We start from the raw sequence: 111,630 nt of genomic DNA, 5'->3' as shown, positions 1-111,630 counted from the left end.
CCGCCAGGAACAGCGGCGCCAGCCCGTAGATCGAGGCCAGCAGCACCGGGAAGGACAGCACCAGCGTCGAGACCGCCGAGGTGGTGCGTTCCTCGTAGTACCAGTCGACGTCCACCACGTAGGCACTGGCCGCGTGGACGACGACGACGCCGGCGATCACGGTCACCCGCAGCCGGTCGATCCAGGGCAGCCGGACCATCGGTGGCGCCAACTGCCGGAGCACCATGCCGTACCTCCACGCAACTCTCAGCACAGGTCTGCGCACCACAGTGCTGAGCGCGCCACTGGCGGGCCAGAGCCGAACGTCCCGAATCCTGGTCGGGGAGGTCTCCCGCTGGGGGCCCTACTCCTCGACGATGAAGGTGATGGCGTGCAGCCCGGTGGCGCCGTCTGGGTCGGGCGGCGCCTTCACATCGGTCTGCACGGTGCCGTTCTGGTCGATCGCACGCACCGTGACGGTGTGGTAGCCCGGCGCGGACTGCCACTCCAGTCGCCACTGTCGCCAGGTGTCGGGCCCGACCGTTTCGGCCAGGTCGGCCTGTTGCCAGGGGCCTGCGTCGAGGCGTACCTCGACGCCCCGGATGCCGGTGTGCTGGGCCCAGGCGACGCCGGCGAACACGATCCGGCCGGCCTTGATGGTGCTCTTGCGTGGCGTGTCGATCCGCGACTGGAGCTTGATCGGCCCCCGGGCGCTCCAGCCGAGCGGCGTCCAGTAGCCCATGTCCTGCTTGAACGTGGTCACCTTGAGCTCGGTCACCCACTTGGTGGCGGAGACGTAGCCGTACAGCCCGGGCACCACCATCCGCACCGGGAAGCCGTGCTCGATCGGTAACGGCTCACCGTTCATCCCCACCGCGAGCAGGCACTGCCGGTTCTGGTCGGTGAGCACCTCGAGAGGTGTCCCGGCCGTCCAGCCGTCGACGCTGCGGGACAGCACCATGTCAGCGGCCGGGTCGGGCCGCGCCTCGGCCAGCAGCTCACGGACCGGAAATCCGAGCCACAGGGCGTTGCCGGCCAGCTCGCCGCCGACCTCGTTGGAGACGCAGGTCAGCGTCACCATGTGCTCGACCAGCGGCTTGGCCAGCAGCTCGGCGAAGGTGATTTCGACCGGGTTCTGCACCATTCCGGTGATGGTGAGCTTCCAGCTGTCGGGGTCGACCACGGGGACCTGCAGGGCGGTGTCGATGCGGTAGAAGTCCTGGTTGGGTGTCACATAGCTGGTCAGCCCGGACCCGCCGAAGTCGGCGCCGGCCGGCACCGGGGGCGCCGGACTCGCGGCCGCGGGCAGCTTCAGCCGGTCCCTGGCGGAGCTGACGGCGTTGGCGGCCCCGGCAAGGGCCCTGCTCCCCACCGCGGCCACCACCGACGCCGCGCCGATCACGATCGCCAGCCCGATGAAGTTGCGGCGACCAGGCACCGGTGCCCTCTCGGCGTCGGTGGGCCCGGCGGCGCGCTGCGGGTGCCACCGCTGCAGCCTGGTCAGCAACAACCTCAGGATCCCGTAGCCGGCGGCCAGGCCGACCACGGCCGGCAAGAAGGACAGCGGGCTCTTGTCCGGCGTCAGCGTGACCGCGACCAGTGCAACGGCCGCGAGCAGCCCGAACACGGCCGCCCCGCGGTAGCGGTGGCGATACTCCAGCTGGCCGGCCAGGGCACAGATCAGCAGTACGGCGAGGGCGATGATACCCAGCAGGATCGGTTTGTCGGCCCGTCCGAGCGTGGTCTTGCCGAACTCGATCATGCTCGCCGGCAGCACCGAGATGATCAGCTCACCGACCGCGGACAGCGGCGACCCGGGCGGTGAGAGGAACCAGGCCACCAGGTCGGCCACCGCTAGCCCGGCCATCCCGCCGATCACGCCCGACAGCCGCGCCCATCCCCCGGGGACCGGTTCCGGTCGCGGGGCGGCAGCGGGCTGGTTCTCGGTCACGGTCTGCACCTCTCCATACTGCTCCCTGTACGGGCGTGGCCGGCGCCGTGAACGCTAACCGTTTGGTGACATCGGTGCCCCGGCGGCGCTCGGCGAGCGGCGGAATCTGGCAGATCTGCGCCCTTCGCCGGCGTGGAGATGCTAGACAAGGGACGGCGAACGATCCGGAACCTGGTGAATGGAGCACGGCCTTGACTGCTCAGCTGGACATCGACAACCTCATCGGTCAGCTGACCCTGGAGGAGAAGGCGGCCCTCACCATCGGCTCGGACTTCTGGCACACGGCGCCGATCGACCGGCTCGGGATTCCGGCGATCATGGTGTCCGACGGCCCGCACGGACTCCGCGCGCAGTTGGACGAGGCCGATCACGTCGGACTGGCGGGCAGCGTGCCGGCCACCTGCTTCCCGACAGCGTCGGGACTGGCCTCGTCGTGGAACGTCGACCTCTTCCGTACGGTCGGTGAGGCACTCGGGCGCGAGTCCAGGAAGTGGCACGTGGCCGTCCTGCTCGGGCCCGGGGTGAACATGAAGCGGTCCCCGCTGTGCGGTCGGAACTTCGAGTATCTGTCGGAGGACCCACAGCTGGCCGGGATCCTCGCCACGGCGATGGTGCACGGCGTACAGAGCCAGGGCGTCGGCACGTCGGTCAAGCACTACGCCGCGAACAACCAGGAAGAGGACCGGCTCCGGGTCAGCGCCGAGGTCGACCCGAGGACCCTGCGCGAGATCTACCTGCCCGCCTTCGAACGGATCGTCAAGGAGGCCAATCCCTGGACGGTGATGTGTGCCTACAACAAGGTGAACGGCACGTACGCCTCCGAGCATCACTGGCTGCTCACCGAGGTGCTCCGTGACGAGTGGGGCTTCGACGGCCTGGTGGTGTCGGACTGGGGTGCCGTGCACGACCGGGTGGCTGCGCTGAAGGCCGGACTGGACCTGGAGATGCCTCCGCACCGGGGAGTGAGCGACGCTGCGGTGGTCGCCGCGGTGCAGGACGGGTCCCTGAGTGAGGATGTCCTGGACCAGGGGGTCCGCCGGGTGCTGCGGCTGGTGAACGCGGCGCTGCCGGCGCTGGCGGAGGAGACCGACGTCTCCAACGAGGAGCATCACGCCCTGGCCCGGCGGGCGGCGCACGAGTCGGCGGTGCTGCTGAAGAACGAGGGCGGTGTGCTGCCGCTCCGGCTGCCGAGCGGTTCCCGGCTGGCCGTGATCGGCGAGTTCGCGCGCACCCCCCGCTACCAGGGCGCCGGCTCGTCCCAGGTCACGCCCACCAGGCTCGACCTTGCGGTGGACGAGCTGACCGCCGGTGTCGGCAGCGAGGTGGAAGTGACGTTCGCCGCCGGGTTCGGGGTGGGGACGACCGAGAACGACCAGCAGCTGCTCGCCGAGGCGGTGCAGGCAGCCGACGGGGCCGACGCCGTGGTGGTCTTCCTCGGCCTGCCGGCGGCCGAGGAATCCGAGGGCTTCGACCGGACCCACATGGACCTGCCGACCAACCAGCTCAACCTGTTGAACGCCGTCGCCGACGTCCATGACCGGGTGGTGGTGGTGCTGGCGAACGGGTCGACGGTGCGGATGGCCACCTGGGAAGGTCGGGCGAAGGCGATCCTGGAGTGCTGGCTGTCCGGCCAGGCGGCCGGTGGTGCGGCCGCAGACCTGTTGCTCGGCGTCGCGAACCCGTCCGGAAAGCTGGCCGAGACCATCCCGCTGCGGCTGCAGGACAACTCCTCGTTCCTCAACTTCCCGGGGGATCCCGGTGTGGTGCGCTACGGGGAGGGCATCTTCATCGGCTACCGCGGCTACGACAAGGCGAACCAGGAGGTCAGCTATCCGTTCGGCTTCGGGCTCTCCTACACCACCTTCGACATCGGCGGAGTCACGGCCCAGGTGGCCGGCGCCGTCGAGACCGGGGACCTGGCCGTCACCGTGACAGCCAGCGTGACCAATACCGGGTCGGTCGCCGGCCAGGAGGTCGTCCAGGTCTACGTAGGTGACCCACAGTCGAGTGTGGCCAGGCCAGTACGGGAGCTGAAGGCCTTCACCAAGGTCGCTCTCGAGCCTGGCGAGAGCCGCCAGGTCGAGCTGACCCTGGTCGAGCGGGACTTCGCCTTCTGGTCCGAGCTGCACGGGCGCTGGGCCCTCGAGGCCGGTGAGTTCGAGGTCGCGGTCGGGTCCTCCTCGCGGCAGCTGGCCGCGAAGGTGCCGGTCCAGCTCGAGGCTCCCAGGCTCGCGGCGCCGCTCGGACCGATGTCCACCCTGCATGAGTGGCTGGCGGACCCGCGCGGCCGCGAGCTGGTGATGGCCGGAGCGGACGCCGCCACCAACCATCTGCTGGCCGACGAGGAGCTGATCAAGGTCGTCGGGACGATGCCGATGGCGACCCTCGCCGCTTTCCCGGGGATGGGGTTCAGCGACGCCCAGTTGGAGCAGATGATCCAGCAGCTCGACTGACCGGCCGGCGAGCGGCCCCGGCTGAACGGGCCAGAACAGAAGGGGGCTGGGTCAGAACGGGCGGGCCGGCTTGGCGGCCAGCACCAGCGGCTCCTCGGTGGCCACCTCCTCCGGCTCGCCGGCGAACTGGGAGTTGTACAGGTCGAAGTAGTGCCCCTCGGCGGCCAGCAGCTCGTGGTGGCTGCCCTGCTCGACGATCTGGCCGTGCTCCATCACCAGGATCACGTCGGCGTCGCGGATGGTCGACAGCCGGTGGGCGATCACGAAGCTGGTCCGGTCGGTGCGCAGGGCCGCCATGGCATGCTGCACCAGCACCTCGGTGCGGGTGTCGACCGAGCTGGTCGCCTCGTCCAGGATCAGCAGTGCCGGGTCGGCCAGGAAGGCGCGGGCGATCGTGATCAGCTGCTTCTCGCCGGAGCTGATGTTGCTGGCCTCCTCGTCGATCACCGTCTCGTAGCCGTCGGGCAGCGAGTGCACGAAGCGGTCGACGTAGGTCGCTTCGGCGGCGGCGTGGATCTCCTCGTCGGTGGCCGTCGGCCGGCCGTAGGCGATGTTCTCCTTGATGGTGCCGTGGAAGAGCCAGGTGTCCTGCAGCACCATGCCGATGTTGGACCGCAACGCCGACCGGGGGACGGAGGTGATGTCCACCCCGTCCAGGGTGATCCGGCCGCTGTTCAGCTCGTAGAACCGCATGATCAGGTTCACCAGCGTCGTCTTGCCGGCGCCGGTCGGGCCGACGATCGCGACCGTCTGACCGGGTTCGGCCACCAGGGACAGGTCGGTGATGAGCTCCTTGTCGGGCTCGTAGGAGAAGTTGACCTGCTCGAATTGGACCCGGCCCTTGGTGGGGTTGAGGGTGCCGTGCAGCTCCGAGTCCTCCTCGGCCGAGTCCAGGACCTCGAACACGCGCTCAGCCGAGGCGACCCCGGATTGGAGCAGGTTGGCCATCGAGGCGACCTGGGTGAGCGGCTGGGTGAACATCCGGGAGTACTGGATGAACGCCTGGACATCGCCGAGGTTCATCGTGCCCGAGGCGACCCGGAGGCCACCGACCACGGCGATGATCACGTAGTTGATGTTCCCGATGAACATCATCGCCGGCATGATGATGCCGGAGATGAACTGCGCTCCGAAGCCGGCTCTGAACAGCTCGGAGTTCCGGTCCGCGAAGACCTGCTCGACCTCGTGCTGACGGCCGAACACCTTGACCAGCGAGTGGCCGGTGAAGGCCTCCTCGATGTGGGCGTTCAGCTCACCGGTGCTCTTCCAGTTCTGGACGAACTTCTTCTGTGACTGCTTGGCGATCAGGCCGGTGACCACGATCGAGACCGGGATCGTCACCAGGGCGATCACGGCCAGGGTCGGCGACACGACGAACATCATGATCACGACGCCGATCACGCTGAGCAGTGAGGTGAGCAGCTGGCTGAGTGTCTGCTGCAGCGTCTGTGAGACGTTGTCGATGTCGTTCGTGACCCGGCTGAGCAGCTCGCCCCGGGGTTGCTTGTCGAAATAGCTCAGCGGCAACCGGTTGATCTTGGCCTCCACCTCGTCGCGGAGTGTCTTGACCGAACGCTGCACGGCGCCGTTGAGCAGGTAGCCCTGCCACAGCATGAAGCCCGACGAGACGACGTAGACGGCGAGAGCGAACAGCAGGATCTGGCTCAGTGCGGTGAAGTCGATGCCCTGGCCGGGAACCACGTCCAGCCGTTGCACCATGTCGGCGAAGGTGTTCTGGCCGGCAGCACGCAGCTGCGCCACCACCTGCTCCTTCGTGCCACCGGCCGGCAGCATCTTGCCGATGACGCCGGTGAAGATCACGTCGGTGGCCCAGCCGAGGATCTTCGGGCCGAAGACGTTGAGGGCGACGCCGACGACGGCCATCGCCATGACCAGCCCGATGATCAGCCGCTCCGGCCTCAGCTTGCCGAGCAACCGCCTGGTGGAGGGCCAGAAGGTCATCGACTTCTCGATACCGGGACCCTGACCGAAGGGCCCGTGGGTCCGCTGTGGTCCGTACTTGGGCCGTTCGGGCGCCTTGGCCGGCGTTGCGGAGGTCTTCTGGTCGGAGTCGGTGCTCATGCGGCTTCCTCTGCACTCAGCTGGGAGTCAACGATCTCGATATAGGTGGGGCAGCTGCGGAGCAGCTCCTCGTGGCTGCCCTTGCCCACCACCAGGCCGTCCTCGAGGACGATGATCTGGTCGGCGCCGGCGATCGTGGAGACCCGCTGGGCCACGATGATCACCGCGGCATCACGCGTCCCCGCCTTCAACGCCGTCCGCAGCCGCGCGTCGGTGGCGACGTCGAGCGCCGAGAACGAGTCGTCGAAGACGTAGATCTTCGGGTCCTTCACCAGCGCCCGGGCGATGGAGAGCCGCTGTCGCTGGCCGCCGGAGACGTTGGTGCCGCCCTGAGCGATCGGCGCCTCCAGCTGACCGGGCATCTCCGACACGAAGTCGCGGGCCTGGGCGATCTCGAGAGCCCGCCACAGCTCCTCGTCGGTGGCGTCCGGGTTGCCGTAGCGCAGGTTGCTGGCGACCGTGCCGGAGAACAGGTACGGCTTCTGGGGCACCAGGCCGATCCGGCTCCAGAGCAGGTCGGGGTCGAGGGCACGTGCCTCGACGTCGTCGATCCGCACCGACCCACCGGTGGCGTCGAAGAGCCGGGGGATCAGCGAGATCAGCGTGGTCTTGCCGGAGCCGGTGGAGCCGATGATGGCGGTGGTCTGTCCCTGTCGGGCGGTGAAGGTGATGTCGCGCAGGACCGGCTTCTCCGCACCGGGGTAGGTGAACTCGACCCGGTCGAACTCGACCAGACCGGCGGTCCGCAGCCTGGTGACGGGGTGCTCAGCCGGCTTCACCGACGACTCGGTCTGCAGCACCTCCTGGATCCGCTCGGCACAGACAGCCGCCCGCGGCGCCAGCACCAGCATGAAGGTGGCCATCATGACCGCCATCAGGATCTGGATCAGGTAGGCCAGGAAGGCGGTCAGCGAGCCCACCTGCAGTTGGCCCGCGTCGACCCGGTGGGCGCCGAACCAGAGGACGGCGACGCTGGACAGGTTCATGATGAACATGACGATCGGGAACATGGCGGCCATATAGCGACCGACGGTCGTGGCCGTGTCGGTCAGGTCCTGGTTGGCCCGCCCGAATCGGTCGGTCTCGTACGGCTCGCGGACGAAGGCCCGGACGACCCGGATGCCGGTGATCTGCTCCCGCAGCACCCGGTTGACCACGTCGATCCGCTTCTGCATGATCCTGAACTGAGGTCCCATCCGCGAGATGATCAGTCCGATGCACAGGGCGAGCAGCGGAACGGCCACCAGCAGCAGCCAGGAGAGGCCTGCGTCCTGCCGCAGGGCCATCACTATGCCGCCGATCATGGTGATCGGCGCGGCCACCAGCATCGTGCAGGTCAGCAGCACCAGCATCTGCACCTGCTGCACGTCGTTGGTGTTGCGGGTGATCAGTGACGGGGCGCCGAACTGGTTCAGCTCGCGGGCGGAGAAGGCCAGCACCCGGTGGAAGATCGAGGTACGGACGTCCCGGCCGAACGCCATCGCGGTCTTGGCACCCAGGTAGACGGCGGCGATCGTGCAGGTGATCTGGATCAGGCTGACCGCCAGCATGAAGCCGCCGGTCTGCCAGATGTAGCCGGTGTCGCCGGTCGCCACCCCCTTGTCGATGATGTCGGCGTTCAGCGTGGGCAGGTACAGGGCGGCCATCGTGCCGACCAGCTGGAGCACGATCACTCCGGTCAGCAACCCCTTGTAGGGGGCGAGATAGTCGCGCAGCAGTCGGATGAGCATCAGGCGTCCTTCGATGACGTGGCTGGGTCGATCGGTTCGATGGGGGGTCGGCAGGCCCCGTGCAGCAGCAGCTGGACAATGGCCTTCGGCTCGGTCTGGATGCCCTCGGAGAGCCGGGGGTGGGTGGCGGAGAACACCAGGGCGCGGAGCAGGTTGGCCACCTCGGCAGCGGGGAGCCGCAGCTGGTCCTGGTCGGGTTCGATCACCGTGACGATCGCCCGGGACAGGATCCGGTGGCTCTCCTCCTGCCGCCGGCGCCAATCCTCAGGAGCACCCTCGTGCTTCGGCCCCCAGCCGACGGCGTGGAAGACCGCCATCACCTCCCGCAGCCGAGCCTGCAGCACCTCGGCCACGATGCAGAGTCGCTGTTCGAGGTCGAGGTCGGGATTGATCGCGGCGAAGGCCTGGACGGCATGTCGCTCGTCGGTGATGTGCTCGATCACCTCGCAGATCAGGGTCTCCTTGTTGGGGAAGACCCGGAAGATCGTCCCCTCGGCCACGCCTGCGGCCTCGGCGATCTGGCGGGTGCTGATGCTGGTGCCGTGCCTCGCGAGCAGCGGCTCGGTCGCCTGGATGATGGCAGCCCGACGTTCCTCGGCGGGTAGGGGGGTGGCGCGAACCATGGCACGACCCTACTGAGTGAGTGCTCACTCAGCAAGAGGTCAACCGATCCCTCTCCCGAACTCGTCAGCTCGGCGGAGGGATAACATGCACGAATGCCCGTGGCTCTGGTTGGTAGCGAGGCCGCGCGTGCGGTCCAGGGCTGGTCTGCGGGTGCCGACCTGGCCCTGCTCGCCGACCGTGCTGGCCGGCCGGCGGCCGATCGGTCGGCCACCCTCAGCCGGAACCTGGCCGACGTCGGTGTCACCGGTGAACACGTTCTGGTCCGCGACCTGGGTCGGCTGGCAGAGCTGGCCGCCCGCTCCTCCGACCGGCCGCTGGTGCTGGCCGCAGCCGATCTCGAGCTCGAGCTGCCTGGCCTGCTCGACCTGCTGGACCGGCCGGGGGACGCGACAGCGGCCCTGGTGGCCGACCCGCAGGCCCGGACCACCGGGATTGCGGCGGCCACGCCCGTCCGGGTCGGTGCCGACGCCGCCGCGATCGAGTCCGTCGGGACCGGCTGGCACCGGGTCGGAGACCCCAACCGGATCTCCGTCGGTCTGCTTCGAGTGGCCGGCCGGGACCGTCCGGAGGCGGCCCGGCTGTGGCTCGACGCGGCGGCCTGGGCGGCCGGCCGGAACGATGACTCCACCGGCGACCTGCCCGCGCTGGCTCTGCTGGCCCTGACCCGAGGCGACCTGCGGGTCAGGCCTCAGGAGCTGGGCCAGGTCGGCTGGGCGCGGTCGGACATCTCCCAGCCCGGTGCCCCCGGATCCGCCTGGCAGCAGCGGCTGCGGAACGCCTCCCGCGGCGGCGACGGGTTCTTCTCCACCTTCGTCATCCGGCCGCTGTCCCGGCGCTGCACCGCCGTCGCGTTGCGTCACGACTGGTCACCCAACGCGCTGACGCTGGTCAGCCTCGTCGTCGGGCTGCTGACAGCCGCCCTGATCTGGTCCGGGCTCCCTTGGGCGTGGCTGGTCGCTGCGGTCACCCTTCAGCTGGCGCTGGTGATCGACTGCATGGACGGCGAGGTGGCCAGATTCACCCGCCGGTTCTCCGCGTTCGGAGCGTGGTTGGACGGCGTGGGGGACCGGGTGAAGGAGTACGCGGTGTTCGCCGCGCTGGCGGTGGTGGCAGCCCGGCAGGGCGAGGCGCAACTGGGCTGGCTGCTGGCATTGGCGGCGATGGTGATCGTCACCGCTCGGCATCTGGAGGACTACAGCTTCAACGACAAGATCGCCCCCGACCGGGCAAGCCGTCCCGACCTGCTGCCGCTCAGCGAGCGCGACGATGGCCGGGCCCCGGCCGCACGGACCACCTTCCCCGCCCAGCAGAGCCGCTCCGTGCGGATCCGGTTCTGGGCCAAGAAGGTCATCCACGTCCCCATCGCCGAGCGCTACCTGGTGTTGTCCCTCGGCCTGCTGACCCTGCACCCGGTGTGGGTGCTGGCGGCTGCGGTGGCCACGTCCGGGTTCGCCCTGGCCTGGACCCAGGGCGGTCGACTGGTGTTGGCGTTGAGGTCCCCGCGGGCGGCACCGGTCCGGGACGATCGTCCGCTCCCACTCGACCAGCAGCTGGACCTGGGAGGGCTGGCCCGGCTCGGTGGTCGGCTGGGCCGGCTGCCGTTCGTGCCGGGGTTCCTCCTTGCAGGGCTGCTCTGGCTCGGCACGATCACCGGCATCTGCCTGGGACAGCTCTGGTGGCCGGTTGCGTCCGCGGCGGTGGCTGCGTTGGTGGTCGGGATGGCCTGCCGGGTGCCGCTGCACCATCCGTTGGCGTGGCAGGCGCTGCCACTGATCTGGCTGGCCGAGTCGGCCGTGGTGGCCTCACTGCTCTCCGTCGGGCCCGTGGGTGGTGCCGCCTTCGTGCTGCTGGCCGTGGTCGCCTACCGCCGCTACGACCTGATCTACAGCATTCGCCTCACCAAGGTGGTTCCGAGCCGGCTGGCCACCTTCCTCGGGGCGGGCGCGGACGGGCGGATTCTCTTCGTCACCCTCGCCGTGCTGGCGGTGTCACTGGGCACGGCCGACCCGGCATCGAGCCTGCGGCCGGTCCTGCTGGCCGCCGCCGGCTACCTGGTTTTGGTCTATCTAGCAGAATCGATCCGGCAATGGAGAGCGCCGGCGCCAGCCGTGCGCCAACAACCACAGGCTCAGCGCGCGACCTGATCCGGTGGAAGGGAGAACGACGAGCGTGGATCTGGGCACACTAGCCGACCTCGAGTTCGAGGCGGTCATCTTCGACATGGACGGGACCCTGATCGACTCGACTCCCGCAGTCATTCGCTCCTGGGCGGCCTGGGCGTCCGAGCACGACCTCAGCGCCGACCAGCTGGCCGGCTTCCACGGCGTGCCCGCCGCCGGGATCGTGCGGCGGCTGTTGCCGCAGGAACGCTGGGCCGCGGCTCTTGAGCGGATCAACGACCTGGAGCTCAATGATGTGGGCGACATCGACGTACTCCCGGGTGCCGCTGAGGCACTTGCGGTGCTGCCGTCAGGGCAGTCGGCGATCGCCACCTCGTGCACCCGGCCGCTGGCCGAGGCACGGATCGCCGCAGCGCGCCTGCGACCGCCGGCGGTGCTGGTGACCGTCGACGACGTTCGCCGGGGCAAGCCCGCCCCGGACCCGTTCCTGGAGGCCGCCCGGCGACTGGGGGCCCACCCGACCCGCTGCCTGGTGGTCGAGGACGCGCCGATGGGGCTGGCTGCCGCCCGGGCGGCAGGCTGCGCCACCCTGGCCGTGTCGACCACCACGGCACCCGACCTGTTGGAGGCGGACGCAGTCGTTGTTGACCTGTCGGCCGTCTCCTGGCGGATCAGCGCTGCCGGGGTGGCGGTTCGGCCCGGGCTCTCGGCGAACTAGCCGGTCTTGCGCCGGAAGACCCGCTTCTCGTTCACCGGCCCGTGACTGTGCAGCGGAGGATGCGGATCGGCGTCGACGTGGTCCTCGCCATGACGTCCCTGCTTCGCCTCCAGCGCCTCACGGAACTTCCGTTTCGTCTCGTCTTCAGGCATTTGGGCTGCCGTCTTCTTGGATGGCTTCTTGTCGGCGCTCATGGCCCCATTGTTACCAGGGTTGCGGTGATCCGGCCAGCATTCACCGAACTTCAGCCCTGCTGCTGCGGCGGCGGCCACGGCGCCGACGGCCACTGCTGGTCGGCCGGCGCCGAGTCCGCCGCCGACGTGTCCGGCGCCGACGTGTCCGGTTGGCCGGAGTCGGCGGTGGGGATGCGCAGCCCGGTGGTGTCGGCGTCGCCGGCCGCGGCCTGTCCCGACTCCGGGCCATCCTGGCTGCCGGGCAGCGGTTTGAGTGTGACGGCGGTGCCGTAGGCGGACACCTCGCTGAGCGACTGGGTGATCTCGCTGCAGTCGAACCGGAGGCCGACGACGGCGTCGGCACCTGCCGCCTGGGCCATCTCGACCAGCCGACCGACGGCGTCCTGGCGGGACTGGGTCAGCATCGCCGCGTAGGAGTCGACCTGGCTTCCGGTACGCAGCTCCCGGGGCAGCTCACGCAGCCGAGCGATCACTCCGACGGCCTCGCCGATCACCCGGTCGATCTCCCGGCCAGGGACGGACTCCATCGTGACCACCGGCAGGCTTCGCTCCACCAGCTTGGCCTTGGGCAGCTCGGGCTGGCCCCACTGGCCCGGCTGGCCCTGACCGGGCTGTCCCTGGCTCGGCTGGCCCTGACCGTACGGACCCTGCTGAGCCGGCGCCTGTTGGCCCGGCTGGCCCCACCCACCGGGCTGTTGACCGTAGGGTGCCTGCCCCGGCTGCCCGTAGCCCGGCTGGCCACCGTAGGGGGACTGCTGACCCGGCCGGCCGTACGGCTGCTGCGGCTGGCCGTACGGCTGCTGCGGCTGACCATAGGGGTTCTGACCGTAAGGGGGGTTCTGGCCGTAGTTGCTCATGGCTTCAATCTAATGGCCGTAGGGGACCAACATGAAGAGATCACCGGAACGGATGAGAAGATCATCTGCCGTCAGCCCAGCTGGGTCATCTCGACGGTGACGAACATCGTAGAGGCGCCGCCGGAGTAGGTGCCGCGCAACGGCGCGACGTCGGCGTAGTCGCGCCCGTGCCCGACGCGGACGTAGTGGTCGGAGATCCGGCGCTGGGTGCTGGGGTCGAAGGCGGCCCAGCTGCCGCACCACCATTCGACCCAGGAGTGGCTCTCGCCGATGATCTTGTGGTTGGGCTCGCCGCTGCCGGGATACAGATAGCCGGACACGTAACGGGCCGGCACGCCGACAGCACGAAGCGCCCCGAGGGTGACGTGGGAGAAGTCCTGGCAGACGCCGCGGCCACCCTCCCACACCTCCCGCGCTGTGCTGGTGACTGCGGTCGCGCCCTTCTGATAGCTGAGCCGATCGGCGATGAGCCGGCAGACGTCGAGCGCAGCCAGGCGCGGTGGCTGACCGGCCACCACGTCTCGGGTCAGCTGGGCCAGCTCCTCGGGCGGAGCGGTGCGGTCGGTGATCGTCAGGAACTCCGTCATCGAGGCGATCACCCCCGGATCCCGCAGCGCCGACCAACCAAGATCATCCTCGGCCACCAGCCGCTGCTCGTCCCAGGGGGAGCCGTCACCCCGGGTCTCCACCACCGACTCCGCCTGGACGGTCAGCCGCTGGTGAGGCTGGTGCAGCTCGAAGGCGGTCACCCGGGTCCCCCAGTAGTCCAGGTAGGAGAAGCTCCAGGGGGTGGGGTCGATGCTGATCCGGCTGCTCCACACGGTCTGGTTCTGCGAGGTGGTCGGCACCATCCTGGCCTCGTTGTAGGACGAGGCGACCGGGCTGGAGTAGCTGAATCCGGTCGTGTGATCGATGCTCAACCGCATGTCACCACGCTCCTTCGGTGATCCAGGCCCTCGGACTCTGAGCGGCGAAGAAGGTGTTGGTGATCGTCGAGGTGACCCGGCCGCAGGTCTGCTGCACCGCCATCATCTCCCCATCCAGCCCGATCAGCAGGTCGTCCAACGCCGAGTACTGCAGATGCGCCCGCAGCGCACCCAGTGCGCGGAGCGCCTCGGCCGACTCGGAGGCGAACGAGGCGTTCGCCCTGGTCACCGTCTCGAGGCAGTGCGTGGCGGCCACCAGCCCGTGCATGACCGACCGTGGGAACCGCGAGTCCAAGATCAGGAACTCGGCCGCCTCGCGGTCCGCCTGGAAACCCCGGTAGGTGCGCAGGAACGCGTCGTGCGCACCACAGCTGCGCAGGGTCGTCGGCCAGGTGGACCCACCCCGGGTGGATGCTGCCGCGGCTACCACCCTCGCGGTCATGTTGGCCTGCTCCAGGCTGCGCCCCAGCAGCAGGAACTGCCATCCCTCGTCACGGACCATGGTGCCGCGGGCGATGCCGGTGAACAGGGCACTCCGCTCCCTGGCCCAGTCCAGGAAGCTGTGGCTGCGACCGGGTCCGAAGCGGCCCGACGGCAGCTGATGCCAGGTCGTGTTGATGCACTCCCAGAGCTCGAGGGGGATCACCTCGCGGGCGCGTCGCGCATTGTCACGGGCCGCCCGCCAGGAGGCCACGATCGAGTTGGGCTCGCTGCCGTCGTAGCCCAACACCCGCAGCACATCCTCTTGGGTCGGCTGCGCGACATGATCAACGCCCATCAGCGACAGCAGGTCGGCACAGACCGTCGACTCGATCAGACTGGTGTCCTCCACCAGCAGGCGGAGGTGCACCTGAAGCAGCCGGGCGGTGTCTTCGGCCCGCTCGCAGTAGCGACCGATCCAGAACAAAGACTCGGCGATCCTGCTCAGCATGGCGCCGGCTCATCCTGGTCATGACCAGCACGCCGGCTCTGCTGCTGCTGTTCGGGCTGCTGGTGTTGCGGGTCCGGATGGTCGAACTGGTCCAGCCGCGGCCCGCCGGACCAGTCGTGCCGGCTGGGGGTGTCGTCGAGGTCGAGCGGCGCGACCGACTCCGAGAACTGATCATGACGACCGAAAGCCTCATGTTGATCTTGGTGCCGTTCGACCCAGCGGACTGCCGGCGGCCCGAGCACCCAGGTGTCCTTGCTGCCACCACCCTGACTGCTGTTGACGACGAGCTCACCTTCGGGCAGCGCGACCCGGGTGAGGCCTCCCGGCAGCACCCAGACCTCATCGCCGTTGTTCACCGCGAACGGGCGGAGGTCGACGTGTCGCGGGGCGAGCCTGTCCCCGATCAGGGTCGGCACGGTCGACAGCTGCACCAGCGGCTGGGCGATCCAGCCGCGAGGGTCGGCGATCACCCGGCGGCGCAGTGCCTCCAGCTCCTCCGCACTCGCCTGGGGCCCGATCACGATGCCCTTGCCGCCCGAGCCGTCCACCGGCTTCACCACGAGCTCGTCCAGCCGGTCCAGCACCTCCTCCCGTGAGACCGGGTCCTCCAGCCGCCAGGTGTCGACGTTGGCGATGATCGGTTCCTGGTGCAGGTAGTAGCGGATCAGGTCCGGGACGTAGGTGTAGGTGAGCTTGTCGTCGGCCACCCCGTTGCCGATGGCGTTGGCCAGGCTGACCCCGCCGGTCCTGACGGCGTTGACGAGACCCGGGACGCCCAGCATCGAGTCGCTGCGGAAGTGCACCGGGTCGATGAAGTCGTCGTCGATCCTGCGGTAGATCACGTCCACCCGCTGAAGGCCCGAGGTGGTCCGCATGAACACCTTGCCGCGCCGGCACTCCAGGTCGCGGCCCTCCACCAGCTCGACCCCCATCGTGCGGGCCAGCAGGGTGTGCTCGAAGTAGGCCGAGTTGTAGACGCCGGGCGTGAGCACCACCACGGTCGGATCGTCGACGCCAGCCGGTGCGGCCCGCCGCAGAGCTGTCAGCAGTCGCTGCGGATAGCTGCCGACGGAACGGATCCGCTGGTTGCTGAAGGCGTCCGGGATGGCGGTGATCATGGCCGTTCGGTTGGTCATCACATAGGACACCCCGCTCGGCACCCGCACGTTGTCCTCCAGCACGCGGACATCACCCTCCGGGGTGCGGATCAGGTCGACACCGGCGACGTGGATGCGTACCCCGTTGGCCGGCTCGATGCCCCAGACGGCCCGGTGGAAGTGGGTGCAGGAGGAGATCAGGGGCTGGGGGATCACGCCGTCGGTGATCACCCCGGCGTCGGTGTAGACGTCGGCGAGGAACGCCTCCAGAGCTCGGACCCGTTGCGCCACTCCGGACTCGATCGTGTCCCACTCTGCGGCAGCGATCACCCGCGGCACCAGATCAAGCGGGAACGGGCGCTCGACCCCGCCGACATCGAAGGTGACACCGGCAGCGATGTAGTTGTTGGCCAGCGACTCGGCGACGTTGTGCAGCTCCTCCGGGGTGGCCCGGTCGAGGGTCGCATAGACGGCGGCGTAGGCCGGCCGGACCTGGCCCTCGGCGTCCAGCATCTCGTCGTACGCGACGCCGGGGTGATAGTGCGCCAGCAGGTCCGCCATAGACGGAGGGTACTCAATCTCCGGTCACCGTGGCGTTTCGCCGAGCAGTGGCGCGGCGCTGACAGACTGGCCCGATGAGCGCCGAACCGAAGCTGCGGGTGATCGGGTTGATGTCCGGCACCTCCTACGACGCGATCGACGCCGGCGTCATCGACCTGAGCTGGGACGGTGACACCGTCGTCCTGGAGCCGCTGGGCCTGAGCAGCCACCGCTATCCCGAGCAGCTGCGAGCCGAGCTGGCTGCGGTCCAGCCACCGCAGCCGGCCACCATGGAGGCGGTCTGTCGGCTGGACACCCTGATCGGCCGCGAGTTCGCCCGGGCGGCTGCGGCCGCCCTCAACGGGCTCGCTGGGGGCCGGGCCGACCTGGTCGCCTCGCACGGCCAGACCGTGTTCCATTGGGTCCAGGGCGCCGACGTCCTGGGCACTCTGCAGATCGGGCAGGCCGCCTGGATCGCGGAGGCGACGGCGCTGCCGGTCGTGTCGGACTTCCGGGCCCGGGACGTGGCGGCCGGCGGCCAGGGTGCGCCGCTGGTCAGCCTGCTGGATGTGCTCTGGCTCCGGTCCCGGCCGGGAAATCCGGTGGCACTCAACCTCGGCGGCATCGCCAACATCACCACCGGGGTGACCACCGATACTCCGATCGCGTTCGACACCGGCCCGGCGAACGCGCTGCTGGATGCCGCGATCACCCACTTCAGCGATGGGCGAGAGTGGGTCGACGTCGACGGTGCCCGGGCAGCGCGGGGTAGCGTGCAGCCGGAGCTGCTGCGGCTACTGCTGGACGATCCGTACTATCGGCGCCCGGCGCCGAAGTCGACCGGCCGAGAGCACTTCCATCTGCCCTACCTGCTGCACCTGCTGGCCGTGGACGGTGAAGTCGCCCTGGATGACCTGCTGGCGACGTTGACCGAGCTGACCGCGGCCACGGTCGCGGACGCGGTGGTCGAGCACGGCGGTACCGAGGTGATCGCCTCCGGTGGCGGCACCAGGAACCCGACCCTGATGCGACGGCTGGCGGCCCGGCTCGGGGGCGGCGTCCCGGTCCGGCTCTCCGACGAGCTGGGGCTGCCCTCGGAGGCGAAGGAGGCCTATGCCTTCGCCTTGCTGGGCTTCCTCACCCTCAACGGCCTTCCCGGCACCGTGCCCAGCTGCACCGGGGCCCGTCGGGCCAGCGTGCTGGGCTCGATCACCCCCGGCGGCCGGCCGTTGGTGCTGCCGCCGCGTCCGAGCGCGCCACCGCGGGCGCTGCGGATCGAGCAGCCTCCGTCTGGTGTGCTCAGCCGCTGACTGTTGAGACGACGATCGAGATGATGATCAGCAGCAGGACCAGCAGCGGCACCGCCATGATCAGCCAGAAGGTGAGCATCCCCGGGCGCTGCTGCGGCTCGAAGCCGAGGTTGCCGGCGCCGAAGGAGACCATCGGCGAGGCGTAGTAGAGCTCCACCGTCTGGCCGGGCGCGACCGGCACAGTGGTCTGCGCCTGCCCGTAGGCCCACATGTAGGTGACCTCGCAGAGCACATGGCGATGGCCGGCCGGGACATCGAACACGTTCTGCTCCCAGTGGCAGCGGGCCGGGAAGCCGTCGATCTTGATCGTCGGGGTGAGCATCGCCGCCGAGCCGATCCCCATCGGCTTGCGGAGATTGATCACCAGCCGGCCCTGGCCGCCGGCCCCGGTCTGCACCGGAGCCTGGCCCTGCTGAGGCTGACCCCGGTCGGCCGGCGGGAAGCCCGCTGTCGCGTACTGGGGCTGCCCCGCGGCGGGCCGACCGTTTCCTGCTGCCGGGTGGTACGGAGCCGGCTCGGGGACGAAGGACTGCGGGTGACCATGCTGGTGATGCGGCTGGCCGTGCGGCTGGTTCTGCTCAGACATGGCGGCCAGTATGGCATCGACCGGGGCCGTCGGCCGGGCATTCGGGCCGCGTCTTCTGACAGGAATCGACCACTCGTTGCCTGGCGAGGCGCCGGCTCCGGCGTACGGCCGGGAGCCTTCGACGACGAGTGGTCGATTCCTGTCACGCCGGTCCTCCCAGGTGACCGGTAGGTGACGATTTGGTCTCGGCCGGCACGTTGTCGGGCAGCGGGGTGTCGGACCGCGACATACTGGAGACGCACGAACGGGGGGACGTGAAGATCGGGGGATCTGTGCTTCCGTAGTTGGGCGGCGGCCGGATCCGGCCAGCCGCCCACTTCCTTTTTCCAGCTGTGTTGGCTTTCCAGCTGTGTTGTCGCCGTGTTCGCCCCGGGCTGGTCCAGGGGCCCGATGCCGTGCCGGAAGATGATCTTGGTCAGCTCAGCTGACGACCTGCTGCATCCAAAGCGGCCGACTGTGGGGAAGTACAGGCATACGACCCCAACAGGAGGTAGCAATGAACAAGCTCGCTCGTGTGGTCAGCGTCCTGTCCGCGGCGCTGGCCGTCGGGGCGGCAGGTCTCGCTCTGACCACGCCGGCCCATGCCGAGGACACGGCGACGGTCTCGGTGCTGCATGCAGTTCCGGGAGCCACGGTCGACGTGTACGCCAACGGCAAGGCTCTGCTGACCGACTTCAAGCCCGGTACGTTGACCGATCCCCAGCAGCTGCCGCCCGGCAGCTATGACCTGAAGGTGGTCGCGGCCGGCGACGGAGCCGATGGCAAGGCGGTGACCGAGGCCGACGACGTCACGGTGCCGGCCGGAGCCAACATCACCGTGGTTGCGCACCTGACCGCCAAGGGAACGCCGACCTTGACGCCATTCGTCAATGACGTGTCCACGCTCCCCGCTGGGAAGGCCCGAATCACGGTCCGGCACACCGCGGCGGCACCCGCCGTGGACGTCCGTGCCGGTGGTTCACCGGTGTTCAAGGGTCTGACCAACGCGAAGGAGGCCACGGCTGACCTCGCTGCCGGCACCGTCAAGGCCGATGTGGTGCTGGCCGGCACGGAGACCGTGGCCATCGGCCCAGCCGAGGTGAAGCTGGCCGAGGGCACCAACACCGTCGTGTATGCCTGGGGCAGCGCCGCCGACAAGAACCTGGCCTTCGCGGTGCAGACGATCAGCGGTCTGCACGGCAACCCGAACGGGGTGCCCGGCGGCACCGGCGGCCAGTTCGCGCAGGCCGAGACCCAGCGTTCGACCATCGCGGCGGGGCTCGTGCTGGTCGGCCTGATGGGTGTCGTCGTGGCGACGCGTCGGCTCGCTCGGGTGCGGGTGTCGACCCGGCGGTGACTGAACGCGCGCTGAGGGACGGCCGCCAGCTGGCGCTCCTGCTGCTCCCCCTCTCCGTTCTTGCCCTGGTGCTGGGCCTGTCCCTGCTGCACCAGTCCCTGCTGCGCCAGGGCAGGAGCGTCGCCGGGGACTCCGCGCTGGTCGGCGTCGCGGGCCCCCCGACCCCGGCTGCGGCCCGGCCCTCCCCGGCGTGGAGGCCCCCGCTGCGGACCGCGGCTGCGGCCCCGAGCGCCGGCAGGCCTGCCGTCCCTTCCCGGCTGCGGATCCCGAGCATCGGCTTGGATGTGGACGTGACGCCGGTGGGCGTCAGTGCGGACGGCCAGCTGAGCCTGCCGGAGCGTCCCGATCGGGTCGGCTGGTACCGCTACGGCCCACGGCCCGGGTCGGACCAGGGATCGGCTGTGCTGGCCGGGCACCTGGACAGCCGCCGGTACGGGATCGGCCCGCTGGCGGCCGTCGGCCGGATCGACGCAGGCGACGTCGTGCTGGTGACGACCGGCAGGAAGACGCTGAGATTCGGAGTCGAGGAGGTGCTGCGGGTGCCCAAACGAACCCTGGACCTCGACCGGCTGTTCACTCGCGAGGGCCGACCGTTGCTGCGGATCGTCACCTGCGGGGGTGCCTACGACCCCGACCGAGGTGGCTACCAGGACAACGTCATCGTCACCGCCCGGCCCCGGTGAGGCGCGATGCCCCAGCCGTCCACGGCATCGTCGGCTACAGTTCAGCCTGTGATGCGGGTAGGCGACCAGCCAGAAGGCGGGTTGTCCGATGATGAGCTGGCCGCCGGCTTCGCCGCCGGTGTGGACGCGTGTCTGGCCGAGAGCTACCGCCGGTTCGCCCCCCTGGTGCACACACTGGCGTTGCGTACGCTGATGAACGTCAGCGACGCCGAGGACGTCACCCAGCAGGTATTCGTGTCGGCCTGGCGTGGCCGCGGGTCCTACGACCCCGAGCGCGGTCCGCTGCGGGCCTGGCTGGTGGGAGTGACCCGGCACCGCATCGCGGACCGCCAGGCGCAGCGGGCCCGCGAAGCAAGGCTGGTCGACGCCGTGGAGGGCGTCCTGGTCGAACCTCCGGTGCACCCGCAGACCGACGAGGCGACCGACCGGGTCGTGCTCGTCGACGAGCTGCACCGGCTGGGCGACCCCCGCCGGACAATCTTTCAGCTCGTCTTCTACGAAGACCATACGTACCAGCAGGTTGCTGACCGCTTGAATCTGCCGCTGGGTACGGTCAAGAGCCATGTCCGACGAGGACTGCTGCAGATGCGATCGCGGCTCAAGGAGGTGACCGGTGAGGCACTGTGATGCCGAGCTGCTGGCCGGTTACGCCCTGGGAGACACGGCCGAGCTGAGCGACGACGACCGTCGACACCTCGAGGTCTGCGACGAGTGCCAGGCGGAGGTGCGTGAGCTGCGCCTCCTGGTGGAGGGTCTGCCGCTGAGCACTGCCGACGAGCTGGTGAGCCCCCGCGCGGAGGTGTGGGAACGGATCCAGGCCGAGCTGCGGGACGAGCTGCCCGGTGCGCAGAGCCGACCCGAACAGACGAGCGCCCCACAGACGAGCGCCCAACAGATGAGCACACAGCCGAGCCCTGAGACGAACGTGGTCGCGTTGGACAGGACCCGGCGTGCACGTCCGGACCGGCGCTGGATCCTGCGTGCCGTGGCGGCGGCGGTGATCGGTGTTCTGCTCGGCGTGGTGGGGACGGTCACGCTGAGGGACGGCACCACCGAGCAGGTGCAGGTGCTGGCGCGGACCGTCCTGGAGCCGTTGCCCGGCAAGACCGGCAGCGGCAGCGCAGAGCTGGTCACGATCGACCACCAGCCGTTCCTGCGGATCACGGTCAAGGGTCTGGGTGCCGGCGCCGGCTACCACGAGCTGTGGCTGATCAACAGCGACGGCAAGCGGATGGTGTCGTTGGGGGTGCTGCCGGAGAACACGACCAAGACCTACCCGCTGCCGGCCGGGCTCGGCAGCAGTTACCGGATCGTCGACGTCTCGTTGGAACCCGACGACGGGAACCCGCTGCACTCCCACAACAGCCTGGTACGCGGCACGCTCCCCCTATGATCCCAGTGAGACCTGTGATCTGAGCTAGCCGCGGACCTGCTGATAGGCGGCGAGCGCCGCCTCGCGGCTCTCCTTGAGATCGACGAGCGGCGCCGGGTAGTCGTCGGTGCCGAGATCGGGGACCCAGCTGGCGACGTAGCGGTCATCCGGATCGAACTTGCTGCGCTGCGTCTCGGGGTTGAAGACCCGGAAGTAGGGCGAGGCGTCCGCGCCGGAGCCGGCCACCCACTGCCAGTTGAAGGCGTTGTTCGCCGGATCGGCGTCGACAAGGGTGTCCCAGAACCAGGCCTCGCCGATCCGCCAGTCGATCAGCAGGTTCTTGGTGAGGAACGAGGCTGTGACCATCCGCACCCGGTTGTGCATGTAGCCGCTGTGCCACAGTTCCCGCATCCCAGCGTCCACCAGGGGGTACCCGGTCCGGCCCTGCTGCCAGGCCCGCAACGCATCCTCATCCAGTGGCGGCCAGGGGAAGGCGTCGAACTTGCGCTGCAGGTTCTCGGTGGAGAGGCGCGGGTGGTGGAACAGGACGTGGTAGGCGAACTCGCGCCAGCACAGCTCGCGCAGGAACCCGGACGCAGCTTCGGAGTCGTCCGCCGCCATCATGGTGTGCCACACCTGTCGAGGGCCGATCTCGCCCCAGCGCAGGTGCGGAGAGAGCCTGGAGGTGGCCGACTGGTCCGGTCGGTCCCGACCCTCGGCGTAGCCGGGCAGCCCATCGACCATGTCACGGAGACGACGGGCGGCACCTCTCTCACCGGGCTCCCAGGTCTCTCGGAGTCCACCGGCCCAGTCCGGTGTGGTCGGCTGCAGCCGCCAGCTGTCCAAGTCCTCGCTCGGCACCCGCTGGTCCCAGCCGTCGATCCGGCGGACCGCCGGAAGAGGCTCCGATGGCGGCCGCTGCTCCCGGCAGGCCCGCCAGAACGGGGTGAAGACCGAGTACGGCGACCCGGACTTGGTGCTGACCTCCCAGGGCTCGAACAGCAGACTCGCGTTGTGGCTGTGCGCCTCGAGCCCCTCGCCCCGGCAGCGTTCCTTGATCCGCTCGTCCACGGCGCGCTCGGCCTCCCCGTAGCGCCGGTTCCAGTGGATGGCCGTCGCGCCCGTCTCGCCGACCAGCTCGGCGATCACGTCGGCTGCCGGGCCGCGGCGGAGCACCAGGCCGGAGCCGGCGCGCTCCAGGTCGTCGGCCAGCGAGCGGAGGCTCTGGTGCAGCCACCATCGGCTGGCACCGCCGAGCGGGCGGATGCCCTCACTCGACTCGTCCAGCACGAACACACAGCAGACCGGCCGTCCGGAGTCGACGGCAGCCAGCAGTGCCGGTTGGTCCGACAGCCTCAGGTCATCCCGGAACCAGACCAGTGCCGGTCCGGAGGCTGGTTCCTGAGTGGCGTTCATCCGGTCATCCCTCGTCGTCGCCTCAGGGGCTCGTTGTGCCCATGACTCGTGGTACCCCTGCCCTGTACCCACGTCTGGCGAGGATCTCGCTGGAGTCGCAGCGGCCGGGGCCTCGACTCTAGTCGGGCTCGTAGGTGGACGCTGCCGCGCGGGGTGCGACAGACTGGCCCGATGACGACGCCGGGCCCGACCACGCCGTCGGCCGCCGACGTCGTGGTGGTCGGAGCGGGCTTAGCCGGCCTGGCGTGTGCCCGACGGCTGGCCGCGGCGGGGGTCGAGGTGACGGTGATCGAGTCCGCCGACGCTGTTGGCGGCCGGGTCCGTACCGACGTGGCTGACGGGTTCCTGCTGGACCGCGGCTTCCAGGTGCTGAACACGGGATACCCGGAGCTGCCCCGGGCGGTCGACCTGTCCCGCCTCGACCTTCGCTACTTCAACCGGGCCGCACTGCTGCACCGCGACGGGCGGCGCATCCGGCTGGCGGATCCGCGATCTGAGCCGTCCGCCCTCTGGCGGCTGGCTCGGGCTCCGCTGGGTTCGATCCGGGACAAGGCTGCGCTGGCCGCCTACGCGACGGCCGCCGCAGTCCTTCCGGCCCGGATGCTCAAGACCCGGCCCGACCGTGCCGCCAACGACGAGTGGCATCGTCTGGGCCTTTCCGACGCGGTCATCGACGCTGTCCTGCGGCCCTTCTTCGCGGGGTTGCTGCTGGAGACGGAGATGTCCACGTCCAGCCGGTTCGCCACCCTGATGATGCGGATGTTCGTCCTCGGCCGGACGGCGGTGCCGGCCGCCGGCATGCAGGCGTTGCCAGATCAGCTGGCTGAGGGGATTCCAGTGCGAGTAGGTCTGCCCGCTCGGGCGGTGGACCCGGGCGGGGTGGACACCGCCAGCGGCAGGATCGGGGCACGTGCGGTGGTGGTGGCCACCGACGCCGACACGGCCGCCGGACTGGTCCGCGGACTCCCCTCACCCGTCTGGAACGGGGTCAGCACCGTCTATCACGCCGTAGACACCGCGCCGCTCGACGAACCGACCCTGCTGGTCGACGCAGACGACTCTCCGATCGTGAACACCATGGTGATGACGGCTGCCGCGCCCTCCTACTCGACCGACGGGCGTGCCCTGGTCGCCACCTCGGTCGTCCACTCCGGCCGACCGCCGGGCTCCAGGCTGGACGAGCAGGTGGTGCGGAGACGGCTGGCCGAGCTGTATCGGACCGACACCCGTTCCTGGCAGCACCTGGCCACCTACGACATTCCTCGAGCGCTGCCGTCGATGCGGGCGCCGCATCCGTTCCGGCGGCCGGCCAGCCACCGCGGCATCTACCTGTGCGGTGACTACCGGGACACCAGCTCGATCCAGGGTGCTCTCGTCTCGGGGCGGCGGGTCGCCGACGAGGTGATCGCCGACCTGACCGAAGGCCGGTCGGGGCGAGCGAAGAGGCCGATCAGCGGCGTCAGGCCGTAACGGCGTCGATCGCCTTCTTCAGTGCGCTCGGCTGGGCCGGGCTTCTCGGTGCGGTCTTCTTCTGCTCCAGCATCCGTTCGCCAATCTCCGCCAGCTGCTTGCGTCCCAGCCCGGCGCGGACCTTGGGGAACCAGTCACTCTCTTCCTCCTCCATGTGGTGCGTGACGTTCTCCATCAGCACGGTCATCTTGGCGTCGAAGCGTTCGGCGGTGGAGTCGAGCGCGGCCAGCTCCATGCAGAGGACGTCCGCCACGTGGTGCTCCTCGTAGGACTCCAGTACGTCGTCCTCCAGATCCGGAAGCAGCCGGCGCACCTCGGGATACATCGTCTCGTTCTCGATGTAGGTGTGCACCGTCAGTGCCTCGATGATCTTGGTCGCCAGGGCGTCCTTGGTCGCGTGCGCGTTGTCGCCGGCCGACTCGAACTCGCGGAACAGCCGGCGGATCTCCTTGTGATCATCTCTGAGGATGACGATGGCGTCTGTGGACATGGCCACACGGTACCCCGATCCGCACGGGCTCAAAACGACGGCGCCACCCCGGCTCAGCCGCCCGAGCGAATCAGCAGCGGCAGCAGTAGCAGCATGGTCGTGGACCAGGTGACATGGGTGATGATCGGCCCCAGGATTCCGCCGGAGGCGCGGCGTTGCAGCCCCAGCACCAGCCCGAGCAGCAGTGCGGCGAACACCAGCATGGGGTTGCCGGTGGCCAGCGTCGCCAGGGCGTAGACCAGGGTGGAGATCAGAACCGGGTGGCGGACACCGATCGCGGCGAACAGTGCGCCCCGGAAGAACAGCTCCTCCGCCACCCCGTTGACGACGGTGACGGCCAGGACGAGCGGCAGCGACCCGGAGCGGGCGTGGTCGAGGACGCTGTCGGTGAAGTCCCGCAGCAGCGGGATCTCCCGGATCACCAGCGCACCGGCGACGAACACGGCGGCCGCCACCAGGCCCAGAATGACGGGGGAGATGATCGGTCTCCGCAGGCTGCCACGGAACGGGATCCGGCCGAGATGCAGTCGGCCGGAAGCGAATGCGCCGACGGCCCACAGCGCCGCCAGCCCGAAGGTGAGCGGATAGAAGGCGGTCGCGCCGGGAGGCACCGACAGCGAGACGCCGAGCAGCGCCGCGCCGGCGACCAGCACGATCACCACAACGATCCGACGGCGGCGGAAGGCGGCATCGGACTGCAGATGGTCCCGCGGCACCTTGTCGACCAGCACCGGCCGAATGACCGGAGCGATGCTCGGCCAGCGCCGACGCTCCGCTCTCACACCGCTGCAGCGCGATCGGCCAGCGCCGCCCGTACGGCGTCGTCGTAGCCCATCGTCTCGCCGGGGATGATCTTGGTGATGGAGTCGTCGCTGACGATCACCTCGGTGGTCATCGAGTCGATGAGGTTGCGGCCGGTCGGTACGTCGACGTCGGTGACCAGGGCGAGCCAGTAGGACGACAACCTCGGCGTAAACAGCGGCAGGGCCACCAGCGGCAGCGGACGGTGGTTCTGGATCCGGGCCGCCCGGCGGAGCATGTCCTGGTAGCGGAGGACGTCCCGGCCGCCGATCTCGTAGATCTGGCCGGCGGTCTCGGGGGCCTCCAGCACCCCGACCAGATAACGGATCACGTCGGCCAGCGCGATCGGCTGGGTGCGGGTGGACACCCAGTTGGGCGCCACCATCAGTGGCAGGTGGTCGACCAGCTGCCGGGTGATCTCCCAGGCGATGCTGCCGTGGCCGATGACCACCGCTGCCCGGAGGACGGTGACGGGCACACCGTCAGCACCGAGCAGGCTCTCCACCTCACGGCGGGACCGCAGGTGGGCCGACAGGGCGCCGTCGTCGTCGCGGCCGAGCCCGCCGAGGTAGATGATCCGCTCAACTCCGGTCTCCTTGGCGGCTGCGGAGAAGGCACGCGCCGCCGCCGCGTCCTTCTTCTCGAAGTCGTCCGAACCGAGCGAGTGGACCAGGTAGTAGGCGACCTCGATGCCCTCCATCGCCTGCCGCAGCCGTTCAGGGTCGGTGACGTCGGCTTCGAACGGCTCCCCGGCGCCGTCGTACGTCTCCGGGTGGCGGGTCATCGCGCGCACCTGGTGGCCCTCCTCGGCCAGGGCGCGGGCCAGGTGCGATCCGATGAAGCCGGTGGCGCCGGCGATCAGGACTCGGCGGGGCATGGGCTACTCCTCTGATCGGCTGATGGCACCAACACCATAGCCGTCGGGCGAAGCCTCGCCCTTGATCGACTTCGCGCGTCCGCTGCCGAGCGACCGGCTGGCCAGCAGGCCGATCAGCAGGAACGCGGCAGCGGTCAGCGCGGAGTAGCGGGTGGCATCGGAGAAGGCGGTCTCGGCCGCAGCGCCGATCGGCGCGGTGCGCGGGTCGGCGTTCAGCGAGGGGATGATCGATCCGGCGCTGTCCTTGACCGCCGCCACCAGAGCGGTGCGCTGCTCCGCGCCGAGCTGCGCGAAGCCGGTCAGGGTGTCGTCGAGGCGGCTGCCGAGACTGGCGAACAGCACCGTACCGAGGATGGCGATCCCCAACGCGGAGCCGACCTGGCGTGCGGTGCTCTGGGTGCCCGACCCCTGGCCGCTGCGGGCGAGTGGCACATCGGCCAGCACCACCCCGGTCAGCTGGGCGGTGGCGAAGCCGACGCCGATCCCGTAGACGAACAGCAGTGGCGACGTGGTCAGCCAGGTACTGTCCGGCCGGATGAAGATGCCCAGCCCGGCGACCCCGACAAGCTCGAGCAGGATCCCGACCCGGACGACGAAGATGGCGCCGCGTCGCTGGCCGAGCGCCGCACCGAGCCCGCTGGCGACGAAGCTGCCGGCGGCCAGCGGCAACAGCGCCAGGCCGGTCTGGAAGGCGGAGTAGCCGGCGACGTTCTGGAACCACAGCGGCAAGGCGAAGATGATGCCGAACTCCCCGAGGCTGACGATGGCGGCGGCGATGTTGCCGTTGCGGAACGAGCGGATGCCGAACAGGCTCAGGTCGAGCATCGCCACCCGGTGCCGCCGGTTTCGGCCGCGCTCGAAGGCCACGAACACCGCCAGCGCGGCGACGCCCAGCACGAAGGCGACGACGACCGGCGAGATCCGCCACGGCCAGCCGGCTCCGAAGAAGGAGAGGTCGTCCTTGGCCCGCCACCAGCCCAGGTTGCGGCCCTCGATCAGCCCGAACACCACTCCACCGAAGCCGACCGCGGACAGCAGGGCGCCGATCCAGTCCAGCCCGCGGTCGGCGTCGTCGTCCTTCGACTCGGGGACCAGCAGCAGCAGACCGATCACCACGGCCACTCCGAGCGGGAGGTTGATGCCGAACGCCCAACGCCAGGAGAACGACGTGGTCAGCCACCCACCCAGCAGCGGTCCCAGTGCGGCGGTGCCGCCGATGGTGGCGCCCCAGATGCCGAACGCGATGCCGCGGTCGCGTCCGCGGAAACCGGCATTGAGCAGCGAGAGGGACGTCGGCAGCATCATCGCCCCACCGACGCCCTGCAGGGCGCGGGCCAGGATCAGCAGGTTGCCGTCGGCTGAGCGGGCGGCCAGCAGACTGGCCACCATGAAAACGAGGACGCCGATGACGAAGAGCCGACGCCGCCCCCACTGGTCGGCCAGCCGTCCCCACATCAACAGCAGGGAGGCGAAGATCAGGGTATAGATCTCCTGCACCCACTGGGCCTGGGTGGAGTCGATGCCGAGATCGGAGATGATCGACGGGATGGCGACGTTGACGATGGTGGAGTCGACGATGATCAGGGCCACACCGAGACTGATGAAGAACAGGCCGACCCAGCGCCGCGATCCGGTGGCGGTCACCGCCGCCCCGCTGCTCATCGCAGGGCCTGTCCGGTGGGTAGCGGCTGGCGGTCCGCCGACTCCGCCGGGTTCATGATGCTGCCGTCGCTGATGTGTACGGTCCGGTCCGCGTAGTGGGTGATCCGGTCGTCGTGGGTGACGATGATCGCTGCGGTTCCACGAGACTTCATCTCATCCCGGATCAGCCGGACCACCTGGTCGCCCAGCTTGCTGTCCAGGGCGGAGGTCGGCTCGTCGAACAGCACCAGGCGCGGTTCGTTCATCAGCGCCCGGCCGATGGCCACCCGCTGCTTCTGGCCGCCGGAGAGCTGGCCGGGCAGGTTGTCGGCACGGTCGGCCAGCCCGAGTTCGTCCAGCAGCGTGTCGGCGCGCTGCCGGGCCCGGCGGCGCCCACCGCGGCGTGACCCCCCCCGCCGTGACCCCCCGCCCAGCTCGTCGACCACCAGCAGATTCTCCCGCGCGGTCAGGAAGGGGACCAGGTTGACGGCCTGGAAGACGAAGCCGACCGAGGTGCGCCGGAACTCCGTCAGCGCCCGACCCGAGTGCCGGCTGATGTCCTCGCCGCCGACGACGATTGTGCCGTCGGTGGGCGACAGGATGCCCCCGGCGATCGAGCAGAGGGTGGTCTTTCCCGAGCCCGACGGCCCCACCAGGGCGATGATCTCGTCACTGCCCAGGACGAGATCTGCCGAGTCCAGGGCCACCACCTCGCTGTCGCCCATCTGGTAGGTCTTGCGGACCTGTTCCATCACCAGTGCGTGTGCTGTCATTTCTACTGCGTTCCTCCAATGGCGGCGGCGGGGTCGATGCGCAGCACTCTGCGCAGGGAGAAGGCGGAGCCGACGACGGCGGCCACCAGCAACACCGCGACGCTGCCGGCCAGCCGGGTCGGGCGGATCCTGAACGGGATGGACCCGGGTGGGATGAGGGCGCCGAACATCAGCGTGGTGGCGACGCCGATGATGGAGGCGACCACGGTGACCAGGACCGCCTGCAGCGCGACGCCGGCGAACAACGTGCCGGTGCCGGCGCCGATGGCCTTGAGCACGCCGTACCTGCCGGTGCGCTCAACGGTCAACAGGGCGAAGAACAGGGCGACCACGACGATGGCGATGGCGACGGTGACGCCGATGATCTGGTTGAAGGTGCTGCGCTGCGCCTGCACCCCCGGAATGGCGTCGGCGGCGGCGGCGATGCTGAGGGTGTGGGTGTCGCCGCCGGTGGCGGCGTCGATGCTCGCCGCCAGGTCGCCGGTCTGGGTCGGGTCGAGCCGGATGACCAACGCCTGGGTGTCGTCGGCGCCGAACGGCAGCCCCGGCTGGTTGGCGGCGAGCACCTGGCGCCAGGTCCGCAGGGATCCCCAGACGGTCCCGGAGCCATAGCTGGTGTCGGTGCCGTCGAAGCCGATGACCGTCACCGGGGTGCGGTCCGGCCCGAGCCAGATGGTGTCACCGGCCCGGATGCCCTCGGCCCTCAGCGAGTCGTCGGCGATGACCTCCCCGGTGGCCGGCGGGACCACCGGCAGGCCCTGGGGCGCCAGCTCGTAGCCGTAAAGGCTGATCGACACCAGGTCCCGGGGGCCCCGGCCGTCGAGCCGGGCACCGAGCGACACCGTGCCGAGTCCGCCGACCGCGGCGGGTCCGGCGGACCGCTCGACCTGGCTCCGGGTGGCGCTGCCGATCCGGCTCCGGCCGAGCGTGTCCTCAGACTTCGCCGAGTAGACGACGAGGTCGGCACGCTGCGCCTGCAACGGGCCGGTGGCGTCGCCGACCAGGCCGTCCAGCAAACCGCCGAGGAACATCAACAGGATCGCGATCAGGGACAGGATGGCCGCGGCGATCGCGAACCTGCTGGGCTGTCGGCGGAGCTCCCGCCAGGCGAGTCTCATCGCTGTCCTGCCCCGGTGGTCGCCTCGATGGGGTCGATCGCCAGCACCCGTCGGGCCGAGACCAGAGCGCTCAGCAACCCCAGCCCGACCAGCAGCGCGGCCCAGAAGGCCACGGCCGACCAGTCGAAGCGCAGCGACAGGGTGCCGAGGCTGACCAGGGTGAGCGGAGCGTAGAGCGCGGCGCCGAGGAGCACGCCGCCGCCGACCACGATCAGCACCTGGACCAGCAGCGAGCGGACGAGCACCGACGAACGGGAGCCGATCGCCCGGAGCAGGGTGAGCGAGCTCGCCTTCTGCAGCGTGATGATCAGGAAGAACAGACCGGTGACCAATGGCACCACCATCGCGTACAGGGCGAAGATGATCTTGAACGACTGTCGGACCTGGGCCACCCCGGGGGCACCGTCAGCGGCGCCGGCGCGGGTCAGCGCCTCCACGTCGGCGGAGGTGCCGTTGATCTTCGTCACCAGCTCCGGGTCACTCACCGACGCCGCCGGCCGGACGGCGAGCAGGGTGGGGGCGACAGCCGTCAGGGCCGGGTTGACCGCACGCAGGGCCTGTTCGTACCCGGCGTAGGGGAGGAAGAGGGTCGGAGTGACCAGCAGCTGGGCGTCGGCGGCGAGCCCGACGACCGTCAGCCGCACCGGCGCCGCCCCCCCGACCGGAACGACCTCCACCTGCTGACCCAGCGCGAAGTCTCGGTCGCTGCCGACAGCCTCGGTGGGTCGCCGCGGCAGCCGCCCGGCGGAGAGCCGGTCCGGACCGCCCAGCGTCGCGCTCTGGTAGCCGAACAAGGTCGCGGTGGTTTCCTGCTGGCCATCCACCGCCACGCTCAGAGAGCGGATGCCGATCGCGGCGCTGTCGGCGACGCCCTCCACCGCCTCAACGCTGTGCTGCAGCTCGGTGGAGATGACGCTGCCCAGCGGGGAGCGCTGCGCATCGGTGCTGAAGACGAGGATGGGCGCGGACTGCCGTTGGATGGCTCCGATGAACGAGGTGATCAGGCTGTTCTGGATGGCCTGCTGAGCCAGGATGAGGACGACGAGCAGGCTGACGGCCACGATCAGAAGTCCGAAGCGGACCCTGGCACGGCGCATCTCGCGGAGGGCTAGATACACGTCCGAAACTTTACGACACAACGTCGCAACGTTCAAGACGAAGCGTCGCAATCATCGGGACGCCTGGTCGCGAACCGTCCACCCGTGTGCTTCACTGGCCCTATGCCACGGATCCGAGCCGACACCCTGGCGGCACATCGAGAGCTGATGTGGACCCGGCTGCTCGATGCGTTCGCCGACGCGATGGCCGAGGTCGGCTATCCCGACCTCACTCTGGCCGACGTCGCCGCGCGGGCCGGGATGGCACGCAACACGATCTACAACTACGTGCCGGACAAGGAGGCCCTGATGATGGCCTTCATCGAGCGGTCGGTGGAGCAGTTCGTGCACCGGATGCGCTCGGAGCTGGCCGACCTGAGCGACGCCCGGACCAGGATGGAGGCGCTGATCCGACGCCAGATGCACCAGTTCGTCGTGGAGCCCGGGTCCGGGCCGGGCAAGGGCCTGCTGGAGGGCCACGAGTTCGGACCGGCGACCCATCTGGCGATGCAGGTCCGGTTCAAGCCGCTGCACACCCTGATCGCCGAGATCGTCTCGGAAGGCATCGACTCCGGTGAGTTCCGCGCCGGCCTGGACCCGGTGGGGGTCACTCCGATGATCTCCGCCCTGGTCGGCTCCGAGCGGGTGCCGGTCGGGCAGGGCCAGCACGACCCGGATGAGGCGGCCGACCGGGTGACCGAGTTCGTGCTGGCGGCGCTGAGTTGACGGCTCCCCGCTGACGGCTGCCCGGCTGGGGGCGGTGCGGTGCGCGGGCTCGATAGGCTTGGCGGGTGAGTGCACACGACGAGCTGGACCCCGACGCCCCCGAGCAGATGCGGGTCCGCCGGGAGAAGCGGGACCGGTTGCTGGCCGACGGGCGGCAGCCGTACCCCGTCAGTGTGCCCAGGACCCATGACCTGGACGAGGTCCGGGCCAAGTGGGGACATCTGCAGACCGGTGAGGAGACCCAGGACGTGGTCGGTGTCGCCGGCCGGGTGGTCTTCATCCGCAATACCGGCAAGCTGTGTTTCGCCACCTTGCAGCAGGGACTGACCCAGGAGCACTCCGGCGTCCGGCTGCAGGTGATGCTGTCGCTGGCCGAGGTGGGCGAGGAGGCGCTGACGTCCTGGAAGGCGGAGGTCGACCTCGGTGACTTCGTCTTCGTCGAGGGCCGGGTGATCTGGTCCAGGCGGGGCGAGCTGTCGGTGATGGCCAGCCGCTGGGAGATGGCCTCCAAGGCGCTGCGGCCGATGCCGACCATGCACAAGGAGCTGTCGCCCGAGATGCGAGTGCGCCAGCGTTACGCCGACCTCGCCGTACGGGAGGCCGCCCGGGACATGGTGCGTACCCGGGCGAAGATCACCCGCAGCATCCGCGAGACGCTGCACCGCGGCGGGTTCGTGGAGATCGAGACGCCGATCCTGCAGCTGATCCACGGCGGTGCGACGGCCCGACCGTTCAACACCCACCTGAACGCGTTCGACACCCACATGACGCTGCGGATCGCGCTCGAGCTCTTCCTCAAGCGCGCAGCGGTCGGTGGCGTCGAGCGGGTGTACGAGATGGGACGGATCTTCCGCAACGAGGGGATCGACTCGACCCACAGCGCCGAGTTCACCATGCTCGAGGTCTACGAGGCGTGGGGAGACCAGCGGAGCATCGCCGCGTTGATCCAGCAGATCATCGTCGACGCCGCCGACGCGGTCGGTTCGCGGCAGCTGGACACACCCAAGGGTGAGGTCAACCTGGACGGCGAGTGGACCTGGCTGTCGGTGTATCCGGGACTGTCGGCCGAGCTCGGCGAGGAGGTCACCCCCGAGACCAGTGTCGAGACCCTGCGAGCGGTGGCGGCCCGGCACCAGCTCCAGGTGGACCCGGGCTGGGATGCCCAGAAGCTGGTGGTGGAGCTGTTCGGGGAGCTGGTCGAACCGCAGCTGATCCAGCCGACCTTCGTCTGTGACTACCCGCCGGCGGCGCAGCCGCTGGCCCGGCCACACCGCAGCGACCCGAACCTGATCGAGGCCTGGGACCTGATCATCGGCGGGATGGAGCGGGGCACCGGGTTCTCCGAGCTGGTCGACCCGGTGATCCAGCGGGAGCGGCTGGTGGCCCAGTCGCTCAAGGCCGCGGCCGGCGACGTGGAGGCGATGCAGCTCGACGAGGACTTCCTGGCGGCGCTGGAGTTCGGTGCGCCCCCGATGGGCGGCCTCGGTCTCGGCATCGACCGGCTGGTGATGCTGCTGACCGGCGTCGGGATCAGGGAGACGATCCTGTTCCCGCTGCTGAAGCCCGGCGGCTGAAGGGCCCGCTCAGGACCTGAGGATGGTGAAGTCCACCTGGCTGGTGGGGCTCTCCTCGACGATGTCCACCCGGCTGACGTGGGCGTACGGCGGGCCGGACTCGCACCAGCGGCACATCGACTCGACCGAGGCGGCCTCACCCTCGAAGACCGCCTCCACTGTGCCGTCCGGCCGGTTGCGAACCCAGCCCGCCACTCCGGCCTTGCGCGCCTCCCGGCGACAGGAGTCGCGGAAGAACACCCCCTGAACGCGGCCGCGGACGATCACCCGTCTCCGGATCATCCCCTCAGGTTAGCCCGCCTCGCCGGCGCCTGCGCCCATCCGTCCGCCCCTCTGTCCGTTTCCCAAGTCGACTAGGGAAACTGTCACTCGACCAGGCAGATTTCCCTGGCTGCGTACGAGTTTCCCAAGTCAACCAGGGAAACCGACACGGCTCAGCGGGCGGCCGTCGAGGCGGGTGGCGACCTCGACGTCGTCGCGGTGGTCGGTGCCGAACCGCAGTGCGCCCGGGACCCGGCCCACCTCGGTGTAGCCGCAGCGGGCGTAGAACTCACCGAGGCTGGTGCCGCCACGGTAGTTGAGCCGGGCGATCTCGATCCCGTTGTGACGACCCAGGGCATGCAGCCCGGCCAGCAGGATCCGGCCCAGGTTGTGGCCGTTGGCCTGCGGCTCGACCATCAGCCGCTCGAGCCAGGCGACGTGGGCCTTCTGCGGCTGGTCGCTGAGCCGCCAGAACCCGAATCCCAGCAGCGTGCCGTCGTCGGGTCGGCTGATCGTGCCCAGCAGCGCCTCGCCGCGCGCGACGGCCGCCAGATGCGGGTCCAACCGGTCCCGCACCTCCGCCTCGGTGCTGGGGCCCATGAAACCGACGGCGCCGCCGGCGGCGTTGACCCGCTGCCAGAGGGCGACCAGGGCTGCGCGTCGCTCGCCCGGATCTGTCACCTGAGCGAACCGGGGTGCCTCGAACAGCAACGAGGCGTCCCCCTGCTCAAGGTCGTCGAGCCGACGAGCGGTCCCGTTCCCGATCAGGCCGGCGGCCTCGGCGGTACGGATGGACGGTTGGTTCGCCGGCGGGATGAGCGCCGTGCAGGCCCACCCCGGGAGCCACTCGGCGGCGAAGGCCACCGTCTCGCGGGCACCTTCCCGGCCGAGGCCAGCACCTTGAAAGTGGTGCAGCAACCGGTAGTACAGGTTCAGCACCGGACGGTCGTCCAGGCCCTTCGTACCGGCCACCTCCGCGAACTTGACTCCGACACAACCGACCGACCGAGACGAGCCACGCTCCACCGCGATCCAGTAGCCGAAGCCGAACTCCTCCCAGTGGGCCAGCCAGGACGCCAGCATCTCCCTGCTCTGCTCACCGGAAGTGTGCCGCAGCCCAGGCGCGTACTGGTGGGTCCGTTCGTCACTGTGCAGCTCATGGATGAGATCGAGGTCGCTGACTGCAGGTCGGCGGAGGGTCAGTCGGCGGGTCCGACGCTCCACCACGGTGCGCGGCGGGGCCTCGAACTCGCGCGGACCGGTCACAGAGCGAAGCATAATCTCCCGCGCCGACCAGCCCATGGCCGGCGACCTCAGGGCAGCAGCAGACACGAGTCGCCGAACTCGTGCCAGAGGTACCCCTGCCGTACGGCGGCATCGTAGGCGGCCTGGGTCAGCTCGGCGCCGACCACGGACTCGACCAGCAGCAGGTGCGAGGCGTCCGGGTTGTGCCAGCCGGTGACCAGCCCGTCGACCAGCCGGACGGGCCGTTCGGTGGAGATGACCAGGTCGGTCCAGCCGCACGATGCGTGCAACGTACCGGAGTCGTCGGTCGCCGACTCCAACGCCCGGGTGGCGGTGGTCCCGACCGCGACCACCCGCCCACCGTTGGCGCGGGCGCCGTTGACGAGCCGTGCCGTCGACGCGCTCACCTCGAACCACTCCGACTGCGGGGCCTCGTGCGACTCCTGCGACGAGACACCGGTGTGCAGGGTGATCGGTGCGAACAGGATCCCGCGGGCGACCAGCCTGGTGACCAGGTCGGGGGTGAACGGGCGCCCGGCACTGGGCATCTCGGCCGAGCCCGGATGCAGCGCGAACACCGTCTGGTAGTACGCCAACGAAAACGTCCGGCTCAGGTAGCCGTAGCTGATCGGCCGGGCCCGCCGCTGGAGGTAGTCGTCCAGTCGGCCCGGCACCTGCACCCGGGCGCGCCAGAGCCGATTGCCGGCGCCAGTGGGGGAGGACGAGGCGACCGGGTACGGGTCGAGCAGCTCGACCTCGGCGCCCTCGGGCAGCCGCAGCCGCTCCCCGGCCACGGCGTCGAGGATGGGCGAGGCGGCATTGGGCCGGGTCCGCAGCTCGACCACGCGGGTGCCGTCGTTCAGCCGGTTGGCGATGTGCACGACCACCCGCCCCCGCACGGAACTGTCGGCGTCCACCTGTCCTGGCACAGTGGCGGAGGTGTTCACCACCAGCACGTCCCCGGGCCGGAGGTGGTCGCCCAGATGGGTGAAGGTCGTGTCGACGAGGCTGGGGCCGGCGACCAGCAGGCGCACGCCGTCGCGGGCCAGCCCACGGAGCTCCGCTGGCTCGGGGGCGGTGCGGTCGTCTGGCGCGGTGAAGACGGTGGTCGGGGTGGTGCTGAGCAGAGTCATGACGCCGCCTCCGTCAGCGCGGGCACCGCCGTGCTGGCGCCGAGCTGCTCGGCCAGTTCGGTCAGCCGGAACCGGCCGCTGGCGCGCCCCGAAGCCAGCAGGCCGAGCAGGGTCGGTACCACAGTCTCCGGGTCCGGGCGGTCGCTGATGTCCTCACCGGGGAAGGCGTCCTGGTGCATCTGGGTCCTCATGTCGCCCGGGTCGACGGCGTAGAAGCGATGCTCCGGCGATTCGACGGCCAGCGTCAGAGTCAGGTGGTCGAGGGCGGCCTTGCTGGCACCGTAACCTCCCCAGCCTGGGTAGTGCTCGACAGCAGCGTCGGAGGAGATGTTGACGACGGCACCGGTCGGTGACAGCGAGGGAAGCAGCGCGCGGATCAAGGCCAACGGGGCTGCGACGTTGACCGCGAGCAGTCGGGTGAGCGTGGCCTCGTCCAGCTCGGCCAGCGACGGTTGAGGGCTGCCGCCCAGCTCGCTGGCGTTGTTGACCAGCAGATCGAGAGGGCCGAGGGCGTTGACCGCCTCTACCAGCCGGCGTCGGTGCAGCGGGTCGCTGACGTCGCCGGTGACCTCTGCGACGGTGGTGATGGGGGTCAGCTGGGCGACCACGGCCTCGAGCCGGTCCGGACGACGGCCGTCCAGGACCAGGGTCCAGCCCTGACGACCGAGCGCCTCGGCCAGGGCCCGGCCCAGGCCGGCAGATCCACCGGTGATGAGTGCAATGGGCATCTGACTTCCTCCTGTCGTGACGACCTGGGAGCAAGTATTCAACTTCAAGTGAACTTGAACTCAAGACGACGGAGCAGGAATCCTTGCAGGGAAACGGAGCTGCTAGCCGGGCTGCGGGGCCAGCGTTCTGACCGGGGTGCTGCCGCGCAGTACGACGGTGGACTGCACAGTGCTGTGCACCGGCTCCGCCGAGTCCCGCGGGCTGGTGGCCAGCTCGATCGCGCGTAGCCCGACGTCGTAGAGCGGGATGTGCACGGTGCTCAGCGCCGGAGTGACGTCGCGGACGGTGGGGATGTCGTCGTAGCCGGCCACGGCGATCCCGGTGCCGGGAACCAGGCCGGACTCACGCAGGGCGGACAGTGCGCCGACGGCCATCACGTCGTTGACGGCGAAGATCAGCTCGACGTCATCCAAGCCCTCGGCGGCCAACCGACTGGCCGCGGTGTAGCCGCCGTCCCGGGTGAACTCGGTCTCCACGATCCGTTCCGGCGCTACCGTGAGGCCGTGGGCCGCCAGACCCGCCAGGAATCCGTCGAGCCGGTCTCTGGAGGTGAGCAGCGTCGGCTGCGAGGTCAGGATGGCGAACCGCCGGTAACCCAGGGCGACCAGTTCCTCGGCCAGCCGCCGGGCGCCGTCGCGGTTGTCCAGCAGCACGGTGTCGAACGGCATCTCGGCCTGGCTGATCATCACCACCCGCCCGCCGGTCGCCTCGAAGTCGGTCAGCTCGGCCACCAGCTCTTCCCGGTGCGGATCGTCGGTGAAGCGGCTGCCGGCGATGATCAGCACCTTCGGTCGCTGACCGGTCATGGCCCGGACCAGGTCGAGCTCGCGGGTGGTGTCACGTTCGGTGGCGGCCATGGTCACGATCAGGCCGGCCTGCTCGGCGCCGTTGACCACGCCTGCGGCAATGGTTGAGAAGTACGGGTCGGAGATGTCGCCCACCAGCAGTCCGACGGTCAGGGTGGATCCGCGGGCGACGGCCTGCGCCGCCCGGTTCGGCTTGTAGTGCAGCTTGGCGGCGGCGGCCAGAACCCGGCTGCGGTACTCCTCCTTGACCTTGCGGTCACTGCCGTTGATCGCGCGTGAGGCGGTCGCCAGCGAAACGCCCGCTTCCCGCGCCACATCATGCAAGGTGACCGGGGTCGGTCCGCCGAGTCGTGGCATCCGACACCTCCTGTCTGTGAGCCCGGGTCGGGTGCTCATTGTTGCATGCGAAACCCGCAGGAACAGAGGGATGCAAGCGTTTTCCTGCGCCCAGCTCCGATCTAGCTGCGCGGTCGATCGGTACGGCCGCGAGTCGATCCCGACGTGTCGCCACCCTTGGGGGTCTCGTCATCCTTCAGGTAGTCGAAACCGGCGAAGTCGTCGTCATCGCGCCGACGGCGTCGCTTCTGTGGTCGATCCGCGTCCAGGTTCCTGCGGGACCCGCGCAGCCGGGCGGCCAACCCGGCCAGGACCGACCCCTCCGGTTCGAACGACCGTGGTGGTGACACCTCGGTCGGCGCGCCACCGCGGGGCAGTCCGCGGCCACTTGCGCGCACCACCGCGACGCCGATGGCGGTCGTCAGCGGCACCGCCAGCACCAGGCCGATCGATCCGACGACGGTACGGATGATCTCGCTGGAGAACATCTCCGTCTGAAGCACCTCGAGCATCGGCCGGTCGTAGATGGCGATCAGCAGCAGCACCGGCAGCACCGCGCCCGCGGTGGCGAAGGCGATGGTGTAGACGGTGGAGGCGATGTGGTCGCGGCCGATCCGCATCGCCCGTGAGAACAGCTTGGACTGGTCGGGATCGGAATCGGCGAGTTCCCAGACCGCCGACGCCTGGGTGATGGTCACGTCGTTGAGCACACCAAGGCCGGCAACGATGATCCCGCAGATCACCACCGACGTCAGATTCAGGTCCGGTGCGGTAGCGGCCAGAACGTAGTCGTCGTCCGAGGTGACCCCCGTCAGGTGCGCCCACCGGGTGGCGGCCCAGCCCAAGGTTGCGCTGAGGATCAGACCGAACAGAGTGCCGATCAGTGCCGTCGTCGTCCGCGCACTGAACCCGTGGGCGGCATAGAGCACCACAAACATGATCGCCGAGGACCCGATCAGCCCCACCAGCACCGGACTGGAGCCCGCGATCAGTGCCGGGAACATGAACTTGACCAGGATGAAGCCGGCGAACGCCAGTCCCAGCAGGGAGGCGAGGCCGCGCCACCTGGCCACGATGATGACGGCCGCCGCGAACAGCAGGCTGAGCACGACCAGCGGCGCCCGGCGCTCGAAGTCGGAGAACTGGTAGGCCGCCGGCGCCCCCTCGATCGGCAGCCGGATCAGCTTGACCGTCTGGCCGACCTCGGCCCCCGAGGCGTAGATCGCGTTGCTCAGCTGGGTCTGGATCGTCTGCCCGGTCTCCGGCCCATCCTTGAGTTTGACGCTGATGTTGGCGCACACCTGCTTGGTGGCCCCCTGGGTGGAGCCAACCACACCCTCACAGGAGATCTCCTCGATGGCGGTGATCGTCCCGGTGGGGTAGGTCACGCCGCTCACCGTGTACTGGGACAGGTCCTTCTGGATATGGCTGTCGATGTTGCCCGGCCACAGCACGATCAGGCCAGCCAGGGTCCAGATGGCCAGCGGGATCAGGACGACCACCATCATGCGCAGCGCCTTGCGGTGCCGATCGATACCTTCCGGCGTCGTCGGTACTTCGTGCGAATGTGTGTGCGCCACCATCTCCGCCTAGTGTTGTTCCTCGTGAGCCATGGGTCGAACGGACAAGGGAACGGTACCCGCGCCAGCGGCACTGCGTCTCCTCGGGCGGATGGCCCCGCCGCCTCACCGGCACCGGTGAATCGGGTGGCTCGCGGGCGGCAGTCCCGGCGCCGAATCCTGTGGCTGCCGGTGGCGGTCGCATCCGTCGTCCTGCTGGGTGCCGCGGCGATCCGCGGAGCGCCGGCAGTGCTGACCGAGTCCCAGGGACTGCAGCAGGTGCTGCCGATCGGCGGTACGGCGACGCCGCAGGACGCTACTCCGGCAGCGTCACCGTCGGCGCCGACCACCACTCCGGCCACCCCTGCGTCCCCGAAGCGCACCCCTGGCGCGGCCGCGACCAGGCCGGCTCAGCCGGACCCGACGAAGGTCCGGGTGCCGGAGCGGGGCGCCGGAACCTTCCTGCGGGCGAAGGTGTCGGCCCGAGCCAAGACCAGGAAGGGTCGGCTGATCCGCTTCGATGTCCGGGTGGAGAAGGGCATGCCGGTCGACCCCGCGGCGGCGGCGATCCTGATCCACCAGGTGCTCAATGACCCCCGCAGCTGGAGCGGCGGCGGCGAGGCCCGGTTCCAGCTCGTCGCGCCCGGGCGCAAGGCCGACCTGCATGCCTACATCGCCAGCCCCAGAACCACTGACCGGCTCTGCGCGCCGCTGCGTACCGAGGGCAAGGTCTCCTGCCGGAACGGCAGCAAGGTGGTGCTGAACGCGGCTCGCTGGGTGCGGGGGGCGCCGTCGTACGGCAAGGACGTGGCGAACTACCGGCGCTATCTGGTCAACCACGAGTTCGGGCACGCGATCGGCTACGAGCACGTGAACTGCAAGCGCAAGGGCAGACCGGCACCGGTGATGATGCAACAGACCAAGGGGTTGGGAGGCTGTCGCCCGAACCCCTGGCCCGACCCGAAGCGCCGCTGATGCTCGTCCTGCTGCCACCGTCGGAGGGCAAGGCTGCGCCGAGAAGGCGCGGCCGACCGACCGAGGTCGGCGCCCTGTCCTTCCCCGAGCTGGCCTCCACCCGGGACAAGCTGATCGACAGCCTGGTGCGGCTGAGTGCCGAGCCCGATGCGGCGCTGCTGCTGGGCTTCGGCCCCAGCCTCGCCGACGAGGTCCGCCGCAACACCCTGCTGGAGCGGCTACCGGCGGCGCCGGTGCTCGAGGTCTACACCGGGGTGCTCTACGACGCGCTGGACTACGCCACGTTGTCATCGGCGGCTCGGCGGCGGGCGGGTCGTTCCCTCTTGGTGCAGAGCGCCCTCTGGGGGCTGGTCGGGCCACGGGACCGGATCGCGCCGTACCGGCTGGCCATCGGCAGCACGCTGCCGGGGATGGGTCCGCTGGCCGCGCTCTGGCGGCAGGTGCTGCAGCAGCCGCTGAGCCGAGCGGCCGGCACCGGGGTGCTGGTGGACTGCCGCTCATCGAGCTATGCCGCCGCCTGGCAACCGGCCGGGGAGCTGGCCCGGCGCACGGTTGCGGTGCGCGTGTTCACCGAGCGGGACGGACGCCGGACGGTCGTCTCGCATCAGGCCAAGCACACCCGCGGGCTGGTGGCCCGCTGGCTGCTGGAGGCGCCGGATCTGGCCAGGACCCCGGCCCAGGTGGCCGAGCTGGTCGGCGGCCGACTCCGCTGCGAGCTGGTCGACCAGGGTCGGCGAGGGTTCGCACTCGACGTGCTCGAGGGGACGTGACGATGGTCTCCGCCGTGTCCCCGACCGTGCCGCCGGTCCGCCTGCATCCGGTCGATCTGCCGGCGCTCGGTCGACTGCTGGCCGGCCGACGCGACCTCTCGCTGCAGTGGCACGCCGAGTACCCGATGGCGGAGACCTTCGTCGCGGGTCAGCTGACGCTCAACCGGTCCGACGAAGGCGACCCCGCTCCGTGGGGGCTGTACCAGATCTGCCTGGGCGTGCTGGTGGTCGGCGACGCCGGCTTCCACGGCCCACCCGGGCCGGGCGGGGTGGTGGAGCTCGGCTACAACGTGGTGCCGTCGCTGCGCCGGCGCGGGATCGCGACAGCCGCCTGTCGGCAGCTGGTGCAGCTCGCCTGGCAGTACGGCGCGGCCGGGGTCGTCGCGGAGACGACGGCCGAGAACGTGGCCTCCCAGCGGGTGCTCGCCAAAGCCGGTCTGCGCCTGTCCGGGCCGGAGGCGGTGGGCGTGCCGGATCGGGCTGGCGGGCCGGCTGAGCGGGCTACCGACCGGTTGGTGTTCACAATCGGACGGCCATGACGGCGCCGCAGACCAGGAGCTGGTCGCCGGGACGGCCGGTGCCGCTGAACGCCATCCTCGGGCCGCTGCGCCGCGGCCCGGGCGACCCGACGCACCGTCGGCTGGGTGATCGGTGGTTTCGCGCCACCCGGACGTCCCAGGGCCCGGCTCTGCTGATGGTCGACGCCGTCGGCGACCGGGTCCAGGCCAGCGCCTGGGGCGATGGGGCCGAGCTGGTCCTGGACCGGCTGCCGGCGCTGCTGGGCGACCTGGACGAGCCGGCCGGCTTCTTACCCCGGCCGGAACACCCCGCGCTGGCGTCGGCGTTGCACCGTTCCCCGCACTACCGGGTCGGACGCACCGAGGCGGTCTTCGAGGCGCTCGCCCCGGCCTGCATCGAGCAGGTGGTCACCGGCCTGGAGGCCTACCGGGCCTGGCGGCTGCTGGTCACCGAGTACGGCGAACCGGCCCCGGGACCGGCGCGGCAGCCGGAGTCGCCGGCGTACGGGATGCGCGTGCCGCCGACACCCGAGGTCTGGGCCAGGGTACCCAGCTGGCGGTTCCTGGCCGCCGGCGTGGAGGAGCGCCGCAGCCGGACGCTGGTCACCTCCGCCCGGCGGGCGATCGCGCTCGAACGCACCCTCGAGCAGCCGGGCCAGGCCGACCGGGCGTTGCGCAGCCTGCCCGGTGTCGGCGCCTGGACGTCGGCCGAAGTGCGGCAGCGGGCCCATGGCGACGCCGACGCGTGGAGCATCGGCGATTACCACGTGGGCGGCTGGATCACGTACGCCCTGCTCGGCGAGGCGCTGGACGACGACGCCTGTCTGGAGGTGCTGGAGCCCTATCGGGGCCACCGCTACCGGGTGCAGATGCTGCTCGCCAATGGTGCCGGCCGGCCACCCCGCCGTGGTCCTCGCCGGACCCTGCCGGGCCACACCCCGTACGCGACCCGGGGCCGCTCCTGAGGCCCGCGTCCGTGCAGACCGCTGGCCTGCCGTGCATGCCTCCGGAGGTCTGCACCAGGTGACGAGCGTCTGCCCAGTGGCGCGTGAGACTAGTCCAGCGACGGTTCGTGATCGGTCAGCCCCTCGAAGGTGGTCGAACCCGGAAGCCGGATGGTGAACTCGGCACCACCCTGAGCCGAGTGGCCGGCCTTGACCCAGCCGCCGTGCCGGGCGATGGTCTGCGCCACGATCGACAGCCCCAGCCCGGTGCCCGGGGTGTTGCGGGCCTTCTCGGAGCGGAAGAAGCGATCGAAGACGTACGGCAGGTCGGCGTCATCGATGCCCGGACCCTGGTCGGCCACCCGGAGCCGGTCGCCGTCGAGCTGGACGCGGATCGTGCCGCCCGGCGGGCTCCACTTCACCGCGTTGTCGAGCAGGTTGGTGATCGCCCTCTCCAGGGTGTCCGCCTCCCCGATCACATACAGCGGGTTGAGCTCGACGTCGAAGCGCAGCCCTGGCCCGCGCCGCCGGACCCGGTCGAGGGCGGCCGTGACGACGGTCCGGAGATCGATCGGCTCAGGTGACGGAGCCACGCTGTCATCGCGGGCCAGTTGCACCAGGTCGCCGATCAGGGTGGTGAACTCGACCAGCTGGGCCGAGACGTCACGCAGGATCTCGGCCCGGTCGACGGCCTTGAGCATGCCGCTGTCCGCGTCGGCGACCAGCAGCTCGATGTTGGTCCGCAGGCTGGTCAGCGGCGTCCGCAGCTCGTGCCCCGCGTCGGCGATCAGCTGCCGCTGGCGCTCCCGGGAGGAGGCGAGCGAGCGCAGCATCAGGTTGAACGCCTCCGCCAGCCGGGACAGCTCGTCGTCCCCGGTGACCGCGATCGGCGCAAGATCATCCGTCTCGGTCACGTGCTCCACCGCGCGGGTCAGGGTGCGGACCGGACGCAGGCTGGACCGGGCCACGGTTGCGCCGGCCGCAGCCGCGACGACCACACCGGAGACGCCGAAGATGATCAGCACGACCCAGAGCGAGGAGAGGATGTCCTTCGTCGGCTGCAGCGGCCGGCCGAGCACCAACGCATAGTTGCCGAGCTCGGTGATCGGGACCGCCACAATGCGGTACTCCTGGCCGTCCCCGGTGCGCCCGGTGCGGGCCGAGGCCCCCTGCTGCAGGCGGGCGATGCTGAGCTCCTCGGCGCCGAGCACCAGGTGCACCCGCTCGTCGGGCACGTAGTACACCGCGCCGTCGGAGCGGATCACCGCGACGCTGACATTGCCGGCCCGCAGCGCCTGCCCGGTCAGGCCGCCGATGTTGCGGATGTCCTGGGCGACCGGAAAGGCGACCGAGCTCGCCGTGTCGATGAGCTCGGTGTCGAGGGCGTTGAACAGCGAGACGCGCAGTGTCACATAAGCGGCCACACCGGTGGCGGCGACGGCCAGCGCGACCGCGATGCCGGTCAGGAACGCCACTCGGCGGTGCAGCGGCGGGCTGTGGAACAGCCGCGTCAGTCGAGCGACCAGGGTGCCGGGCAGGGCCAGGAGCCTCCAGCTCACGGCGGCGTCTCACGGAGCACGTAGCCGACTCCGCGGACCGTGTGCAGCAGCCGCGGCTCACCCTCGGCCTCGGTCTTGCGTCGCAGGTAGCCGATGTAGACCTCGAGCGAGTTCGCGGTGGTGGGGAAGTCGAAGCCCCACACCTCGTTCAGCAGCCAGCTGCGGTCCAGTACCCGGCGCGGATGCTCCATGAACGCCTGCAGCAGGGCGAACTCCGTCCTGGTCAGGGTGATCGATCGGGACCCGCGCAACACCTCGCGGGTGTGGGTGTTCAATGCCAGGTCGCTGAACGACAGGTGCTGGGTGGAGGGATCGGAGGAGTCCGCCACCGTGCCGGCACGGCGGACGAGTGCCCGCAGCCGGGCCAGCAGCTCGTCCAGGGCGAACGGCTTGGCCAGGTAGTCGTCGCCGCCGGCATCCAGCCCGTCCACCCGGTCGTTGACAGCGTCACGCGCGGTCAGCACCAGGATGGGCACGTCGTTGCCGGCCGAGCGCAGCATCCGGGTCGCCTCCAGGCCGTCCAACCTGGGCATCATCACGTCCATGATCACCGCGTCGGGGCGGACCGCGGCCAACCTGGCCAGCGCCTCAACCCCGTCGGCGGCGGTGCTCACCTCGTACCCGTTGTACTCCAGCGAGCGCTTCAGTGAGTCCCGGACGGCTTGATCATCATCGACAACGAGGATGTGCATGACCCAAGGGTGCCAGACGCCGGGCACCGGCACCGGGTCAGACTCGGGCCCGTTGCAGCTCGCTGACGTGGGCCAGTACGCCGGGGGTGGCGGCCTCGATCATCGCCAACGTGTCGGCGAACCCCTCGTCGCTGCCGTACCAGGGATCCGGGACGCCTGATCCCGGCTCGGCGTCGGGATCGAAGTCGCTCAACAGCCTGAGGTGGTCGACGTCGGCGAGAGCCCGGAGCTTGCGCAGATGCAGATCCTCCATCGCGATCACCAGGCTCGCCGAGCTGATCTCGTCGGGGGAGATCCGGTGGGCGACGTGGCCATCCGGATGGTAGCCGTGCCGGCGCAGCATCGCTGCCGCCCGCGGGTCCATCGGCGCCCCGAGCTCGTCACTACTGGTGGCGGCGCTGCTGAAGTCCACGCCGGTCAGCCCCGCCTCCTGCGCGGCCCGTCTTGCAACCCGCTCAGCCATCGGCGACCGGCAGATGTTGCCCCAGCAGACGAAAACGACCCGGACCGAGGTCGGTCGGTGGGTCTGCACCTCAGCCACGCCGCCGGTCCCTGTCCTTGTCCTTGTCGGGCAGGAACGCGTTCAGCACGAAGCTGACGACCGACACGATCAGCGCACCGAACAATGCCGTCCAAAACCCGTCCACGTGCCAACCAAGGTCGAGCTTGTCCGAGACCCAGGAGGTCAGCAGCATGATGCAGGCGTTGATCACCAGCAGGAACAGTCCCAGTGTGAGCAGCACCAGCGGCGCGGTGAAGAAGGCGAACAGCGGCTTGACCACCGCGTTCAGGACGCCGAAGATCAATGCCACCACCAGCAGGGTCAGCACCTTCTGGCCAGTGGTGTCGCCGCTCAGGCTGATGCCGCTGAGCAGGGCGGTCGCCACGGCTAACGCGGCCGCGTTGGCGAGCAGTCGGAGAAGCAGTCTCATGCTCCGATCGTTCCATGCCGCGGCAACTGAGGCGACTGCCGACGCTGCGAGTGGGTCCGGGGAGGTGCGCTCAGCCGAGCCCGGCCCGTTCGGCGCCGATGGTGGTGTCGTCGCCGTGGCCGGTCTTGACCACTGTCTCGTCGGGCAGGGTCAGCAGCTTGGTGCGGATGCTGGTCAGGATGGTGTCGTGGTCGCTGAAGCTGCGTCCGGTGGCGCCCGGTCCACCCTGGAACAGGGTGTCGCCGGTGAAGACGACGCCCAGCTCGTCGGCGTAGAAGCAGACTGCTCCGGGGGCGTGGCCGGGAGTGTGGAGCACCCGCAGGGTGGTGCCGGCGACCGGGATCTCCTGACCGTCGGACAGCGCGCCATCCGGCGGCGTGTCATGGGTCAGGGCCCAGACCGGAGCGTCGTCGGGGTGCAGCAGTACGGGTGCGCCCACGGCAGCGCCGAGGTCCGGCGCATAGCGGACATGGTCGTCGTGCCCGTGGGTGCACAGCACCGCCAGCACCCGCCGACCCGCCACCAGCCCGGTGATGGCTCCGACATCGTGCGGGGCGTCGATGACCACACACTCGTCGTCGTCACCGACCACCCACACGTTGTTGTCGACGTCGAAGGTCTCGCCGTCCAGCGAGAACGTGCCCGAGGTCACGGTGTGGTCGATCCGGGCCGTCATGCGTGCTGCCCTTCGACAGCGTCAGGGCGCGCGGCTGACTCGTCGAGCACCACCACGGAGCGCAGCACCAGTCCGCCACGGATCTTCTCGAACGCGGCGTCGACCGCGTCGATGCCGATCTCCTCGGTGACGAACGCGTCCAGCGGCAGCCGGCCCTGGAGGTACAGGTCGATCAGCATCGGGAAGTCCCGCTCCGGCAGGCAGTCGCCGTACCAGCTGGACTTGAGGGATCCGCCCCGACCGAAGACGTCCAGCAGGGGGAGCTCGACGGTCATCTGCGGCGTCGGTACGCCCACCAGGACGACAGTGCCGGCCAGGTCGCGGCCATAGAAGGCCTGCTTCCAGGTCTCCGGCCGGCCTACGGCGTCGATCACCACATCGGGACCGAAGCCGCCGGTCAGCTCCCGCATCGCCTCAACGGGATCCACCGAGGTGGAGTTCACCGTGTGGGTCGCGCCGAGGGACTTGGCCGTCTCCAGCTTCCGATCCTCGAGATCGATGGCGATGATCTTGGAGGCCCCCGCCAACCGCGACCCGGCGATCGCCGCCGAACCGACTCCGCCGCAGCCGATCACCGCGACCGAGTCACCGCGACCGACATTGCCGGTGTTGATGGCGGCGCCAAGCCCGGCCATCACACCGCAACCGAGCAGGCCGGCAGCGGCCGGGCGCGCGGCCGGGTCCACCTTGGTGCACTGGCCAGCGGCGACCAGGGTCTTCTCGATGAAGGCGCCGATGCCCAGCGCCGGGGACAGCTCGGTCCCGTCGGTCAGCGTCATCTTCTGGGTCGCGTTGAAGGTGCTGAAGCAGTACCAGGGTCGGCCGCGGCGGCAGGCGCGGCAGGTGCCGCAGACGGCGCGCCAGTTCAAGATCACATAGTCCCCCGGTTCGAGGTCGCGGACCCCTTCGCCCACCGACTCGACGATTCCGGCCGCCTCGTGCCCGAGCAGGTAGGGGAAGTCGTCACCGATGGCGCCCTGGACGTAGTGCAGGTCGGTGAAGCACACGCCGCAGGCCTGGACCTTGACCACTGCCTCACCTGGACCGGGATCCGGGACGTTGATCGTGACGAGCTCGGTCGGGGCGTCCTTGCTGCGGGCGATGACGCCCTTGACTTGCTGCGGCATTGCGCATTCTCCTCAGGTGTCGGCCGATGTCGGGCTGCCCGCGAAAGGTCCGGTCCGAAAGGTCCGGTCGGGCCTCGGGAAGCCGTCTCGCCTGCATCCTAATGGGGTCCTCGGACAGCGGTGCCGGAGCCGCTGTGGATGCTCAGCGGCGGACGGCGATGAGCATAGTCAGGCTCATCGCCGACGCGGTATGATGCAACGGTCGACCGGATCGCCCACGGCTCAAAACGAAGTGACAGCCGGTCGGCCCTTGTCCTCCTCTCGCTGTCTCAACGCCGTCATCGGTGATGGCAATAATGACTTGACCTCGACCTGTCTTGAGGTTGCATAGTGGACCAAGGAAAACGTTTCACACGTTTCTGTCACAGCCGCCCGCTAGAACAGAAGCCTGCCCTACCCGGAACTGCCCTGAGGAACCCTCATCATGTCAGCCGATCTATCGGCCCCGGCGTCGACGACGCCCCAGAGAAATCCAGCCTCCAGCACCGAACCACGGCCCGGCGTTGCGTCGCCGACGGCCCTTGACCACCCGGCTACGATCGCGCCGCCGCCGACCGGGAAGCGGCGACCCAGCACGTCCCTGTGGCGGTTCCGGACCTATCTCTACCCCTTTCGGGCCCGCTTCATCTCGATGTTCGTCTTCGCCAGCATCGGCGTCGGGGCGAGCATCGTCGTACCCCTGGTCACCAAGGCCGTGATCGACGGCCCGATCGCGGACAGCGACCGACGCGGCCTGTACGCGCTGGGCCTGTTCGCCCTGAGCCTGGGCATCGTCGAGGCGTTGCTGATGTTCGGCCGACGATGGGTGGTCGCCAAGGCGACGTTGGGCACCGAGTACGGGTTGCGTACCGACCTGTATGCGAAGCTGCAGCGGCTGCCGATGTCCTTCCACGGGCAGTGGCAGTCGGGTCAGTTGCTGTCGCGGATCATGAACGACCTGTCAACCGTGCGCCGGTTCCTCGGCTTCGGGCTGCTGTTCATCCTGATGAGCATCGCTCAGATCGTGGTCGTGACCGCGCTGCTGCTCAACATGTACTGGCCGCTGGGGCTGGTCGTCCTGGTCTCCTCCGTGCCCGTCGTGCTGCTCTGCCGCCGCAACGAGCGGGAGTACACCCGGCTGTCCCGCAAGATTCAGGACGAGACCGGTGACGTCGCCTCCTCGGTCGAGGAGGGAGCGCACGGACTGCGGGTGATCAAGGCCTTCGGTCGCGGTGGGCACGTCTTCGCGAAGTTTGACGCCCGCAGCACCCAGCTGTTCGACACCTCGATGGAACGCGTCCGGCTGGTGTCGAAGTTCTGGACCTTCCTCGAGGTGATCCCCAGCGTCACCTTGATCATCGTGCTCGGCTTCGGTGCGGTGGCCGCAGGTCAGGGGCGGCTCACGCTGGGCACCCTGGTCGCTTTCATCACCTTGATGCTGTCCCTGGTCTGGCCGGTGGCCGCGCTCGGCTTCCTGCTGTCGCAGGCCCAGGAGGCGATGACCGCGGCCGACCGGATCGCGGAGATCTTCGACGCCGAGAACACCATCACCGACGGCGAGGCCGAGCTGACCGAGGTCCGCGGTGCCGTCCGGCTGGAGAACGTCGGCTTCCGCTTCGTCGACGGTGAGCACGACGTGCTGCACGACGTGAACCTCGACATCGCCCCCGGCGAGACGATCGCGCTGGTGGGGGCGACCGGCTCCGGGAAGACCGTGTTCACCTCGCTGGTGCCGCGCCTGGACGACGTCACCGCAGGCCGGATCACCATTGACGGCGTCGACATCCGCGACCTCAGGCTCGAACAGCTGCGGACCGTGGTGGCCACCGCCTTCGAGGACCCCACCCTGTTCTCCATGTCGGCGCGGGAGAACCTCACCCTCGGTCGTCCCGGGGCGAGTGACGAGGACATCGCTGAGGCGATCGACGTCGCCCAGGCACACTTCGTCCACGACCTGCCGTGGGGGCTGGACACCCGGATCGGGGAGCAGGGGATGAGCCTGTCCGGCGGTCAGCGCCAGCGCCTGGCCCTGGCCCGAGCCGTGTTGGCGAAGCCGGCTGTGCTGGTGCTCGATGACACCTTGTCGGCGCTCGACATCCACACCGAGGCACTGGTGGAGGAGGCGCTCAAGTGGGTGCTGGTCGGGGTCACCGGTGTGGTCGTCGCGCACCGGGCCTCGACCGTCCTGTTGGCAGACCGGGTGGCGATGCTGTCCGGCGGCACCATCAGCCACGTCGGCACCCACAGCGAGCTGCTGGACACGGTGCCCGAATACCGCGCCCTGCTGTCGGCGGAGTTCGACCTCGAGCAGGAGGCCAGCGCACTGGATGAGATCGCAGAGTTTGAGGAGGTGACCCGATGAGCACCAGCACCAAGGAGACCCGCTCGAAGCAGGACCGTGACCGCGACGCCAAGAGCGACGAGGTCCGCGACTCGACCCTGGACGCGTGGCGTGGTGTCGGCGCCGAGCACGCCGACGACATCTCCGACAAGGGCACCCTGTTCCTCAAGCACCGCAGCCGTCGTTTGCTGGGCGATCTCCTGCGGCCCTACAAGAAGTTCGTCTTCCTGCTGACCTTCATCGTGCTGGTGGAGAACGCCGCCCGGCTGAGTGTGCCCTGGCTGGTACGCCGGGGCATCGACTTCGGGGTGCCGCCACTGCTCCAGGGCGGCAGTGGCAAGGTCCTGTACGAGACGGTCGGACTGATGCTGGTGGCCGTGGTGCTGCAGGCGGTGAGCCGGATCTCGTTCCTGCGGTCGTCGGGGCGGATCGGCCAGGAGATCCTGCTGGAGATCCGCCGCCGGCTCTTCCGGCACTTCCAGAAGCTCGACGTGAAGTTCCATGACCGCTACACCTCCGGCCGGGTGGTGTCGCGGTTGACCAACGACATCGACGCGATCATGGAGCTGCTGGCGAACGGCTTCGACGGCCTGATCACCGCTGTCCTGACGATGGTCGGCGTCGGCGTGCTGCTCCTCACCCTGGACCTCAAGCTGGGGGCGATCTGCCTGATCTGCTTCCCGATCCTGATGGTGCTGGTGCGCTGGTTCTCCAAGCAGTCGGGGTTGACCTACCGCCGGGTCCGCGAGACCTCGGCGATGGTGATCGTGCACTTCGTCGAGACGATGACCGGCATGCGGGCCGTCCAGGCCTACCGTCGCGAACCGCGCAACCAGCAGATCTTCGAGGACCTGTCCACCCGCTACCAGGACGCCAACGTCAAGTCGTTCAAGCTGGTCGCGATCTTCATGCCGGGCATCAAGCTGATCGGCAACATCACCATTGGTGTCGTGCTGCTGTACGGCGGCTACCTGGTCATCGGCGATGAGATCACTGTCGGTGTGCTGGCCGCCTTCCTGCTCTATCTGCGGATGTTCTTCGAGCCGATGCAGGAGATCAGCCAGTTCTACAACACGTTCCAGTCGGCCACCTCAGCCCTGGAGAAGCTGTCAGGCGTGCTGGAGGAGGAGCCGACGGTGGTCGAACCGCGGAACCCGACTCCGCTGCCGAGTGCACGGGGTGAGCTGCACTTCGAGAAGGTGAAGTTCGCCTACGTGCCCGAGCGGCCGGTGCTGCCTGGGCTGGAGCTGACCATCCCCGAGGGTCAGACGGTCGCCCTGGTGGGCACCACCGGTGCGGGCAAGACGACCATCGCCAAGCTGATGTCCCGGTTCTACGACCCGACCGCTGGCCGGGTGACGCTGGACGGCATCGACCTGCGGCAGCTGTCCGATGTCGACCTGCGCCGGGCCGTCGTGATGGTGACCCAGGAGAACTTCATGTTCGACGGGTCGGTGGCCGACAACATCGCCTTCGGTCGACCGGACGCCAGCCGGATCGAGATCATCGAGGCCGCCCAGGCCGTCGGTGCGCACGAGTTCATCACCGAGCTGCCGCAAGGCTACGACACCGACGTCGCCAAGCGCGGTGGACGGTTGTCCGCGGGCCAGCGTCAGCTGGTCGCGTTCGCCCGGGCGTTCCTGGCCGACCCGGCGGTGCTGATCCTCGACGAGGCGACGTCCAGCCTGGACGTTCCCAGCGAGCGGCTGGTCCAGCGGGCACTGCAGACCATCCTGAAGAATCGGACCGCGGTGATCATCGCGCACCGGCTCAGCACGGTGGAGATCGCGGACCGGGTGCTGGTCCTGGAGCACGGCCAGATCCTCGAGGACGGCAGCCCGGAGCAGCTGATGACCACCGACGGTGGACGGTACGCGGCGCTGCACCAGGCATGGGTGGACTCGCTGGCGTAGTCAGTGGCGCGCGCGGGTGGCGCGGGTTTCGGGCGGGGGTTGGGCTTTCGGGCGGTGGTTGGGGGTTTCGGGAGTGTGCTGCGGGCTTCGTCTCGCCCACCTCGCTCGCTCCGTTAGCTCGGAACGCCCGACCACGCCCTGACGAAGCCCGCAGCACACGCCCGAAAGTGGCCCACCCTCGGGGAGGTCCGTCTCGCCCCGCCCCCGAGGTGTGCCTCCCGGGCCACGTCAGGACGCGTGTCCCGCCGGTTGGCCCCGTCCCACCGTGAGGCCCATCCGGCTACGTCATCAGCTGACGCCTCCTGGTCGGTAGGGTCTGGGGCATGGCTGGCATGAGTCGGGTTCTGCGGAGCGTGCTCGATCACCCGTCGGCGGTCCTGCTGGTGGTCCAGTTGATCGGGGTGCTGATCTACCCGTTCATGGAGGAGTCCCCGGCGGGACGGGTGATCTTCGAGACGTTCGGGCTGTTCGTGCTGGCGCTGGCCATCTGGTCGGTCCGGGACTCGGCCGGGCCGACCTGGATCGCCTTGGCGATCGGCGTCATCGCCGCCGCCCTGGCCGTCGCGTCCGTGCTGCTGGGCGGTTCGGCCCTGCAGGCCGTTTCGGCCGGGGTGCACGCCATGTTCTACTTCTGGGCGGCCGGCAGCCTGCTGATCTACATGCTGCGGGACCGGACCGTCACCTTCGACGAGCTCTTCGCGGTCGGGGCGACGTTCACGCTGTTCGCCTGGGGCTTCGCCTACGTCTTCGTAGCTCTGCAGATCCTTCAGCCGGGCTGCTTCATTGCCGCCGTCGATCCGCAGGCCGCCCGCAGTTGGATGGAGCTGCTGTTCCTGAGCTTCACCAACCTGTCCAGCACCGGGCTGTCCGACGTGGTTCCGGTGACCCCGCACGCCCGTTCGGTCGTGATGATGGAGCAGCTGGCCGGGCTGGGCTATGTCGCGCTGGTGGTGTCCAGGTTGGTGGGCCTGACGATGACCCGACGGGTGGAGCCGGCGGCCTCAGACGACGCTGCCGAGGTCGCTCAGTCCGAGACGGACTGAGCTGTGGGGCGGTCGGCGACGGCCGGGTCGAACGCCGCCACCGCGCCGATGACCACGACCGCCGGTGACTTGACCGCCGCCGCGGCGGACCGCTCGGCGATGTCGGACAACGTGCCACGGACGGTCCGCATGCTCGGCAGGCCGCCGTCGGCGATGGTGGCGGCCGGTGTGTCCGGACCCATTCCCTGCCGGAGGAGCTCGGCGCTGATGGCCGGCAGCTGGGCGACACCCATCAGGACCACCAGCGTGGTGCCGGACCGGGCCAGCGCTCCCCAGTCGAGCTTGGAGCCCGGATCGCCGGGGGCCAGGTGGCCCGTCACCACGGTGAAGCCGTGGGTCAGGGTGCGGTGTGTCAGCGGGATGCCAGCCAGTGCGGGTACGGCCACCGCCGAGGTGACGCCGGGGATGACGGACACCGCGATCCCCTCGGCGGTGCAGGCCTGCCACTCCTCGCCGCCGCGACCAAAGACGAAGTTGTCACCACCCTTGAACCGCGCGACCACCTTGCCGGCTCGGGCGTGCTCGACCAACAACCGGTTGATCTCGTCCTGCGGCGTGGTCCTCCCTCGAGGGATCTTGCCGACGTCGATGATCACCGCGTCCGGTCGTGCCTGGTCCAGCACCGTCAGCGGGGCGAGCCGGTCGCAGACGATCACATCCGCCGTCCGGATCGCTGTCAGCCCGTCAATGGTCAGCAGCCCCGGATCACCCGGACCGCCGCCGATCAGGATGACCCTGCCGGTTTCGACCGACGCGCCATCCGCCCCACCGACCGATCCGGCGGGTCGGGCCGAAGCGCACGGCCGGCCGAGCTTGCGGGCCAGCGCGGCCGTGGTCCGGTCTACCGGCCCCGAACCGCTGGCCGTGATCACCAGGGCCACCTCGGCAAGATCATCTTCGGCGAGCTCACGTTGGTGCCAAATGAGCAGTTCCCGCTCGGCCAGGTCGCGGATCGCCGTCGCCACCTCCGGAGCGATGACAGTGACCAGGGCCTGCGACTCCAGCAGGCCGGTGATCTTGCTCAGCGCGACCTCGTGCCCCCCGACGACTGCGACCCGGCGACCGGCGAGGTCGAGGTCAGCGGTGAAACTCATGGCATCTCCTGGTCGGTGGCATTCAGGGAGGCTGCCATTCTCGACCAAACCGGGCCCGCTCTCGGGGGTGTCTCATTCGCAACGAGAAGGTCAGGGGTTCGAATCTCCTTAGCTCCACCAACCCGCTGGTCAAAGGCAGTGCCCGAATCCCGAAACAAGAGACGAACGATCTCTCAGCCTTTGGTGTCCATAAACCGGGTCCAGGACCTTCTGTTGGCCTAGCCGGCATGGACAGCACCACACCGACCTTGAGCGGCTTGGAGCCGGTGATGAGCATCGAGGGACTCTCCGAGTACCCCAAACGTGCCTGTCAGGACGCTGTACGAGTGGCACTTGGCTGGCAGAGAACTGTGCGCGGTCCGCCGCTTCTCGGCCACCGGTGCCACCAACAAGGAGGCCGAGCGTAACCTGAAGAAAGGTGCTCTCTCACATCGAGAGGGGTGCCGGGTGGAGTCGGTCGCGGATCAGTTCGACGATGGCGGGGTGGTCGGTCTCGCCGAGCGGGAGGTAGCGCTCCCTGGGTGGCGCGATCATCTGGCTGCTGTTCTCGACGATGCGCGGCCTCTTCACCCGGGTGCAGCAGGCGTTGCGTTTGATGTCGGCCTCTATGACGTCGGCGATCTCGGTGTCGACTTTGGTGAAGAGCGTGGTGAACTTGTGGGCGATTTCGTCGCCTTCGCGATCTCTAGGGAGGCCGGTCGCCGTCTTCAGCACACCGGCGCAATTTCGGTCGAGTGCAGGCTGCAAGGGGTGCTTGGCCATGTATTGGAGCGTAGAAGGCATCGACATGGCTGCTCTCGGGAACGGTAGAAGATCAGGCAGGGACGGAGATTCCCTGCAGCCAGGCCTGCCAGGCCGGCTCTTCGCGCCGTACGTAGTCGGCAGCCTCTGCGGAGAACAGGTACGCCCGTATGCCCGCCGTCGCCTTGCCGCCGCCCTCGTCCCACGCGAAGATGCTGAGCATTCCTGGCACCGGCGCGCTGAGCCGGACCAGCGTCTGCCGCTCACCGACGCGCTCGACCGTGCCGGTAGCGCCGCGCACCTCGACCGTCGCGCCCTCGTCGCCCAGTCCGAGTGCGTCGTGCAGGGTCGACCAGAGCGTCTCCGCGTCGCCGGGGTGGGAGGCGGTGGCCTCCAGGTGTGTGGCCTCCTGTCCGGGGAAGTGGGACAGGTAGAGGCGCAGGTTGTCGAAGAACGGCATCCAGCCTGGGCCCATGGTGGCCCAGAACTCCGACTCCCAGGCGGCGCCGGTCCCGAAACCGCTGCTGGTGACGCGCACGATGCAGGTTCCGCCGGACTGTGCCTCGACGAGGAACTCCGACGTGAGCGGGCTGAGCGCATCGGGGTCCTTGCCCATGAGGGCGGCCCAGTCCTCCTGGTAGACGAGGCGGCGCGGCGGCTCCCATGCGGTGACCTGGCCGTCCGAGCCCATCTCTGGGCCCATGGTGAAGTGCAGGGAGCCGCCTTCGCGCTCCTCCATCTGGGTGGGCGTGAACCAGGCGCTCATGCCCTTGGCGGTGGCGATGGCTTGCCAGACCTGCTCCGGGGTGCCGGGGACCTCGACACTGAACTCCAGGCGGTAGGGGACGTTCGGGGTGGTGCTCATGGGTTCTCCTCAGGAAGGGGGTGGGCGGCGACGAGGAGCCGGTGCGGGCGCCCGTCGTCGTGGTGGTAGCGAGCGGCCAGGTCGAGCACCGCGGCGGTCAGGTCGTCGGCGAAGGCAGCCCGGTCGGCGGCCGACTGGAAGCCGATCTGCGTGTCGATGGTCAGGGTCGGCAGACGCTTGCCGGACGCGTCGGCACGGCGCGCCAGGGCGCCGACCTCGCGCACCAGCCGGCCGGCCAGCGCGACGAGGTAGCTTGCCGACAGGTGGTCGGCGTTGGCGTCCGGGTCGGCCGCGGACGCGCTGAGGGCCGCCGGCGATACGACGTAGGACGCCGCTGATGCCTGCAGTACCCGCTCGGTGATGCCTCCGTGCCGGCGCTCCTCGGACAGCGCCACCAGGCCGTGCGCCTCGAGCGCCTTGAGGTGATAGTTGACCTTCTGGCGCGCGATGCCGACTCGGGCGGCGAGGCCGGCGGCGGAGGCCGGTCGGGCCAGCTCGCCGAGCAGCCGGGCCCGGACCGGATCCAGCGCGGCGGCGGCTGCCTCCGCGCTTTCGATGACTTCGACGTCTTGCATATCGCCACCCTGCTCTTGACAATAACTCTTGTCAAGGGGTGTGCCTCGGCTCACGGTACCCATGCGAACGCTGCTTTGACTTTCCGCGCCGCCGTCGAGGCGCTCTGCTGGTTGTCGAGCGCAGGCCTATCCGCGGATACCCCCACCGGCATACGGGTAACCTGGCCTGAAGGAAGGTGGTGCGCCTGATGATGGGCGGATACGGCGGCATCGACTGAGCCTGGATCTGGCCGGTGCTCCTTGTGCTGGGGCTGGTCACCGTGGCTTGGGCGCTGGTACGGCTGCGCTCATCGGCGAGAGACCGCGGCAGCGAGGACGGCGCCGACCGACCACAGGACACAAGTCACGACCGCTCGCGGGAGATCCTTCGAGAGCGGTACGCCCGGGGGGAGATCTCCGAAGAGGAGATGCGAGAGCGGATGCGGGCGTTGGATGAGCGGTGAGGTCAGTCGACGCCGCGCTCTGCAGATCGCGGCGCTCGGCGCTGTCGGCGCGATCACCGGCGCGGTCGGCACGTGGCGGTCCTTCCTCACCCCCGCGTCGGAGGCGCTCCCCGAACGGCCCGGTCAGGAGTTGCTGCAGCCGCGCGTTCTGAGCAGCCGTGGCGGGTCGCTCGACGTGCGACTGCGGGCAGCGCCCGGCGTGACGGTTGCGGGTCGACGTACCCGCGCTCTCGGCTACAACGGCACCGTGCCGGGGCCCACGCTCCGGGTGCGCCCGGGAGACCGGCTCCGCGTCGAGTTCGTCAACGACCTCGACAGCGCGACCAACCTGCACACGCACGGTCTGCACGTCTCGCCGGAGGGACGCAGCGACAACGTCTTCCGGCACGTCGGGGCGGGCAAGACGATGCGCTATGAGTACGCCATCCCCGACGACCACCCGCCGGGAACCTTCTGGTATCACCCGCACATGCATGGCAGTGTTGCCGACCAGGTGTTCGGCGGTCTCTACGGCACCATCGTCGTCGTCGGGGCCGGGGAGCCGTCGGTCGACCGCGAGCGAGTCCTCGTGGTCAGCGACATCACCCTCTCCGGCGACGGCCGGGTCATCCCGGTGAGCGGCCCGCAGATCATGGCCGGTCGCGAGGGTGAGCTGGTCCTCGTCAACGGGCAGCTTCGCCCCACTATCACCACGGCGCCCGGCACGGTCGAGCGTTGGCGGGTCCTGAACGCCTGCACATCGCGCTTCCTGCGGCTGCGCCTGGATGGCCACACCCTCGGTCTGCTCGGGTACGACGGGCAGGCGCTGAGCGCACCGCGCGACCGGGACAGCGTCGTCTTGGCGCCTGGGAACCGTACCGACTTTCTGGTCCGACTTGAGCGTGCCGGCTCGTTCCGCCTCCGTACCCTCGACGTCGACCGCGGCGGCATGGGCATGATGTCCGGCGGCTCGGGTAGCACGTCGCGCGCAGCGGAGCTGGCCACCGTCGAGGTGGGCGGCCGTCCCTCCGCGACTACTGCGAGCCCTGGTTCAGCCGAGTTCACCTTCCGGCCTGCGGCCGACCTGCGAGGTGCCGCCTTGGACCGCCGCCGAACCATCACGTTCACCATGCAGATGAGCATGGGAGGCGCGTCGTTCGGATTCGATGGGCAGGAGTTCGACCCAGCGCGCACTGACCAGAAGCTGCAGCTCGGCACCGTCGAGGAGTGGACGATCGGCAACGACACGCCTATGGATCATCCCTTCCACCTCCACGTGTGGCCCATGCAGGTCGTTGACGCGCCGGACCACGACCCTTCCGGCCCACCTGACTGGCGGGACGTCGTCATCGTGCCCGCTCGTGGGCAGGTCCGAGTGCGTGTCCCCATCAGCGACTTCGGGGGGCAGACCGTCTACCACTGCCACATCCTCGACCACGAAGACCGCGGGATGATGGCTGTCGTCGTAGCCCAGCCCTGAGCGTGGGCTGACTCGTCGTACCCGGTTTCAAAGCGACGTGTCGACCAGGTCGGTGCGGTTTCGAGTCCCGGCTCAGTAGGAGCGGTTGCGGGGCCCGAAGTTGATCATGCAGCCGCCAGGCAGCGGCCGGATCTCGAAGCCGCTGTCGAAGTCGAGTCGGTCATCGGAATCCACCGGGTGGATCTCTTCCGGCACCGGGTACGTCCGCAACTCGTGTCGGGTGGGATCAGGTGGCACCGGCGGTGGTGCCGTGGGGCGGGTGCTGCCGGGTGTGACGGTGCGGACGGCAGCGCGCAGCGGTTCACCTACAGGCACTTCGGCTCCGCAGGTGGCGCACACTCGGCCGTTGCGGTTGACGCCCTCGCACACGCGGCAGCGCCACACGGGTCGGAGGGGGTTCATCGGGGTGACCGGCCTGTCAGCTTGCCCACGAGCTTGCCGACGAGCCGTTGAGCCGGATTGGTGCCGGCAGGCATCGTCTCGCCGGACGGACTGCCGGCGTCGCTGATGCGGAGTCCCTTGCCTCGCAGCGCACCGGTCGGCGTCGTTGCTGGTGCCGGCACCCTTCGGGCCGGCGTGGTGGTCCGAGCCGTCGGAGCGGGGCTGTCGCTGGTGAGCCGGATACCCATCAGGGTGGCGTGGACCTGGGCAATAGTGGGTCGCTGGGTCGGGTCGGCAAGGAGCATGGCGTCGACCAGCTCGGCTAGAGCCGGCACGATACCGGCGCGACGGATGCGGAGTGTCTCACCGCTACGGACAGCGACTGCGGGTTCGTGGTACGTGGTGGCGTCGAAGGGTGGCACGGCGCCGGTGAGGAATTCGCTGTAGATGAGGCCGAGCGCGAAGATGTCGGAGGCGATCCCCAGTTCACTGGGTCGGACACCGACGTCTTGGATGTAGCCGAGCAGCTCGGGGGAGTAGTAGTTGATGGTGCCGACGATCTCTTCGAAGGGCGGGGGGTTGCCGGCGATGTATGAGCTGTCGAAGTCGATCAGCTTGCTGGTGTAACCGAGCTCGGTGCGCTTGACCAGGATGTTGCTTGGCTTCAGGTCGCCGTGCACGATCCGCAGGTCGTGAAGGATCTTCAGGCTGTGCGCGACTGACTTCATCAACACCAGCTGCAGGCGAAGCTCGAGCCCTGCAATCCCGGCCGGGCCGAGGTCCTCGGCCTCGACCTTCTCGGTGATCTTGTAGTACTTGGCCCCCCAGCGGAAGAAGTCGAGCGTCACGATGAGGTTGCCGCCGTAGGCCGACAAGGGCGCTAACGCCTTTTGCATGCCACGGTGCTGGGCTTCGAAGGCGGCACACCTGGCGCGCTTCTTGGCTTTGGTCTTGTCGCTGCCCGGCGCGTTCTCGTCGGGGTAGGTGGGGCTGAGGAACTCCTTGATGAAGAACTGCCGGCCACCCCGTTCGGCGTAGGTCCACTTGCTGAGTCCGGCGCCGACGACCTTGAAGTCTTGCAGGATCAGGTAGCCGTTGATGACGTCGCCGGCCTTCACGAGGTCGCCTCGTCCCGCGCCGGCTCGTCGTCAGGCGGATCGTCGACGACTTCGACGGCGGTGGGCCGTGCCTCGCTGGTCGCCGCGTGGACCTCCGCGGGGTCACGGTTCTCGACCTCGAGCTCCGGTTCGACTGGAGTGTGCAGGTATCGCTCGTAGTCCGGCTGGTAGCGGGCCCACAGTTGCTGTGTGTCGTCAAGCTGGCGTTGGCGGAGCACCTGCAGCTCCTGTTCTGCTCGCTGTACGGATCGGCCCAGATCGTCGATGGGTGTGGTGAACTGCTGCTCGAGCTCGTCGACCCGGGAGGCGAAAAGGCTCTGGAGCTCCGCGAGGTCTGCTCCCACCGCCATCACCGACATGGCGGCGTCGTCACCGGTCACCGCAGCTACCTGGCTCTGGATGGTCTGGGACCAGCCGGCGACGCTGCGCGCGGTGATCAGCGAGCTCAGCACGAGTTGCTCGAAGTGCATCGGTGAGGGGAGGTAGCCGAAGCAACCGTCGGTGGCGCACACCAGCAGGAAGGGCGCTTCGATCTCGACGTGCCGGTAGTTGACGTGGAACTCGGTATCGGCCGACATGGCGTTGCTGACTACGGAATCGCGTCGCAGGTTCGTCATGGCGTCGCTGGGCTCACGCAGGTCGTCAGTGGTGAGCTGGCGTGCCCCGCCCGGCTCGAAGACGTACGCGCGGGAGTCCCCGGCCCAGAACACGTGACAGAGCCAGGTGGACCCACCGCGCTGGGTCCGTTGCAGAGCAAGCATCGCCATCGTGGTCGGCAGCGCCCGCAACAGCCGGGATCGGAGCCCGCTCTTGGGCGCCTTCAGCTCCGTCACCCGGTCCTGGAGCGCGGCCCGGACGGCATGTTGGAGGTCGGCCGCGACCTGCTCACCCTTGAGGTTCCAGTCCGGTACCAGGAGGTCGAGCATGCGTCGTTCCACGACATCGCGGGCGATCCGAGCAGCCAGGTAGGCGCCGCTGCGTGGACCGTCGTCGGTCTCGTAGACCGTGCCGCCGGCACCGCCCATGCCATCGAAGACGGCAAGCAGCCCCAGGTCTGGACCATCCCGCACGATCGGGTCGGAGTCCTCACCGTGGTCGGGCACCTTCCCCAGGTTGAACCCGAACGAGACCGTGGGCCCCGGCGCCAGATCCTTGGCGCCGGAGCGGGTGCTGCGCGTCTGGCTCACACCGAGTTGCCGATGGAGTCGATGATGGTTCCGTAGTCGACCTCGGAGAGGCCGCCGCCGGCCTGTGAGGGGTTGTGCACGACGTTCTCCCAGACGGCTGAGATGTCGCTCCAACCGGGGCCGTCGGGAGCGAACAGGATGAGCCGCTTCGAGCTTGAACCCATGGGGCCCTGCTCGTCCTCCCAGACGTCGGTGAGGGCGCTGAAGTCAGCCGGCACTCGCGAGGACAGGTCGGCAGGCACGTTCGAGGGGTCCAGCGGGTGGGCCGGCTGATCGGTCCAGATCACGATGACCTGGCGGCGCCGGTCGCCGGTGGTGGTCCAGGGCGAGTTGATGGCCAGTGCCACGGCCTCCAGGCCGGATTCCGGCGCATCGCCGCCGCCCTGGGCGATCAGCCCGTTGACAAAGTCTGAGAAGCCGCCGCGCTCGGCGGGCAGGGTGTAAAAGGGCGACTCCTCGAGCGCAGCTGGGCCGTCCGCGATGAAGTCGCGGAAGGCGATCACCCGGACCCGCAATTGGGCGACGTTCTTGCCCTTTTCGGTCAGGTTGGCCTGCACGTCATCGTAGAAGCCGAGCGCGTTTGCTTTCACAGCGTCGATGATCGGGGTCATGCTGCCGGTGACGTCGATGCAGAAGACGATGTCCACGGCGTAGCTGAGGCCGCGCGGAACTGCCATGCTCGTCTGGGTGGCAGCTGGTGGCGCGGGAGTCGCGGCGGGTGCGGGAGTCACCTCGGGAGCGGCGGCAGCCTTCTCGACGCCGGGGACGTCGGGGTTCGCGGGCGTTCCCTCGGCAATGGTGTTCTCAGTCATGGTTCTCCTCGAGGCGGTGGACTGACGGCCCACGACCCGCGGGTGGGGTGACGCGGCGGCGCCGGGCTCTGCCCCAGCTGGCGGTACGGGATGTGGATTCGCGGTGGGAAGTGATGGATACGGCGGAGCCGGCGCAGCAGGTCTGTCTCAGGTGCCTTGGCCCCGTTCGCGCCCGTGTCGACCCTTGGCCAGGGTCGACACGGACGAGAGCCGGCTGTCAGGCGTCGTAGACCTCGCGGCTGCCCGACTTGGCGAGGCCGCGCGCGATCATGTAGGCGACGGTGAGGTAGACGACGTAACGCATGGCGGTGGTGGCGCCGAACGGGTCGCCGTCAGTGCCGTTGCCGTCGTAGAGATTCGCAGTGATGACGACTGCGAGGACCATGGCGACGAAAGCGAAGAACTCGGTGGTCTTCGTGGCGTTCTTTGTCTCGGTTGTCAGCCGGCGGCGCTGGTTGTCGTGGTCGAGGTCGCTGCTGCGGGTACTGGTGGAGGTGCTCATGGGGGTGCTCTCTGCTAGGTGCGGACCTGTGGTCACGCGGTCGGCGGCGCCGATTTCGGCATCTTCGCCAATCCCTACAAGTGATATCTACACTGTAGGTCTATGTTGTAGACACTACAGGTAGAGTGGGGGATGTCCAATTCGACCCCAGGCCACCCCATCCTCCAGAAGAAGCTGGCGCCCGTGTGATGAACGTTCCGATTGATCCCCCCGACGCCCACAAGACCGGCCCTCGAACCCCGTTGACCCGGGATCGGGTGATGGCTGCTGCCCTGCGGCTCGTCGACGACGAGGGCCTGGACGCACTCACCCGTCGCCGGCTGGGCCAGGAGTTCGGGCGGAATGCGATGGCTCTGTACCGCCATGCCCCTGACCGCGCTGCGCTGCTCGACGGCATCGTCGAACTCGTGCTCAATGAGCTTGACATCCCTGACGGAGGACAGGACTGGCAGACCCAGCTCTCCCGGACGGCGCATGACTTCCGACGGCTCGGGCTGGCGCACCCGCACGTCGTCAGCCTGATCGTCACCCGGCCGTTGTCGACCCCGCTGGGGCTTCGGCCCTTGGGCACGCTGCGGCCGTTGGAGCGGTTGCTGCGGGTGCTTACCGACGCCGGGTTCCCCCCGCCGCTGGCGCTGCGGGTGTACCGGCTCTACATCGGGTTCCTCTACGGGCACATGCTCACCGAGCTTCAAGAGCTCGTCGCCGACCCAGAAGAGACCAACGACCTGCTCCGGCTCGGATTGCATCGGTTGCCCGCGAAGGAGTTCCCGCTCACCCGGGGATTGGCCAGCGAGCTGGCCCACTACGACGGTGAGGCTGAGCTCGACCAGGGGCTGGCCGTGCTGTTCACCGGCCTCCGCGCCGAGCTCAAGATCGCCCTCGATCACTAGTTCCGTTGCTCTGCAGAGACTGAGTTGTCCCTGGGAGGGGCTCGAGTCATGGGTCGATGTTGTGGACCATCCTTCGTATTGCCGCGACTACAAGGATCCCTGCCCGATCCCCAGGTCACGGAGGCGTCATTGCAGGCGTCACTTGGGAGGCGGCGACGTGGGTCAGATGCTGCCGGTCCGCTCGCTGGCCAGGGCGGCCACCACTCGGCGTACGAGGTCGTCGGGGAACGGCTGGTCGAGCCGGAACTGCAGAGTGCCCTTGCCTGAACGGTAGCTGCCGAGGTCACGGGCCAGCGCCTCGTCGCCGGACGGCACCGGGTAGAGCCCCACGTGCCTCTTCCAACCGGAGTAGAAGAGGAGGTCCTGGCCGCCCAACGTCACCGTCGGCATCGCGTAGCTGATCCTCTCACCGGACTGCGGCACCACCTCGCGGGTGATCTGTCGGATGCGCCTGAGCCGTTCCCCGATCTCCCCGGAGAACGAGGCGATGTACTCATCGACGGTTGCGAACGCGGTCGCCATACAGAGCCCTTCCGTCCGAACCGCACCCCGCCGGTGTCGTCATGCCGATGACGGTCCTGATGCCTCGGTGCGAGCATCGAGGGCCCGCCCGGCGAACGCCGCCAGACGGTCGTAGATCGGTGCATCGTCGGGCACCCGCACCGCGGGCGCGAATGCCTTCCCGCGATTCTCCGGCGTCATCATCGCGGACATGAACGCCAGCCCGCGCTCCGCCACCTCCGGCTGCAGCGGTGGCGACTGGCCGGTCGCGCGGGCGAGGTCCCAGGTGTGCACAGCGATCTCTGCGGTCTGCCAGTCCACCTGCCTGGCGTCCACCGCGTCACCCGGCTGTCGCCAATGGTGGATCAGTTCGTCGGCGTTGGACCTAAAGTCGGCCACCCAGTTGCTGGCAGCCGGCTGCGGCGCCGCCGACCAGTCGGTGTCCGCGCCCCGAGCCCTCTCCAGGAAGCGGGCCGGCGCGCTCACGAGATGACCGATCAACTGCGCGACATCCCAGTCGTCACAGGGCGTCGGTTGCGCGAGCTGGTCCGCGCGGACCGCGGCGAGCACGTCGCCCGCCTGGTCCAGCGCGCGGCAGAGGACGGCGACGGATTGGTTGTGAGCAGTCATGGTTCCTCCTCGTGCCACCACGATAGTCATCAGCGGCATCTCCCGGCAGGGTCGAGCGCGGGCCCGTCAGACGATGGCCGCCGATGCTCAGACCCGGCCCAGCACTGCGGCCAACGGCTGGGGTACGTGGCGGTGATCCATCGCCTCGACCAGCAGGGCCGCGTAGCGCGCCTTCCGCCCGGACCGGACCCCGAGAAAACGCCGGAGCACTGCCTCCCGCGGCCAGTCGCGCTGGGCAGGCATGCCCGCCAGGAGCCGCAGCGAGCGAGCCTCACCCGCCGCTTCGATGACGGCCTCGACAGCCTCGACACCGAGCGCACGGATGAGCTCGTCCTCCAGATCGGCCGCACACCCGTAGAAGCCCAGATCCGACGGTCCGTCGGGCGCGAGGGCGGCGCTCAGCCCCGCCGCCGCCAGCCCGCGCCGAAGCTGCGGCTCCTCTGCTGCGTCGTAGAGGCCCGCAAGCCGGACGCCGAGCCCGCGTGGCCCGTATCGCGACGCGAAGGCCCGCGTGTTGGTGATCCCGCCCATCGCGACGACCTCGATGCCCTCGTCGGCGAGGTCCCGGCCCTGACGCTCCGCCAGGGTGCGCAGCGCCACCCGGTCACTGTTGCCCTCGACCAACACGACGGACCGCAGCATGGTCATGTCACCAGTGGAGGGTGCGGCGTGCCCGCAGGTCAATGTCCTTTTTCGATCTCAACGCCGCGCAACCCGGACCCGATCCCCCCGCGAGCGGCTGACGGGGTGCGGTCGACGAGGCGCGGCGGCCATGATGGTGACATGAAGGAGGTCTACCCAGGGGGCGGTCCTGGCGACCCCATGGCCGTGCCAGGCGTCCGTCCCGAAATCGAGAGGGGGACCGGCGTCACGTCCTTCGCGCTGCAAGTCGAGGGCGAAGTGTTCGAGGTCCGCCCGGGTCAACATGGCGGCACCGACTACAGCTGGCTGAGCGGGCCGAACCCGGGCTACGGGTTCAGCCTGAGCCCGACACCGCAGATGGCTCTCGATGAGCATCGGGAGAACATCCGTGGGTTCCTGGCTGAGATTGACCCGCTCACTGGTTTCCTCAAAGAGGACTGAAAAGCAAGGGCCCGACGACCACGTCAGAGCCTGCCACGATTGCGAGGTGTGTATGGACAACGAACCGATGCCGTCCGAGCCGAAGGACGTCGGGCCGTTCTACCACGGCACGAAGGCCGATCTGCAGCCGGGAGATCTGCTCTACCCCGGGTACAGCTCCAACTTCGGCCAGCGAGGGACGGCGAATTTCATCTACCTGACCGCCACCCTGGATGCGGCCACCTGGGGCGCAGAACTTGCGTTGGGCGAGGGACCGGGCAGGATCTACCGCGTGGAACCCACGGGCTTCTTCGAGGATGATCCCAACCTGACGGACAAGAGGTTCCCGGGCAACCCGACCAGGTCCTACCGCACCCGTGAGCCGCTGCGGGTCATCGCCGAAGTCTCAGACTGGGAGCCACATCCGCCGGAGGTGCTCCAGCACATGCGGGACCACCTGGAGGAGCTCAAGCGGCTGGGTGTCGAGGCCATCAACGAGTGAGCCACCGAGCAGCGGAGATCCTGGTCGCACGCTGCGTGGAGGTTGGTGCTGCATCCCGAGCCGAACGTGGGTGGTGCCCTTCGACAGGTTCAGGGCACGGAGGGTTGCTCAGGGTTACGGAGTGGTGCTCAGGGCACGGAGGGTTGCTCGGGGCACAAAGTGGTGCTCAGGGTAGGGAATGGTCCTCAGGGTACGGAGTGGTGCTCAGGGACGCGGGCCCACCTTCGGTCACCGGCGATCGTAGTGGGCGATGATCACCCCCCTCGTGGTCGCAACGCTGGCTACCAGCTCGAACTCGGTCAGCGGCGCTGGTCCCTCGAAAAGCCGCGCACCGGTGCCCAGGGTGACCGGGCAGATCAACAGCGTGTAGCGGTCGATCAGGCTGGCGGCGTGCAGGCTTCGTACGAGTGACGCACTTCCGATGATCGACAGGTCCCTGCCCGACTCGGCTTTCAGCGCGGCCACGTTGTCGGCCGCATCACCGCGCAGCAGGACCGAGTTCTGCCAGGCGTTCGCATCGTCCAGGGTCATCGAGACGACGTACTTGGTCGCCGCATTCATGTGTGCGGTGACCGAATTGTCGTCGGTCCGCCTTCCCCAGGCGGTGATGAAGTCCTGCCAGGTGCGGCGGCCCAAGAGCATGTCCCCAGGCTCGGCCATTCCCTTGGCCATCTCGCGGCCCATCACCTCGTCGTTGTAGCGCTCGCCCCAGCCGCCGTACGTGAAGCCGCCGCGGGTGTCCTCGTCCGCCCGACCGGGTCCCTGCACCACACCGTCGAGAGTGATCCACAGCGTGACCCTGACCGAACGCATGCCGGCTCAGAGATCAATCGCGCGCGGATGGCGCGGCTCGTACATCCCGACCTCGCCACCGCCGGGCAGACGGAAGCGGGTGAGCCGGCCCCACCGCTCCTCGGAGATGTCCTGGGTGAACTCGACGCCCTTGGCGCGAAGCTCTTGCATGGTTGTCACTACGTCGTCACACATGAAGTACAGCTCGTGTCCGGTTGGACCGTCGGAGGGATGCACGGCCAGTTCCCCGGCAGGCAGTGTGAAGATCGGCCACCCGCCGCCAGCATCCACCTGTGGCCGTCCCAGGACGTCAGCGAAGAAGGCGCGATCCGCTTCCGGATCACGGCTGAACACGATGACATGGCTGCCATTGATCACCTCATGAGGCTACGCCCAGCGTTGCGCACTCGACAGGTCTAGCGTGCTGGCATGACTCCCTGGGTGTGGCGGGTGGCAGGCACGCTGTACATCGGTGGGGTCGCAGCGCTAGCGGCGAGCGCCTTCTCCGACCGAAACGCCACCTTCACCGGGAGCGAGGGTGCAGCTCTGCTGCTGACGCTTCCCACCCTCGTGCCGGCCCTGCCGATCATGTATGTCATCGGCGCAGGGATCTGGAGCATCACCGATGCCGACAGCGGGGGCCCGATGTGGCCGGTCACCGTCGTGTACACCCTGATGTTCACCGGCATCGCCACCGCAAACCTTTGGCTACTCCGCCAGTTGATCAGGCGTCGGCGCCTGCATCGGTCCCAGCGTGCCGATCGCCCGGAAAGCCGGCTGCACCTCACCGGGCCACTCACGCCGGTCAACTCCGCGCTGACCTGCCGTGAGGGTAATCCCGGTGACGTCAGAACGTGAGGACCTGGTCGACCTCCACGGTCCATGCCGCGAGCTCCTCCATGGTGGACCGGGGCGCTTCGGCGATGAGGTGCTCCTCGGTGAGACCGCGCGCGTCCAGGCAGGTTCCGCAACAGGCGATCTTGCCCCCGTGTCGGGCGAAGGTCTTCAGCATCCGGTCAAGGGTGTAGTAGCCGTCGGCCGTCTTCTGCCCGGCGATCGCGCAGGTCACGGCGTCGCCCATCAGGAAGACGGTCACGTCGGCGTCGTCACGCCGGGTGAGGGCGGTTGCCAGCCGCATCGCGTTGAACGTCTCGTCCGCCCCGTAGGCAGGTTGGTTGAGGATGAGCAGAACCTTCTTCATACGGTGATGGTCGCGCGCCCTGGGCCAGGTCGATAGGGCCGAAGGCCACCCTGGATGACGGGGTTCGTCCGACCTCTGAACAGCCGCCCGCCGGGAAGGTGTTGACCTGGGCGTGTGCCGGTCTGAGAGTGGGTGCAGGGCCGGAGAGAGTCCAGGTCGTCCACCTCGGGCGACCATCGCTGAAGGGGGAGAGACGTTGACCGTCAAAGACATCGGACCGGAGCCTCAGAGCTTCGACCTGGAGAGTGCGACCCTTGAGAACACGAACTACCGCGCGGTCGCGTGGTCCGGGAGATACCTCCAGCTGACCCTCATGTCGATCCCCGTGGGGGAGGACATCGGCCTGGAGGCACACCCGGAGACCGACCAGTTCCTCCGGCTCGACGCAGGTCGTGGCCGCGTGCAGATGGGCCCCACCAAGGACCAGCTCCACGTCGACCAGGAGGTGGAGGACGGCTGGGCGATCCTGGTGCCCGCCGGCACCTGGCACAACGTCACCAACATCGGTGACGAGCCCCTGCGGCTCTACACCGTCTACGCCCCGGTGCACCACGCGTCCGGCAAGGTGCAAGCCACCGCGTCCGATGCGCAGCACGACGAGCAGTCAGGCACCGACGAACCGCCGAGCTGGTCGGTCCAGCCGGCCCAGCAACCTCCGGACGGACACGCCTGAGCTCCGAGGCCCCGCCCGTAGGAGGCAACACCACAGGCTGAGACGAGGGTGGGGTCCGCGGCGCCTGGTTCGGTACGCTCGCTGGCAGCCCGAGGAGAGCCGGGTCCGACGCGACCGCAGGCTGAGAGCCGAGGAGGGCGAACAGTGACACTGAACCGTCGGCTGCTGCGCCCCCTGCTCACCACCGCAGTCGCCGCCCTGCTGATCGGCTCCGGTTCGTTCTCCGCCCCGGCCTCGGCCGTCCCACGAAAGCCCGGTCAGCCGGCGCAGCCGGTGACGATCTTCTCCGAGGGGTTCTCAGCGGCTCCCCGCGACCGGGTCTCGCTGGTCACCGACTACACCGGAGCGACCAAGGGTGGTGAGCCACGACAGAACACCCCCTCGGCCGACATCAACAATGCGGGTCAGCGCTACGTCGTCGCCGAGCCCTGGCTGAGTGACGGCTCCTGCAACGGGATCATCCTCGCTTCGAGCACGTCGGCCGGCGTCACGGAGCCCGACAATGCCTACGACTGCCCCGGCTCGGCGTACGGCAACATTCGGGGGCTGGCGACCGCGGTCGCCAGAGTCAGCGGCGATCACGACGAGAGTGGCAACCGGGTGCTGTCGGCCTACACGCTGGAGGGCGCGGGCAACAACGCCACCCAGCTGGAGACGAAGACCGCGGTCCGGCTCACCGCTCACCGCTTCTACACCGCCGCGATCTCGGCTGCAGCCACCAGCTGCGGCGCTGACAACGACCAGGGACCGCGGTCTCGGCTGCGGTTCCTCGACGCCGACGGCCGGCTGCTCACCGGGGCGTCTCAGATCGGCGTCAGCGTCCTGGACGTGTGCCGGGACGAGCACAGTGTCAGCTATGCCCGGTCGGCACTCGGCGGCACCATGACCGAAGGGTCTCGGGTCCGGGCCAACGCTCGGCTGTCCGCCAGGGCCGCACTGCTGGCCAGGGACACCGACGTCCGAGTCCGGCTGATGAACGACAACGGCTCCGAGTTCGGCAACAAGGGCGTGATCGACAACCTGCGGATCCTCGACGTGACACCGCAGCTGGACAAGCGTTTCAGCTCGGCCACCCGACGCCCCGGCCAGGTCACCCTACTGATGTTCACGGTGACCAACACCGCAGAGCTGGGAGCCAAGGACGGCTGGTCCTTCACCGACCGACTGCCGGCCGGGATGAGGGTCGCCGGCAGCGAGGTGGAGTCCACCTGTGCCGCCGATGTCACCGCGCGTCGGGGGGCGCGCCGGATCACGGTAGGGGCAGGCACCCTCGCTGTCGGCGCCCGGTCCTGCACCATCGAGGTACCCGTGGCGGCCAGCAGGATCGGCAGCTATCTCAACGGTCCGGGCAACCTCGGTGCGGTCGGCGGGCTGAACCTCCCCGGGCAGGCGCGGGTGGTCTACCGGGAGCCTGCGGCCTCGCCGTCGGCCAGCAGTTCCCCGTCGTCCAGTAGTTCCTCGGCGCCGTCGTCGTCGACGCCCCCGCCAGCCGGCCCGTCGGCCGACTCGGGCCCGGGCTCGGCTGCGCGAGCGGCCCAGGAGCTGCCGGGTACCGGATCGGCGGTCCCGCTGTGGGTGCTCGTTGCCGCCGGTGCCCTGCTGGTCAGTGGCGGGGTGCTGGTGTCCGTAGGCCTGCGCCGCCGCGCCAAGGGCCTCTGACCGTTCTGACCCCGCTGCACGGTGACGATGCCGGCAATGACGAGGACGCCGCCGACGGCCTGGGTCCACGTCGGCACCTCCGCCAGCAGGATGATCGCGAACACGACCGCGAACAGCACCTCGAACAGGGCGACGAAGGACGCCATCGAGCTGCCCAGCCGACGGATCCCGGCGATCCCGGTGAGATAGGCCGCAACGGCTGTGATCAGCACCAGTCCGGCGGCCGGCAGCACCCAGCTGGTCGCGTGCCCGGCGAGCGTGGTCGGTCGGCTGCCGGCGTGCATCGGCAGCACCTGTGCCGCCGCGGCCAACCCCAGCACGAGGGCACCGATCACTGTCCCGGCCGTCGTCATCACGATCGGCGGTACGGCATCGTCGTTGCCGTCAGCCAGCAGGAAATAACAGCAGCAGCCGACCGCTGCACCGAAGGCCCAGAGCAGTCCGACCGGGTCGAGCGCCAGTTCGCCGGTCAGGTTGAGCACCAGCACCAGTCCGAGCATCGCCAGCCCCGCTCCGATCAGCACGGTCCGACTCGGCCGACGCCTGGTTCGCAGCCAGCTCCAGAGGATCAGCAGCACCGGCGCGGTGTACTCGATCAGCAGCGCGACCCCGACCGACAGATACTGCACGGCACTGAAATAGCAGAGTTGCGCGCCGGCCACCGCGGCCACGCCGTAGGGCGTCATGCCGGCCATCGACCTGCGCGTCGGGCGCCAGCTCCGCCGGACCAGCAACAGACACGGCAGCAGCAGCAGGAGCCCGGCTCCGCCGATACGGAACGCGACGACGGCTCCGGGTGTCCAGCCGGTCTCGAGCAGGCTCTTGGCGAGCGGCCCGGACAGGCCGAAGGAGGCTGCCGAGGTCAGGGCGAGAACCAGGCCGGAGCGGGTGCGGTTCGACGCCGCTGCCAGGGAGCCGGTGATGGCCGCACCTCCTGTCGCTGTCATGACCATAGGGGGATTACACTAATGACTCTAGGCGACAGTAATGTCAGGGGTCAAGGTGCTTTTTGCTCATGACACGGAGGTAGCGCTGGCCAGCGCCGCGGCCCTGGTCAACACCTTCAGTGACGGCTGCGAGCTGTTGCCCGACCGAGCGAGTTTCGACGCCTGGCTGGCACGGTTCCCGTTCAGTGGTCGACACCTGCGCACCAACGCCGAGCTCGACGAGGTCCGCGCGCTGCGGACTCGACTCCGGCGGGTCTGGCAGGCCCCCGACCGCGACGCGGCCGTCGTCATCGTCAACGACATCCTGCGCGAGGCCCAGGCGATGCCCTATCTGACCCGTCATGACGCGTACGACTGGCATCTGCACGTCACCGAGCCGGACGCGCCGTTGGCCCAGCGGATGGGGGCCGAGGCGGCGATGGCGTTTGCCGACCTGATCCGCAGCGACGAACTGGCCCGGCTCCGGATCTGCGCCGCACCCGACTGCGATGACGTCGTGGTGGATCTCTCCCGCAACCGGTCGAAGCGTTACTGCGACACCGGCAACTGCGGCAACCGCACCAACGTCTACGCCTACCGGTCGCGCAAGAAGGGCGCCGACCGACCAGCGCGGACGTGATCGGCCGCAGATCCGCGGCTGGGACGTCGGTCCGGGGAGACCCGTCGAGAGCTCACTCCGGCTGGTGGCAGACCGCCTCAACGTTGTTGCCGTCCGGGTCGCGGACGAACGAGGCGTAGTAGGTGGGGTGGTACTCCGGCCACAGCCGGACCGGGTGCAGCACCTCGGCGCCGGCAGCGACCGCCGCCTGTTGGAAGGCGTCGACGGCTGCGCGGTTCGGGGCGCTGAAGGCCACATGGCTCTCCCGGAAGCCCTCCCCGGTGGACTGCGGCCCGATCCAGAAGTCGGGCATCGGCGGGACGCCGTAGCCGATCACCTGGCCGAAGTCCATCACCCGGCTGCCACCGAGCGGAGCGAGGACCTGGTCGTAGAACGTGGCGCTCGCCGCAGGGTCTGCGCACTGGATCGAAAGATGGTCGATCATGCTTCGAGTATGGCCGACCCGGGCACTCGACGAAGGCGAAACCCCAGATCTTCCTTGACGGTTTGGGAGGTCCCAGGCAAGTTGGCCAGAACCTCTGCGGACCTCCCAAGCCGCGTCTACCAGGCGTAGGCGACCAGCTCGGCGAACAGGCTGTCGCCGTCCACGTCCAGCCCCCGGGCTTTGAACCACTGGCTCACGTTGCGGCAGTCCCGGGCCAGGTAGTCCATCCCCTGTGGGTTGGCCACCACATCGACCGCCTGGGGCAGGTCGATGATCACAATGCGGTCCTCGGTGGCCAGCAGGTTGAACGCCGACAGGTCGCCGTGTGCGAGGCCCAGCCGGGCCATCACGCGCATCGCCTCGGTGAGCTGCTCCCAGTACGCCGTCAGCAGCTCTGGTCGCGGCCTGGCCTGCGCCAGCCGCGGTGCGCCCGACCCGTCGGAAAGGCTGATGAACTCCATCAGGATCTCCTCACCTTCCAGCTGCACCGGGTAGGGCACCGGCAGGCCGGCCGACCACAGGTCGCAGAGGACGGCGAACTCGGCCGCCGCCCACTGCGTCCCCTGCACCGAACGGCCATAGCTGGAGTTGCGCGCCACCGCCCGGCGGTCCCGGCTGTTGCGGAGTTGCCGTCCCTCGGTGTAGCCGGCACTGCGATGGAACTGTCGCTGTTCGGGCCGGCGATAGCGCTTGGCGGCAAGGATGATGCTCCGCTGCTCGGTCGCGCGCTCGAGCAGGAAGACGTCCGCCTCCTTGCCGGATTTCAGGATGCCGAGTTCGGTGTCGATCGCGGCATCTTCGGTCACCACCCAGTCGGGCAGCGGATCGGGACCGGCCAGTACGCCGATGTCGTCCCAGGTGGACCACCGCTGGCCGGGGCCCGGTTCTTGTGGTGCTATGTAAGCGAAGTCGAAGTCATGCTGTTCACCCATGGTGAGGTTGTGCTCCTGAACTGAGAGGTGGATGGGGTCATGGCGAACCCCGGGACACGCTGAGACATGTCGACCTCCTACTCCTCAGGCGCCGGGCAGCTGGCCACCGGCGATGAATGTTCCAAGGATGCGACAAGGAACTAGGAGGGGCAACTAGTTTTTTCGTCGTCCGCCACCTCGGGGTACGTTATGGCTAAGGGCTGTGGCCCGGGCCACACCCATGCTCGACACAGCCCGATCAGCACCACCGGAACCCTTGCGGTGATCCCGCAGACGGACGAGAGGATGCACCAGTGAGTGATGCCAGTGGGGCGCGAGCCGAGGTCGAGCTCGTACAACTGCTGACGCCGGAGGGCGAACGCGTCAGTCATCCGGACTACACCTTCCACGGCACAGACGCCGACATCGCCGGCTTCTACCGCGACATGGTCCTGACCCGACGGATCGACACCGAGGCGACGGCGCTGCAGCGCCAGGGCGAGCTCGGCATCTGGGCCTCCTGCCTGGGGCAGGAGGCGGCGCAGGTGGGGTCGGGCCGGGCCATGTCCGACCAGGACTTCGTCTTCCCGACCTACCGCGAGCACGGTGTGGCCTGGTGCCTCGGTGTCGACCCGGTCCGGCTGCTCGGCCTGTTCCGCGGCGTCGACATGGGCGGCTGGGACCCGATCGCCACCGGCTTCGCGCTCTACACGATCGTGATCGGCGCCCAGACCCTGCATGCCACCGGGTATGCCATGGGACTGGAGCGCGACGGCCTGGTCGGCACCGGTGATCCGGCCCGCGACGCCGCCGTGATCGGCTACTTCGGTGACGGCGCCATCAGCCAGGGCGACGTCAACGAGGCTTTCGTCTTCGCCAGCTCCTACAACGCGCCGATCGTCTTCTTCTGCCAGAACAACCAGTGGGCGATCTCCGAACCGATCGAGCGCCAGTCGCGGATTCCGCTCTACCAGCGGGCCGCCGGCTTCGGCTTCCCCGGCGTGCGGGTGGACGGCAACGACGTACTGGCTGTCAAGGCCGTGACCGAGGAAGCGCTGGAGCGGGCAAGGTCGGGCAACGGTCCGACCCTGATCGAGGCCTACACCTACCGGATGGGGGCACACACCACCTCGGACGACCCGACCAAGTATCGGCTGGCGGATGAGCTCGAGCACTGGCGGCTGAAGGACCCGATCGAGCGGGTCCGCGCCTACCTGGTCCGCCATGGTGCCGTTGACGACGCCTTCTTCACCGATCTGGAGACCGAGTCGGACGCGTTGGCGGCCCATCTGCGGCAACAGTGCCTGGAGATGCCAGACCCCGCCGCGACCGAGATGTTCGACTGGGTCTACGCCGAGACCACGCCCTACCTGAAGGAGCAGCAGGCCGCCTTTGCGGCCTACCAGGCCTCCTTCGAGACCGAGTCGGCCAGCGGGACGGGAGGCCACTGATGGCCACGATGACGATTGCGAAGGCGCTGAACGCCGGCCTGCGTCGAGCCCTCGAGGCCGATCCGAAGGTGGTGCTGGCGGGTGAGGACATCGGCAAGCTCGGTGGTGTCTTCCGCGTCACCGAAGGACTGCAGAAGGACTTCGGTGAGCACCGGGTGATCGACTCGCCGCTGGCCGAGTCGGGCATCATCGGCACCGCCGTCGGGATGGCCATGCGCGGCTACCGACCGGTCTGCGAGATCCAGTTCGACGGCTTCGTCTACCCGGCGTACGACCAGATCGTCAGCCAGGTCGCCAAGATGCACTTCCGGTCCCGGGGACTGTTGAAGATGCCGATGGTGATCAGGATTCCGTTCGGTGGGGGCATCGGTGCGGTCGAGCACCACAGCGAGTCGCCCGAGGCGTATTTCGCTCACACCGCCGGGCTGAAGGTGGTCGCCTGCTCGAACGCGCTGGACGCCTACTGGATGATCCAGCAGGCGATCGCCTCCGACGACCCGGTGATCTTTCTGGAGCCCAAGCGGCGCTATCACGAGAAGGCCGAAGTGGACGACACGGCCACCCCCGACCCGCTGCACGCCGCCCGGGTGGTGCAGCCGGGCAGTGATGTCACGCTGCTGGCTTACGGCCCGATGGTGAAGGTCTGCCTCGACGCGGCCACCGCCGCCGCCGAGGAGGGACGGAGCCTCGAGGTGATCGACCTGCGCTCGCTGTCTCCGTTGGATATGGCGGTGGTGGCACAGTCGGCGCAGAAGACCGGCCGGGTGATCACCGTGCACGAGGCGCCGGTGAACCTGGGGCTCGGCTCGGAGCTGTCAGCGAGGATCACCGAGCAGTGCTTCTATTCACTGGAGGCTCCGGTGCTGCGGGTCGGCGGTTTCGACACGCCCTATCCCCCCAGCCGCCTGGAGGAGGACTACCTGCCCGATCTCGACCGCGTCCTCGACATGGTCGACCGCTCGCTGGCCTACTGAGCTCCGGAAGAGGATCGCCATGAAGCAATTCCGACTGCCCGACCCGGGTGAGGGCCTCGTGGAGGCCGAGATCGTGTCCTGGCGCGTCGGAGTGGGCGACACGGTCAAGGTCAACGACATCGTGGTGGAGGTGGAGACCAGCAAGTCCCTGGTGGAGCTGCCCATTCCGTACGCGGGCACGGTGACGGCACTGCTGGCCGAAGAGGGTCAGATGGTCGACGTCGGCACGCCCATCATCACCGTCGACGACGGCACCGGCCCGGTCACCGAGCCGGCCGGCTCGCCCCAGGAGGACCTGGTCCCGGAGCTGCCGCCGGCCGAGGACGAGGTGGTGGCCGAGGGCACCATCGGCGGATCGGCGCCGGGCGGCCGGGTCGCGGTGCTGGTCGGCTATGGGCCGCGGACCACTGACGCCAAGCGGCGCCCGCGCAAGGGCCACGCCGAGGAGCCCGGGACGCATGGCGCCGCCGCGCTGACCAGCTCCTTCTCCACAGCGCAACCCGTGTCGCGGCAGTCGGATGTGCGCACGCCGATGCCACCCAACGAGGCGCAGCCGGTGGGTGGCCCGCTGCCCGGGCCGGGCTCCCAGCCGGCCGAACCGGTGATCGCCGGCGGTCCCGTGCTGGCCAAGCCCCCAGTGCGCAAGCTGGCCAAGGACCTCGGTGTTGATCTTGCTGGTGTGGCCGGCTCAGGTGCTGGTGGGGTGATCACCCGCCAGGACGTCGAGGCAGCGGCCGCGCCGCCGGCAGCAGCCCAGAGCACCCGCGCCGCCGGCAAGGCGGATGTCAGGATCCCGATCAAGGGCGTACGCAAGATGACTGCGGAGGCGATGGTCTCCTCGGCGTTCACCGCCCCGCACGTGACCGAGTGGCTCACTCTGGACGTCTCGGCCACGATGGAGCTGGTCGACCGGCTGAGAACCCGCCGGGAGTTCGCCGACGTTCGCGTGTCGCCGTTGGTGATCATCGCCAAGGCTGCGTGTCTGGCCCTGCAGCGGCACCCGGAGCTCAACTCCAGCTGGGATGCGGCGGCAGGAGAGATCGTGATCAAGGGCCAGGTCAACCTCGGCATCGCGGCGGCGACGCCGCGAGGGCTGCTGGTCCCGAACATCAAGGATGCGGGCTCGTTGTCGCTGCTGGAGCTGGCGGCCGCCATCGGAGACCTGGTCGGCACCGCGAAGGAGGGGCGTACCCAGCCGGCGGAGACCAGCCAGGGCAGTTTCACGATCACCAACGTCGGCGTCTTCGGAGTCGATGCGGGCACCCCCATCCTCAACCCGGGCGAGGCCGGCATCCTCTGCGTGGGTGCGATCGCGCGCCGACCCTGGGTGGTCGGCTCGGGTGCGCAGGAGCGGATCGAGCCGCGCTGGGTCACCACCCTCGCACTGTCGTTCGACCATCGCCTGGTCGACGGCGAGCACGGGTCGAAGTTCCTGGCCGAGGTCGGCACGGTCCTCAGCGACCCGGCCTTGGCCCTGCTCTACTGAGGGTCGAGGCCCCGATGAACGAGAAGCTGCGGGAGGCCATCCGGGCGATCCGCACGCGGGAGTACTACTCCGCCTTCGCCGAGTCACCGAGCCCGAAGGTGTACGGCGACGCGGCGGCGGGGGAGGGTCGGGCCGCGTTCGAGGCTCACCTCGGCAGCCGGTTCCAGGTATCGACGCCGGGCTCGACCGGCGACGTGGCGACGGAGACCTCGCCGTACGGCCTGGCGCTGGACGTGTCCTATCCGCGCGTTGACGCGAAGGCCATTGAGGAGCTGATGGCCGCGGCCCGGGCGGGCATGAGGGGCTGGCGCGACGCAGGGCCGGAGCGGCGGACCGAGGTGTGCGTGCAGGTCCTCGAGGCGCTGCATGCTCGCATCTTCGAACTCGCGAACGCGGTCCAGCACACCACCGGACAGGCCTTCGTGATGGCCTTCCAGGCGGGCGGCGCCCATGCCCTGGACCGGGCTCTGGAGGCGCTGGCCTACGCGCACGAGGTGATGAGCTTCCACCCTCCCTCGGCGACCTGGACCAAGCCCGGGCGGAGCGGTCCGCTGGTGATGGACAAGACGTTCACTGTGGTGCCCTGCGGGGTGGCGCTGGTGGTGGGCTGCAACACGTTCCCCACCTGGAACTCCTTTCCGGGTCTGTTCAGCTCGCTCAGCTGCGGCAACCCGGTGATCATCAAGCCGCATCCGCGGGCTGTGCTGCCGTTGGCGATCACCGCGCAGGTGTGCCAGCAGGTGCTCGCCGAGGCGGGGTTCGATCCGCACCTGGTGACCTTGGCGGTCGAGGGCGAGGGTGATCAGCTGGCCAAGGAGCTGGCCCTGCATCCGGCCGTGCGGTTGATCGACTTCACCGGTGGCAACGACTTCGGTGACTGGCTGGAGCAGAACGCCCACCAGGCCAGGGTCTTCACCGAGAAGTCCGGGGTGAACGCCATCGTGTTGGACTCGACCGACGACTTCAACGGCATGTGCCAGAACCTGGCCTTCACCCTCGCCCTCTATTCGGGACAGATGTGCACGACCTCGCAGAACATCTTCATCCCTGCCGACGGGATCGCCACCGACGATGGCAGGGTCTCACCCGCAGACGTCGCTCTGGGCATCGGTGCCGCGATCGAACGGCTGCTCGGCGACGACGCCCGCGGCGTCGAGTTGCTGGGGGCGATCGTCAGCCCTGCCGTGCTGCGGCGGCTGGAACGGGCCGAGCGGTCGGGAAAGGTGGTCGTCGCCTCCCGCGCCATCGCCCACCCGAGCTATCCCGATGCGGTGGTACGCACCCCGCTGATGGTCGCGGTCGATGCAGGCTCGAGCGACTACCAGACGGAGTGCTTCGGCCCGGTGTCGTTCCTGATCAGCACGGCGTCGACCGAGGACTCGCTCACCCGGTTCGGCCAGACCGTGACCGAGCACGGAGCCATGACCGCCGGTATCTACAGCACCGACGAGGAGGTGCTGGCCGCGGCCCGGGAAGTGGCCCTGCAGTCGGGTGTGGCGTTGAGCGAGAATCTCACCGGCTCGGTCTACGTCAACCAGTCGGCGGCCTTCTCGGACTTCCACGGCACTGGGGCCAACCCCGCCGCCAACGCCAGCTACATCGACCTGGCGTACGTGGCGAGCCGGTTCCACCTGGTCCAGAGCCGCCGTCCCGGCGTGCCACCAACCGTCTGTGGGCGGGATCCCTACCGACCACAGTAGAAATCCCGCCCACAGGGCTTCAGCGCGGGCAATGCTGGCAGCGGTGCAGGGTCCCAGTCCAGCCGCGAACCTGAAGCACTGAGCCGACATTGCCGGCGACCCCGCACGGGTCGCTGACCACGTCGCGCCAGCCGTACCGGAGGGTCTGCCAGCCGTCCTCGCTGTGCCGGTTGTCTCGGCGCCAGTCGCGGAAGGCGGCAGCTCCGCTGTGCCAGGCGATACCGTCCAACTCGATCAGCAACCGGAACGCGGGATAGCCGCAGTCGGCGACGCGTCCCGAGGGGAGGCGGAGCTGTCGCGCAGGTCGAGGCAGGCGGTGAGGCCGTTCGACACCGTTGCGGTATCGGTACTCCAGCGGGCTGCGGACCCCGTCGGCCGTCTCGGTCAACATGTCGCGCAACAGTCGCCGCTGGGCGATCCGTTGGCGCTGGTCGAGTGCCCTGGTCAGTTTGAACGGCGTCGTCAAACGCTGCGTTGCCGTCGTGACCAGGGCCACCAGCGACTGCTCGTCCGCGTCCTGACACAGGTCCAGGACCGTTTCCTCGATCGGGGTCCTCGGCGGACGACCGGTGAAGTTGCGACTGCCCGGGTGCGGGCGCTCCCGCACGAACTGCGCCCACCTCCGGGATGCGACGCCACGTTCGTGAGGAACGGACACGACGATGGGAAGAGACCGCTGGCACAGTCCGTACATCGCACCGGCCGACTCCCGCGCCAGCCGAGCCCCCTCACCCCCGAGTAGAACGCCCGCCCAGGCGTACTGGCTCCAGGACGGACGGTCACCCTCGGTGAGATAGAGGCCGCAGTCCAGCCGGTGCCAGTTCTGCTGGCGGAGCAGGCGTTGGATCTGGCTGTCGCCCAGGCCGTGCTCCCGAGCCTGTCGTCGGGTCAGCACTCCAGCCTGGCTGCTGGCGATGATCTTGAGTGCCTCAGGTAGCGGCTCGCGGCGATACATGGCACCCACGGTGCGACTTGCGGTGGCTCGCGACAAGCGCCGCCGCCGCAACGTGTGGACAAGGTGCGTATGGGCGGGATTCCTACCGACCACGGTAGGGATCCCGCCCACAGAGTCAGGCGCCGTCGGCGAGCTCCAGCAGGACCCGCACATCCCACGGCCCCAGCTGCAGGCTGTCCAGCGCCTCCGAGCCCTCCGCCAGGACGTCACGGACCCGCATCGGCGGCGTCACCGCCTGGGGCGTCCAGCTCCAGTTGTGGACGACGTGGAGCCGGCCACCCTCACTCGTCGTCGCGGAGGAGACGGTCACCGAGGCCGGCAGCTCTCCCCACTCGGTGCGGGCATCCGGGACCAGCCAGCGCAGCAGGTCGCTGGCCATCGCCTGGTCCGGGACGGTGCCGACAGTGGTGATGCGGCCGCGGCCGTGCCCGGTGGTGGTGATCGCCGGGAACTGGCCGAAGTGCGGATGGTCGTACTCGGCCAGCACCTCGGCCCCTTCACTGATCAGACAGTCGACCCAGCGGGAGGCGTGGCTGTCCGGGCCGATCTTCAGCTCGTCGCTGACCGCCCGGACAGTGACCGGGTCGTTGAGGTTCGAGAACTCCTGGTAGCGGACCCCGCCGGCGTCAGCCAGCAGCGCAGGCTTCACCTCAATGCGCGCCCGTCCCTCCTCGTCGCCGTAGGCGGTCCGGATGCCGAGGACCAGGTGTCCGCCGGCCGCGGCATAGTTCCGCAGCCAGTCGAGCAGCTCGTCGTCGGCCACCAGCAGCCCAGCGACCACCAGCACCGGCAGCTCGGCGGCGGCCGCTGCCGGATCCAGCCCGCCAGTCGGCGACACCAGCTGGTCGTCGTGGATGATCCGGACCGGCACGCCGGCCTCGAAAGCGCCCCGGTAGTACGCCTCGAAGATGCGCTGGTACGAGCGCTCGTCCATCTCGTTCAACGAGCTGACGAACGTCGAGTCCGCCTTGGTGAAGGTCGACTGGAACGCCAACCCCCACTTCGAGCGCGATGAGTACACCATGCCGACCCGGGCATCCGGCTTCAGACCCAGGACCGCCGACCCGGCGGCCTTCAGCTCGGACCCCAGCTGGGCCAGCTGCCGATACACCCGACCCGGTTGTTGATCATGGGGAAGGATCCCGATCCAGTACGTCTCGGTGCCGAAGTGGTTGGTGTGCCAGTGCCAGTACTCGATCATCTCCGCGCCGCGGGCGATGAACGCCCAGGCTGCCTGACGCCACTGCCCGTCGTAGGCCGGGAAGTTGATCGAGGGACCACCGATGGCGCCAGCGTTCGTCTCGGTGATCAGGTAGGGCGCCTGTTTGGAGGAGAACATCCGGTCGCCGCTCTGGAAGAGCGTCCAGGCCCCCGCGGTCGTCCACCCCTGGGGCTTCGACTCGGTGTACGGCACGGCCAGCGCATCCTGCATAGCGTAGTAGGGATTGCCGGCGGTCACGTCCAGTGCGCGGGTGAGGTTGGAGTCGTCCACCGTCGCCCGGTCGTAGGCGATGCAGGTGGTGACGAACTGGTCCTCGCGGGCGTACTCGCGGACGATCCCCGCCTGCCAGGCGATGAACTCCGTGGTCAGCTTGGCCTGGAAGGTCCGCCAGGCAAGGTCGTACTGCGGCTGGTAGTTGCCGTCCGGAGTCCACAGGTCGGCCCAGGTGGACAGCTTGTGCGACCAGTAGACGAGGCCCCACGCCTCGTTGAGTCGCTCCGGCGTTCCGTAGCGGGTCCGCAGCTCGTCCACGAAGCGCTGGAACACGGCGTGGTTGTGGAACAACATGATGCCGGGCTCGTTGTCCACCTGGAAGCCGATCACCGCGGGGTGGTCGGCGTAGCGGGCGACGATCTTGCGGATCACCCGCTCGGCATGGAACAGGAAGGCCGGGTGGGTGTAGTCGATCTCCTGACGCCCGCCCCACGGCACCCGAACCCCAGTGCTCGACTCGCCGGCGATCTCGGGGTATTTGCGTGCCAGCCAGGGTGGTGCCGCATAGGTCGGCGTGCCGAGGATCACGTCGATCCCGCGGGCGTGGGCGCCGTCGAGGACCGGAGCCAGCCAGTCGAGGTCGAAGACCCCGTCCTCCGGCTCCCAGGTCGTCCAGACCGATTCTCCGACCCGGATCACCGAGAAGTCGGCCGCTGCCATCAGGTCCAGGTCGGTGTCCAGACGGGGTGTCGGTTGGTACTCGTGGTAGTACGCGGCGCCGAACAGGACGTGATCAGAGCGAGAAGCCATGGGGAATACCTTTCACAGGGGGGAGGGCTGAGGTCAGGCCTTGACGCCGCCGGACGAGAGGCCCGACTGCCAGAAGCGCTGGAGGAACAGGAACGCGATGATCAGCGGAAGGATGGAGACCAGTGAACCGGTGATGATCGTGGAGAAGAGGGCCTGCGATCCGGAGCCGGCGCTGGCGGTGGACTGCCACTGGGCCAGGCCCACCGGGAGCGGGAACTTCTCCGGCGTGTTCAACATGATCAACGGAAGGAAGTAGTTGTTCCAGGTGGCGACCAGCGAGAACAGCAGGACGGTGACCGCGCCGGGCATCAGCAGCCGGAAGGCGACCTGGAAGAAGATCCTGATCTCACCGACCCCGTCGACGCGTGCAGCCTCGATCAGTGAGTAGTCCACCGCGTCGGCCGCGTACACCCGCATCAGATAGACACCGAACGGGCTGACCAGGGAGGGCAGGATGATGGCCCAGTAGGTGTCGGTCAGCTGGGCGCGAGCGAACAGCAGGTAGGTGGGTATCGCCAGCGCGGTGGTCGGGATCATGATCGCGCCGAGGATGATGGAGAACAGCGCCTTCCCCCCGGGGAACTGGTACTTGGCGAAGGCGTACCCGGCGGCGGTGGCCAGCAGTGAGGCGCCGACCGCGCTGGTCACCGAGTAGATCAGCGAGTTGAGGGCCCAGCGGCCGAAGACGCCGTTCTGGAACGTGAAGACCGTCTTCAGGTTCTCGATCAGGTTGAAGTCGGCGAACCAGAGGCCGAAGGTCGAGAACAGATCGGCGTTCGACTTCGTCGAGGCGACCACCAGCCAGTACAGGGGGAGCAGGAAGTAGGCCACGCAGGCGATCATGACCACGGTGAGCACCATGTTCTTGCGCTGCTTGGGCTCGGTGCCCAGCGGCGTCCTGGCGGATCTGCCGGTGGAGGTGTCCAGCTCGTCCGAGGTCAGGCTGCTGGTGCCGGCCGCCTGGTGGGTCGGCTGGGCCGCCGGAGTCGATGCGCTCATGACTGGCTCTCCTTACGCTGGTTCCACAGTTGGACGATGTAGGACAGAGCCATGATCACGATACCGAGCACGAAGGCGATAGCGGCGGCGTAGTTGGCGTCCTGGTTGACGAAGGCCAACGTGTAGGCGTACAGGTTGGGGGTGTAGGAGCTGTTGATCGCATTCGGCGCCAGGATCCGCAGCAGGTTGGGCTCGTTGAACAGCTGGAAGGTGCCGATCACCGAGAAGATGATGGTGAGGATGAGTGCGGGCCGGACAGCGGGGATCTTGATCGACCAGGCGATCCGCGGCTCGGAGGCGCCGTCGACCCGGGCCGCCTCGTAGAGCTCGCTGGGGATCGACCGGAGTGCCGCATAGATGATGATCATGTTGTAGCCGACGAACTCCCAGTTCACCACGTTGGCGATGGAGAACAGCACGACGTGCGGGGACAGGAACGGTGGTGGGGGCAGCCCGACCAGGTTCGCCAGCTGGGCGAACGGGCCGAAGTCGGGGCCGTAGAGGTAGCCCCACATCAGGGTGGCGACCACCGACGGCACGGCGTACGGGACGAAGATGCCCAGCCGGACGAACTTGGCCAGCCGAGTCATGCCGCTGTCCAGGGCCAGCGCGAAGAAGAGGGACAGCACCAGCATGACGGGCACCTGGACCAGCAGGAAAAGGCCCATCCTGCCGACGCCGGCAAGGAAGGCCGGGTCCTGGACGGCCCGAGCGTAGTTGTCGAAGCCGGCGAACGACACCCCACCGACGAGCTGTTTGCGGAAGAAGGACAGGTAGCCGGCGTAGCCCAGCGGGACGATGATCATCGCCAGGAAGATGACGAAGAACGGGAGAACTAACACGTAGGCGGCGCGGTACTGGCGCTTCTTGGCGACAGTCAGTGGCTTGCGTGGTGTCGACTTCGCGGATCGGCTGCCGGAGGTGGTGGCGGTGGTGGTCACAGTGGCCATGGCTCGCCCCTTTCAGGACGCGGAGAGGTGAGGGGTGCTGCGTCGCCCGCCCAGGGACGGGCGACGCAGCCGGGACTCAGGCGACGTTGAAGCCCTGATCCTTGGCGTACTTGGCCACACCGTCCTGCCATGCCTGCAGGCCAGCCACCATGTCGGTCTTGTTGGCCATGGCCTTGCCCAGCGTGTCGGTGTAGTTGGAGTACACGAAGTCCATGAAGGGCAGCCACTGGAAGTCCGGGGTCACCGTCGCAGAGATGTCGGTGAACTTGGCATTGACCTTCTGACCGCCGTAGAACGGCGCCGCCTGGTCGGCGAAGGCGGGGTCGTTGAGGATCGTGTTCGAGGGCGGGAAGAGGAACTGCTCGGTGGCCAGCTTGAGCGCTGACTCCTTGTCGGTGTTGATGAACAGGGCCAACTGTGACGCGGCGATGGGGTTCTTACTGCTCTTCAGCACCGCATCGGTCGAGCCACCCCAGTTCCCCGAGGCAGGCTTGGCGGCATCCCACTGGGGCAGGTCGGTCGCACGCCACTTGCCGGAGGTCTTCTTCGCGGTGCCCTGCAGGAACACCGGCCCCCAGGCGGCCGCCGGCCAGGCGGCGTACTTGCCGTTGGAGAACCCCTGGTACCAGGCGTCGGTGAAGTCCGGATCGACCGAGACGACCCCCTTGGCGACCATGTCGCCCCAGAACTTCGCCACCTGCTTGGCCTGATCGCTGGCCAGATCGACCTTGACGTTCTTGGTGCCGTCGTAGGAGAAGGGCCGGGCGCCGATCTGCCACAGGAACGCGACGAACTGGCCGGGGTCGTTGGGTGCGAGGTTGGACAGATAGCTCTTCGGGTTAGCGGACCGGTACTTCTCCGCCGCAGTGGCGAACTCGTCCCAGGTCTTCGGCGGTTTCACCCCGGCAGCCTTGAGTAGGTCATCGCGGTAGAGCAGCCCCATCGGACCGACGTCCTGCGGGATCGCGTAGACGACCTCGCCCTTGCTGACCTGCGACCACACCCACTCCGGGTACTGGGACTTGATGCTGTCGGCGCCGTATGGCGACAGATCGAGCAGGTTGCCGCCGAGGGTGAAGGAGGGGATGTACTGGAACTCCACCTGGGCCACGTCGGGTGCGCCCTGTCCGGACTGGATGGCGGCCCGCATCTTGGTGTAGTGCGGTGCACCGGCGCCGACGTTGACGTTCTTGACCTTGATCTTCGGGTACTTCTTCGTGAACAGGTCCACCTCTTTCTGGATGTCGGGCACCCAGGTCCACAGGGTCAGCGTGGTGTCCTTGTTCATGGCTTCGTCGATCTGTGCCTGCGTGACCTTCGGGGCGGCCGACGCGCCGCCGCCGGACTTGCCGCCGCCACCGCTGCAGGCCGCCAGTGCCACGGCGCTCGAGGCCGCCAGCGCCGTGCCCAGGAAACGTCGGCGAGTGAATGGAGATGTCATGGTTCCTACTTCCACCAGATGAGTGAGTGAGTGATGCGTGGCTAGGCGGGCGGTTGCCCGATCGGACATGGTGGCCCGGAACCGCTGTGTGCTGCCCCGAGCCCTAGCGACAGCACCGGCTCGGTGAGCCGGGCTGACTTGTGGTGCCGCCTGCACAGGCAGGCGAGCGGTGTCTGCACCTACGGAGGGCCTGACGGCGTGGGCCGCGGGGGTCCGCTGGATCTCCGGACGACCAGCTCCCGATGCACCTCGACCTGCTCGAGTGCCGGTTCCCGTCCCTCGATCAGCGCCACCAGCGTGGACAGTACGGCGTGCGAGATGATCGCCTCGTCGGTGCGGATCGTGGTCAACGGCACCATCTGGAACTCGGCCTCAGGCACGTCGTCGAAGCCGACCACCGACACGTCACCGGGGATGGACCGGCCGGCCTCCGCCAGAGCGCACATCAGCCCCATCGCCTGGTGGTCGTTGGCTGCGAAGACGGCCGTGGCGTCGTCGCGCTCGGCCAGCTGGCGGCCGAGCTGGTAGCCGGACCGGGCCGACCAGTCGCCGTACAGCACGGGCGGCCGCTGTCGACCGGCCTTGGCGAGGGTGCTCGCCCAGCCTTCGCAGCGTTCCCGAGCCGCGTCCCACTCCGGCGGGCCGGCGAGGTGCCAGACCGTCTGGTGGCCGAGGTCGAGGAGGTGCTGGGTGGCCAGGCGGCCCCCTTCGGCCTGGCTCGAGTCGATCACCGCCTGGCGGGCGACATGGGGAATCTGTCCGACGCTGGTAGCCACCGGGACGCCGCCGAGCAGCGCGTCGTCAACCTCGATCAGGTGGTTCGGGACCTCGAACACGATGCCCTCGACACCTCGTGCCAGCAGGCCGTGGATCGCCCGGCGCAGCTCGTCGGGCGACACCTCGGGCAGGGACGCGAGGGCCAGCTCGTAGCCGCGCTGGCGGGCAGCATGCTCCAGTGAGAACACCCGCGAGGCCGGTCCGAACAGCGAGGTGGCCACAGCCAGCACGCCGATCACGTGGGTGCGCTGCATGACGAGTGCGCGGGCGGCGACGTTGGGTCGGTAGCCGAGCTCCTCGATCGCGGCCAGAACCCGGGCTCGGATCTCGGGCCTGACATGCGGGGCACCGTTGATGACGCGGGAGACGGTCTTCTGGGAGACGCCCACGGTGCGGGCGACGTCGACCATGACGACGCCGCGGCCTGCGCCCCTGCCTGTCCCCATCGACACCCCCGTAAGTACGCGGTCAACGCCTGCTGTGGGCGTCTTGACTACGTAGTCAACGCGCCGCTGGGGCATTTGTCAATGCAGGGAACATTTCGTGACCAGCCCGTGACCGCAGCAGGCCTGCACGCACAAGAGGTCATGCCCAGGCCGGGGACGACCTGGGCATGACGTCTCCACTCGAGGGTCTGAGGTACTCGAGGGTCTGGCGCCCTCGAGGGTCTAGAAAGCTCCTTCGGGCAGATCCATGACGGCGAGGTCGGTCCGCTCCGCGATCACCCGTTCCGCCGTGATCTTGGGTAGCACGGTCCGCGCAAACCAGCGGGCCGAGGCGACCTTGCCCTCATAGAAGTGCTTGTCCGCCTCTGACAGCTCCCCGTTCAGCGCCCGCAGCGCCACCTCGGCACCACGCAGCAGCAGCCAGGCGCAGATCACGTCACCGAGCGCCATCAGCAGCCGGCTGGTGTTGAGCCCGACCTTGTAGACGTTCCGGACATCTCCCTCGGGCGCCTCCGGAGCGGCGGACTGGAGTTGGTTGATCATGGCGCCGACGATGCTGCCGGCATCCTCCAGACCCTTCTGCAGCAGCTCACGCTCATCCTTCAGCTGTCCGTTGCCGGCTTCACTGGCGACGAACTGCGCGATCTGCCCGGACAGGTAGCCCAGCGCCTGGCCGCGGTCCCGGACGATCTTGCGTAAGAACAGGTCCTGCCCCTGAATGGCGGTGGTGCCTTCGTAGAGGGTGTCGATCTTGGCGTCCCGGACGTACTGCTCCAAGGGATAGTCGCTGAGGAAGCCGGAGCCCCCCAGCGTCTGCAGGGACTCGGTGCCCAGCAGGGTCCAGGAGCGTTCGGAGCCGTAGCCCTTGACGATCGGCAGCAGCAGGTCGTTGACCCTGGCCGCCTCGTCGTCGACGGTGCCGTTCAACCGGGCCAGCGCGAGCCGGTCCTGCATGGTGGCGGCATAGAGCACCAGGGACCGCATGCCCTCGACCGCCGCCTTCTGCGTCAGCAGCGAGCGCCGTACGTCCGCGTGATGGGTGATGGTCACCCGAGGCGCGGTCTTGTCCGACGCGCGGGTCAGGTCGGGTCCCTGCACCCTGGTCTTGGCGTACTCCAGGGCGTTGAGGTAGCCCGTGGACAGGGTGGCGATCGCCTTGGTGCCGACCATCATCCGGGCATACTCGATCACCTGGAACATCTGGGCGATGCCGTTGTGCACCTCGCCCAGCAGCCAGCCCTTGGCCGGCGTGCCGTCACCGAAGGTGAGCTCACAGGTGGTCGACGCCTTGATGCCCATCTTCTTCTCCACGCCGGTCGCGTAGACGCCGTTGCGTCCACCGGTGAGCTCTCCGGTCTCGAGGTCGAAGTCGTACTTGGGCACGATGAACAGCGACAGCCCCTTGGTTCCCGGTCCGCCGACGCCCTCAATCCCCTGAGGCCGGGCCAGGACGAGGTGGACGATGTTCTCGGTCAGGTCGTGCTCTCCGGAGGTGATGAAGCGCTTGACGCCCTCGATGTGCCAGCTGCCGTCCGGCTGCAGGGTGGCCTTGGTCCGGCCGGAGCCCACATCGGAGCCGGCGTCCGGCTCGGTCAGCACCATGGTCGCCCCCCAGCCGCGCTGCACCATGTGCTGCGCGATCTTCTTGTCCCGTTCCGTTCCGTTGGCCCACAGTACGTAGGCGAACCGCGGGCCGGAGGCGTAGATGTAGAGGGCCGGGTTCGCACCGAGCGCCAGCTCGGCGATGCTCCACTGCAGAGAGGGCGGCGACTGCTGACCGCCGAGCGCGGGCGGCAGCTCGAGGTTGTAGAAACCGGCATCCATCCAGGCGCGGTATGACCTCTTGAAGCCCTCGGGCATGGTCACCGCATGGCTGCGCGGATCGAAGACGGGCGGGTGCTGGTCGCCCTCGGCGAAGGACTCGGCCAGTGTGGTCCGGGCGAGGTGGTCGACCTCGTCGAGCAGGGCCTGAGCCGTCTCGGCATCGAGGTCCTCGTAGGGACCGCGACCGAGCACCCGGTCCACCCCGAGCACCTCGAACAGGTTGAACGTGATGTCACGCAGGTTGGACTTGTAGTGGCTCATCTCGCACCTCTGATAGCGAACCGGCTTTGTTACTGGTCAGTAACTTCAATTATGCTACCGGCCGGTAACCAAGACAAGGAAGGGTTACCGAATCGTGAGGGCTGGCCAGCAGCCGGCGGCTAGAGTCGGGTGCGCCAGGCGTGGGAGAGCCGTCGGTCCAGGACCTCGATCACGGCCCGGGTGTCCTGCGGCGCGCGCTCGTCGCCGTTGTTGCGGAGCTCCCAGGAGATGGTGTTGCCGTACTGGAGCAGGTGGATCGGAAAGACGAAGCCGGCGGGGTCGTCGGCGGAGCGGGGCAGGAAGACGTTGTAGGCCGCCTGCCGGTCGCTGTCGCCGAGGGTCGCCGTCTCGTCCTCGATCCGGTAGGTGGCCCTGCTCCCGTCCGGGATGGGGACCGCCACACCCTGGCAGGCGGCGATGCTCTGGGTGATGTTCCGGAAGGCGGTCCGGCCGGCGTCGGCGTCGGCGAAGGTCAGCGTATAGACGCTGTAGACCGGGGACTGCCCGCTCTCGGGCAGGTAGACCGACGCCGCCAGGCCCTGTCGGCCACTGGGGTTCCAATAGGAGGTCAGCCAGGGGAAGCCCAGGTCGCAGCGCCGGCTGTCCAGCGAACCCGCTCCGGCGTAGCCGAAGTCGCCGCGCCGCAGTGGCCGAACGGTCACGCTGCCCGCGGGGTCGAGCCCCTGCAGGACGGTCTCCACCTCCGCCATGGTGAGGGTCTGCCGGTCCTTCTGCACCTGGCGCCAGCCGGCGACTCCGCCCAGCGCGAGCACCAGCACGACGGCGACGACGGCGACCCAGAGCAGCGATCGAGGTGTCTTCGACCCGATGGTCAGCACCTCTGGTTGAGCCATTCCCTGAGCATAGCCGCGGCCACGATCCGGGCTGCGGGTTGCGAACGCCTGCACAACCGAACTGGCTCGTCATCGCCGGGGGGCAGCGGGGCTCAGGCGTAGGGAAGGGCGGCGGTACGCCCTGACGCGCCGATTCGCCCGTTCGCGACTCTGACCCGTTCGCGACTCTGACCTGTTCGGCGGTCGGGCCGGGCTTGCGCCCGACCGCAGAACAGATCGATTCGGCTCCGACGTCGGCAGAGATCGACTCCGCTCCCCCCAGCGCCTCGATCCCCCGGCCGAGGTGTCGTACGCTCAGCGCCCCCGCGGCTGAGCCTGCTCCGTCGGCCGAACCGTGGCCCTTGCGGGCCGCGGACCTCTCCGGCCTGGTTTTCCCCCGAACCCCAGGCGCATCGAGGTCATGCGAGAACTCTGCAGCATCGATGTACATCGGACGTACATCGGCGACAACGGGCCCGAGCAGGCGTTCGCTGACGGTGGAGCGTCCGCCGATGTGCGGTGAGTGTGCATCGCCCTGAGAGCATCGGGACACCGCCAGGCAGGGTGGTGAACGTTACGTGCACGAAGGACGCCAAGAGGCAGCTGATCAGCAATGCTCTACACCACACCACGCTCGACCGAGGATGCCCTCCGCTGGCAGCAGCTGCGGATCGGCAGCGCCGCTTGGGAGGGATGGCCGCTGAAGTTCCAGCGGATGGCGTTCGGCTACTACGAGGAGAGCGGCTGGCTCACCGCGGCCGAGGGGCTGAACTGGATGCGCGAGCACGACCGGCTGAGCCTCAGCACCCCACCGCGCGGCGGACTGGCCTGGTTTGAGTCGAACGACCGGGTGACGGTGTTCTGCGGGGTGGGTGATGGCCGGGTGATCGGCCCCGGTGTCGCCGGTGTGGTCGGGCTGGCCGTGCAGACCGACCTGACCGGCTATCGGGGTTGGAGCCCGGCGGTCTTCCCGTTCGCCCGCTGAGCGACCTCCCGCGCGCTGGAACGAACAGCATCGATCGTGCAACTATTGTTCTCCCGATCGCGCAGCGCCGAGCTTCCCCGGCCAAGATGGTCCGTGCTCGACGCCTACCGTCGATCCGGAGGAGAACCGCGGCATGATCTTCGAGATCCTGGGGCCGATGACCGTCACCGGCGAGACTGCTGTGCGCCTGCTGCCGGGATCGAAGCCTCGCCAGCTGCTGGCCACGCTGCTGCTGCACCCGAACCGGTACGTCTCCGCGGACTTCATCGCGGACAACCTGTGGGACGGCCAACCGCCCAACTCGGCGGCGGCGAACCTGCGCACCTATGTGCGGCTGCTGCGGACCAGGATCAGCGAACGTACCGGCGCGGCAACGATCGAGACCAGGCCCAACGGGTATGCGCTGATGATCAGCCCGGATGAGCTGGACAGCACCAGGCTCGAGTCGCTCGTCTCGGAGGCCAGGCATCTGAGCAGGGTCGGGGACTTCGCCGGCGCCCTCGCCCTGATCGACCAGGCCACCGGTCTGTGGCGCGGCACACCACTGGAGGATGTTCCGGTGTGCTCGGCCTGGCAACCGCAGCTGACCCGCTGGGAGATGGCCTACACCGAGGTGTTGGACGAGGCGATCAGGCTCCATGTTGATCATGGTGACCCCCGCCGGGCCGCCCGCCTGGTACGCGACGTACTGGACCGTGATCCGTACAACGAGGACCTGTGGTGTCAACTGATGCGCTGCTATCTGGCGGCCGGACAGCCCCAGTTCGCACTGGCGGCCGCCAACGAGGGGACTGCCGTCTTCGACACCGAGCTCGGCGTCGAGGTCGGCGCGGCCTTCGCAGCGCTGGCAGCGCAGGCGCGGTCCGCTACGACGGCGAGAACCGCACCGGCTGGGCCGGGGCTCGACGTCGAGGTGCCCGCCGTCCGGGATGCGGACCTGCCGATGGAGCGACAGCGCGGCCGCTCGGTGCCCACCCAGCTTCCGATGGATGTGGCCGGCTTCTGCGGACGCGAGGACCAGCTCGCTGAGCTCAGCGACGCCCTGCGGCAGCGCTCGGCCGCACGACCGTTCGTGGCGGTCCTGTCCGGTCCCCCCGGGGTGGGCAAGACGGCGCTGGCGACGCGGTTGGCACACGCCGTGCGGAGCTCCTTCCCGGATGGCCAGATCTTCCTCAGCCTGCGCGGGACGGGCGACCCGGTGGAGCCGGCGTTCGCCGTCAGCGAGGCGCTGATGTCGCTGGGCGTGCAGACGATCCCCGAACAGGTCGACCGGGCCGCGGCCCTGCTGCGGTCGGAACTGGCGAGTCGGCGGGTCCTGCTGGTCCTGGACGACGCCGGCAGTGCGAGCCAGGTGTCGCCGCTGATCCCGGGCACCGGTGACTCGGCGGTCCTGGTGACCAGCAGGAGGCGGCTGACCGATGTGGTCGGTGCCCGCCCGTTCGACCTGGATGTGCTGGACCTGGACTCCGCGGTCGCGATGGCGGCGGAGATCGCCCCCCAACGCTCGGCGACCGATCTGGCCGCACTCGTGCGGGCCTGTGGGTTCCACCCATTGGCGATTCGGATCGCGGCTGCCAGGCTCAGCCGCAGACCCGACCTGTCGGCCCAGGCTCTGGTTGCCAGGCTGACCGACCCCGATCACGCCCTGAATGAGTTGACCCTGGGCGAGACCGCCTTTCGGACCAGCGCCGACCTGAGCCTCCGCTCGCTGGCCCCCGCGGATGGGCTCGGGTATCGGGTGCTGGGCGCCCTCGACATCGTGGAGTTCCCCGGTTGGGTGGTCGACCTGTCCGGCGGCTCATCCACCACCACCGATGCCCTGCTCGAAGAGAACCTGCTGCAGCAGGGGCGGGGACCACGGAACCAGTCGCGGGAATACCGCATGCATGACCTGCTGCGCTGGCACGCCCGGGAGTGGGGCCACGATCACCGGGACGAGGTCGACCTCGGCGTTCGCCGGGTGCTGCTCGGCTGGCTGGTGCTGGCCCGGCACGCCGCGAACGCGCTCGAGTACCACTATCTCGGCAATGCGATCGACCTTCCGGCGGGAGCGCCCGCGTTGCCGGTGCCGCCGGGCGCAGGTGCGGACTGGTTCGTGGCCGAGCAAGCCCGGGTGGCCGAGCTCACCTCGACGGCGATGCGACACGGCCTGGTGGACATCGCCTGGCGGCTCGCCTGCACCTGGTCGGCCTACTTCGACCTGACGGGACACACCGACTTCTGGCTCCGGCTGCTCAACCAGGTGCTGCCGTCGGCGCACGGTGTCGATGACCCGTACGGCGAGGCGACCGTGCGCCGCGACCTCGGTCAGGTGCTGCTCTACCGCGCGGACCTGGATGGCGCCGCCGGCCATCTGGCCGGCAGCGCGGCCCTCTTCCGTCGTCTGGGGAACGTGGACGGGGTCGGGATCGCAGAGGTGGGGCTGGGCGTGGGCTGTCGACTGCGAGGCGAGCTGGACCAGTCTGAGGCACATGTCAGCAGCGCCCTGAACTGCTTCCAGCGGGCCGGCAACGCCCACGGCGAGGCCCATGCGATGAACTCCATGGCCACGATTCAGCTGGCCCGGGGGGACTGTGACAGGGCCGAGCCGTGGCTGAATCGAGCGCAGGCGCTCGCTGTGGAGCTCGGTGATCATCATCGGGTGGCCCAGGTGTTGAGGCAGATCGCGGCTATGCACAGCCGACGCTCGGACCTCACCTCGGCACGAGCCGCGATGGAGGAGGCGCTGGCGATCTTCGGTCGGCTCGGCGACCATCGCTGCGCGGGAATGGCCCACAGCACCCTGGCGCGGATGCTGATGAAGGCCGATGACCTCTCCGGCGCGCGGCGAGAGTTCACCGCGGCACTGACCCTGGCCGACGGCGCTGGTGACGCGGTGGCGCAGGCGGTGGCCAGCGAGGCGCTGGCGTCGGTGAGCATCCGGGCCGGAAGAACGGACGAGGCGCGGCGGTACCTCCAGCGCAGTATCCGCAACTGGCAGTTCGCCGCCTTGCCCAGGGACGCTGACCGGGTGCTGGGCCAGCTCGGCCGACTGGGCCGCTGACCGCACTGCTGCTACCGCAACGCGTCCCGGACGCCGTACCGGGCGGCGATGACGGCCGCGGCGAGCCGGTCGGGGCGCCGGTCGATCGCCCACCGCACCAGGTCGACCCGACCCAGCAGGTCCAGGTCCGCCAGCGTGCGGCCGAGATCACCGATCTCGATTCGGCATCCGGTGGCGAAGGCCTCGAGCTCGCTGGCACTGGGGTCGTTCCGGGACTGGTGCTGTCGGGTCAGGGTGAGCAGATCGTGGTAGGGGACCGGACCCACCGCGGCGGCACCCCAGTCGATCAGCACCGGTTCGGCGTCGGCGGTGACCAGCACGTTCGTCATCGAGAGGTCACCGTGGCTGAGCCCGAAGGAGAGTTCGGCCGCCCCCAGGCGGGTGATCAGGTCGCGGAGCGATCCCAGCTCAGCCATCGTGTAGACGCCCAGCCCGATCAGCGGGTCGGCCGGACCGAGCTGGTCACGGTTGTAGTCGAGATGAGCCTGCCAGGCCGCAGCGGGGTCACGACCGAAGCGTGAGAACAGACCCTCGGGGGCGTCCGGGGTCACCGGGATGGCATGCACGGTGCGGGCGAAGGTTCCCAGCGTGTGCCAGAGATCATCGGTCCGCGCTGTCGTCCCTGGTCGGCCCTGGACGTACGTCTGCATCAGGAAGGGAACGCCGTCGTGGCGGCCGACGGCGAGAACTCCTGGGCTGGGGATGCCGTGCTCGGCGGCTTTGGCCAGGCACCATGCTTCCAGCTCGAAGTCGTCCTGCCACAGTGTGTCGATGGCGAATCGGACCACGACCGCGCAGTTGGCCGACTCGACGATGAACACGTGGTTGGTCACACCCTGCCCGACGATGGCCCGGACGCCCGTCGGGCGGATGCCGTGTGCCTGGACGATCGCCGCCGCCAGTCGGGCATCGCGTCGCTCTGCTGCCCCGGCCATCCCGGCACGATCGGTCATGACGCCCTCTCAACATCCTGGACTGGGGCAGACACCGCCGACGGGGCAGGATGGGCCCGATCGGTCGGACGTCAGTCCTGCTTCGCGGCCAGCCGTTTATAGATCTGTCGCTGCAGCTTGTGGTGCCCGCGGGGATCGTACGGCTCCCATAGCAACGGCATGCCGGCCTCCTCCGGAGTGCGGTCGTCCTTGGCCTGGTTGCACGGTGCGCAGGCGGTGATCAGGTTGGCGTAGGTGTCCAGGCCGCCGCGCGACTTCGGCAGGATGTGGTCGACCGTGGATCCTTTGCCGCCGCAGTAGGCGCAGACGAACCCGTCGCGGCGCAGCACCGCCATCCTGGCCGCCGTGTCGGTGTCACCGAACTCGCGGTACGGCACGTCGACCCACTCGGTCAGCACGATGGACACCGGTGCGGGAATGACCAGCCGAGGGGAGCGGATGAAGCGCCCCGGGATGGACTCGAAGATGTAGGCGTGCTCACACGCCAGCAGAGTGGCGGCCCGCTGCCAGGAGACGAACGACAGCACGTCATAGGAGGCGTTCAGCAAGAGCACATTCCGGTCCATGATCACTCCCTTCCTCGGACATCCGTGTCGGTCGTCCGGTCCCGCACCGATCTCATAGTGGCACCGCCGGAGCCGGCGCGCATCTCCATGATGACCGTCGGGCCCAAGAGGTGCCCGATCACCACCGGCGATGAATCCCACCGCAGCCGTCATCTCGGCAGGTCGACAAGATCATCTACGGTCGCCGTGTAGTGCCGCAACTGTCCGCTGCCCGGCAGCGGGGTCGGCCAGTCCGCTGCCAGCCAGCCGGCGGGTGGCCCGTCGACGGCATAGGTCCACGGCCGGCCGCTGCTGAGGGCGAGGGTGCTCAACGGCATCTGGTGGGGCCTCACCCAGGTGACCGGAAGGTTCAGGACCGTGCCCACGCCGGGCAGCGTCACGTCCACCGTGGTGACCGAGCGGCCGAGCGGCGGGAAGTTGGTGATGACACTCACCGAGCCGCCTGCCGACCTGAGCGCGGTGGCCCAGGTACCGAGGTCGGTGCACAGGCACTCGAAGTAGCCGCGGTTCTGCAGCTTGGTGGTCATCCAGCGGACGTTGGACAAGCCCGCGGCCGGGTTCGCCGAGGGCCTGAGCTGGGGCCCGCTGGTGGCCCACGGGCTGTAGAGCCCGATCCAGCTCGGCATCGCAGCGGCCAGCGGCTCCTCGGCGGGCAGCAGGTTGAGGGTGGGCTGGTCGGTCAGGGACCTGATCGTCCACCGCAGCGAGGTGCCGGTGGCCGCCGCCTGGATCTCGTCGATCCGGACGCTCATCAGGTTGCCGGTCCCGGCGGGATACTCGAAGGACACCGCTCGGGACAACGGGACGGAAAGCTCGCTGCCACGGGTCAGCTCCACCGGCCGCAATGGCAGCGGCACGTAGCCGATGGCGGTGACCGGCAACTGCCTGAAGATGGGGAGGGTGGCGATATCCAGGTCGACGGTCTGCAGCGCGCTCGGCAGCGCCGGGTAGGTGATCTGCATCAGCCGGGTCTCACCGACCCGCAGATTCAGCTGGGCCACCCAGAGCGGGGTGCACAGACACTGGCCGCGCTCATCGCGGTCGCGTGGTGTCAGCGGCCGGTAGACCTGGTGCGTCTGGCCATCGATCAGGAAGACGTTGACCTGGCCCTCGCTCTGCCGGGACAGACCCAGGTCCACCCAGGGCGGGATGCTCTCACCGCGGACCAGCCCGGGAACCGACAACGGTGTCACGGACCAGTCCAGGACGGTGGCCCCTTCGATGCGCCGTACGGCGTGCACAGCGACGCGGACGGTGGCGTCCAGCCCTTCGGCGGTGGTCCAGACAGCCTCGCCGGCCACCGGCAGGGCCGGGTTGCCCTGCTCTGGTGTCGGAACCGGCTCCGTCGCCTCGCTGACGGTGGGCTGAGGCTTCGGGAACAGGCCGGGTTCCTCCCTGCTGGTGGTGCAGGCGGCCGTCACAAGCAGCAGGAGGCAACCCACGATCAGTGCTCGCCAGAACGGTCGGCAGCGCCCGCTGCCCCGAGGTGCGGCAGCGACCGACCGGCACGTTCCAGCCCGCACGTCTCGGAGTCTAGTTGCGCCCGGTTCCGTGCCCTGAGCTTGTCGAAGAGCGCCCTTCAACCTCCGTGCTCTGAGCCTGTCGAAGAGCGCCCTTCGACAGGCCCCTTCGACAGGCTCAGGGCACGTCAGGGCACGTCAGGGCACGGCAGGGGGACGCCCTTCGACAGGCTCAGGGCACGGCAGGGCAGCGTCAGGGGGTCAGGACCAGGACCCGACCAGGCGGGCGGAGAGGTCGGGGGTGGTGGCCGGGTCACTGAAGTCGTCGAACGGGTACATCGGCCGGCTGATCCGGTGATGCCCGAGCCGGACCAGATCCTGGTCGACGCCGCCCGGGGTGAGAGCCAGCATCCAGTCGGCGGCCATGGCGAACAGCTCAGGCTCCAGGTAGCCGATCTTGACGATGACCAGGTCCGCCGAACGCGGATCCAGACCGTTCTGGGTGAAGTCCCGCTCCACGTGGTACGGCTTCCGCAGCTGGGTGAGGATCACCCGGAGGCCGCCGTGCCGGACCACGACCTCGGTGACGGCGTCGGGGTCGCCATGGTTGATGTGCTCGACCACGCCGGTCAGCCGGACCGGTCCGGCAGGCCCCGGGTCGACGACGGCGCCGACCTCAAGATCGACTTCTGCTCCGACACCGGCTGCCAGGCACGCCGCCACCGCGTTGGCGTCCGGGATGGAGGCGTAGATGGCCGTGTAGGAGGGGTCCGCCAGCTCCTCCCGCTTGAGCAGCTCGCCCAGGGTCCAGGACACGTCGCCGGCACCACCGGCGGTCGGGTTGTCACCCGAGTCGCTGATGAAGTACGGCTGCTTGCTGCTGGCGAACGCTGCCTCGAGGCACTCATCCAGCGTCCCGGCGGGCGCGACGAAGGCGAACTCGGTGTGCCTGTCCCAGATCGCCCGGGCCAGCCGTTCGGCGGTGTCGGTGATGACCTCTTGATCATCACCGGTCACCATGACGATGGCCATGTTGCGCGGCTCGTCGGCCCAGGCGTAGCCGATCCAGAAGCCGGCGTCGAGGACGCCGTCCAGGGCCTCGATCTCCTCGATGACGGCATAGAGGCTCTTGGCAGGCTCGATCCGGGTGCTGGTCTTCTCGCCCGGGAGCAGGATGGGGAGCGGGATCCACGCCTTCAGCGGGCGGCGACGCTCGGCCGGCAACGCCAGTCGATCCAGCAGGTTCCGGACGGCGCGTTCCTTGGTCTCCAAGGCGTCCTCGTGCGGCGCCATCCGGTAACAGGTGAGCAGGTCCATCGCCTCGGCCAGCCGCCAGGACACGTTGCCGTGCAGGTCCATGCCGGTGCTGATCAACACGTCGGGTCCGACTGCCTCGCGGATGGCGACGGCCAGGTCTCCCTCAGCATCATCCATCCCGACGACGCTCATCGCACCGTGGATGTCGAAGACCATCCCGTCCAGCGGCTGCTGTTGGTGCGCGGCCCGCAGCCCGTCGATGATCTCGGCCTTGAGAGCGGTGTAGTCCTCCATCGGCACCGGTCCGCCGGGGATGGCCCGGCCCTGCAGGATGGGCACCCATTCAGCGGCATCTCGCAGCGCGCCACCCTCGGCCCAGAACGGCCGACCGGCGAGGATCTCCGCCCCCCGCTTCGGATGCAGCGCCTCGGTCCTGGTCACGGCCGGGGAGAAGGTGCTGGCTTCCAGGCTCAACCCAGCAATGGCGATACGCGGGCGGGTGACGGGTCCGTCGGACATCGTGAGAACTCCTTGTAGTTCGTTTGCCGGGGGCCGGAGGGGAATGGCCGGTACGACGCTATCGCGAGACCGTGCACGCCCACCCTTGACCGTGCCCTGGGGATCGGGGCGACCATGGTGATGGGTCGCGACGCCGGTGGCGACCCGGTCATCAGCAGGAGGAGAAATGAAGATCACGCCGCCCAAGATCATCCAGCGTGATGCCCAGCCGTACGTGTCGATCACCGCGAACGTCACGATGGACTCGATCGGTCAGGAGCTGCCGCCGTTGCACGGAGAGCTGGACGCCTGGCTGGTGTCGAAGGGCCTGCAGCCGGCCGGGCCGCCGTTCTGGAAGTACAACGTCATCGACATGGCAGGCACCATGGAGGTCGAGGTCGGCTGCCCGGTGGCCGAGCCGGTCTCCTCCGACGGCAGAGTCAGGGCCGCCGTGTTGCCGGCCGGCCGGTACGCGACCCTGACGCACACCGGCCACCCCAGCGAGCTGATGCCTGCGACCGGAGCCCTGCTGGACTGGGCCGCCGAGCAGGGGCTGGAGTGGGACGTGGTCGACTCCGCGGATGGGCCACACTGGGCGGCACGGCTGGAGGTCTATCTCTCCGACCCGGCCGAACAGCCGGACATGTCCACCTGGGTGACCGAGCTGGTGTTCAAGGTAGCCGACTGAGCAGGGCCTCTGCCGAACGGCTCAGCCCAGCTCGGTCAGCACCTCAGCCAGCTGGTCGAGGGCCCAGTCGATCTCAGACTCCTCGATCACGATCGGCGGGGCCAGCCGGATCGTCGTGAGGTGGGTGTCCTTGACCAGAACCTTGCGATGCATCAGTGCCTCCGCGACCTGCCTGCCGGTGGCCACCCGACGGTCGATGTCCACCCCCGCCCACAGTCCGAGGGTCCGCACCTCGGTGACGCCGTGACCGAGCAGCCGGTCCAGTCTCACCTTGAGGTGATCACCCAGCCGGGCGGCACGGTCCTGGTACTCACCGGTCCGCAGCATCGCGATGACCGTACGTCCGACCGCACAGGCCAGCGGGTTGCCGCCGAAGGTGGAGCCGTGCTGTCCCGGCCGCAGCACGCCCAGCACATCGGAGTTGGCGACCACGGCGGAGAGCGGGACCACGCCGCCGCCCAGAGCCTTGCCGAGCAGGTAGACATCGGGCACAACGCCGAAATGGTCACAGGCGAAGGTTCGGCCGGTGCGGGCCAGCCCCGACTGGATCTCGTCGGCGATCAGCAGGACGCCACGCTGCGTGCACAGGGCGCGGACCTCGCGCAGATAGTCGGGCGGTGGCACCACGATGCCGGCCTCACCCTGCACCGGTTCCAGCAGCACCGCGACCGTGTGTTCGTCGGTGGCTGCCGCCACGGCGGCGCTGTCGCCGAACGGGACGGTCCGGAACCCGGGGGTGAACGGTCCGAAGCCCGCGGTGGCGACCGGGTCGTCGGAGAACGAGATGATGCTGGTGGTGCGGCCGTGGAAGTTGCCGCTCGCGGTGATGATGTTGGCCCGACCATCCGGCACGCCCTTGACCTCGTAGCCCCACTTGCGGGCCACCTTCAACCCGCTCTCGACGGCCTCCGCGCCGGTGTTCATCGGCAGCACCATGTCCTTGCCGACGAACTCGGCCAGCTCGGCGCAGAATCGGCCGAACTCGGCGCTGTAGAAGGCTCGGCTGACGAGGGTGACCTTCTCGAGCTGCGCCTGGGCGGCGGCGATGATCTGCGGGTGGCGGTGCCCGAAGTTCAGCGCCGAGTAGGCGGCCAGCAGGTCCAGGTAGCGATCGCCCTCGACGTCGGTGATCCAGCATCCCTCGGCCCGGTCGGCGACCACCGGGAGCGGATGATAGTTGTGCGCGGCGTGGCGCTCGGCCAGTGCGATGTCCCGCTCGGTGACACCCGGGTCGGCGGTGGCTGTCTCGGTGACCATGGCTGCGTCGATCACGTCCGGAGCTCCAGTGTGCAGCACTTGACGCTGCCGCCGGCCTTCAGCAGCTCGGACAGGTCGACACCGACCGGGTCGAAGCCACGGGCAGCCAGCTGGACGGCCAGCCCCTCGGCCTGTCGCGGCAGCACGACGTGTTGGCCGTCGCAGACGGCGTTCAGACCGAACACTGCAGCGTCGGCCTCGGAAGCGATCACGGCGTCCGGGAAGAGACAGCCGAGCAGCCGCTGGCTCTCCGGACTGAACGCCGATGGCAGGTAGGCGATGAGGTCGTCGCCGAGCACCGCCAGGGCCGTGTCGAGGTGGTAGTAGTGCGGGTCCACCAGCTGCAGCGAGATGACTGGCCGCCCGAACAGCTGCTGGGCTTCGCGGTGCGCGGCCGGATCGGTACGGAACCCGGTTCCGGCCAGCAGCATCTCGCCCACCAGCAGGAAGTCGCCCTCGCCCTCGTTGGTGAAGTTGGCCTCGACCGTCCGGTCGATGCCGTTGGTGCCCATCCAGGTGAGGTAGGCGTTCGCCTCCGGCCGCCGCTCCGGGTGGCGGAAGCTGGCTCCGTACGCCACTCCGTCGATGACGAGTGCCCCATTTGCGGCGAACACCATGTCGGGCAGCCCGGGCTCCGGCCGGATCGTCTCGACGCGGTGCCCGAGGCTGACGTAGGTCTGGCGCAGTGACTCCCACTGGGAGATGGCCAGTTGACGGTCGACGGCGACCTCGGGATGCATCCACGGGTTGATGGCATAGCTGACCGCGAAATAGTCGGGCCGGCACATCAGATAGCTGCGCTGACGGTAGGACTGCTGGCGGGTGTGTGGCGGGAGCTCGGAAACGGCGGTCATGGGCTGGTCCTCTGCTTCGGGTCGGCGAACACCACCTCGCGAGCGGTATCTGAACGCTACGAGGGCCGCACTGCGCAAGCAATACGCATCTGCGCGAGGGTTATGCCGATATATTGCGTGGATGCTGCCCCTGACGACAATCTGTTGCGCATAACGGCGATGGACGACAGCGACCGGGCGATCCTCGGCTGCCTGCTGAGGAACGCCCGCGCGACCTATGCGCAGATCGGCTCCGAGGTGGGGTTGTCGGCGTCGGCGGTGAAGAGGCGGGTGGACGCGCTGACCCGCCGGGGCGTGATCCGAGGGTTCACCGTAGTGATCGACCCGGATGCTCTGGGATGGCGCACCGAGGCGTACGTCCAGCTCTACTGCCGAGGCAACGTCTCGCCGGAGGCGTTGCAGCGGGTGCTGGCCGAGGTGCCGGAGGTTGTCAGCGCCAGCACCGTGTCCGGCAGCGCTGACGCGCTCGTGCACATGGTGGCGGCGGATGTCCGCCAACTCGAGCGCGCGATCGAACGCATCCGCCGCGCTCCGTGGATCGAGCAGTCGGTGAGCGACATCGTGCTGTCGCGCATCATCGAGCGTCCAACCGGCCCTCAGCTGGGCTGAGGGACAGGGATGCCGACCACCTCGGCCGACCGCAGAGTCCCCGGGTCCTCGAACCTGGACTGGTAGGTGAGGTGCAGCGTAAGCGAACGCGGGTCTCCCTCCAACGTGCCATCCAGCCTGAGCGTCACATTGCGTTTGGCGCCGGCCGGAACGGATGTTTGCCAGTCGGTCTGGAACGGGTCGGGGTCATAACTGTGGTTGGCGTCGTCGACCACGGTGGCCGTTCCGTACGGGAAGGCGAAGGTGAAGGCGTCGGAACCGCGGTTGCGCAGCAGCAGCTGGAGGGAGATGACGTTTCGGAGTCGGTCGACCCGGTATAAGTCGATCGACGTGCCCGACAGCGTGGTGTCCGCCCGCCATCGGCCGGACAACGAGTAGGTCTGGAGTAATGGGGTGGCGAGCCGATAGGCGCCGTAGCCGAGCCCCGCTAGGACCAACAGCACGGCCAACCCGACGGTCAGCGCGGCCACCCAGCGAGGCCGGGCTGGTTGGGACCGGGGACGGGGTGGCGGCACGGCCCCGGCGGGCCCAGGCTGGGCCAGCCGCTGATGCAGCAGCGTCAACAGCGGGGCCATGTCATGGGCGAAGGGCACATCGCGGTGCAACCGGATCGCCTGCCGGGTGCTGAAGCCCTGCAGGTCGCCCGGAAGCTCGGACCGGGTCGGCATCCTGGCGCCGACGTCGAGCAACGGCAGCACCGGGATGCCGCGGGCCGAGGCGGCCCGCAGCTCCTGGGCCACGAAGTCGCCGGGGTCCATGATCCGCCGCACACCGGTCTGGTCGGTCGTCGTCGCCCAGGTGGGACCGATAACGGCGATCATCACCGCTGACCCGGCGACGGCGTGCTCGATCTCAGCGGCGAAGTCGGTGGCCGGCGCGATGGACTCGACGTCCAGGAAGACGGTGGTGCCGGGGAACTGGTCCTGGATCAGATCCGCCAGCCGGCCGGCCAGATGCTGGCTCTCGGCGCGCCGATAGCTCAGGAACACCGACGGCGACCCGACGACCACAAGCCCTCCCGGATTCTCGAGACCTCCGACATTCTCGAAAGCCCTGACCATGAAGAGCGTCGAGCATCAACCGCAGATACCGGGGCGCGGGCCCGGACGCAGGGGAGGTGTCAGCGAACGGAGCCGAGCGGGATGGCGTTCCAGCCGAGCTCGAAGACTCCTCCCGTCTCGCCGGTCCGGCAGGTCACCTGCAACCGGTGGGGAGTCCGGGTGAAGGCGATCTCGGCAGTGAACGTGTCGGCACCCGTCCAGCCCCCACTCGCCTCCGCCGCGTCTCCCAGCATCGGGATGAGACCGGTCTTGTTCTCCGTCCAACAGCCCGGCCGACACCGCAGCTCGTAGTCGGCTCCGTCCAGGGCGAGCGTCAGTTGGAACTCGTCGTCGACCGCCTCGACGGTGACCCGCTCGATGGGCGGGGCGTTCACCGGCTGCTGACTGGGTGACGGCAGCCACACCGTGGCTGTCGAGGCGCTCGCAGCCGCATCGTCGGCGGCGTCGACCGGCGCGATGGCCAGGTTGGCGAGCCGTTCAGCCAGCTCTGCGGCCGCACCCGGCTGTGCCGCCGGGGCCGAGTCGTGCATGGCCGGAAGCAGCCGGGTCCAGGCGAGATCGAGGATGGCCTGCATGTTCTCGGTGGCAGAGGTGGTGGCCAGCACCGCGTCCTGCTCGGGCATCACCACACTGAACTGACCGTACGCGCCGTCACCACGATAGGTGCCATGCCGGCCGCGCCAGAACTGGAAGCCGTACCCCTGGCTCCAGTCCGGGTTCTCCTCCTGGTCGTTGGCCACGTGAATGGTGCTGGCCAGCTCGGCCCACCCTTCGGGCAGCAGCTGTTCGCCCTGCCACTGGCCGCCCTGGAGGAAGAGCTGGCCGAAGCGGGCGATGGATTCGGTGCTCAGATGCAGCCCCGAGTAGCCGATGTTGCGTCCCTGGGGATCCTGCTGCCAGTAGGCGTCGGTGATCCCGAGCGGGTGCAGCAGCCGGGGCCGCAGGTAGTTGAGCACGCGCTGCCCGGTGACCTGCTGGACGATCGCGGACACCATGAAGGTGGCGCCGTTGTTGTAGGCGAAGATCGACCCCGGCTCCTCCTCCGGCTGGATCGACAGGAAGCCCCTGACCCAGTCCTCCGGGTCCACGGTGATGGCACGCTCCAGGGTGTCCTCGCGATGGCCGGTGGCCATGCTGAGCAGATGCCGGAGCTCCAGCCGCCGCTGGAAGTCCGAGGGTGCCGCGGGTGCCTGGTCGGGGAAGAAGGCCAGCACCTTGTCGTCGAGCGACAGCAGCCCCTCGGCGATCGCGAACCCCGCCGCGGTCGCCGTGAAGCTCTTGCTGAGCGAGTAGAGCAGGTGGATGCCGTCGGGCTGGTACGGCTGCCACCAGCCCTCGGCGACCACGGTCCCATGCCTCAGCACCATCAGGCTGTGCAGCTCGATGCCCTGCTCCTGGAGGCCGTCGAGAAAGCTCAGGATCCCGGCCGAGCTGATGTGCTGTTCTTCCGGTTCGCTCCGCGGCAGCGCCTGCGTGATGTCGATCATGATCGTCAGCCTAACCTGCGGTGTCGGTGGTCCTCGGCGGCCCTGAGTACGCCAATCGTCGGCACTTCGCACAGTTTCGTGGCCTCCGCACAAGGTCAAACCTGGGTGACGTACGACCAAAGTGCGCGAAGTTGACCGGCGCGACCTCAAGGGTGCGCGAAGTCACAGCAGGGATTCCGCACTGTCGAGATAGCTCTGGCCAAGATCAGCTGCTCCGAAGGCGCGGGCGTAGAGGCCAGTGGACACGCGTTCCAGGAAGCCCCACTCCCAGATCACGTCAGCCGACACACCGGAGTGCTGAGCCAACAGCTGGCAGTAGTGCTGGGCGACAACCGGCGCGTGGCCCGCGGCCAGGTCGTCCCGCCAGTCGCGAAGGATCACGCCGAGATCGTAGCCACGGTCGCAGAGGAAGCCATCCGGATCGACGAAGACGAACCCGGACTCAGCGCCCTCCCTCGCCGAACCGACCGCGAGAGCGTTGGCCGGATGCGGGTCCCCATGGGCCACCACGCTGCGATCCAGGGAGAACGCCGCCGCGCGGCGATCGGCATACTCCAGCGCCAGGGCGATCACCCGTTCCGAACACGGATGGTCCTGCTCCTCCCAGGCCTGCTGGACGAACCGGCCGAGGGCGGCGGCTTTCTCCTCCTCCGGACGGGCGCTCTTGCCCGCGGCCGGGACCTGCCACGCCTGCCGGAGGGTCTGGCAGAGCAGTTCGATCATCCGTTCGGGTGACAGATCGAGCCGGTCCATCGACGTTCCGAGACCCTCGAGGAGGATGGCCTCATGGGCGGGCTGATGCCCCAACAGGCGGGCGTAGCCTCGTCCGTCGGCGCGTCGAAGGGTGTCGGCCTGCATCCCCAGGCTGTGCCCAGGCAGGGCGACCTTGAGCACGGCGCGTGACCCGTCGTCGGTCCGGGCGACCGCGACGAAGGAGGTGCTGCCGCCGGGCATCGGCCGGCCGACGGTGATCGACCAGGCGCGCTCCAGCTCGGAGACCACGTCCGGCAGCGCCGCCAGCCAGACCAGGCCGGCCACCCCCTGGTGGGCGAGCTTGCGGCGCACCAGCTCGGGCAGGTCGTCAGCCGAGACGGACATGCGATCAGTCCTGGGTCAGTGCCCGAGCAGTGCCGACGTCGGTGACCAGGACGTTGACCCAGCCACCGGTGACAGCGGCCCGGATCGCCTGGTGTTTGCGTTCTCCGCCGGCGAGGCCGATCCGTCGGGGGATCGCGCGGAAGTCCTCGGCGGAGATGCCCACGATCCGCGAGTCGAGGTCACTCTCCAGCAGCTTGCCGTCGGCGGTGAAGAACCGTGTGCAGACGTCACCCACGGCGCCGGCCCTGAGTAGCGCCTCCTGGTCGTCCTGGGCGATGGCGTTGCCGCTGTCCTTGAGCATCGGTGAGGGCCGCAGACTCCCGATCCCCACCAGGGCAACAGTGAGGTTGGCCCATTCCCGGGCCACCTGGCCCATTGCGGGGTCATTCAGCAGACTGTCCCGGATCGACTGCGAGCCCACCAGGCCGGGCGCGGGGACGAAGGTCGGGTTGGCCCCGATCAAGGCGGCCAGCTGGGTGACCAGCTTGGTCGCCTGGCTCTGGACCGACGACACCCCGACACCGCCGACCAACTGGATCACCGAGTCGGCGCCCGGTGTCTTGAACGGCCGCATCCGGTCCACGATGGAGAGCAGGGTCTCACTCCAGGACGAGATGCCGACCCGTTCGCCGCCCGTCAGCGTTGTCTCCAGGTAGGTGGCACCTGCAGATCCCAGACCGTGCAGGATCAGGTCGTCGTCTCCCTCCACGTCGACGACCACAGCCTCCAGCAGCCCGTACTTCTTCTCCAGCGCCTCCTCCAGGTCGGTATGCACCCCCTGCGACATGACCACGATCGTCCGGACGATGCCGACCTCGCCGGCCTTCTTCAGCAGCCGTGACACCCGCGCCTGGGAGATGTGCAGCGCAGCCGCGATCTCGGCCTGACGGATGCCCTGCTCGTGGTACATGTGCGCGACCTTGGTCATCAGCCGGACCTGGCCGTCGACCAGCGGCTGCCGCAGGGGCGAGGGGTTGGATGGGGACACCTGCCCTGTCTATCGCGAATCGGGGCAGCCACGCGAGCCGGCCACAGCCCGGGCCCAGGACTGCCGGGCCCGGTCGCGCGCGTCGGCGTCCAGCGCGGGCGTGAACCGGTGGCCCAGCTCCTCGGACCGGTCGGCCGTCCCCACTCCGAGGGTGTGCCAGGCCAGCAGGGCCGCCCCGATGGCCGATACCTCCGCGAGGTCGGAGACCGCGACCGGCCGGCCGAGCAGGTCCGCCTGGATCTGCATCAGAAGCTCTGAACGGGTGGCGCCGCCGTCGGCTCTCAATACGTCGATGTGCAGGTCGCCGGAGCGTTCCATGGCCGCCACCACGTCGCACACCTGATGCGCAACCGCCTCCAGGGCCGCCCGGGCCAGGTGCGCGGGAAGGGTCGCCTGGCTCATGCCGGTCAGCTGGGCGACGGCCGAGCGGTCCCAGTGCGGGGCTCCGAGACCGGAGAAGGCCGGCACGAAGGTGACCCCGCCGGAGTGGTGGACCTGCTCGGCGAGGGGGCCGAGGGCAGCGACATCGCCCAGCCCCAGGATGTTCGCCATCCAGGCCAGCGCGGCACCCGAGGACAGGATGTTGCCCTCCACCGCGTACGTGGGTCTATCCGTGACCCAGGCCAGCGTCGAGGGCACCGCCGACTGCCCGAGCTGGAGGCTCTGGGTCGGCGTCATGACCGACGAGCCGGTGCCGTAGGTGGCCTTGGCGCTGCCCACGGTGGTGCAGCCCTGGCCATACAGCGCGGCGTGCGAGTCCGCCAGCACAGCGATCACCGGCAGACCGTCCGGCAGCCCCGGAACGCCCGAGACGCGGCCGAAGCCGGCGTTGGAGGCACGCACCTCCGGAAGTACGGAGCGCGGCACGTCGAACAGGTCGAGCAGGGTGTCGTCCCAGCCGAGCCGGCGGACGTCGTAGAGCAGGGTGCGCGACGCGTTCCCCGCCTCGGTCAGGTGCTCGGCGGCCGCAGTGAGCTTCCAGATCAGCCAGGAGTCGACCGTCCCGACGCAGACGTCGGCCAGTGGCGTCCCCGCCTGCTTGGCCAGTTCCAGCAGCCAGCGGATCTTCGGCGCGGAGAACATCGCGTCGATCGGCAACCCGGTGGATTGCTGCACCAGCGTCGCATTCGCCGGGGTCGAGATGGAGGTGCACCACTCCGTGGTGCGCCGGTCCTGCCAGCCGATCACCGGTCCAAGGGGTGCGCCATCGCTGCGACGCCACGCCAGCACCGACTCGCGCTGGTTGGACAGCGCCACCGCCCGGACGTCGGCGGCCCGCCCACCGGCGGCGAGGCAGCGTCCGACGGCCTGCAGCACGCTCGCCCAGATCTCCTCGGCGTCCTGCTCCACCCATCCTGGCCTCGGCAGCGTCAGCGAGACGGGGGCTGTGCCCCGGGCGATGACCGTACCGTCATCGGCGACCAGGACCGCCTTGGAATTGGTGGTGCCCTGGTCGATGGACAAGATCTGGGTCAGCGGACTCAACTCCTCTCGGTCAGTGTGCCAGCGTTCTTCGACAGGCTCAGAACACGTTCTTCGACAGGCTCAGAACACGTTCTTCGACAGGCTCAGAACACGTTCTTCGACAGGCTCAGAACACGTTCTTCGACAGGCTCAGAACACGTTCTTCGACGGGCTCAGAACACGTTGTTCGACGGGCTCAGAACACATGTCGTTCTCGACGACTTGACGGCAAAGCAGTAGTGACAGATTATTCACGTGTGCATGGAAATGCAATCTCGTTCACACCAGCTCTGGAGCCGCAATGCCGCAGCGACGTCGAGTCATCATCAACACTGACGCGAAGAATGAGGCGGACGACCAGTTCGCCATCGTGCATGGACTGCTCTCTCCTTCACTGGACATCCGCGGGGTCATTCCTGCGCACTTCGGCACCCGTCGCTCAGAACGGAGCATGGAGGAGTCGCGGGAAGAGGTCGACCTGCTGGTGAAGCTGCTCCGGATGGAGGGCCAGGTGCCGGTCGCGAACGGTGCAGCGGTCCCTCTCGCCGACGAGTCGACCCCGAGGGACTCGCCTGGGGCACGTCTGATCATCACCGAGGCGATGGCCAGCACTGCCGACGACCCGCTGTTCGTCAGCTTCCTCGGACCGTTGACTGACATGGCCTCGGCCATCCTGCTCGAGCCGGAGATCGTGAACCGCAACGTCACGGTGATCTGGATCGGTGGCCGTGAGCACGGCACGGGCGGCTATCAGACGACGGTCGAGTTCAACCTGTCCAACGACATCGCCGCCGCCAATGTCGTGTTCGACTCCGGCATCGACCTCTGGCAGGTGCCGAGCAGTGTCTACTCGATGTGCTCAGTCGGCTATGCCGAGCTGGAGGAGCGGATCGGCGGCTGCGGAGAACTCGGCCGATACCTCATCACCCAGCTGGTCGACTGGAACGCGCGCCACCACGGTGAGCCGATCGAGTCCCGGTCGCTGGGCGACTCTCCGGCGATCGCCCTGATGCTGTACCCCAGGGGAGCGGTGTCGCGTGAGGTGCCCGCCCCCCGGTTCGGAGCGGAGGGCGGCTACCTGCCCGGTTCGGGGCACCCGATCCGGCTGGTCGAGTCCGTCGACGTGCGCTTCATGCTCGAGGACATGTTCGCCAAGATCAGACGTTTCGCGCGCGAGCCGCGCGACCCCGATGCCTCCTGACGTGCCGCGCCACCACAACCACCTTGAATTGAGGACATCATGAGTGAGCTACCTGTGTTCGGTGCCGGCATCTGGCACTTCGCCACCTACAAGGACCGCTACGCCACCGACGGCTACGGGCCCGAGGTGGGACTGCTCGAGCAGATCGACCGAGCCGGAGCCGTCGGGGACCTGTCCGTGGTCGACCTGAACTACCCGTTCGTCGGTTTCGACGGAACGCTGGCGGAGGTCAACGCGGCGCTGGCCCGGAACGGGCTGCGGGCCATCGCCATCACCCCGGAGATCTACACCCGGACCTTCATGAAGGGTTCCTTCACCAACCCCGACCCCAGAATCCGTCAGCAGGCGCTGGAGCTGATGCACGAGGCCACCGCGGTGGCCAAGCAGCTCGGCTGCGACTACGTCAAGCTGTGGACCGGACAGGACGGCTGGGACTACCCCTTCCAGGTCAATCACCATGATCTGTGGAACCTCGCCCTGGATGGTCTCAAGGAGCTCGTCTCGGCCCATCCGGAGATCAACTTCGTGATCGAGTACAAGCCGCGCGAGCCGCGGGTCAAGATCATCTTCCCGTCGGCGGCGCGCACTCTGCTGGGTATCGAGAAGATCGGGCTGCCGAACCTGGGCATCCTGCTCGACTTCGGCCACTCACTGTACGGACTGGAGTCCCCGGCCGACGCTGCCCAGCTCGCCATCGACTACGGTCGGCTGTTTGCGATCGATGTGAACGACAACATGCGCGGCTGGGATGACGACATGGTGGTCGGTTCGGTGCATCTGGTCGAGACGTTCGAGTTCTTCCACACGCTGCGACGCAACGGCTGGCAGGGCGTCTGGCAGCTCGACCAGTTCCCGTTCCGTGAGGACAGCGTCGAGGCGGCGAGGCTGGCGATCCGCTTCCTCAAGGCGATCCACCGAGCCCTGGACGTGATCGACGACGACGCGCTGGCCGAGGCACAGTCCCGGCACGACGCGCTCGCGGCGCACCGGCTGGTCCAGGACGCGCTGCTGACGTCGATGGCGGGACTGGAGTCACCGCGATGACTCCGCTGCTGCTCGAGCATGCCACGATGCCGGTGCTTGGGCGCGTCGACCCGCTGGCCACCAGGGAGGGCCAGATCGCCCACCTGGCCGAGCTGGCCCGGCAGATCCGGATCCAGGACCTGAAGCTGGTACACCATGCCGGGGCCGGTCATATCGGGGGAGACTTCTCGGCCATCGACATCCTGGCCACGCTGTATGCGGCCGTGCTCAACGTCGACCCGGGCCGACCGGGCGACCCGGAACGGGACCGGTTCTTCCTCAGCAAAGGCCACGTCGCAGGGGCGCTGTACACCACCCTGGCCGCGGTGGGCTTTCTGCCGGTGACGGAACTGGCCACCTTCCTGCAGCCGCTGTCGGCCCTGAACGGCCACCCCAACCGCACCAAGGTCGCCGGTGTCGAAGCCAACACCGGTCCGCTCGGGCATGGCCTGCCGATTGCGGTCGGGCATGCGATCGCGGCGAAGCTCGACGGCTCGCGACGTCGCACCTTCGTCCTGGTCGGCGACGGTGAGCTGCAGGAGGGCAGCAACTGGGAGGCGATGATGACCGCCGCGCACCACGCACTGGACAACCTGGTGCTGATCGTTGACCGCAACGGGCTGCAGCAGGGCGCGACCATCGCGGAGACCAACGACCTCGAGCCGCTTCCCGCGAAGGCGGCCGCCTTCGGGTTCTCCGTGGTGGAGCTCGACGGGCACGACCACGGCGCCCTGCTGGACGCGTTGAGCGCGGCACCCGCCACCCCGGGTCGGCCGACCTGCGTCATCGCGCGCACCCACAAGGGTCATCCCATCTCGTTCATGAGCGACAACGTCAACTGGCATCACCGGGTGCCGAAGGCGACAGAGTTCGAGCTGGCGCTGGCCGAGTTGAACCCCACCGGGCTGAGTCGAACAGGGCTGGCCGGATTTGAGGAGCAACCGTGATCGACGCGCTCACCACCCTCCGCCCGACCGAGGAGCAGCCGCTGTTCGACTGCCGCGACGCCTACGTCGAGGTGCTCGCCGACCTGGCCCGCAACGACCAGCGGATCGTGGCCGTGGTCAACGACTCGGTGGGCTCCAGCAAGCTGGTGGACTTCGAGCGGGCCTTCCCGGACCGGCTGGTCAACGTCGGCATCGCCGAGCAGGCCATGGTCGGGGTCGCCGCCGGTCTCGCCAACGGCGGTCGGATCCCGTTCGTGTCCGCCGCCGCATGCTTCCTGACGGCGCGCGCCCTGGAGCAGATCAAGGTCGATGCCGGCTACTCCAACTACAACATCAAGCTGTGCGGGATGAGCCCGGGGATGGCCTACGGCGACCTCGGCCCGACTCACCACTCGATCGAGGACATCGCCTGGCTACGGGCGATCGACAACATGATCATCATCGTGCCTGCCGACCCGATCGAGACCGTGGCCGCGATCCGGTGGGCCGCCGAGCACCAGGGGCCGGTCTACATCCGGGTCAGCAGGATGGCCGTACCCAAGATCAACCCCGACGACTACCGGTTCCGCCCGGGCCGTGCGGTCACGCTACGCGACGGCGACGACGTCACCCTGATCTCCAACGGGACGGTCATTTCCCGCACCTTGGCCGCAGCCCACCTGTTGGCGGCGGAAGGTGTCTCCGCCAGGGTGCTCTCGATCCCGACGGTCAAGCCGCTGGATGTCGAGGCAGTGGTCGCAGCCGCAGCAGAGACCGGTGCCATCGTCACCGCCGAGGAATCGACCATCAGCGGGGGGCTGGGCAGCGCCGTCGCCGAGACGGTGGTGGACCGGTGCCCGGTGCCGGTC

Annotated in this window: 106 protein-coding genes and 2 pseudogenes (2 of these 108 only partly in view); 39 read left to right on the top strand and 69 right to left on the bottom strand. The window is 69.0% G+C overall.

The features are described 5' to 3' along the window. Window positions 1–226 carry the beginning of an acyltransferase family protein gene (locus JOE57_RS08580; RefSeq protein ID WP_204917297.1) on the bottom strand. The gene continues 905 nt to the left of window position 1, outside the view, so the window shows 226 of its 1,131 coding nt (coding positions 1–226); it begins with the start codon at window positions 224–226; its stop codon lies off the left edge, out of view. Between the two features lie 117 nt (window positions 227–343). Beyond that, window positions 344–1,930 (bottom strand): molybdopterin-dependent oxidoreductase, encoded by a 1,587-nt coding sequence (locus JOE57_RS18940; RefSeq protein ID WP_204917296.1) that lies wholly within the window; start codon window positions 1,928–1,930, stop codon window positions 344–346. Window positions 1,931–2,121: 191 nt separating this feature from the next. On the opposite strand from JOE57_RS18940, the gene JOE57_RS08570 reads away from it, so the two are divergent. After that, window positions 2,122–4,383 carry a glycoside hydrolase family 3 C-terminal domain-containing protein gene (locus JOE57_RS08570; RefSeq protein WP_204917295.1) on the top strand — a complete coding sequence of 754 codons (2,262 nt, stop codon included), beginning with the start codon at window positions 2,122–2,124 and terminating at the stop codon, window positions 4,381–4,383. 51 nt (window positions 4,384–4,434) lie between these two features. On the opposite strand, the gene JOE57_RS08565 is transcribed toward JOE57_RS08570, so the two are convergent. The 3 genes from JOE57_RS08565 to JOE57_RS08555 form a co-directional block, all read right to left on the bottom strand. Then, window positions 4,435–6,345: an ABC transporter ATP-binding protein gene (locus JOE57_RS08565; RefSeq protein ID WP_239579331.1), complete on the bottom strand. Its 1,911-nt coding sequence runs from the start codon at window positions 6,343–6,345 to the stop codon at window positions 4,435–4,437. A gap of 116 nt (window positions 6,346–6,461) precedes the next feature. Continuing rightward, window positions 6,462–8,195: an ABC transporter ATP-binding protein gene (locus tag JOE57_RS08560; protein WP_204917293.1), complete on the bottom strand. Its 1,734-nt coding sequence runs from the start codon at window positions 8,193–8,195 to the stop codon at window positions 6,462–6,464. Continuing rightward, on the bottom strand, window positions 8,195–8,818 hold the full coding sequence (locus tag JOE57_RS08555; RefSeq protein ID WP_204917292.1) for a TetR/AcrR family transcriptional regulator: 624 nt from the start codon (window positions 8,816–8,818) through the stop codon (window positions 8,195–8,197). Before JOE57_RS08555 ends, JOE57_RS08560 begins: the two co-directional genes overlap by 1 nt. A gap of 93 nt (window positions 8,819–8,911) precedes the next feature. Between JOE57_RS08555 and JOE57_RS08550 the strand changes: the two genes are divergently transcribed. Together JOE57_RS08550 and JOE57_RS08545 are read left to right on the top strand one after the other, a co-directional pair. After that, window positions 8,912–10,963, top strand: a complete 2,052-nt coding sequence (locus JOE57_RS08550) for a DUF5941 domain-containing protein (RefSeq protein WP_204917291.1) — start codon at window positions 8,912–8,914, stop codon at window positions 10,961–10,963. 25 nt (window positions 10,964–10,988) lie between these two features. Beyond that, window positions 10,989–11,657, top strand: a complete 669-nt coding sequence (locus JOE57_RS08545) for an HAD family hydrolase (RefSeq protein WP_338041223.1) — start codon at window positions 10,989–10,991, stop codon at window positions 11,655–11,657. On the opposite strand, the gene JOE57_RS08540 is transcribed toward JOE57_RS08545, so the two are convergent. The 5 genes from JOE57_RS08540 to JOE57_RS08520 all read right to left on the bottom strand — a co-directional run bounded on the left by JOE57_RS08540 (window position 11,654) and on the right by JOE57_RS08520 (window position 16,223). Further along, complete coding sequence (locus JOE57_RS08540) at window positions 11,654–11,851, bottom strand: DUF5302 domain-containing protein (RefSeq protein ID WP_204917290.1); 198 nt, start codon at window positions 11,849–11,851, stop codon at window positions 11,654–11,656. The two genes, JOE57_RS08545 and JOE57_RS08540, sit on opposite strands and share 4 nt — an antisense overlap. 50 nt (window positions 11,852–11,901) lie before the next feature. Continuing rightward, window positions 11,902–12,708: a YbjQ family protein gene (locus JOE57_RS08535; protein WP_204917289.1), complete on the bottom strand. Its 807-nt coding sequence runs from the start codon at window positions 12,706–12,708 to the stop codon at window positions 11,902–11,904. 71 nt (window positions 12,709–12,779) lie between these two features. After that, complete coding sequence (locus JOE57_RS08530; RefSeq protein WP_204917288.1) at window positions 12,780–13,634, bottom strand: transglutaminase family protein; 855 nt, start codon at window positions 13,632–13,634, stop codon at window positions 12,780–12,782. Window position 13,635: 1 nt separating this feature from the next. Then, complete coding sequence (locus JOE57_RS08525; protein ID WP_204917287.1) at window positions 13,636–14,565, bottom strand: alpha-E domain-containing protein; 930 nt, start codon at window positions 14,563–14,565, stop codon at window positions 13,636–13,638. After that, window positions 14,559–16,223 (bottom strand): circularly permuted type 2 ATP-grasp protein, encoded by a 1,665-nt coding sequence (locus tag JOE57_RS08520; RefSeq protein ID WP_239578893.1) that lies wholly within the window; start codon window positions 16,221–16,223, stop codon window positions 14,559–14,561. The genes JOE57_RS08525 and JOE57_RS08520 overlap by 7 nt, the downstream gene beginning before the upstream one ends. A gap of 74 nt (window positions 16,224–16,297) precedes the next feature. Here JOE57_RS08520 and JOE57_RS08515 point away from each other — a divergent pair, with 74 nt between their 5' ends. Further along, on the top strand, window positions 16,298–17,512 hold the full coding sequence (locus JOE57_RS08515) for an anhydro-N-acetylmuramic acid kinase (RefSeq protein ID WP_239578892.1): 1,215 nt from the start codon (window positions 16,298–16,300) through the stop codon (window positions 17,510–17,512). On the opposite strand, the gene JOE57_RS08510 is transcribed toward JOE57_RS08515, so the two are convergent. Beyond that, on the bottom strand, window positions 17,502–18,098 hold the full coding sequence (locus tag JOE57_RS08510) for a hypothetical protein (RefSeq protein ID WP_204917286.1): 597 nt from the start codon (window positions 18,096–18,098) through the stop codon (window positions 17,502–17,504). The two genes, JOE57_RS08515 and JOE57_RS08510, sit on opposite strands and share 11 nt — an antisense overlap. Before the next feature lie 496 nt (window positions 18,099–18,594). Between JOE57_RS08510 and JOE57_RS08505 the strand changes: the two genes are divergently transcribed. The 4 genes from JOE57_RS08505 (at window position 18,595) to JOE57_RS08490 (ending at window position 21,510) form a co-directional block, all read left to right on the top strand. After that, window positions 18,595–19,434: a DUF4397 domain-containing protein gene (locus JOE57_RS08505; RefSeq protein ID WP_204917285.1), complete on the top strand. Its 840-nt coding sequence runs from the start codon at window positions 18,595–18,597 to the stop codon at window positions 19,432–19,434. Then, window positions 19,431–20,117, top strand: a complete 687-nt coding sequence (locus tag JOE57_RS19170) for a sortase domain-containing protein (protein WP_204917284.1) — start codon at window positions 19,431–19,433, stop codon at window positions 20,115–20,117. The genes JOE57_RS08505 and JOE57_RS19170 overlap by 4 nt, the downstream gene beginning before the upstream one ends. 81 nt (window positions 20,118–20,198) lie before the next feature. Further along, on the top strand, window positions 20,199–20,744 hold the full coding sequence (locus tag JOE57_RS08495) for a sigma-70 family RNA polymerase sigma factor (protein WP_239578891.1): 546 nt from the start codon (window positions 20,199–20,201) through the stop codon (window positions 20,742–20,744). Next, the gene (locus JOE57_RS08490; protein WP_204917283.1) at window positions 20,731–21,510 is read left to right on the top strand and encodes an anti-sigma factor domain-containing protein; all 780 of its coding nucleotides are present in this window, start codon (window positions 20,731–20,733) and stop codon (window positions 21,508–21,510) included. Before JOE57_RS08495 ends, JOE57_RS08490 begins: the two co-directional genes overlap by 14 nt. A gap of 24 nt (window positions 21,511–21,534) precedes the next feature. Here JOE57_RS08490 and JOE57_RS08485 read toward each other — a convergent pair whose 3' ends face one another. Next, complete coding sequence (locus tag JOE57_RS08485) at window positions 21,535–22,905, bottom strand: cryptochrome/photolyase family protein (RefSeq protein WP_204917282.1); 1,371 nt, start codon at window positions 22,903–22,905, stop codon at window positions 21,535–21,537. Between the two features lie 171 nt (window positions 22,906–23,076). Here JOE57_RS08485 and JOE57_RS08480 point away from each other — a divergent pair, with 171 nt between their 5' ends. Continuing rightward, complete coding sequence (locus JOE57_RS08480) at window positions 23,077–24,375, top strand: NAD(P)/FAD-dependent oxidoreductase (protein ID WP_204917281.1); 1,299 nt, start codon at window positions 23,077–23,079, stop codon at window positions 24,373–24,375. On the opposite strand, the gene JOE57_RS08475 is transcribed toward JOE57_RS08480, so the two are convergent. The 7 genes from JOE57_RS08475 to JOE57_RS08445 are packed head-to-tail and all read right to left on the bottom strand — an operon-like array spanning window position 24,365 to window position 31,193. Beyond that, window positions 24,365–24,865, bottom strand: coding sequence for a hemerythrin domain-containing protein (locus tag JOE57_RS08475; RefSeq protein WP_204917280.1), 501 nt, complete (start codon window positions 24,863–24,865; stop codon window positions 24,365–24,367). The two genes, JOE57_RS08480 and JOE57_RS08475, sit on opposite strands and share 11 nt — an antisense overlap. A 53-nt stretch (window positions 24,866–24,918) precedes the next feature. Next, complete coding sequence (locus JOE57_RS08470) at window positions 24,919–25,596, bottom strand: CPBP family intramembrane glutamic endopeptidase (protein WP_338041221.1); 678 nt, start codon at window positions 25,594–25,596, stop codon at window positions 24,919–24,921. Window positions 25,597–25,643: 47 nt separating this feature from the next. Beyond that, window positions 25,644–26,543: an NAD(P)H-binding protein gene (locus tag JOE57_RS08465; RefSeq protein WP_204917279.1), complete on the bottom strand. Its 900-nt coding sequence runs from the start codon at window positions 26,541–26,543 to the stop codon at window positions 25,644–25,646. Window positions 26,544–26,546: 3 nt separating this feature from the next. After that, window positions 26,547–28,205 (bottom strand): DHA2 family efflux MFS transporter permease subunit, encoded by a 1,659-nt coding sequence (locus JOE57_RS08460; RefSeq protein WP_204917278.1) that lies wholly within the window; start codon window positions 28,203–28,205, stop codon window positions 26,547–26,549. Beyond that, a complete protein-coding gene (locus tag JOE57_RS08455) occupies window positions 28,202–28,957 on the bottom strand; it encodes an ABC transporter ATP-binding protein (protein WP_204917277.1) in 756 nt (251 codons plus the stop codon). Before JOE57_RS08455 ends, JOE57_RS08460 begins: the two co-directional genes overlap by 4 nt. 2 nt (window positions 28,958–28,959) lie before the next feature. After that, complete coding sequence (locus tag JOE57_RS08450) at window positions 28,960–30,075, bottom strand: ABC transporter permease (RefSeq protein ID WP_204917276.1); 1,116 nt, start codon at window positions 30,073–30,075, stop codon at window positions 28,960–28,962. Then, window positions 30,072–31,193 carry an ABC transporter permease family protein gene (locus JOE57_RS08445; RefSeq protein WP_204917275.1) on the bottom strand — a complete coding sequence of 374 codons (1,122 nt, stop codon included), beginning with the start codon at window positions 31,191–31,193 and terminating at the stop codon, window positions 30,072–30,074. Before JOE57_RS08445 ends, JOE57_RS08450 begins: the two co-directional genes overlap by 4 nt. Window positions 31,194–31,295: 102 nt before the next feature. Here JOE57_RS08445 and JOE57_RS08440 point away from each other — a divergent pair, with 102 nt between their 5' ends. Together JOE57_RS08440 and lysS are read left to right on the top strand one after the other, a co-directional pair. Continuing rightward, entirely contained in the window at window positions 31,296–31,898 is a 603-nt protein-coding gene (locus tag JOE57_RS08440) for a TetR/AcrR family transcriptional regulator (RefSeq protein WP_204917274.1), read from the top strand. 107 nt (window positions 31,899–32,005) lie between these two features. After that, window positions 32,006–33,472, top strand: a complete 1,467-nt coding sequence (lysS, locus tag JOE57_RS08435) for a lysine--tRNA ligase (protein WP_204920321.1) — start codon at window positions 32,006–32,008, stop codon at window positions 33,470–33,472. A 9-nt stretch (window positions 33,473–33,481) separates the two neighbouring features. On the opposite strand, the gene JOE57_RS08430 is transcribed toward lysS, so the two are convergent. The 6 genes from JOE57_RS08430 to JOE57_RS08405 all read right to left on the bottom strand — a co-directional run bounded on the left by JOE57_RS08430 (window position 33,482) and on the right by JOE57_RS08405 (window position 39,565). After that, entirely contained in the window at window positions 33,482–33,754 is a 273-nt protein-coding gene (locus JOE57_RS08430) for an acylphosphatase (protein WP_204917273.1), read from the bottom strand. Between the two features lie 129 nt (window positions 33,755–33,883). Beyond that, window positions 33,884–34,999 carry a GNAT family N-acetyltransferase gene (locus tag JOE57_RS08425; RefSeq protein WP_204917272.1) on the bottom strand — a complete coding sequence of 372 codons (1,116 nt, stop codon included), beginning with the start codon at window positions 34,997–34,999 and terminating at the stop codon, window positions 33,884–33,886. Window positions 35,000–35,046: 47 nt separating this feature from the next. Beyond that, window positions 35,047–36,111, bottom strand: coding sequence for an S-adenosylmethionine:tRNA ribosyltransferase-isomerase (locus tag JOE57_RS08420; protein ID WP_204917271.1), 1,065 nt, complete (start codon window positions 36,109–36,111; stop codon window positions 35,047–35,049). Then, window positions 36,108–36,839, bottom strand: a complete 732-nt coding sequence (locus tag JOE57_RS08415) for an SDR family NAD(P)-dependent oxidoreductase (RefSeq protein ID WP_204917270.1) — start codon at window positions 36,837–36,839, stop codon at window positions 36,108–36,110. Before JOE57_RS08415 ends, JOE57_RS08420 begins: the two co-directional genes overlap by 4 nt. Before the next feature lie 102 nt (window positions 36,840–36,941). After that, a complete protein-coding gene (locus JOE57_RS08410) occupies window positions 36,942–38,003 on the bottom strand; it encodes a LacI family DNA-binding transcriptional regulator (RefSeq protein WP_204917269.1) in 1,062 nt (353 codons plus the stop codon). A gap of 101 nt (window positions 38,004–38,104) precedes the next feature. Next, a complete protein-coding gene (locus JOE57_RS08405) occupies window positions 38,105–39,565 on the bottom strand; it encodes a YibE/F family protein (protein ID WP_204917268.1) in 1,461 nt (486 codons plus the stop codon). 168 nt (window positions 39,566–39,733) lie between these two features. Here JOE57_RS08405 and JOE57_RS08400 point away from each other — a divergent pair, with 168 nt between their 5' ends. The 4 genes from JOE57_RS08400 to JOE57_RS08385 are packed head-to-tail and all read left to right on the top strand — an operon-like array spanning window position 39,734 to window position 42,769. Beyond that, the gene (locus JOE57_RS08400; RefSeq protein ID WP_338041220.1) at window positions 39,734–40,516 is read left to right on the top strand and encodes a DUF3152 domain-containing protein; all 783 of its coding nucleotides are present in this window, start codon (window positions 39,734–39,736) and stop codon (window positions 40,514–40,516) included. After that, window positions 40,516–41,286: a YaaA family protein gene (locus tag JOE57_RS08395; protein WP_204917266.1), complete on the top strand. Its 771-nt coding sequence runs from the start codon at window positions 40,516–40,518 to the stop codon at window positions 41,284–41,286. The genes JOE57_RS08400 and JOE57_RS08395 overlap by 1 nt, the downstream gene beginning before the upstream one ends. Before the next feature lie 2 nt (window positions 41,287–41,288). Continuing rightward, complete coding sequence (locus tag JOE57_RS08390) at window positions 41,289–41,825, top strand: GNAT family N-acetyltransferase (protein WP_204917265.1); 537 nt, start codon at window positions 41,289–41,291, stop codon at window positions 41,823–41,825. Further along, a complete protein-coding gene (locus JOE57_RS08385; RefSeq protein WP_204917264.1) occupies window positions 41,822–42,769 on the top strand; it encodes a DNA-3-methyladenine glycosylase family protein in 948 nt (315 codons plus the stop codon). Before JOE57_RS08390 ends, JOE57_RS08385 begins: the two co-directional genes overlap by 4 nt. 89 nt (window positions 42,770–42,858) lie before the next feature. Here JOE57_RS08385 and JOE57_RS08380 read toward each other — a convergent pair whose 3' ends face one another. From JOE57_RS08380 to JOE57_RS08355, 6 genes are all read right to left on the bottom strand, one after another. Then, on the bottom strand, window positions 42,859–44,235 hold the full coding sequence (locus JOE57_RS08380; protein ID WP_239579315.1) for a sensor histidine kinase: 1,377 nt from the start codon (window positions 44,233–44,235) through the stop codon (window positions 42,859–42,861). Window positions 44,236–44,303: 68 nt separating this feature from the next. Next, window positions 44,304–44,999 (bottom strand): response regulator transcription factor, encoded by a 696-nt coding sequence (locus JOE57_RS08375; RefSeq protein WP_204917262.1) that lies wholly within the window; start codon window positions 44,997–44,999, stop codon window positions 44,304–44,306. A 37-nt stretch (window positions 45,000–45,036) separates the two neighbouring features. Next, on the bottom strand, window positions 45,037–45,540 hold the full coding sequence (locus tag JOE57_RS08370) for a low molecular weight protein-tyrosine-phosphatase (RefSeq protein WP_338041219.1): 504 nt from the start codon (window positions 45,538–45,540) through the stop codon (window positions 45,037–45,039). Continuing rightward, complete coding sequence (locus JOE57_RS08365) at window positions 45,533–45,931, bottom strand: phage holin family protein (protein WP_204917261.1); 399 nt, start codon at window positions 45,929–45,931, stop codon at window positions 45,533–45,535. Before JOE57_RS08365 ends, JOE57_RS08370 begins: the two co-directional genes overlap by 8 nt. Before the next feature lie 70 nt (window positions 45,932–46,001). Beyond that, the gene (locus tag JOE57_RS08360; protein ID WP_204917260.1) at window positions 46,002–46,607 is read right to left on the bottom strand and encodes an MBL fold metallo-hydrolase; all 606 of its coding nucleotides are present in this window, start codon (window positions 46,605–46,607) and stop codon (window positions 46,002–46,004) included. Beyond that, on the bottom strand, window positions 46,604–47,734 hold the full coding sequence (locus JOE57_RS08355; RefSeq protein ID WP_204917259.1) for an S-(hydroxymethyl)mycothiol dehydrogenase: 1,131 nt from the start codon (window positions 47,732–47,734) through the stop codon (window positions 46,604–46,606). The genes JOE57_RS08360 and JOE57_RS08355 overlap by 4 nt, the downstream gene beginning before the upstream one ends. 424 nt (window positions 47,735–48,158) lie before the next feature. Here JOE57_RS08355 and JOE57_RS08350 point away from each other — a divergent pair, with 424 nt between their 5' ends. The 3 genes from JOE57_RS08350 (at window position 48,159) to JOE57_RS08340 (ending at window position 53,010) form a co-directional block, all read left to right on the top strand. Continuing rightward, entirely contained in the window at window positions 48,159–50,075 is a 1,917-nt protein-coding gene (locus tag JOE57_RS08350) for an ABC transporter ATP-binding protein (protein ID WP_204917258.1), read from the top strand. After that, window positions 50,072–51,967 (top strand): ABC transporter ATP-binding protein, encoded by a 1,896-nt coding sequence (locus JOE57_RS08345; RefSeq protein WP_204917257.1) that lies wholly within the window; start codon window positions 50,072–50,074, stop codon window positions 51,965–51,967. The genes JOE57_RS08350 and JOE57_RS08345 overlap by 4 nt, the downstream gene beginning before the upstream one ends. Window positions 51,968–52,290: 323 nt before the next feature. Next, entirely contained in the window at window positions 52,291–53,010 is a 720-nt protein-coding gene (locus JOE57_RS08340; RefSeq protein WP_239578889.1) for an ion channel, read from the top strand. On the opposite strand, the gene cobA is transcribed toward JOE57_RS08340, so the two are convergent. The 5 genes and pseudogenes from cobA to JOE57_RS08320 form a co-directional block, all read right to left on the bottom strand. Then, window positions 52,992–53,741: a uroporphyrinogen-III C-methyltransferase gene (cobA, locus tag JOE57_RS08335; protein ID WP_338041398.1), complete on the bottom strand. Its 750-nt coding sequence runs from the start codon at window positions 53,739–53,741 to the stop codon at window positions 52,992–52,994. The two genes, JOE57_RS08340 and cobA, sit on opposite strands and share 19 nt — an antisense overlap. Window positions 53,742–53,810: 69 nt before the next feature. Beyond that, window positions 53,811–54,104 (bottom strand): annotated as a pseudogene (locus tag JOE57_RS19165) (precorrin-2 dehydrogenase/sirohydrochlorin ferrochelatase family protein); the annotation flags it as partial. A 426-nt stretch (window positions 54,105–54,530) separates the two neighbouring features. After that, the gene (locus JOE57_RS08330; protein WP_204917255.1) at window positions 54,531–54,866 is read right to left on the bottom strand and encodes a hypothetical protein; all 336 of its coding nucleotides are present in this window, start codon (window positions 54,864–54,866) and stop codon (window positions 54,531–54,533) included. A gap of 52 nt (window positions 54,867–54,918) precedes the next feature. Continuing rightward, the gene (locus JOE57_RS08325) at window positions 54,919–55,710 is read right to left on the bottom strand and encodes an SRPBCC family protein (RefSeq protein WP_204917254.1); all 792 of its coding nucleotides are present in this window, start codon (window positions 55,708–55,710) and stop codon (window positions 54,919–54,921) included. Beyond that, window positions 55,707–56,285: an ArsR/SmtB family transcription factor gene (locus JOE57_RS08320; protein ID WP_204917253.1), complete on the bottom strand. Its 579-nt coding sequence runs from the start codon at window positions 56,283–56,285 to the stop codon at window positions 55,707–55,709. Before JOE57_RS08320 ends, JOE57_RS08325 begins: the two co-directional genes overlap by 4 nt. A gap of 233 nt (window positions 56,286–56,518) precedes the next feature. Here JOE57_RS08320 and JOE57_RS08315 point away from each other — a divergent pair, with 233 nt between their 5' ends. Beyond that, window positions 56,519–56,728 (top strand): SHOCT domain-containing protein, encoded by a 210-nt coding sequence (locus JOE57_RS08315; RefSeq protein WP_204917252.1) that lies wholly within the window; start codon window positions 56,519–56,521, stop codon window positions 56,726–56,728. Further along, on the top strand, window positions 56,718–58,187 hold the full coding sequence (locus JOE57_RS08310; RefSeq protein WP_204917251.1) for a multicopper oxidase family protein: 1,470 nt from the start codon (window positions 56,718–56,720) through the stop codon (window positions 58,185–58,187). Before JOE57_RS08315 ends, JOE57_RS08310 begins: the two co-directional genes overlap by 11 nt. A gap of 72 nt (window positions 58,188–58,259) precedes the next feature. Here JOE57_RS08310 and JOE57_RS08305 read toward each other — a convergent pair whose 3' ends face one another. The 5 genes from JOE57_RS08305 to JOE57_RS08285 form a co-directional block, all read right to left on the bottom strand. Beyond that, complete coding sequence (locus tag JOE57_RS08305) at window positions 58,260–58,502, bottom strand: hypothetical protein (protein WP_204917250.1); 243 nt, start codon at window positions 58,500–58,502, stop codon at window positions 58,260–58,262. Window positions 58,503–58,585: 83 nt separating this feature from the next. After that, window positions 58,586–59,686: a protein kinase domain-containing protein gene (locus JOE57_RS08300; RefSeq protein ID WP_204917249.1), complete on the bottom strand. Its 1,101-nt coding sequence runs from the start codon at window positions 59,684–59,686 to the stop codon at window positions 58,586–58,588. Next, on the bottom strand, window positions 59,683–60,873 hold the full coding sequence (locus tag JOE57_RS08295) for a protein phosphatase 2C domain-containing protein (protein WP_204917248.1): 1,191 nt from the start codon (window positions 60,871–60,873) through the stop codon (window positions 59,683–59,685). Before JOE57_RS08295 ends, JOE57_RS08300 begins: the two co-directional genes overlap by 4 nt. Beyond that, window positions 60,870–61,685: a vWA domain-containing protein gene (locus JOE57_RS08290; protein WP_204917247.1), complete on the bottom strand. Its 816-nt coding sequence runs from the start codon at window positions 61,683–61,685 to the stop codon at window positions 60,870–60,872. Before JOE57_RS08290 ends, JOE57_RS08295 begins: the two co-directional genes overlap by 4 nt. A 217-nt stretch (window positions 61,686–61,902) precedes the next feature. Further along, on the bottom strand, window positions 61,903–62,187 hold the full coding sequence (locus tag JOE57_RS08285; RefSeq protein WP_204917246.1) for a hypothetical protein: 285 nt from the start codon (window positions 62,185–62,187) through the stop codon (window positions 61,903–61,905). 188 nt (window positions 62,188–62,375) lie between these two features. Here JOE57_RS08285 and JOE57_RS08280 point away from each other — a divergent pair, with 188 nt between their 5' ends. Then, window positions 62,376–63,080, top strand: coding sequence for a TetR/AcrR family transcriptional regulator C-terminal domain-containing protein (locus tag JOE57_RS08280; protein ID WP_204917245.1), 705 nt, complete (start codon window positions 62,376–62,378; stop codon window positions 63,078–63,080). A 162-nt stretch (window positions 63,081–63,242) separates the two neighbouring features. Here the strand turns inward: JOE57_RS08280 and JOE57_RS08275 are convergent, their stop codons facing one another. From JOE57_RS08275 to JOE57_RS08265, 3 genes are all read right to left on the bottom strand, one after another. Then, window positions 63,243–63,602, bottom strand: a complete 360-nt coding sequence (locus tag JOE57_RS08275; RefSeq protein ID WP_204917244.1) for an iron chaperone — start codon at window positions 63,600–63,602, stop codon at window positions 63,243–63,245. Between the two features lie 39 nt (window positions 63,603–63,641). Further along, entirely contained in the window at window positions 63,642–64,211 is a 570-nt protein-coding gene (locus JOE57_RS08270) for a TIGR03086 family metal-binding protein (RefSeq protein WP_204917243.1), read from the bottom strand. A gap of 87 nt (window positions 64,212–64,298) precedes the next feature. Beyond that, window positions 64,299–64,859, bottom strand: coding sequence for a TOPRIM nucleotidyl transferase/hydrolase domain-containing protein (locus JOE57_RS08265; RefSeq protein ID WP_204917242.1), 561 nt, complete (start codon window positions 64,857–64,859; stop codon window positions 64,299–64,301). 135 nt (window positions 64,860–64,994) lie between these two features. Between JOE57_RS08265 and JOE57_RS08260 the strand changes: the two genes are divergently transcribed. Next, window positions 64,995–65,294, top strand: a complete 300-nt coding sequence (locus JOE57_RS08260) for a hypothetical protein (protein WP_204917241.1) — start codon at window positions 64,995–64,997, stop codon at window positions 65,292–65,294. Window positions 65,295–65,346: 52 nt separating this feature from the next. Continuing rightward, window positions 65,347–65,775 (top strand): NAD(+)--rifampin ADP-ribosyltransferase, encoded by a 429-nt coding sequence (gene arr, locus JOE57_RS08255; protein WP_239578888.1) that lies wholly within the window; start codon window positions 65,347–65,349, stop codon window positions 65,773–65,775. 228 nt (window positions 65,776–66,003) lie between these two features. On the opposite strand, the gene JOE57_RS08250 is transcribed toward arr, so the two are convergent. Beyond that, window positions 66,004–66,588 carry a dihydrofolate reductase family protein gene (locus tag JOE57_RS08250; RefSeq protein WP_204917240.1) on the bottom strand — a complete coding sequence of 195 codons (585 nt, stop codon included), beginning with the start codon at window positions 66,586–66,588 and terminating at the stop codon, window positions 66,004–66,006. 6 nt (window positions 66,589–66,594) lie between these two features. Further along, the gene (locus tag JOE57_RS08245; protein ID WP_204917239.1) at window positions 66,595–66,945 is read right to left on the bottom strand and encodes a VOC family protein; all 351 of its coding nucleotides are present in this window, start codon (window positions 66,943–66,945) and stop codon (window positions 66,595–66,597) included. Window positions 66,946–66,996: 51 nt separating this feature from the next. Here JOE57_RS08245 and JOE57_RS08240 point away from each other — a divergent pair, with 51 nt between their 5' ends. Further along, on the top strand, window positions 66,997–67,425 hold the full coding sequence (locus JOE57_RS08240) for a hypothetical protein (RefSeq protein ID WP_204917238.1): 429 nt from the start codon (window positions 66,997–66,999) through the stop codon (window positions 67,423–67,425). On the opposite strand, the gene JOE57_RS08235 is transcribed toward JOE57_RS08240, so the two are convergent. Continuing rightward, window positions 67,415–67,768, bottom strand: a complete 354-nt coding sequence (locus tag JOE57_RS08235; RefSeq protein ID WP_204917237.1) for a DsrE/DsrF/TusD sulfur relay family protein — start codon at window positions 67,766–67,768, stop codon at window positions 67,415–67,417. The genes JOE57_RS08240 and JOE57_RS08235 overlap by 11 nt on opposite strands. Before the next feature lie 196 nt (window positions 67,769–67,964). Here JOE57_RS08235 and JOE57_RS08230 point away from each other — a divergent pair, with 196 nt between their 5' ends. After that, entirely contained in the window at window positions 67,965–68,441 is a 477-nt protein-coding gene (locus JOE57_RS08230; RefSeq protein ID WP_204917236.1) for a cupin domain-containing protein, read from the top strand. A gap of 882 nt (window positions 68,442–69,323) precedes the next feature. Further along, window positions 69,324–69,800: pseudogene (locus JOE57_RS19375) on the top strand (DUF7933 domain-containing protein); the annotation flags it as partial. Between the two features lie 41 nt (window positions 69,801–69,841). Here the strand turns inward: JOE57_RS19375 and JOE57_RS08225 are convergent. After that, window positions 69,842–71,047 (bottom strand): EamA family transporter, encoded by a 1,206-nt coding sequence (locus JOE57_RS08225; protein WP_204917235.1) that lies wholly within the window; start codon window positions 71,045–71,047, stop codon window positions 69,842–69,844. Between the two features lie 40 nt (window positions 71,048–71,087). Here JOE57_RS08225 and JOE57_RS08220 point away from each other — a divergent pair, with 40 nt between their 5' ends. Next, the gene (locus JOE57_RS08220) at window positions 71,088–71,666 is read left to right on the top strand and encodes a CGNR zinc finger domain-containing protein (RefSeq protein WP_239578887.1); all 579 of its coding nucleotides are present in this window, start codon (window positions 71,088–71,090) and stop codon (window positions 71,664–71,666) included. Window positions 71,667–71,718: 52 nt separating this feature from the next. Here the strand turns inward: JOE57_RS08220 and JOE57_RS08215 are convergent, their stop codons facing one another. Continuing rightward, window positions 71,719–72,090, bottom strand: coding sequence for a VOC family protein (locus tag JOE57_RS08215; RefSeq protein ID WP_204917234.1), 372 nt, complete (start codon window positions 72,088–72,090; stop codon window positions 71,719–71,721). A gap of 116 nt (window positions 72,091–72,206) precedes the next feature. Next, window positions 72,207–73,022 carry a serine protein kinase RIO gene (locus tag JOE57_RS08210; protein WP_204917233.1) on the bottom strand — a complete coding sequence of 272 codons (816 nt, stop codon included), beginning with the start codon at window positions 73,020–73,022 and terminating at the stop codon, window positions 72,207–72,209. Between the two features lie 293 nt (window positions 73,023–73,315). Between JOE57_RS08210 and pdhA the strand changes: the two genes are divergently transcribed. From pdhA to paaN, 4 genes are read left to right on the top strand one after another with little or no spacing between them, the layout of a single operon-like run. Further along, on the top strand, window positions 73,316–74,452 hold the full coding sequence (pdhA, locus tag JOE57_RS08205; protein WP_338041217.1) for a pyruvate dehydrogenase (acetyl-transferring) E1 component subunit alpha: 1,137 nt from the start codon (window positions 73,316–73,318) through the stop codon (window positions 74,450–74,452). Further along, the gene (locus JOE57_RS08200; protein ID WP_204917232.1) at window positions 74,452–75,426 is read left to right on the top strand and encodes an alpha-ketoacid dehydrogenase subunit beta; all 975 of its coding nucleotides are present in this window, start codon (window positions 74,452–74,454) and stop codon (window positions 75,424–75,426) included. The genes pdhA and JOE57_RS08200 overlap by 1 nt, the downstream gene beginning before the upstream one ends. A 19-nt stretch (window positions 75,427–75,445) precedes the next feature. Next, window positions 75,446–76,912: a dihydrolipoamide acetyltransferase family protein gene (locus tag JOE57_RS08195; RefSeq protein WP_204917231.1), complete on the top strand. Its 1,467-nt coding sequence runs from the start codon at window positions 75,446–75,448 to the stop codon at window positions 76,910–76,912. A 14-nt stretch (window positions 76,913–76,926) separates the two neighbouring features. Further along, window positions 76,927–78,612 carry a phenylacetic acid degradation protein PaaN gene (paaN, locus tag JOE57_RS08190; protein WP_204917230.1) on the top strand — a complete coding sequence of 562 codons (1,686 nt, stop codon included), beginning with the start codon at window positions 76,927–76,929 and terminating at the stop codon, window positions 78,610–78,612. 19 nt (window positions 78,613–78,631) lie between these two features. On the opposite strand, the gene JOE57_RS08185 is transcribed toward paaN, so the two are convergent. From JOE57_RS08185 to JOE57_RS08150, 8 genes are all read right to left on the bottom strand, one after another. Beyond that, window positions 78,632–79,567: a type IV toxin-antitoxin system AbiEi family antitoxin domain-containing protein gene (locus JOE57_RS08185; RefSeq protein WP_204917229.1), complete on the bottom strand. Its 936-nt coding sequence runs from the start codon at window positions 79,565–79,567 to the stop codon at window positions 78,632–78,634. Window positions 79,568–79,682: 115 nt separating this feature from the next. Further along, window positions 79,683–81,812 (bottom strand): beta-galactosidase, encoded by a 2,130-nt coding sequence (locus JOE57_RS08180; RefSeq protein WP_204917228.1) that lies wholly within the window; start codon window positions 81,810–81,812, stop codon window positions 79,683–79,685. Between the two features lie 33 nt (window positions 81,813–81,845). Then, window positions 81,846–82,811, bottom strand: a complete 966-nt coding sequence (locus JOE57_RS08175; RefSeq protein WP_204917227.1) for a carbohydrate ABC transporter permease — start codon at window positions 82,809–82,811, stop codon at window positions 81,846–81,848. Beyond that, window positions 82,808–83,761 carry a carbohydrate ABC transporter permease gene (locus JOE57_RS08170; protein ID WP_204917226.1) on the bottom strand — a complete coding sequence of 318 codons (954 nt, stop codon included), beginning with the start codon at window positions 83,759–83,761 and terminating at the stop codon, window positions 82,808–82,810. Before JOE57_RS08170 ends, JOE57_RS08175 begins: the two co-directional genes overlap by 4 nt. Window positions 83,762–83,837: 76 nt before the next feature. Further along, window positions 83,838–85,202 (bottom strand): extracellular solute-binding protein, encoded by a 1,365-nt coding sequence (locus tag JOE57_RS08165; RefSeq protein WP_204917225.1) that lies wholly within the window; start codon window positions 85,200–85,202, stop codon window positions 83,838–83,840. A gap of 179 nt (window positions 85,203–85,381) precedes the next feature. After that, entirely contained in the window at window positions 85,382–86,425 is a 1,044-nt protein-coding gene (locus JOE57_RS08160) for a LacI family DNA-binding transcriptional regulator (protein WP_204917224.1), read from the bottom strand. 222 nt (window positions 86,426–86,647) lie between these two features. Further along, on the bottom strand, window positions 86,648–88,510 hold the full coding sequence (locus tag JOE57_RS08155; protein WP_204917223.1) for an acyl-CoA dehydrogenase: 1,863 nt from the start codon (window positions 88,508–88,510) through the stop codon (window positions 86,648–86,650). A gap of 119 nt (window positions 88,511–88,629) precedes the next feature. Beyond that, window positions 88,630–89,364 (bottom strand): hypothetical protein, encoded by a 735-nt coding sequence (locus tag JOE57_RS08150; protein WP_204917222.1) that lies wholly within the window; start codon window positions 89,362–89,364, stop codon window positions 88,630–88,632. Between the two features lie 592 nt (window positions 89,365–89,956). Here JOE57_RS08150 and JOE57_RS08145 point away from each other — a divergent pair. Both JOE57_RS08145 and JOE57_RS08140 read left to right on the top strand, forming a co-directional pair. Beyond that, window positions 89,957–90,328, top strand: coding sequence for a hypothetical protein (locus JOE57_RS08145; protein ID WP_204917221.1), 372 nt, complete (start codon window positions 89,957–89,959; stop codon window positions 90,326–90,328). Between the two features lie 133 nt (window positions 90,329–90,461). Continuing rightward, window positions 90,462–93,371, top strand: a complete 2,910-nt coding sequence (locus tag JOE57_RS08140) for an AfsR/SARP family transcriptional regulator (RefSeq protein WP_204917220.1) — start codon at window positions 90,462–90,464, stop codon at window positions 93,369–93,371. 11 nt (window positions 93,372–93,382) lie between these two features. Here the strand turns inward: JOE57_RS08140 and JOE57_RS08135 are convergent, their stop codons facing one another. From JOE57_RS08135 to JOE57_RS08120, 4 genes are all read right to left on the bottom strand, one after another. Continuing rightward, the gene (locus JOE57_RS08135) at window positions 93,383–94,324 is read right to left on the bottom strand and encodes a phosphotransferase family protein (protein WP_204917219.1); all 942 of its coding nucleotides are present in this window, start codon (window positions 94,322–94,324) and stop codon (window positions 93,383–93,385) included. Window positions 94,325–94,395: 71 nt separating this feature from the next. Further along, entirely contained in the window at window positions 94,396–94,890 is a 495-nt protein-coding gene (locus tag JOE57_RS08130) for an HNH endonuclease (protein ID WP_204917218.1), read from the bottom strand. A gap of 149 nt (window positions 94,891–95,039) precedes the next feature. Then, window positions 95,040–96,413 carry a hypothetical protein gene (locus JOE57_RS08125; protein WP_204917217.1) on the bottom strand — a complete coding sequence of 458 codons (1,374 nt, stop codon included), beginning with the start codon at window positions 96,411–96,413 and terminating at the stop codon, window positions 95,040–95,042. A gap of 198 nt (window positions 96,414–96,611) precedes the next feature. Then, on the bottom strand, window positions 96,612–98,126 hold the full coding sequence (locus JOE57_RS08120) for a M81 family metallopeptidase (RefSeq protein ID WP_204917216.1): 1,515 nt from the start codon (window positions 98,124–98,126) through the stop codon (window positions 96,612–96,614). Window positions 98,127–98,292: 166 nt separating this feature from the next. Here JOE57_RS08120 and JOE57_RS08115 point away from each other — a divergent pair, with 166 nt between their 5' ends. Beyond that, window positions 98,293–98,793, top strand: a complete 501-nt coding sequence (locus JOE57_RS08115) for a GyrI-like domain-containing protein (RefSeq protein ID WP_239578886.1) — start codon at window positions 98,293–98,295, stop codon at window positions 98,791–98,793. A gap of 21 nt (window positions 98,794–98,814) precedes the next feature. Here JOE57_RS08115 and rocD read toward each other — a convergent pair whose 3' ends face one another. Together rocD and ddaH are read right to left on the bottom strand one after the other, a co-directional pair. Beyond that, window positions 98,815–100,050 (bottom strand): ornithine--oxo-acid transaminase, encoded by a 1,236-nt coding sequence (rocD, locus tag JOE57_RS08110; protein ID WP_204920314.1) that lies wholly within the window; start codon window positions 100,048–100,050, stop codon window positions 98,815–98,817. An 11-nt stretch (window positions 100,051–100,061) separates the two neighbouring features. Continuing rightward, window positions 100,062–100,904, bottom strand: coding sequence for a dimethylargininase (gene ddaH / locus JOE57_RS08105; RefSeq protein WP_204917215.1), 843 nt, complete (start codon window positions 100,902–100,904; stop codon window positions 100,062–100,064). Between the two features lie 159 nt (window positions 100,905–101,063). On the opposite strand from ddaH, the gene JOE57_RS08100 reads away from it, so the two are divergent. Beyond that, window positions 101,064–101,513, top strand: coding sequence for an Lrp/AsnC family transcriptional regulator (locus JOE57_RS08100; RefSeq protein ID WP_204917214.1), 450 nt, complete (start codon window positions 101,064–101,066; stop codon window positions 101,511–101,513). On the opposite strand, the gene JOE57_RS08095 is transcribed toward JOE57_RS08100, so the two are convergent. The 5 genes from JOE57_RS08095 to JOE57_RS08075 form a co-directional block, all read right to left on the bottom strand. Then, the gene (locus JOE57_RS08095) at window positions 101,501–102,574 is read right to left on the bottom strand and encodes a toll/interleukin-1 receptor domain-containing protein (RefSeq protein ID WP_204917213.1); all 1,074 of its coding nucleotides are present in this window, start codon (window positions 102,572–102,574) and stop codon (window positions 101,501–101,503) included. The two genes, JOE57_RS08100 and JOE57_RS08095, sit on opposite strands and share 13 nt — an antisense overlap. A 59-nt stretch (window positions 102,575–102,633) precedes the next feature. Beyond that, window positions 102,634–104,061: a serine hydrolase domain-containing protein gene (locus JOE57_RS08090; RefSeq protein ID WP_204917212.1), complete on the bottom strand. Its 1,428-nt coding sequence runs from the start codon at window positions 104,059–104,061 to the stop codon at window positions 102,634–102,636. 162 nt (window positions 104,062–104,223) lie between these two features. After that, window positions 104,224–105,159: an aminoglycoside phosphotransferase family protein gene (locus tag JOE57_RS08085; RefSeq protein WP_204917211.1), complete on the bottom strand. Its 936-nt coding sequence runs from the start codon at window positions 105,157–105,159 to the stop codon at window positions 104,224–104,226. Window positions 105,160–105,163: 4 nt separating this feature from the next. Next, the gene (locus JOE57_RS08080; protein ID WP_204917210.1) at window positions 105,164–106,147 is read right to left on the bottom strand and encodes a sugar-binding domain-containing protein; all 984 of its coding nucleotides are present in this window, start codon (window positions 106,145–106,147) and stop codon (window positions 105,164–105,166) included. A gap of 9 nt (window positions 106,148–106,156) precedes the next feature. Beyond that, window positions 106,157–107,632, bottom strand: a complete 1,476-nt coding sequence (locus tag JOE57_RS08075) for an FGGY-family carbohydrate kinase (RefSeq protein ID WP_204917209.1) — start codon at window positions 107,630–107,632, stop codon at window positions 106,157–106,159. Between the two features lie 280 nt (window positions 107,633–107,912). Here JOE57_RS08075 and JOE57_RS08070 point away from each other — a divergent pair, with 280 nt between their 5' ends. The 4 genes in view from JOE57_RS08070 to JOE57_RS08055 are tightly spaced (at most 39 nt apart) and all read left to right on the top strand, a layout consistent with a single transcriptional unit that may run on beyond the window. Further along, complete coding sequence (locus tag JOE57_RS08070; RefSeq protein WP_204917208.1) at window positions 107,913–108,812, top strand: nucleoside hydrolase; 900 nt, start codon at window positions 107,913–107,915, stop codon at window positions 108,810–108,812. 39 nt (window positions 108,813–108,851) lie between these two features. After that, window positions 108,852–109,856, top strand: a complete 1,005-nt coding sequence (locus JOE57_RS08065; protein ID WP_204917207.1) for a TIM barrel protein — start codon at window positions 108,852–108,854, stop codon at window positions 109,854–109,856. Continuing rightward, the gene (locus JOE57_RS08060; RefSeq protein ID WP_204917206.1) at window positions 109,853–110,782 is read left to right on the top strand and encodes a transketolase; all 930 of its coding nucleotides are present in this window, start codon (window positions 109,853–109,855) and stop codon (window positions 110,780–110,782) included. Before JOE57_RS08065 ends, JOE57_RS08060 begins: the two co-directional genes overlap by 4 nt. Then, window positions 110,779–111,630: the 5' portion of a transketolase C-terminal domain-containing protein gene (locus JOE57_RS08055; RefSeq protein ID WP_204917205.1), read on the top strand. It continues 123 nt past the right edge of the window; only the first 852 of its 975 coding nucleotides appear in the window; its start codon is at window positions 110,779–110,781; its stop codon lies off the right edge, out of view. Before JOE57_RS08060 ends, JOE57_RS08055 begins: the two co-directional genes overlap by 4 nt.

It is taken from the genome of Microlunatus panaciterrae, assembly GCF_016907535.1.
GTDB classification, from domain to species: domain Bacteria; phylum Actinomycetota; class Actinomycetes; order Propionibacteriales; family Propionibacteriaceae; genus Microlunatus; species Microlunatus panaciterrae.
This window is presented reverse-complemented; position numbering and strand designations above follow the sequence as displayed.

Excerpts from the sequence above, each read along its gene's own strand:
- JOE57_RS08565 (WP_239579331.1), bottom strand. The coding sequence starts at position 6,345 with ATGACCTTCTGGCCCTCCACCAGGCGGTTGCTCGGCAAGCTGAGGCCG.
- JOE57_RS08560 (WP_204917293.1), bottom strand. The coding sequence starts at position 8,195 with ATGCTCATCCGACTGCTGCGCGACTATCTCGCCCCCTACAAGGGGTTG.
- JOE57_RS08555 (WP_204917292.1), bottom strand. The coding sequence starts at position 8,818 with ATGGTTCGCGCCACCCCCCTACCCGCCGAGGAACGTCGGGCTGCCATC.
- JOE57_RS08550 (WP_204917291.1), top strand. The coding sequence starts at position 8,912 with ATGCCCGTGGCTCTGGTTGGTAGCGAGGCCGCGCGTGCGGTCCAGGGC.
- JOE57_RS08540 (WP_204917290.1), bottom strand. The coding sequence starts at position 11,851 with ATGAGCGCCGACAAGAAGCCATCCAAGAAGACGGCAGCCCAAATGCCT.
- JOE57_RS08535 (WP_204917289.1), bottom strand. The coding sequence starts at position 12,708 with ATGAGCAACTACGGCCAGAACCCCCCTTACGGTCAGAACCCCTATGGT.
- JOE57_RS08530 (WP_204917288.1), bottom strand. The coding sequence starts at position 13,634 with ATGCGGTTGAGCATCGATCACACGACCGGATTCAGCTACTCCAGCCCG.
- JOE57_RS08525 (WP_204917287.1), bottom strand. The coding sequence starts at position 14,565 with ATGCTGAGCAGGATCGCCGAGTCTTTGTTCTGGATCGGTCGCTACTGC.
- JOE57_RS08520 (WP_239578893.1), bottom strand. The coding sequence starts at position 16,223 with ATGGCGGACCTGCTGGCGCACTATCACCCCGGCGTCGCGTACGACGAG.
- JOE57_RS08515 (WP_239578892.1), top strand. The coding sequence starts at position 16,298 with ATGAGCGCCGAACCGAAGCTGCGGGTGATCGGGTTGATGTCCGGCACC.
- JOE57_RS08510 (WP_204917286.1), bottom strand. The coding sequence starts at position 18,098 with ATGTCTGAGCAGAACCAGCCGCACGGCCAGCCGCATCACCAGCATGGT.
- JOE57_RS08505 (WP_204917285.1), top strand. The coding sequence starts at position 18,595 with ATGAACAAGCTCGCTCGTGTGGTCAGCGTCCTGTCCGCGGCGCTGGCC.
- JOE57_RS08485 (WP_204917282.1), bottom strand. The coding sequence starts at position 22,905 with ATGAACGCCACTCAGGAACCAGCCTCCGGACCGGCACTGGTCTGGTTC.
- JOE57_RS08480 (WP_204917281.1), top strand. The coding sequence starts at position 23,077 with ATGACGACGCCGGGCCCGACCACGCCGTCGGCCGCCGACGTCGTGGTG.
- JOE57_RS08475 (WP_204917280.1), bottom strand. The coding sequence starts at position 24,865 with ATGTCCACAGACGCCATCGTCATCCTCAGAGATGATCACAAGGAGATC.
- JOE57_RS08465 (WP_204917279.1), bottom strand. The coding sequence starts at position 26,543 with ATGCCCCGCCGAGTCCTGATCGCCGGCGCCACCGGCTTCATCGGATCG.
- JOE57_RS08460 (WP_204917278.1), bottom strand. The coding sequence starts at position 28,205 with ATGAGCAGCGGGGCGGCGGTGACCGCCACCGGATCGCGGCGCTGGGTC.
- JOE57_RS08455 (WP_204917277.1), bottom strand. The coding sequence starts at position 28,957 with ATGACAGCACACGCACTGGTGATGGAACAGGTCCGCAAGACCTACCAG.
- JOE57_RS08450 (WP_204917276.1), bottom strand. The coding sequence starts at position 30,075 with ATGAGACTCGCCTGGCGGGAGCTCCGCCGACAGCCCAGCAGGTTCGCG.
- JOE57_RS08440 (WP_204917274.1), top strand. The coding sequence starts at position 31,296 with ATGCCACGGATCCGAGCCGACACCCTGGCGGCACATCGAGAGCTGATG.
- lysS (WP_204920321.1), top strand. The coding sequence starts at position 32,006 with ATGCGGGTCCGCCGGGAGAAGCGGGACCGGTTGCTGGCCGACGGGCGG.
- JOE57_RS08430 (WP_204917273.1), bottom strand. The coding sequence starts at position 33,754 with ATGATCCGGAGACGGGTGATCGTCCGCGGCCGCGTTCAGGGGGTGTTC.
- JOE57_RS08420 (WP_204917271.1), bottom strand. The coding sequence starts at position 36,111 with ATGACTCTGCTCAGCACCACCCCGACCACCGTCTTCACCGCGCCAGAC.
- JOE57_RS08415 (WP_204917270.1), bottom strand. The coding sequence starts at position 36,839 with ATGCCCATTGCACTCATCACCGGTGGATCTGCCGGCCTGGGCCGGGCC.
- JOE57_RS08410 (WP_204917269.1), bottom strand. The coding sequence starts at position 38,003 with ATGCCACGACTCGGCGGACCGACCCCGGTCACCTTGCATGATGTGGCG.
- JOE57_RS08405 (WP_204917268.1), bottom strand. The coding sequence starts at position 39,565 with ATGGTGGCGCACACACATTCGCACGAAGTACCGACGACGCCGGAAGGT.
- JOE57_RS08395 (WP_204917266.1), top strand. The coding sequence starts at position 40,516 with ATGCTCGTCCTGCTGCCACCGTCGGAGGGCAAGGCTGCGCCGAGAAGG.
- JOE57_RS08390 (WP_204917265.1), top strand. The coding sequence starts at position 41,289 with ATGGTCTCCGCCGTGTCCCCGACCGTGCCGCCGGTCCGCCTGCATCCG.
- JOE57_RS08385 (WP_204917264.1), top strand. The coding sequence starts at position 41,822 with ATGACGGCGCCGCAGACCAGGAGCTGGTCGCCGGGACGGCCGGTGCCG.
- JOE57_RS08375 (WP_204917262.1), bottom strand. The coding sequence starts at position 44,999 with ATGCACATCCTCGTTGTCGATGATGATCAAGCCGTCCGGGACTCACTG.
- JOE57_RS08365 (WP_204917261.1), bottom strand. The coding sequence starts at position 45,931 with ATGAGACTGCTTCTCCGACTGCTCGCCAACGCGGCCGCGTTAGCCGTG.
- JOE57_RS08360 (WP_204917260.1), bottom strand. The coding sequence starts at position 46,607 with ATGACGGCCCGGATCGACCACACCGTGACCTCGGGCACGTTCTCGCTG.
- JOE57_RS08355 (WP_204917259.1), bottom strand. The coding sequence starts at position 47,734 with ATGCCGCAGCAAGTCAAGGGCGTCATCGCCCGCAGCAAGGACGCCCCG.
- JOE57_RS08350 (WP_204917258.1), top strand. The coding sequence starts at position 48,159 with ATGTCAGCCGATCTATCGGCCCCGGCGTCGACGACGCCCCAGAGAAAT.
- JOE57_RS08345 (WP_204917257.1), top strand. The coding sequence starts at position 50,072 with ATGAGCACCAGCACCAAGGAGACCCGCTCGAAGCAGGACCGTGACCGC.
- JOE57_RS08340 (WP_239578889.1), top strand. The coding sequence starts at position 52,291 with ATGGCTGGCATGAGTCGGGTTCTGCGGAGCGTGCTCGATCACCCGTCG.
- JOE57_RS08330 (WP_204917255.1), bottom strand. The coding sequence starts at position 54,866 with ATGGCCAAGCACCCCTTGCAGCCTGCACTCGACCGAAATTGCGCCGGT.
- JOE57_RS08325 (WP_204917254.1), bottom strand. The coding sequence starts at position 55,710 with ATGAGCACCACCCCGAACGTCCCCTACCGCCTGGAGTTCAGTGTCGAG.
- JOE57_RS08320 (WP_204917253.1), bottom strand. The coding sequence starts at position 56,285 with ATGCAAGACGTCGAAGTCATCGAAAGCGCGGAGGCAGCCGCCGCCGCG.
- JOE57_RS08310 (WP_204917251.1), top strand. The coding sequence starts at position 56,718 with ATGAGCGGTGAGGTCAGTCGACGCCGCGCTCTGCAGATCGCGGCGCTC.
- JOE57_RS08290 (WP_204917247.1), bottom strand. The coding sequence starts at position 61,685 with ATGACTGAGAACACCATTGCCGAGGGAACGCCCGCGAACCCCGACGTC.
- JOE57_RS08285 (WP_204917246.1), bottom strand. The coding sequence starts at position 62,187 with ATGAGCACCTCCACCAGTACCCGCAGCAGCGACCTCGACCACGACAAC.
- JOE57_RS08280 (WP_204917245.1), top strand. The coding sequence starts at position 62,376 with ATGAACGTTCCGATTGATCCCCCCGACGCCCACAAGACCGGCCCTCGA.
- JOE57_RS08275 (WP_204917244.1), bottom strand. The coding sequence starts at position 63,602 with ATGGCGACCGCGTTCGCAACCGTCGATGAGTACATCGCCTCGTTCTCC.
- JOE57_RS08270 (WP_204917243.1), bottom strand. The coding sequence starts at position 64,211 with ATGACTGCTCACAACCAATCCGTCGCCGTCCTCTGCCGCGCGCTGGAC.
- JOE57_RS08265 (WP_204917242.1), bottom strand. The coding sequence starts at position 64,859 with ATGACCATGCTGCGGTCCGTCGTGTTGGTCGAGGGCAACAGTGACCGG.
- JOE57_RS08260 (WP_204917241.1), top strand. The coding sequence starts at position 64,995 with ATGAAGGAGGTCTACCCAGGGGGCGGTCCTGGCGACCCCATGGCCGTG.
- arr (WP_239578888.1), top strand. The coding sequence starts at position 65,347 with ATGGACAACGAACCGATGCCGTCCGAGCCGAAGGACGTCGGGCCGTTC.
- JOE57_RS08250 (WP_204917240.1), bottom strand. The coding sequence starts at position 66,588 with ATGCGTTCGGTCAGGGTCACGCTGTGGATCACTCTCGACGGTGTGGTG.
- JOE57_RS08240 (WP_204917238.1), top strand. The coding sequence starts at position 66,997 with ATGACTCCCTGGGTGTGGCGGGTGGCAGGCACGCTGTACATCGGTGGG.
- JOE57_RS08235 (WP_204917237.1), bottom strand. The coding sequence starts at position 67,768 with ATGAAGAAGGTTCTGCTCATCCTCAACCAACCTGCCTACGGGGCGGAC.
- JOE57_RS08225 (WP_204917235.1), bottom strand. The coding sequence starts at position 71,047 with ATGACAGCGACAGGAGGTGCGGCCATCACCGGCTCCCTGGCAGCGGCG.
- JOE57_RS08220 (WP_239578887.1), top strand. The coding sequence starts at position 71,088 with ATGTCAGGGGTCAAGGTGCTTTTTGCTCATGACACGGAGGTAGCGCTG.
- JOE57_RS08215 (WP_204917234.1), bottom strand. The coding sequence starts at position 72,090 with ATGATCGACCATCTTTCGATCCAGTGCGCAGACCCTGCGGCGAGCGCC.
- JOE57_RS08210 (WP_204917233.1), bottom strand. The coding sequence starts at position 73,022 with ATGGGTGAACAGCATGACTTCGACTTCGCTTACATAGCACCACAAGAA.
- JOE57_RS08200 (WP_204917232.1), top strand. The coding sequence starts at position 74,452 with ATGGCCACGATGACGATTGCGAAGGCGCTGAACGCCGGCCTGCGTCGA.
- JOE57_RS08195 (WP_204917231.1), top strand. The coding sequence starts at position 75,446 with ATGAAGCAATTCCGACTGCCCGACCCGGGTGAGGGCCTCGTGGAGGCC.
- paaN (WP_204917230.1), top strand. The coding sequence starts at position 76,927 with ATGAACGAGAAGCTGCGGGAGGCCATCCGGGCGATCCGCACGCGGGAG.
- JOE57_RS08185 (WP_204917229.1), bottom strand. The coding sequence starts at position 79,567 with ATGTATCGCCGCGAGCCGCTACCTGAGGCACTCAAGATCATCGCCAGC.
- JOE57_RS08180 (WP_204917228.1), bottom strand. The coding sequence starts at position 81,812 with ATGGCTTCTCGCTCTGATCACGTCCTGTTCGGCGCCGCGTACTACCAC.
- JOE57_RS08175 (WP_204917227.1), bottom strand. The coding sequence starts at position 82,811 with ATGAGCGCATCGACTCCGGCGGCCCAGCCGACCCACCAGGCGGCCGGC.
- JOE57_RS08170 (WP_204917226.1), bottom strand. The coding sequence starts at position 83,761 with ATGGCCACTGTGACCACCACCGCCACCACCTCCGGCAGCCGATCCGCG.
- JOE57_RS08165 (WP_204917225.1), bottom strand. The coding sequence starts at position 85,202 with ATGACATCTCCATTCACTCGCCGACGTTTCCTGGGCACGGCGCTGGCG.
- JOE57_RS08160 (WP_204917224.1), bottom strand. The coding sequence starts at position 86,425 with ATGGGGACAGGCAGGGGCGCAGGCCGCGGCGTCGTCATGGTCGACGTC.
- JOE57_RS08155 (WP_204917223.1), bottom strand. The coding sequence starts at position 88,510 with ATGAGCCACTACAAGTCCAACCTGCGTGACATCACGTTCAACCTGTTC.
- JOE57_RS08150 (WP_204917222.1), bottom strand. The coding sequence starts at position 89,364 with ATGGCTCAACCAGAGGTGCTGACCATCGGGTCGAAGACACCTCGATCG.
- JOE57_RS08145 (WP_204917221.1), top strand. The coding sequence starts at position 89,957 with ATGCTCTACACCACACCACGCTCGACCGAGGATGCCCTCCGCTGGCAG.
- JOE57_RS08140 (WP_204917220.1), top strand. The coding sequence starts at position 90,462 with ATGATCTTCGAGATCCTGGGGCCGATGACCGTCACCGGCGAGACTGCT.
- JOE57_RS08135 (WP_204917219.1), bottom strand. The coding sequence starts at position 94,324 with ATGACCGATCGTGCCGGGATGGCCGGGGCAGCAGAGCGACGCGATGCC.
- JOE57_RS08130 (WP_204917218.1), bottom strand. The coding sequence starts at position 94,890 with ATGGACCGGAATGTGCTCTTGCTGAACGCCTCCTATGACGTGCTGTCG.
- JOE57_RS08120 (WP_204917216.1), bottom strand. The coding sequence starts at position 98,126 with ATGTCCGACGGACCCGTCACCCGCCCGCGTATCGCCATTGCTGGGTTG.
- JOE57_RS08115 (WP_239578886.1), top strand. The coding sequence starts at position 98,293 with ATGAAGATCACGCCGCCCAAGATCATCCAGCGTGATGCCCAGCCGTAC.
- rocD (WP_204920314.1), bottom strand. The coding sequence starts at position 100,050 with ATGGTCACCGAGACAGCCACCGCCGACCCGGGTGTCACCGAGCGGGAC.
- ddaH (WP_204917215.1), bottom strand. The coding sequence starts at position 100,904 with ATGACCGCCGTTTCCGAGCTCCCGCCACACACCCGCCAGCAGTCCTAC.
- JOE57_RS08100 (WP_204917214.1), top strand. The coding sequence starts at position 101,064 with ATGGACGACAGCGACCGGGCGATCCTCGGCTGCCTGCTGAGGAACGCC.
- JOE57_RS08095 (WP_204917213.1), bottom strand. The coding sequence starts at position 102,574 with ATGGTCAGGGCTTTCGAGAATGTCGGAGGTCTCGAGAATCCGGGAGGG.
- JOE57_RS08090 (WP_204917212.1), bottom strand. The coding sequence starts at position 104,061 with ATGATCGACATCACGCAGGCGCTGCCGCGGAGCGAACCGGAAGAACAG.
- JOE57_RS08085 (WP_204917211.1), bottom strand. The coding sequence starts at position 105,159 with ATGTCCGTCTCGGCTGACGACCTGCCCGAGCTGGTGCGCCGCAAGCTC.
- JOE57_RS08070 (WP_204917208.1), top strand. The coding sequence starts at position 107,913 with ATGCCGCAGCGACGTCGAGTCATCATCAACACTGACGCGAAGAATGAG.
- JOE57_RS08065 (WP_204917207.1), top strand. The coding sequence starts at position 108,852 with ATGAGTGAGCTACCTGTGTTCGGTGCCGGCATCTGGCACTTCGCCACC.
- JOE57_RS08060 (WP_204917206.1), top strand. The coding sequence starts at position 109,853 with ATGACTCCGCTGCTGCTCGAGCATGCCACGATGCCGGTGCTTGGGCGC.